The organism is Pedobacter nutrimenti, from assembly GCF_032678445.1.
In the GTDB taxonomy this organism is placed as follows: domain Bacteria; phylum Bacteroidota; class Bacteroidia; order Sphingobacteriales; family Sphingobacteriaceae; genus Pedobacter; species Pedobacter nutrimenti_A.
In genome coordinates this window covers 57,672-173,014 of sequence record NZ_JAVTSQ010000010.1, presented here as the reverse complement: position 1 = coordinate 173,014, position 115,343 = coordinate 57,672, and the positions used below count along the sequence as shown (strand labels likewise).

Here is a 115,343-nt window from a genome sequence, read left to right as displayed (position 1 = left end):
TATGATGGAGGATCAAAAGAACATCACCACAAAAGGCGGTACCATGAGATTAGGTGCTTATCCTTGTGATGTTAAAAAAGGCACAAAAGCGTTTGCAGCCTATGGAAAGAGTCATATTTCCGAACGCCACAGACACCGTTACGAATTCAACAACGAATATTTGAAACAGTATGAAGAAGCTGGAATGATTGCTTCAGGAACCAATCCGGACAGCCATCTTGTTGAAATTGTAGAGCTAAAAAATCACCCTTTTTTCGTTGGAGGACAATTTCATCCCGAATTAAAGTCAACAGTTGCTAATCCTCACCCACTTTTTGTTAAATTTGTCGCCGCTGCGATGGAGTATGCGAAGAAAAAAATAAAAAAATAAGCGTTTAAATAACAATAATGGATAGAAATACATTTACAGGGCTGTTCCTGATTATGATCGTGTTGGCCGGTTCTTTTTACTTTTTTAAGCCAAGTGATGCTGAATTAAAAAAAGAACAAGCTAGGATCACTGCAGATTCGGCTAAAAAAGCGGGCGTTAAGACTCCGGCTGCAATGGCTCCGGCTGCTGCCCCGGCTTTAGATTCAGCAGCCTTAAAAGGTCCTTTTGGAGCAAACCTTACCGGTACTGAAGCGAAAAGTGTATTAGAGAATGAAAAGTTAAAACTCACATTCACTAATAAAGGTGGTAAAATATTATCAGTTGAAATCAAGAACGAAAAAACATACAAAGGACAACCTGTTGTATTGTATGATGGAAATGCCAATAAATTTGGCCTCAATCTAAACATCGGTGGTAAAATTGTAAGTACAAATGATCTTTATTTTTCTTCAGCCAAAACCGCAGGTACTTCACTAACCATGCGGGCAACTTATGGCGAAGGCAAGTACATTGAATTTTTATATGATTTAAAACCCAACAGCAGTAATGTTGCCTTCAACATTAACCTGAACGGTTTAAACCAGGTGATCCAAAGCAACAACATTTCCCTGAACTGGGAAGCAACCTTGCTGGAACAGGAAAAATCACTTAAAAATGAACAACGTTATTCTGCACCATATTACAAATATGTAGACAACACACCAGATCACTTAAACATTGCCAAAGATGTTAAAGAAGACCTGACTAAGGGTAAAGTAGAATGGATTGCTTTCAAACAACATTTCTTTTCAGGTGTCCTGATTCCTAAAGACGGCTTTGAAAAAGGAAACCTGGAAGTTAAAGTTAGTACAGAGCCAGGAGAAGTTAAATGGTATGGTGCAAACATGGTACTACCGTTTAACCAATTGGCTGCTCAAAACTATGCCATGGAATTCTATTTCGGCAACAACAAGTTCTCTGAACTTAAAAAACAAGGCCATGAAATAGAGAAACTGGTAGAAATGGGTTACTGGCCATTAAAATACATCAACAGGTTTGTTGTATTGCCAGTGTTCAACTTTCTGGAAGGATTTGGATGGAATTACGGTCTGATCATTTTGGTATTAACCATTATGCTGAAACTGGTTCTTTCACCACTGACATACAAGTCTTACGTTTCAATGGCAAAAATGCGTATTCTTAAACCAGAGATGGATGAGATCAAAGCCAAAGTTGGTGAAGACAACCCTACCCTATTGCAGCAGGAATACTTAAAACTGTACAAACAAGTTGGTGTTAACCCCCTTGGAGGTTGTTTGCCAATGTTGTTGCAATTGCCAATCGTTATGGCTTTCTTCTTCTTCTTCCCGAACTTGTTCGAACTTAGAGGACAGAGCTTCCTTTGGATGCATGATCTTTCAACCTACGATGATTTCATTAAATTCGGTTTCCATTTACCATTTATTGGTGATCACCTAAGTTTAATGTGTATCCTGATGACGATATCTACATTGATCTATACCTATTTCAATAATCAGATCTCTGGAGCAACGGGCCAAATGAAATACATTGGTTACATTATGCCAATCATTTTCCTTGGTGTACTGAACGATTATCCTGCTGGTTTGAACTATTATTACTTCCTGGCCAACATGCTTACTTTCGGTCAACAGTTCTTAATTAAGAAAATGGTAAACGATGAAAAGATTCACGCCATCTTAAAAGAAAACAAAACCAAACCTCAGGAACCAAAGAAAAAATCAAAGTTCCAGTCTAGATTAGATGATTATATGCGTCAACAACAAATAAAAGCTCAGGATAAAAAGAAATAATCTGAGTTTAATGTAATATTTTTAAAAGGTGCCCCAAAAAGGCACCTTTTCTTTTTAAATCTGCCACTCTATTAATTATAATATTAATTTTGATCTGCAAATGATGATGCAGCCATTTAAAAAACACACAAATGAAATTTCGTAATGTATTATGCGCAGCACTACTGGTAGGTAGCAGTGTTTCTTTAAAAGCCCAAACCGACCCGGCAACATCCGGATCCCAGCGCTTTACTTTTTCCCCCGCTTATGAGTTCTTACGCTCCACCCACGGGAACTTCTTTAACGGCCCTTCACTTAAGGTAAATTACAATTCCACCTCCCGCTTTAAACTGGGACTGGGTATTGAATATTCCTCTTCAGCCGTTCATCATGATAACGGCTATGTTCTTTACCATGTTAAATTTCTTCCTGTGTATGCCAACGTAAAATACGAATTAGCAAAAAAGGGAAAACTGATGCCTTATGCTGAAGCTTCTGCAGGTCTTTCTTTTACCAGGTATGATGAGGCCACCGATGAAGAGCCACTTAAAACCACAAAAATCAAGGAAAACGGCTTATATCTATATGGTGGCCTTGGACTTCGTTATGAGGTATGTAAATGGTTTAAACCCTTTGTAGGTATGGGCCTTAAAGGATTTCAGAACTCCTTCAACGACCTCGATGTTAACCCTCATGGTATTACTTTCCATATTGGTGTAAGTATATAGCCTTCAACTCATAAAGTTATTCATTAATTAAGACCAGACTATGCAAAAAAAACTTACCCTTTTTTTCCTCCTAGCTGCCAGTGTTACTTATGCACAAAAAAGACCACTTGATCATACTGTTTATGATACCTGGGAAAGCGTTGGACCTAAACAACTTTCCAATAATGGCCAATGGGCAGGCTTCAGTATCCTGCAGCAAGAAGGTAACGCAAATTTATGCTTCAACAACCTGTTAAATAATAGTAAAAAAGTAATACCCAGAGGTTCCTCGCTCAAATTCAGTACAGACTCTAAATTTGCTGCTTTTTTAATCAAACCACAGTTCAAAGAAACCAGGCTAGCTAAAATCAAGAAGAAAAAACCCGAAGAGATGCCTAAAGACAGTTTAGGCTTAATTAACCTAAGCAGCCTGGCCATTACCAAGGTACCAAGAGTTAAATCATTCAGTTTTCCTGAAAACGGAGCAGCCTTAGTAGCTTACCAATTGGAAAAACCGCTTGATACAGTAAAAAAAGGAAAAACGGAACTAGAGCAGAAAAAAGATGCCGCTGATTTCTTTGCGGAAGATGAAAAAGCAGATAAAGGAACAAAAGAAGGATCAGAACTGATCTTCAAAAACCTGGTTACCGGTACAGAACGCTCTTTCAAATTTGTAACGGAGTATGCCTTCAGTAAAAATGGCAAACAACTGGCTATTGCCTGTTCAGGATCTAAAAAAGACAAAACGGCCCCTGTTGGTGTATTCCTTCTGAATACAGAAAAAGGCAGCCTGAAAACCTTAGTTTCAAAAAAAGGCAACTATAAAGGTTTCATCTTTGATGAAGAAAGTGAACACTTGGTTTTCCTGGGGGAAAACAGCCCGGAAAAGAAAGAAATTAAAGATTATAACATCTACTACAATTCCCTGACACTCGACACTGCACAAGTACTGGTGGAGAATGTTTTTCCAGGTATGCCAGCCAAATGGGCCATCAGCGGTGATGGAAAATTGACTTTCAGTAAAGATGGAGATAAGTTATTCTTCGGTATCGCACCGGTTAAAAAAGAAAAAGATACAACACTCGTAGATTTTGAACATGCAAAATTAGACATCTGGGGGTATAAAGATGATTACCTGCAGCCTATGCAATTGAAAAATGCAGATAAGGAATCTAAAAGAAGCTATCTGACCTATATCGATATCTTCAATAGCGACCCTAAAATTGTACCACTAACCGACCTGAAACTTCCAGACGCTAGCATCATTAACGAAGGTACCTCAAGGTATGTACTCGCTTCTACGGATTATGGAAACAGAATCCCTTCACAATGGACCGGCGGTACCACCAGGACCTATTACCTGGTAGACACAAAAAACGGTACCAGAAAAAAGATCATAGAAAACCTGAACGGACGTGCGATGGCCTCTCCTGCCGGCAACTACGTCCTTTATTTTGATAAAAAAACATCAAACTGGTACAGCTACAATACCACAACTGAAAAAACCGTTCAACTCAATACTGGTCTGAACATAAAATTTGCAGACGAAGAAAACGATGTACCAGATGATCCGGAAGCCTACGGACTGGCCGGATGGACAGAAGAAGACAAAGCCGTACTTCTCTATGACCGCTACGACATCTGGTCTTTCTCTCCGGACGGAAAATCTCCGGCAAAAAATGCTACCAATGGTTTTGGAAGACAAAACGGAATCACGTTCCGTTATCAGGCTACCGATACTGCAGCCCGTTTCATCAGCAAAAAAGAAGACGTTTGGCTAAGTGCTTTCAACAACAACACTAAAGAAAACGGCTTTTACCGCAGCAACCTTGGAGATACCAAAAATCCGCAGCTTGTTGTCATGGCGCCTTTCAAATATTCTATACTGGTTAAAGCAAAAGACGCAGAACGCTATATCTACGACAAAGGCAATTACGCCACTTCTCCAAACGTGTATGTTTCAACAGATCTGAAAACAGAAACCAAACTCAGCAATACCAATCCACAGCAACAAAATTACAACTGGGGTACTGCAGAGTTGGTGAAATGGACAACACCTAAGGGCTTTAAATCTGAGGGTATCCTTTATAAACCCGAGAACTTCGATCCCAATAAGAAATATCCTATGATTGTTTATTTCTATGAGAAACTCTCTGAGGGTCTTTACAGCTATAATGCACCAGCTCCTACACCATCAAGATTAAACATTCCGTTCTTTGTGAGCAATGGCTACCTGGTGTTTGCACCAGATATCAGTTACCAGACAGGTCATCCAGGTCAGTCTGCAATGGAATACATCAATTCTGGTGTTGAATCCTTAAAGAAAAACAGCTGGGTTGATGGATCTAAAATCGGCATCCAGGGTCAAAGCTGGGGCGGATATCAGGTGGCTTACCTGATCACCCAAACCAATATGTATGCAGCAGCCTGGGCAGGCGCACCAGTAGCCAACATGACATCAGCTTATGGTGGGATCCGTTGGGAAAGTGGAATGAACAGACAGTTTCAATATGAAAAAACGCAGAGCAGAATTGGTGCAACCCTTTGGGAAAAACCAGAACTCTATATAGAAAACTCTCCATTATTCTCCTTGCCAAAAGTAAATACACCAGTAGTGATTATGGCCAATGACGCTGATGGTGCAGTACCATGGTATCAAGGTGTTGAAATGTTTACAGGGCTGAAACGTTTAGGCAAACCGGCCTGGTTACTCAATTACAACAACGAAGCACACAATCTGATGCTCCGCCAGAACAGAAAAGACATCCAGATCAGAGAACAACAATTCTTTGATTATTACCTGAAAGGTGCCAAAGCACCAATATGGATGACCGGTGGTGTACCAGCAACAGAAAAAGGCAAAACGTGGGGCTTTGAACTAACAGACGAAAAACCATAGTCGGCCGGCATGCTGAATTGATTTCAACATATCTGCTACCCAAAAAGGGAGTTGCCAACACAGCAACTCCCTTTTTTAATACCTCCCAGATGCGATAAGAAAAAATAATTTTATCTTAGGCACTCAAAATACATCCAACAAATGGCATTAAGCAGAATTTGGTCCGCCTTTATCATTATAGCAATAGTAGTCGCCAGTATCAAGTGCTTTTTCTTCGGACAAAGCGATATCTTTAACTGGATGGTGATTGGCAAGGCCGATGATCCAGCTAACCCTTTAAAACTGGATGGCATTATTCAAACCTGCTGGGTTTCAGTGGAGCTTTGCTTAAAACTCATTGGTATTTTAGCCTTATTTATGGGCTTGATGAGCATTGCAGAAAAAGCCGGCGGTATTCGTTTGCTGTCAAGAATCGTTGGGCCATTTTTCTCCAAACTTTTTCCTGACATCCCAAAAGGACACCCTTCAATGGGCCATATGATCATGAATTTCTCCGCTAACTTATTGGGATTAGACAATGCCGCAACCCCTTTTGGATTAAAAGCTATGGAAAGTTTGCAGGAATTAAATCCAAGTAAAGACGTTGCATCCAATGCACAAATCATGTTTTTATGTCTGCACGCAGCAGGACTCAACTTAATTCCCGTTAGTGTAATTGCCATTCGTGCCTCCCAAAATGCATCAAACCCAACAGACATATTTATTCCATGTCTAATTGTTACTTTCATGGGTACACTAGCAGCCATGCTGATTGTCTCTTTCAAACAAAAGATCAACATTCTGCAACCCATTATTATTACATGGGTACTCTGTCTTTCTGTCGTAATCGCCCTTCTTGTCCTTTATATTACCTCTTTAAATGCCGATGGCATTAAGTCCTTTTCAGGACTACTCAGTAACGGCTTAATACTCCTTATATTCCTTCTGATTGTTTTAGGTGGACTTTATAAAAAAATAGATGTCTTCGATGCTTTTATTGAAGGGGCAAAAAGTGGATTTGATACCGCTATAAAGATCATCCCCTATTTAGTAGGAATGCTTGTAGCCATTTCCTTGCTACGTACCAGCGGAACCTTTGATGTCGTGATCAGCGGAATTAAAAGCGGTTTTGCCTACCTCGGAGCAGACACCAGATTTGTTGAAGGTTTACCAACCGCATTAATCCGCCCTCTAAGTGGCGGTGCAGCAAGAGGAATGATGGTCAGCACGATGCAAACCTATGGGCCGGATTCTTTTGCCAGCAGACTATCAGGAATATTCCAGGGAGCTTCTGATACAACTTTCTATGTAATTGCAGTTTATTTTGGCTCTGTAAACATTAAGAATACCCGGTATGCAATTGGCGCAATGCTCTTGGCAGACCTGGTTGGGGTCATTACAGCCATCTTACTCGCGTACTTATTTTTCGGATAGATCTTTTTCTAAACCTCCGTTTTTTCCTCTCGGGATAATTGTCCTATGATACGCTCCAGTATTCCTGGTTCTACATTCGTATATTTGGAAGATCTCCAGGTGGACGTTGAATCGAGCCATACACAGAAGGAATGATACCCTTCCACAATTACAGCGTATGTTTCATGAAAATCATCCTGGATTCTCATACAGAAACCTTTTACAGGCTTACCCTGAACATCAAAATCGAAATTTAGATAATTACTTAACATATTTATATAAGGCTAGTGGAAGTGTATAACAAAGCTCGTGTTAAAATGTTTAAATAATCTTAAGCACACAACAAGTTATTGTTAATAAGCAATTTATTCCCGCTGCTTGCGCCTTCTGCTAAATCAGCTTACATTTATAAAAATTAAAATCTATATCCAGCATGACCGGAACAGGCAATGGCGATAAAAAGAAAAGCATACCAGTCAGACATATTGCAGCACCAGTAAAAGAACCGGGGTTCCCAGAAAATTTTAGCATCAGAAAAATAGAAGAATTACTCCAGGATCAGGACATGCTGCAGGAACTTCATCGTCATGACTATTTCTATCTTCTTGCTTTAGAAAAGGGCTCAGGACATCACAACATTGACTTTTCTTTTTATACCATTGCAGATTACTCCATATTCATTATGCGGCCAGGTCAGGTACATTCTCTTCATTTAAAAACAGGAAGCACAGGATACCTTTTACAATTCAGCAATGAATTTTATCGCCCTCAAGATAAAGCAGCAAAACAATCACTGGCAAAAGCAAGCCGTATAAATTACGATCAGATGAATGTAATTGGAAGCAAAAAGATCATAAGCCTGCTAGACTATATCTACCAGGAATCTGAGGCCAAATTTCCCGGTTTTGAAAGTATCATACAAGCAAATATCTCCATTTTACTCATCGAACTGATCAGACAAAATACCACCAATATCTCCGGCAACAACCATTATGCTCAAGAACAACTGGAGAGATTCCTGGAACTATTGGAAAGCCATATTTCGGTCCATAAACAAGTCTCCCAATATGCAGAATTGTTATGCTTATCTGCCTACCAGCTAAACGCGATTACTAAAACACTGCTAGGCAAAACCAGTTCAGCACTCATTAATGAACAGATCATTCTGGAGGCAAAAAGAAATCTGCTTGCCACAACTCATCAGATCAGCCGTATAGCCTATAGCCTTGGCTATGAAGATGTATCCTATTTTATCCGCTTCTTTAAAAAACAGACCGGGTATACTCCTGAAGTTTTCAGACACAAATTCAATTAAGTCCCATACATTTTCATTTCTGTCCTACTCATTACCCCAGTCCTGAAACTACCTTTGATTCATCAAAACAATAGAAAAAACAGATGGACAATACATGGAACGAAGCCTACAAGCAAATGTGGGATGACCGTTATAAAACAGAAGAATATGCTTACGGAAAAGAACCGAATAATTTTTTTGCAACCTGTTTGCAAAAGCTCAAACCAGGAACCCTACTGATGCCAGCAGATGGTGAAGGAAGAAATGGAGTATTCGCTGCAAAGTCAGGCTGGGAAGTGACTTCATTTGACCTGAGCTCCGCAGGAAAAACAAAGGCACTTGAGCTCGCTGCATCACAGAAAGTCAAACTCAACTACCTGGTTGGAGATGTACATGCCCTGGAATTTATGCCAGAGTGCTTTAATGCCATTGGATTGATCTATGCTCATTTTGCAGGAGAAAAAAAATCCCTATTTCATCAGAAGCTGGCGCAATCTCTCAAACCAGGTGGTTATATCCTATTTGAAGCCTTCAGTAAAAATCATTTAAGCCTGGTCTTGCAAAATCCTAAAGTTGGTGGACCAAAGGACATCAACCAACTCTTCTCCACTGAAGAACTGGCTGCAGATTTTAAAGATTACAAATTCCTGATCCTCGAGGAAGCCATCATTGATTTGAATGAAGGAAAATACCACATAGGAAAAGGTTCTGTAGTGCGAATGCTTGCTACAAAACCTTTTAACCCCTAAAATAGCCTGGGTTTACCATCCCCCTACCATCAGCACATCGGCCTGGCGTGGGAATACTTTGGTCATCAATACCTGGTGCACTTCTTCATCGCCATCTGCACAGCAGTCGGCTAATACAGTTAAGCGATAATCCTTATCCGCAGCCTCCCGCAAAGTAGATAAAACCACACCACTGGTAGAAATACCAGCTAGCACCAAATGTTGCACACCATAAGCCCTTAATACCACCTCCAAATCACTTCCCGTAAATGAACTAAAGCGTCTCTTGGTGACCACAACTTCATTATCCTGTGGTTTTAAACCTTCGTGAACCTTAACAAATTCAGCCATGTCAACACTTTCAAAGCGTTCCTTACTAGCAGCAAAAGATTTATTATTCATACTGATTTCCGGTGAACCTTGACGAAAACCCACTACTACATAGATCACAGGAATCTTCTGATCGCGTGCTTTGGCAATAGCTTTAGCTGTATTATTCACAATAGTCGCTGCCTGAGGCAGCATCGCTACGATACCGGCCTGCATGTCCATGACAAGAAGCGCCGTGTTTGAGGTGTTTTGTTCCATTTTCTATTTTATTTATTCATCGTTATCCTTGTACTTTATCACTATGATCAGGTGTAATTTTTGGTATTAATTTATAAAACAACGCAGCAATTAAAAGCGCAATAATTCCCTGACAAAGCATGGTGAGCGGAGCGCCTATTTTTTGTGAAACCGTGCCGATCAGTAAACTCCCCAGAGGCAGCATACCAAAATAAGCCATCGCCACATAACTCATTACTCTTCCTCTCATGTGAGTAGCCGCTTCCATCTGTATAATGGTAATACTGGTAGACATTGGTGTGATTGACCCCAATCCTAATATCACCGCAAAGGGCAATGCAAATGCAAAATGACTCATCCGGGAAAACAAAATCAGCCCCATACCCAATACAACAATGCTCATCAGCATGATCATCCTGAAATTAGTCCCCTTTTTTGCCGAAGCCAACAAAAAGCTACCAATCAATGCACCCAAACCAATGCAACCACTCAGATAACCATAAGTAGCCGCATTTCCCTTAAAAATAACCTTAGCAAAAACCGGCTCCATGGTATCATAAGGGATCACAAGCAAGCTCAGACAAATGATCAGGAAGACAAGCATACTGATGGATGGAGTTTGTTTCAGATAACGGAGACCCTCGGCCAGTTCAGAAGAAATCTTCTTCCGGATAGCCGGTCGCTCAAATTCCGGAAATTTCATTAGCAAGAGAGAAATGATAACTGCAATAAAACTCACTGCATTAATACTAAAGCAAATCCCCGCACCAAATTGCTGCAGTACCATACCAGATAAAGCAGGGCCAATCAATCTGGCCATATTCACCATCGCCGAATTCAACGAGATGGCATTAGCCACATCAGCTTTGTCATTAACCATATCATGCACCATTGGCTGTCTGGCTGGTGTATCAAAAGCGTTAATGATTCCCAATACCGCACTAAGTGTCAAAATCTCCCAGATAATATAATGTCCGGTTAAAATCAATACCGTTAGCAATATCGCCTGTATCATTGACGCTGTCTGGGTAACCAGCAGTATTTTATGCCGGTTGTACCGGTCGGCAATCACTCCCCCAAACAAGGAAAGTAAAAAAGAAGGAAATTGCTGAGCGAATACAGCAAAACCAATCATTGAAGCGGAATGGGTTAGTGAGTAAATCACCCATATAACCGCCGTCCGTTGCATCCATGTGCCAATTTGCGAAACGGATTGCCCCGCAAAAAACAACGCGTAATTACGATTGCGAAAAGCACGGAAGGTACTATGGGTTACGTCTATGTTCATTTAATGTATTTTTAATCAATTTGACACTTTTCGTCCTTTTGTCTAATAACAGGTAAATTTTTTTATTTATATAATCCGCGCATAGCCATATGGGTAAACATATCCACTGCAGACACCAGTCTTTGCGCATCATTGTCCAAGTCCAGTTCCCGTTTTAATCCGCGCAGGCAGCTTAGCAGCACATAAATAAGCATCTCCAATTCCGAAGCCGACATATTACGCACTTCACCTTTGTCCATACCCTCAGTAAGCAAAGCTTCCAACAGCTTACTTTCCTGTCTTATAATCAGATGATGATGAACAATCTTGGTTTTATTGAAATCAGATAAAGTATTCGCATCCATACCTACATCGAGCATCTTAAAAAATGCTCTTTTTTCATGAAGTACTTCAAGTTTAGTCAAAAAGAAGACGCGAAACTTTTGCTCAACACCAGAAACCCGATCAACCGCATTGGTCATAGCCAATAACATTTCACGGATTTCAATCATGATAACCGCATCAAAAATTTCATCCTTACTTTTATAGTAGTAATAAAGTGAACTCCGGCCTTTCCCAATTGCTTTAGCCACATCATCCATTGTCACCTTGGCCAAGCCGTATAGCTGAAACAGGCCTTTAGCCGCCGTCAGGATCTGTTCCTGCATTAAATCTTCCTTGGTAGAATTGCTTGCCGACATGTATGAAAAGTTTTATCGCCGTAAAATTAAATATTTTTTAGACAATCAAACAGAAAATGTTGAAATGTTACAAAACAATCATTTCTCCTTTAACATCCACTGCAAGCGTGTTAGTTCTTTAGAAATAGTAGTATGATTAACTTAATTATTAATCATAGGCGGCAAGCTCCCATCCTTATTTCTAAGATCGAGCCCACCCTCGTAAACAGACTTTAGATTAACCAGATAAAAAGCCCATCCACTTGCACAGCCTAGCCTGATGTACTGTTTGGAATGATCATCAGTAGGTATATTATAATGCTTTAGCTCAATAATGGTATACCCCGGTTTCTCGGTCAAAGTCACATCTACACAGCATTCCCCTTCAAAACTGAACTGAAAAAAATCTTTGCCATTTGCATTTTTAATCAGCCCTGGCATCGGGTCTTCATATAAATACCAAAACCATTTATAAGTACACCCTTCTGTAACACTTACCTCAGGGCCAATATCGGCTCCTTTATCATCGGTAAAGACGACTTGTTCAAGAAACCATCTCTCCAACTCGCTGGCTTTGGTCCAGGCACTATAAATTTCTGCTATAGGAGCCTTAATTGCGATAGTTTTGGTAAACGAGGTCCAATCAAAATTATTCATAAGCGAGCAATAAATATGGTTTGACAATCATGAAATGATAAAAGTAAAGATATTAAAAAGTTCACAACCTAATTAGCAATGATAACTAACCACCTCATCCAATCGCGTTTTACTCCTTATCCATGCTATAGCGAAGCGATATCAAACCAGTTTCGTAAGTCTTGCTTTCCAAAAGAGTTAACTCTATACGGCTGCTGTGTTCATAAAATAGAGATTTGCCACTTCCAAGAAGTATTGGATGCACCGACATCCACAATTCATCAACCAGACCTGCCTTTAGCAAAGTATCCGCAAGCGAAGCACCACCAAATAACCAGATGTCTTTACCAGGCAACTCTTTTATCCTTCTTACCTCAGCAATACTGTTTTCTGATATCAATTCAGCCCCTTTTTTAACAGATTTCAGCGTTCTTGAAAAAACATATTCAGTCATTACCGGCATACCGGGCACCATTTCTCCATTATTGTCATCAGCATATTGCAGAGTCATCTCATAGCTCTTGCGGCCGATAAAAATGGCATCTACACGAGTAAAGAATTCATTCAGACCATAATCCTGATCCGTAAAGCACCAATCATATTCTCCGTTGGGGCCTTCAATATATCCATCTAGTGTTACAGCCAATCCTAATATTATCTTTCGCATATCTTTTGTGTTTTTATATTACAAAATTGCGTAGATCCAACTATTAAAAATTGTACAAAACGGACACTAATATAGAATATGCTGCGAATGCACTACCTGACCAGGAGAATGTCCGGTATAAGCCTTATAATCACGATTAAAATGCGCCTGGTCGTAATAACCACTTTCATGGGCAACTTCTGTAAGGGAGAGCGCCGGATATTTTTTTAGATGATCCAGTGAATAAATGAACCTGCTCACACGCAGATATTCCTTTGTCGATAAGCCTACATATTGCTGAAACTTCCGCGAAAGATGTCGCTGGCTGAGCCCAAGATCATTTGTGAGCTTACTCAATGTGATCAGTCCTCTCGAAAGTTGCACCTGATTCAGACAATAAGCTACCTGCGGATCTTGTTTGTCCAAGATTAACTGTTGTAATAAATATTTTTGTACCAGATTTACACGTCCTTCATCATTACAAATACCAGCCAGCTTTTCCTCTATCTCCGCTGCCATATCATTCCATAGATCAGACAGAGATACATTCAAATCACTTAGCGCATGCATCGGAAGCGGAAAAAAATGATGCGCAATCCCTGGATAAAAACAAATGGCAAGACAACCAGTACCCTTACGCATCTGCACATCCATAGGACGACTCATACGAAAGGTAACAATACTTCGCTTGTGCTGCTCATTATCAATGATTGCGACAGGCGAATTTGTATAATTCACAAAAAGTTCCACACAAGCATCCGGCAATACGCGAATATGCTGCCTGTCTGTTTCTCCATCGCAGTCCATGGAACAGATCAGCTTGATATAGGGTTGAAGACTTGGAATTATATCATAAAATTGCAAACGCATAATTTATAAATATAAGCCTTTTTATCCATTAAATTAATTTGCAGCTTCTTTGTTATACCTCCCACGATACTCCAATGGAGACATTCCTGTAATTTTCCTAAATACTTCGCGGAATGCCTTCGTATCGGAATAACCAACCGCATACATCACTTCATGAATGGTTTTCCTGGTCGTTTCAAATGCTTTTTTTGCCGATTCAATTTTTGCCCGCTGGGTATATTCAACTGGAGTATTCCCTGTTGCTTTGATGAATCGCCGGTCAAAGCTTCTTCTTCCAACAGCAAATTTAGAGGATAGAGTTTCTACAGAAATTTTCTCATGTATTTTACTCTCAATATACTCTTGTGCTTTCTTTATCATCTCGTCGCCATGCTGCTTCTGTCCGGTAAATATGACAAATGCAGATTGACTTTGTCTATCCATTTCGATCTGAAAGATCTTGGAACAATAGATCGCTGTTTGCCGGTCATAATATTTTTCAACCAGGTAAATCATCAGATTCAGAAATGAATAGCCCCCACCATTGGTGTAAATGCGATGCTCATCAGTAATCAGTTTCTCCACTTGTAAATCCACTTTTGGAAACTTTTTCTTAAAAACATCAGCAAAACACCAATGCGTAGAACATTTTTTTCCATCCAATAAACCTGTCGATGCCAGCATAAAAGCACCGCTGCACATGCTGGCTATTTCACAACCATTACGATAATTGCGCATTATCCAATCAACCAGCTCCAGATTCTCTTTATTATTTTCGTCATAATCAAACACTATGGAGGGAATAATAATAAGATCTGTTTTTTTAACAGCAGAAACATGTTTCTGCGTCTTTAATTCCAACAGACCCTGCATAAACTTTGTATTTAATGAAACTCCAGCCATTTCAATTTCATACAAAGACTGCTTTCCATTTTCTTGCCAATAATCGTTGGCTCTTACCAATATTTCATAAGCACCTATAATGCAAGCCATGGTACTTAAGTTGGTATGGCCATTCGGAATAAGGATGGTAATATGTTTCATCACGTTCGTTTTAAGTAAAAATAAGCAGAATGCATGTCTAAATCAACCCCCTATAAAGTCTATTTAACACCACAAAACTATTCATTAAAGACTGTAATTTTGTTACTATATCATTGAAAACTAAAGCATATGAACAATCAAAACTTTATGACGACGTTATTGGTCTATCAGACTCCTGAAGAAGTCTTTAACGCCATCAAAAATGTCCGCGGATGGTGGTCAGAGAATATTGAAGGCAACACAGGGCAATTGAATGATGAATTCCTTTATCATTATGAAGATGTGCACATTTCAAAAATCAAGCTTACAGAAGTGATTCCAAACAAAAAAATTGTTTGGCACATCATCAAGAACAGTTTTAAATTCACCAAGGACAAGCACGAATGGACAGGTGACCAAATAATTTTTGAGATCAACAGAAAAGACAATCAAACAGAATTGAAATTTACGCAAATAGGTCTCACTCCCGAATATGAATGTTATGATATTTGTTCCAATGCCTGGACTCACTACGTACAGGATAGTCTTCAAAGCCTAATCACCACAGGTAAAGGAGAACCAACTGTAAAAGAAGGACAGAATGAGCTGGAGGAAAGTTTTGTTAGAAACTGGGCAGCAAAAAGCAATCATGAATAGATAACTGGTAAGGGTACATGAATACACTCACTCAAGGGGTATTGTTTCCCGTGGATTTCTTTTCAATCATAGTATAAAAGGTTAGTTATAATATTCCTTTCACAAAACGTACAACCATTGGCGCAGGGATGGCCAAGCTGCTCGTACGACTCAATCGGGCAATATTAATTCCGTAAAAGTTACCTTTTGTATCCAATAACGGCCCTCCACATTCTGATGGTTTTAGTTGACCATCATGAACCAGCACTTCTTTAAAATCATCTCGTCTAAGGCTTACACCGTCCATAAATTTGTCGTCTTGTGAACTCGTTCTTACACTACGACGTTTAAGTATGAAAGACTGTGTATAAAGTGCGCCCGATTTTTTGGCATATTGAAACGTAACTGAATCGTTTGTCTGATATTTCGACAATTCATCAGGAACATCTTCGACAGTTAAAATAGGTCGATTATTAATCTTCTTCAATACATCCATTACTGCGATATCATTTGGCTTTGTAGTTTTTTGACTTACTAAAGGATACAGCCCAGATGCAACAATGGTATGATCCTCGGTCATAAAGCTTATTCCAACACCCAAATAGGCAGCAGCAGATTTAGGAATCTTTACTTGCATATTTCCTAAGACGCTTAACTCACCTTCGGCATGTGGTTTTGGTGAGATTAAAATACTACCCAATTTGTCGAACGTATAATCAATCTTTATGGTGCTTAAATTTATTCCACCTTCTATTTCTTGCGGTATTTGAAGAAGAACTAGATCATTTGCTTCATCGCGGCTTAGTATCTTAGCACTAACCATACCTCCATCTGCCATTTCAACTCTTGGATTTGATCCAATCATCGAGCTTTTACTGACGAAAAAACTTTTACCTTTTAAGTTTGATTCAGGAACTAAACCTTTCAAATCTACTAACGTGCTTAAAATGCTCGCATTCATCGAGTCCTTAACCATAAACACATCTTTTCTAAATGCTAAATCTTGAGTTTCAAAACTGGAAATCAACCGCTCCATTTGTTGAATTGGTGCCACCTGTTCAACTTTCTTATCTACCTTAAATTTATCTTCTGTTATAAATGCAGTATGAATAGCAGGTGTTGTTAAAGCCGTCCAGTATTTTCTGAAATTGTCTACCGGAACTTCCAAATTAACGTCTGTTCGAAAACTTATCCTACTATGTGTTCCAATTACCCTTCCCTTCAAATCAAAAACTGGACCGCCTGAATCACCTGGTTCCATTAAACAAGTAGTACGCATAAATCCAGTTTCATACTTCAACTCGGCAATGTAGCCAAGTCTGATTGTTGGTTTTGTAGCCGTTAAACTCCCTGGATAAGAAATACTGAGACAGGGCATATTTGGTTCTAGCAGCGATGACCATCCCATTTTTGCAACAGGCCATTTTCCTTTATCCGTAATAACTATCATGGCGGCATCAATAGTGTGGATAACACCTAAGCCTTTTGCTTTAAATTCACGGCCATCTGGAAAAGTAACAACGTATAAGCTGTTTGGATTAATTGCATGGCCGGCCGTAAGAATATGTCCTTCGGCATCAATGACAACACCACTAAAGTACGAACCTATTTTCTGTCCAGCTCGATCCAAATTAATAATGCGAACTGATGCGGCATAAGCCTTTTGGATATTCTGCTTAATTTCATTCTCTAATTGACCTGCACTAAAATTCTTATCCTGAGCAAAAACAGGGCTAATAATTTGCAAGCAAATTAAAAATATAATTATTTTCTTCATTGTTATTTAGCTAATTCTACAAGCAACATTTTCTTCAATCCCGGATTACTTGGAAGCGGTGCTTCTGTAGTCACTACGTTGCCTTGTCGATCAAAAATCAGATAACGGGGCATCACTTTGATTTTATAATCGCTTGCCAATATATTGTTACCACCACCTGCGAACAGTTGAATCCCCCCCATTTGTTTCTCTTTAATGATTTTTAACCAGGTATTCCTGGCTCTGGGTCCATCCTGTGCAACACCAACAAAAACAAGATCTTTATGATCATGCAAATCTGCTTCCAGTTGATTTAATGCAGGTATAAGCTCTTTACAAGGACCACAAAAAGTAGCCCAAACATCAACCAAAACAACTTTACCTTTAAAATCGCTCAAAGAAACCATTTTTCCATCTTGATCAGGAAAGCTAAAATTAGCGGCTTTTCTACCAGGCGTAGCTTTATACAACTTGGTGCCAAATGCATCAACTTTGGTTTTCAAGCTAGCATAATTAAAGTATTTTCCCTGTGCCTTAAGCATTGCCTCAAACTCAGGATAGGTTTTAACTTTCGGACTCATCCTATCAAAAATGTAAGTACCTTTCTGACGATCGGTAGAAAGAAAATTAGTACCTTCTTCCATTTTACTTATACTTGCAGCATAATCGGCATAGAGGGTTATTAATGCTTTCCCATTGGTATAAAGAAATACATCGTCACTTTTAAATTTATCTTTCTGGAAAAGAGTTTTACCATATTCAGCCAAGCTTTCTGGAATTATCCCATTATTTTTTTTGATCAGACTAAGCGCATAAAAATCCATTTCATAATTAACAATCTGCTTCATCAGCAGATTAAACTTGGTATTCTTGGTATTGATATTTTTTTGAAAATCTGCAGTCTTTTGATTAACAGCTGCAAATTCTGCCTGAGGATTTACAGCACGCTTAGGTCCGGCAAGAATTACAATTTGGCTTTTTAGCTCCCTAGTTAACTTAATCCATTCATTTAAAACGGCATTTTCATTAGAATATAATTTATTTTCATCGGTTTGCTTACCTGTAAATTCCATTTGGCGATTATCAATCGATAATTGTGCCTTGTCGCCTTTTTTTAGATAGATCGGAAATTGTCCGGCCGCCGCCGTGAAACCACCTATCATATAAAAGCCCTCATTGGGCTGATCAATAGAAAATAAAAAAGATCCATCATCAGCTAAACTACAAGACTTAACTAGCTTCGTTTCTCCATCTACCACTTGGAATAGATATACAACTTTATTGATATTAGGCTTGAGGGTTCCTTTCACTTCGGCCGTTTGCGCAGATGCCCAGATGGTGAAGAACAGTAATACAGCAAGGTTTAATAGTTTTTTCATGGTTACGCTTTACTTTAATGTTTTTTTACAATCTTCCTTCTGTACAGTAAAATTGGAAGATTAGACTCGTTATTCTGCATTTTCAAAAACGTTGCTTCTGCATCTTTCAAAGATTCGTCATTACTATTCTTCATTTCGCCAACCAATTCTGCTTGTTGTTTAATTGCAAGCACTTTATCACCAAAATTATAAGCAATCACATTCCTGTTATTTTTGAGTACTGATGAATTATTTAAGGTTATTGCCTTTTCAAACAAGCTATTTGTTAACTTTTTATCTTGAACATCTTTAGAAATTTTAGAAAGCTTAATTGCATAATTTGAGCACCAATCTGAAGCACTAACCGAATCAATCGGAAGCACAGCTACAGGCTCATTCTTATTAAGTACAAAGCTCTCTCTGCCTATAGAAGCTGTTTTATTTGACGGCAATAAAAACCCACTTATATATGCTCTATATGCCTGTAAAAGCTGGAGTGTATCCCTATTTGCAGTGTATAGTCGTATTTTAAACTCAAGAACTTTTTTATTTTTTCTTTCATCGATTTCAACTGTATTAAGGTCTGCAAAAAGCCGATCCAATTGCGTTTCATTTTTAAGTGTAAGCGCATCTTCAATCTTAGCAATTGTTTCACCACGAAGATTGAAATAAAGAGAGGCTCCTGCAACCCCATCTCTTTTGCATAAAACTGCATCAATTGCTTTATAGTTATTAATCATATACTTATAAAGGTTTGCGTCGGCGCCTTTTGCAAAATTTAATCCGATGAAATATAATTGATCTGCCGATGGTATTTTGCTTACAAATTTGGTAATGTAGCTGCTTAGTACCTGTCCTGTAGACTTTCCTTCTGCCTTAAGCCTTTTGATATAAGCTTTAGCAAAAGCCTCATCATAATTACTAGTGTTATACTTTGCATCTAAATCGGCAAGACCGATCTGATCCCTACCCGTAAATTTAAAAAGCATTTTATCGCCTACGTCATTAAAATCCGCAGCAGCCATTGAGCTCTTAGACCTGTCTATTAAAGATTCATCAGCGGGGTTGATGAATAAATATGTAGGATAAGATTTTACCTCGTACTTTTTTGCAATTGCAATGCCTTCTCCCTTTTCTGCATCAATTTTTACGTTAACAAAGCCTTTATTATACTTGGCTCCTACTTCGGGTCTGGTAAATACTTGAGCGGCCATTACTTTGCATGGACCGCACCAACTGGTATATATGTCTACAAAAATAGGCTTATGAAGCACCTTCGCTTTTTTGACCACCTCGCTCCAGGAGCTATGCTCAAATTCAATGCCCTGACCAGAAACATTCAGGAAACCGAATAAAAACAAAATACTTATCAAATTCTTCTTCATCTTTTTATTAATTAACCTTCGACAATTCCTTTTCAACCATATCCTTCAGTTTTGGATCAGATGGTCGAGGGGCATCAACAGACACTACATTGCCATCTTTTCCAAAAACCATAAATCGTGGAATTGCGCTAATCGCATAATCCTTAGTTATTTTAGTCCAGCCACCAGCAAACAATTGTATGCCATGCAAATCCAGGTCTTTAAGCATGGCTAACCATTTTTGTTTATCTTTTTCATAATCAACAGTTACGGATATAAAGGCTACATCTTTTCCTTTGAACTCTTCTTCCATCTTTTTTAGAAAAGGGATTTGTTGTTTACAAGGTGCACACCAAGTTGCCCACACATCAACCACAACCACTTTACCATTAAAATCACTCAATGAAACACTTTTGCCCTTTTGATCTGGATAAGTGAAATTGATGGCAGGTTTAGGCCCAACTACACTATTGTATAATTTTGTCCCCAATTCTTCCACAACCAATTGATGGTATGGCGATTGAAAATATTTTCCGTAATTCTTTATAAAGTTTTGATATGCGGCATAATTGCCTGGCATTCTACTTTCATTTAAAATCATCGCACCTTTGATGTGATCATTATTGAATGCCACGATTTTTTCATCAACTGAAGCTTTGCTGAGTATAGCTGAGTTAGCATAGGTTTCCTTACCACCCGATAACGCAAAGTTCGCATACATCCCTAGAAAGCGTTTTCCATAAAGCATATCCAGCACAACATCCGTATTAAATTTTTTTGGATTTACAATGGTATTATAATAGGGAGCCAACTCCTCTCTCTTTACAAATACTCCTCCTCTGGGCACAGCAAGGAAATTCAAAGCATATAAATCCAGGTCATATCCAACCACTTGTTTCATTGCCTTATTGAATACCTCGTTTTTTGTGAGAATAGATTTTTTAAATGTTTCGGCTTGGGATGCAACTTTTGTTAACAATGGAAAGAATTCTTTATAGCTTTTCATTGCATATAAGGAGTTATATTTAACAGAGTCACTCATTTGAAGCCACTTATATAAAATGGCATTCTCTGGTGTTTGAATCCCAACAAAATCAATCGTTCTCGTATTGATGGCAACCTCTGCCTTATCCCCCTTTTTTAAATAAACCGGAAATTTTCCTCTGATAAACTCCCCCCAACCAATTGCATAGAAGCCTTCTTGGGCAGGATTGAACATAAAGCCAAAAGAACCATCTTTTGCCAAATGGGTTTTTGTAATTTCTTCAGTTTCTCCATCTTTGATAGCATAAAGTGTAATATCCTTATCGTCAAAACCTTCAGATTTCACTGTTCCCCAAATTTGAGTCATTTGTGCCGAAGCACAAAGACTCAAAAATAAACCCACTAAAACAAGTGTTATTTTTCTCATAAACCAATATTTATTTCGTTTTTGCCAATTCAGCTTCAAGCAAAGCTTTTAATTTAGGATCAGAAGGCCGGGCCGAGTTAGGGCTAACTAATTTCCCTTCACGATCAATCACAATAAAACGAGGAATAGTTTCAATTTTATAAAAATCTGTTACTTTATTTGCAAAGCCGCCAGCATAGAGCTGCACTCCAGTGAGCTTCATATCATCAACCATCTTCAACCATTTATCTTTGTCCTTTTGCTCATCCGTAGAAATACTGATAAAAACTACATCTTTACCATGCAATTCTTCTTCTAACTTTTTCAAATAAGGTATTTCCTTTTTACATGGAGCACACCAGGTTGCCCAAACATCCATCAGCACTACTTTACCCTTAAAATCACTTAAAGAAACCATTTTACCGTTCTGGTCCGAAAAGGTGAAATCAACAGCTTTACCTCCCGCTGTGGTGATGTAGAGCTTGGCACCCAGTTCATCAACCCTTTTCTTTAAATCTGGCGAAGTAAAATATTGGCCAAAACTTTTAACTAAGCCCTCATACTGAGGATAAGATTGTATTTGGGGAACCATTTTAAATAAGGTGTATATTCCCTTTTGTTTATCCGTAGAAAATAATTTCAATCTTTCATCAATATTGGTCTGCCTGCCTTCTGCATAATCTGCATACTCATTTAACAACAGTTCACCAAATAAGCTAGATAAAACGTCATCATTTTTGAACTTATTCCCAACTACAATACTGTTATAATAAGGCACATAATCCTCTTTCTTTGGATGCTCTTTACGTGGAGTTCGTAAGAAGTGCAAGGCATAATAATCCAGATCAAAATAGGTTAACGAAGTCATCAACCTGTTGAAATTTTCATTCTTGGTTTTGATGGTTTTTCTAAACGCATCTGTTTCTGCCGCAACTTTGGTCAATTCAGGAAAGAAATCTTTAAAAGTACTTAAGGGCGGCTCGATAAAATACAAAGATTTAACTTTTAAATCCTGAGTCAGATTGGTCCATGAGGAGAGAATAGTATTTTCTGGAGTCTGCTTTCCCACAAATTGCATCCATCTCTTATCAATTGCCAGCTCAGCCTTATCCCCTTTTTTCATATATAAAGGGAACAAAGAGCCTTTTTCCAATTTTGTATAACCCACTGCATAAAACCCTTCATTCGGAGGTGTAAAAAGAAACCCGAATGAACCATCTTCACCTAGTTGCGTATTGGCCATGAACTCCGGTTTACCATCTACAACATTAAAAAGTGAAATATCCTTTTGTGTACCATTTTTCATTACCCCACGGATCTCACTCATCTGAGCAAAAGAAACTCTAGCCAGGAACAAGGTTACCAGCGTTAATAATATTCTCATCTTAATTCTCTATTTGGTTTATAATTATTTGCTTAGTAATTCATTCAGGTAAACTTTGAGTATCGGATTGGATGGGCGCTCGCAACATTTTGCATTCACCATCTTACCTTCTCTATCTATGATTACAAATCTTGGAATACCTGTTCTGCCAATCTGATTAAAGAAAGGATCTTCTGCAAGGCCCTTGGGCATCTTTACCTGATTCCCTGTCAGATTCCTTTTTTTCATAAAATCTTGCCAGTATTCCTCTTTGATATCTCCGTTAAGCGATAAAAAAACCACATCTTTCCCCAGCATATCATTCTCTAATTTTTTAAGGAATGGCATTTCTGCAACGCAAGGATGGCACCAGGTACTCCAGATATCAATTAAAATATATTTACCTTTATAATCACTGATTTTCGCTGTAGTACCATCTGGCTTTTGAAAACTATAACTACCAAAATCAGTTCCAGGCAGCGCTTTATTTAAAAGTGTCTGTTGATCTACTCTAGCTAAAATGCCATTGATTTTTGCAATACTGGCTGGATCTTTCAACAATGGCAGGGCCGCTTTGGCTATATCCTTTATTTTAATAAAATCATTGTCCATAAAAGCCAAATCTGTTAACTGAACAATATAAGCTTCCCTTAATTTCTGATTGTCAATAGTCCCGGCAAAATCTGCAAGCCAGGTATTTGAATTGCGTACTTTAAGTTGGCCCGTCTCCATTTTCGCATACATCATCTCATTGATGGTTCTATACCAGTTGTAATATTGAACAACCTCAGGAACCAGTTGAAGATTTAAATCATCAAACCTGGGTTTATTTATGGCATCTGCTACACCACTTAGCTTCTCTTCCATATAAGGACCATAAACCGCATTCAAGTACTCTCCCTGAGTAAAACCTAATAAAACTGCTTTACTATTTTTAACTTCATCAATGGCAGATGCATTAATAGCTTTTACCCTATTGATGTAGGCCTCTTTAGCGGTATATTGCTTATTTTTGAAGTCATATTTTCTGGAAAGAGTCACATAAAATTGATTCAACTCACTTCCCTTTCCACTAAATACCACTTGATTGTCTTTTACACTGACCGATAAGTCGTCGCCCGGTTTCAGGTATACATAAAAGCCCTTTACTATCGGATCAGTCGTGGTTAAAATGCAGAATGAAGGCTCTTTTAAGGTAGTTTCCATAATAAAACTTCCCCTTGTAAAATTAGCTTTCCCCTTCTGGACCATAGCATAGCCTTCAATAAAAAGAGAAGCCCCCCCTTGTTGCACCGTCATGTCTCCTTTAACAAGGGTTTTAATGCCCTCTTCTGCAAAAACAGAACATGACATTGTTAGGCCACACAATATAGCGGCAATCGCAAATATTTTTCTCATATGTGATTCCTTTATCTTTCTCTATAGTGTAAACTCACTACTTTACCAAAGCCCGTATAGGTTTTATCTAAACTTATACCCGTGGCACCAAGCAGGATATTATATTGTTCTATTTTTCCGTTTTGACCTTCGGGCAATGACGGATCATAACTACAAACCATCAGCTTACCTCCGTCCGGATATTTAACCGCGCTTTGATAGCTCTGGAACTTCAGCAAACTAATTTTTGCTGCACCATAGTCTTTAACCAGCTTACTTGTCGTCGGAGTCGTCGTATAATCATACTGGTACAACTTGCCACCAACATTATAATAGATATATCCCTGATCGGGGCTAACCGCAAAATTTTCGGCCTTATCTACATCAGTAGAAACCATTTCTCTGTAATCTGTTTGTGTGGCATCAATAGCACTAAAACGAGCAAGGTATACCTTAGCTGTAGCAGGATCCTTTAACATAGCATATACTTCAGTTGCCTTAGACACAAAATTCATATACATTAAATCATTTCCCGTATTACTAAACAAAAACAACTGGGCTGTAGATCTGGTAGGATCTGGAACAGCTATCAATTTAGAGTCGAAAGCACTCAAATGCTTATAAAAGCGCCTATGCTCCACATCATAAAAATAGGCCTGCGGATTACCCGTAACAAAAGCTTCGTTCACTGCAATAAATGGCGCCACTCTATACACCTGTCCATTATTATAATTTAAAGGCTGGCTGTATTTTACCTGTTGTGATGGAGCCGTAAAATAGACATCTCCGCTCGAACTGATCATATAGGCCTGGTTATCACCTCTTGCCTGTTTAAGCGCATCAATATGAAAATCTTGAGGAAGATCAGGGTTTAATATCTCTCTTTTCACATTATAATTAGCCTGCCATGCAAAAGTTTCCGGGTCTATCCGGTCAATACTTTGATCAGTCCCAAGGTAAAGCCCATAAGATAAATTGATACCATAGCCGTTTAGCTTTCCGGTATTATAGCTGTACACCAATCGAGGTTTGCCCTTCAACTGGAGATCGGATTTTGTTTGTGTCAATAAATCATTAATGGTCACAAATTGACCATCAACCTGTTTAGAAAGCATATCGAACTGTGCTTTACCATTTACATCCGTCATCAACAACCAACCCTCATTGTATACATTTCTAATCTCTAGCGAAAACTTCTTTACAAATTGAACTCCGGTAATGTTATCTGTAACTTTATAAAGACTGGTATAGGTACCCGGAGCAATATTCACCAATATATTGAGGTCTTTGGTGGTAGCCAATGTTCTCAAACCAGCATTAGTTTGACCAGTGGGGATGATATAAGCCCATTCATAGGTATAACGGTTTTGATCCGTTCCAGCGCCATCCTGAGTAAAAGTAAGCTTTGGGCTAATGGTCAAATTTGTAAGCACAAAACCTGTTATCTTTCCATTTAGTTCAGTAGGAAAGACGACCTCATTAATAGCGTGGTAATCATAATTACCTATATCTTTCTTACATGAATAATTCAATAAAGTTAATGCCATCAGTAAGCAGGCATATATATATTTTTTCAACATAATATTCTCAGTGATTTGAAACATATAATTATTGAGCGCTAGCCCCCATTTTTATTAACGTAACACCATCGTCCTCATAAACTGGATTACCTGCTGCGCCTAATTGGTTCAAATGACGTTGTACCAATTTGCTGAGCGCAGTAATTTCTGAAATGGTAATATCTGTATCGATATATTGTGGCGTAATCTCCAAAAAGTCGCACATAAAAAACAGTTTCTTTCGAGAGAAAGCACCGAAATAAGCATCACTCCATTTTCCCGGCTTTCTTACAATATCATTAAAAAGAATTTTGGTGGAAATCGTTTTTATGCTTTTACTCGACACCAATCTGGATTTAAAGCTCGTGCCAAAATTCTCATTAGGCAATAAATTAAGGACAACAAAATAGCTGGTGGTCTGCATTTCCGGAGTTCGGACCAGCTTTAACTTGATGGTATCGGCCTGAGTATTCGCTTTGATCACAAATTTTTGAGAAAGTACTGCAAAATGAGTCCCGGCAATAGCAGTCGATGATGGGTCTACCGCAACCTGATACGTTCTGTCGTGATCCACCTTGCTACCAGTTGCTGCGACCACAATATTCCTTACAGAATCTTGCGACTTGGAATAGGCAAAAGACACGTATAAAGAGTCGTAAGCTAAAGTGGGCAGCGCCTTACCAGCATCCGAGAAATAAACGTCAGCTTGTTTATTATCAAAAGTCATTAAATCTTTTTGACATGACACCAATGAAACTGCTATAAATAATAAAGCGATTCTATATATAAGTTTGTTCATGATTTTTTAATTATTTACGAGGATCAGTTTCTGAGGTTGGAATTGGAACAACATATTTAACTCTCATGGTGGCCTCAGTTCCCATAGTATAGTTCGCTGTAGCCGAATTTCCAGCTGGAATTGTAGTAAACTTGTTCCGTTTATAATAAAAGAATAACTGACCCTCCCCAAAAAATTCCTTTTGGTACTCCTTTGTAATTTCTGTGGTTAACTGAGCAGCATTTACAGGAGTACCCAGGTTTCTGTTGTATCGAACCGTATTTAAATAACCAATAGCTGTAGTCGGATCTGGTTCACATTCGGCCGCGATATAATACATTTCGCTCAGTTTTAACATTGGGATGGTATTCCTGTAGGCTTTAGATTTGTCCTCAATGTCAGCGTACTTTAAAAATGTTTTATAATTTTTAGTTGCCGGTTTTCCCCAAAGCTGATCAAATCCATATCTAAAATCAGTTGTTTCCGGAAACATAGCGATCAAACGAGCATCAAGTGGAGCCAGAATACTATTATCGGCCAAACTAGAACTGAAATACTTGGCTTGAGTACCTGTAGTCGTATATAAGTCGGCATTATAGGCCCCCAAAATCATTTCAGAAGAGAAAATCCTATCGCAGTTTGCTCTATCATTCATATTAGCAAGGGTTACCCAAGGAAATTTAGCTGAATTCTGAATCAGAACCATTGCCGCCGCCAGAGCCTCTGCCTTATTGCCCCTATACAAATTCACCCTCGCCTGCATTGCCTTTACTGAATAAAAAGTAAAACGGTATTTTTTACTAGCATTCATTGTCTTGTCTGACGAAAGCAGGCTTTCCGCTTTACTTAAATCAGCCATGATTCGATTCATCACCTCATTAGCCGGCAAAAAAGGAAGTATAGTCACTGCACTTTGCGTATTGTAAGGAATGCTTTGCAGTGTAGAATCTGCAGTACTATACATAGGACCAAATAAACGCAAAAGATCAAAATGCATTGAAGCACGCATCGCTAATGCTTCACCCCGGCTTGTAGAATCAGTTTTGGAGTCCAGAACTCCAGGCGCTTTATCCAGATTAGCCAAAAATCCATTAATGTTAAAAATAAGACTGTAGGCATTTCCCCAAATTTCAGCCATTTTAGCCGCAACTCCCCCATCAGTGTACCTTTGTTGTGAGTAACCAAACATGATATGTGAGGCACCAATATTATACCGCTGTGCAAGCACATCCGGAATCGTTAGGGTAAGGTTTTCGCCGTATAAAGTACTCCCACCTAATTTTACATATAAACCATTTAAATAGGCGTTAACATTTTTTGCAGAACTAAAAACCTGGTTTTCAAGCAGTTTATCTTCTGGTTGCAAATCCAAATACTTAGTACAAGAAGAGAATAAAGCCGCAGAGCTGAAGGCAATAATTAAATATCTATATATCTTTTTCATAATTTTATTTATTTAGAATGAAGCTCTTAAAGTGAATGCTACGGAGCGTGCATATGGATATTCAATACCTCTCTCGCGTTTAACCGTTGAAAAACGGAATATATCATTGGTATAGCCGGATAGGCTTAAGTTTTCTAGCCCCATTGTTTTCATCCATTTTTGATTGCTGAACATATAACTCAGACTAACCGATTCCAATGACAGTGTATTTTCTTCCTGAAGAAAACGAGTAGACATTCCAGTTACATCCGTCAAAGAAATGCTCTTGAATTGAGAAATATCCCCTGGATTTTTCCAACGATCATACAAAGCACGTTTATCTTGATTGTTCACAATATCATTCCAACTGATATTTTCAACTTTGCTTAATAAAGCTTGATTGAAAACATCTGCCTTAGCTCTATAACGCATCATAATAGACAATGATAAATTCTTAAAGCTGACTTGATTGGAAAGAACACCTTCCAGAAGTGGCTTCGAACTGCCAACTTTAGGCATATCTGCCTGTGCATAATCAAGTGTATGTTCGCCGTTTGCCATTAAGAACATTTCGCGGCCAGTTGCCGGATCAATACCTAAAGACCGAACAGTAAATAAATCATTTGGACTGGCGCCATCCTGGAAACGACTTAAGGAACCAGAAGAAATACTCTGCGCATTGAGTTTCGCTAAGGCTGTTCCAAAATTTTCATATTTACCATCACTTGAAGCACCCGTTATGCCGACCCTCCATGAAATACGTCTGGCAACATTACTAAGAACAAGAACACTCAAGTTTAACTCATAACCCGTTGTAATCATTTTACCCGCATTAAAACTATAACTTGAAACGCCAGAAGATGTTGGGTAGGCCACAGAAACAATCTGATTATTTGTCGTTTTTGTATACACATTCACAGCACCAGACAAACGATTACCAAACAAACCAAAATCAACGCCACTGCTAAGTTGAGTTGTTTTTGTTGGTAAAAGATTGGAGTTACCAAGGGTAAGAAGGTTAATCCCTAAACCCGCCTGGTTATAAGCCTTTAAATATTGATAAATCGACGTGGAAACCGAGGTACCCATAGTCTGATTTCCAGTTACACCAATATTCGTATAAAGCTTAATCCGGTTAATGATTTTACTGTCTTTTAAGAAACTTTCTTTATGCACGTTCCAACCAATACCTGTAGACCAATATGGAGACCAGGGATCATTATGACCAAAAGAAGTCGATCCATCTAAACGGTACGAAGCATCAAGCAGATAACGCGAAGCATAAGAGTAGTTTGCGGATCCTGTAAAATTCATACTCCGGAAAGCACTAACATTACTAGTCGGTATACCATTATTTGCATAACCATAGGCAAATCCCAAAATAGGCCCTGTTCCGGTCGGGAAACCTTGAGCTACAAAAGATTGCGAATTGGATTCATTATTACTCATCTGGCCCCTCAAATTGGCCGTAATGGAATGTTTTCCCATCACATTACCGTAGGTCAATAAGGCATTTGTGGTATAAGAGAAATTTTGAGATTTAGAACTGGTATAAGTACCGCGCAGGGTAGGGATTAGGGATAACTGAGTGGTATTATCTGGCGATATGAACACATCTGTTTGGTTACTCCCCTTAGACAAACTTAAACCACCATTCAACCTTAATTTTGGAAGGATGTTATATTGAACAGAAAGATTATTGGTAATGGTCATCCCATTTGACGCATTTTTCGAAGGCAATGATGCATTGTAAAGTGGGTTAGAAACATTTAATCCAGTGGTAGTCAAAACACTGGAGAAAGTTTTTGTCTGATCTAAAAAGGGATTGGTCGTACTTTTTTCGTAATAAGGATTTGCATTTACAAAATCAGAAAAATTACCATAAGGTGATTCCGAACTTTGCTGACCATTTACGGAGAATGAATTGTTAATATTAAATTTCCCCTTTCTATAGATCATGTTGATGTTTCCTCCCCATGAATTACGGGCAGAACCTTTCATTACCCCAGGATTCGTTTTATAATTGAAATTCACCCCATATCTAAAAACCTCATCGCCCCCACTCGCATTAATAGAATGATTTTCAGATATAACATTGCGAAGAGGTTCTGCCAACCAATAGGTATCAACCCCTCGGGCGATAGCAGCCTTATTTTTGTTGTAAATAGAATCCAATACAATTTGTTGCAAGGGATCATCAATCTTATACCTTCCAGAAAGTCTTTCAAACTCCAGTTTTTCTGTCGAATTCATCATGTTGTATACGGTCAAATCTGGCGCATCTATTCTTAAATCATTCGTATAAGAAAAGCGTAATTTTCCCGGCACAGGTTTAACGGTTTCTACAACAATAACACCATTTGCAGCTTTTGACCCATATAAAGCTGTCGAAGCTGCATCTTTAAGGATGATGACTGACGCAACACGGTTCATATCCAAATCAATAATCACCTGCAATGTGGTTTCAAAACCATCTAAAATGAACAATGGTTGATTCGGATCTGTTCCAAATTGATCTTTTAGTGAAAGCTGGCTAACAGTTGTCTTACCTCTAAGTTCAAGCGTAGGCAGCACATTAGGATTGGATCCTTTTAAGTCATTATCAATTTGTAAAAAAGAAGGGTCCAGCGATTTTAAACTCGCGATAATGTTGTTATTACCAATTGCTTTCAATTCAGCTCCGGAAAATGTAGCAGCCGCCCCTGTAAAGCTGTCTTTCTTTCTGTCTATACCAGTACCTGTAACCACTACATCATTAAGGCTACTGGTACGTGATTTAAGTTCAACGTTGACGACATTTTTACTGGAGACCTGTATGGTTTTTGGCTCATACCCTATATAAGAAAAGGTCAGTGCATCCGTATTGTCAACTATTCTAATGGCGTATTTTCCATCTTTATCCGTTTTTGTAACGATATTCGATTTTTGATTTTTCACAGACACACCAACCAAAATATCTCCATTGTCGTCAGTTACTTTACCTGTAACAATACGTTGCTGTTGAACAATCGGCATGGCCTTCACTACAATAGTTTTCTTATCAATCTCGTAGAGAAAGGGTTGATCAGAAAATGCCTTATTTAAAGCTTCAATTACCGAAATATTATTGAAGTCTACATCAATAAGTCCGGCATTGTCCATCATTCGGTCGCTATACACAAAATCATAACCAGTCTGTTTCCGGATTTCTTTAAATACGCTCACCAGGGTAGCTTTCTTCTTTTTCAATGTGACACTTTGGCTATAAGTGCTTGCACTCAATTGCAAAAATCCAGCTGTTAATAACACAATAGTCAATTTCATTACCAACAATATTTTAGCTACGCCAGCCGGTGGCTTGCATAGACTTTTAAAGTAAAAATTCATACATTTGGTTTAGTTTAAATGCGTCAATGCCTTTGCCTGAGAAGTACTCGGCATTCCGCGGTTATTCATAATTAATTGTTTAGGCAATTCCCAAGCATATTTGGGAAATATGAATAGCATTAAAATAACCAGCCAGGAGTGTTCCACCACTCTTGGCTTATTTTAAGCTACATTTTCGTAAAATGGGCTAGGTATTCTTTCTCATACTCATGTTTTTTTTACACCAACATATGCCAGCAAAACATTTTCGCATTTAAGTTTGGTTTAGGGTAAATAGTTCGGTTAGTTTAGGTTATATAGGTTTTTGTAGTTCTTTATTGGCTATTTATTACTCGTATTGTTGATTCCTTGACTTCAAATTTTATTTCACCGGTTGAGGCTAAGCTCTTCAGAATTTCAGAGATATCCTTAGACCTTGACATCTGTCCGCTAAAAGTCAAGTCTATATTTACATCTTTATCATAAATCACCTTCACGTTATACCATCGCCCAATTTTGTTCATTACATCCCTTAGGCGCTCCTTTTCAAATATAAAGTCACCGTTTTTCCAGTCAATCACCTGATCGACATCTTTTTTAATAACTTCTATCCCCTGCCTATTTAATATAGCCTGTTCTCCCGGCCTTATGATAACTTCAGCAGGCTTCAATTTACTCCCGGCATAGGTAGATAATACACTCACACTTCCTTCCAATAAGGTCGTTTTAATTACCCCTTCGTCCCTGTAGCCATTGATATTAAAATGAGTACCCAATACGCTCACTTCCTGTCCTTCATTGATGACCTTAAACGGATGAGCTTTATCTTTTGATACTTCGAAGTAAGCCTCTCCATTCAACTCTACCCTTCGGTCTTTCAAGGAAGCAAAGGATAAAGGGAACCTCAAAGAAGAAGCTGCATTAAGCCATACCTTGGTACCATCGGGTAAGATAATCTGGTATTGCCCCCCTTTCGGCGTTTCGACAGTATTATAAGCTAATGAATGATCTGCTTTTTCCTCAGTACCCTGTACTTTATAGAGCAACTGGCCATCAGCCGACTTTGTAATCTCAATTCCGGTCTGCTTTACCAAGGCTCCATTTTCGGCATTATTTAAATTAATTTTCCGCCCATCCGCCAAAGTTAAAGTTGCCGTATTTGATCCCGGAACAATACGGGTAGCTAAGGCTTGAACTTTCCTGTCAGCTTTATTCAGGAAAAAGTAAGCTGCGATTCCAATAGTGATAACGATTACCGCAGCCGATAGATACCGCCCTATCGAATACACCTTATGTTTTGTTTTGTATCTACTTACCTGATCAAAAAGGCTCTTGCGTATTTCCTTATGTACTGCATCTTTCTCCCCCATAAGCTCAGCATCCCAGAAAGAATGTCTAGTAAGAAGTAATTGATAAGCCTCATCAAAAGCTTTTCTTTCATCTTCGGTAGCAATTCCTTCCTGGCATTTTCCTGCCAATACTCTTAACTCTATATCTGTCATTGAGGGCTTCATATAACTACGTCTAAATAAAAAGGGCTAACCCCTAAAAGAATTAAAAAAAAATTATTTTAAGAAGAGGGCGCACATGCAGACTAAAAAAAGGACTTCCCCCATAACGATTCGTAGTTGCCTTAAAGCAATAGACATTTGAGCTTCGACAGTTTTTACACTGATTCCCATTCTGCTTGCAATCTCCTTATTGCTCAGATGTTCAGTCCTGCTTAGCATAAAAACTTCCTGACAACGTTTAGGAAGCAAAGCAACTCCCTGCTCAAGCAACTTTTCGATATCTTGCTCATTCAGACGATCTTTCATTAAGTTGAAACCCGCCAATCTTTCCAATTCATCAGGCTCAATAAATACCTTTCTATGATTTGCCGACTTGATATAGGTTAGTACTTTATAACGAACAGCAGTAAACAGATAAGATTTTAACGAATCAATTTTTACCTCCGACCGTCTAATCCATAATTGTAAAAGCACATCTTGCACAATATCCTTACAAGCATCTGCATCTCTTAAGATGCTAAATGCAGCCAGGTACAATTGTTCCCAATATTGATCATAGATAAGTTTAAGTCCCCTTTCATTGTCTGTTTCCAATAAAGAAAGCAACTCTTCATCCATCAATATGATTTGCGTGAACATATTATTCATTTATAAAGAACCTTAAAGGTTATAAAAAAATGACAGCGTAAAATATTCCTGTAAAAAGAAACTAATGAAATTTAATTCGGAATAGACAATCTTATGAAATCAATGGATTATTTTACGATTTACCAGAATTACCTTTAATGGCCTGCAAAACCTAATTACCACAGCTTAAGCTTAAATAACTATATACTGTTATTTATTATATTTACTTGACATGGGACAATATCTATTCATAATTTCATTACTGCTATTTTCATGGCAGACCAAACAAGGTCAATCTTCTAAACCAGATATTGGTACAGCTTCAAAAAAAGAAACAAAACTTGTCATAAAAAAAGAAGCAGAACTTCTTGAACATTTTGTAGACAGCACAAATATCGGAAAACCCAAAAAAAACAAATTCGAACTCTCACTTTTTAGAAATTCCGACAGCAGCTATGTTATTCTTCATTTCTATGTGAAATCGAATCAAAACAAATGGTTGCTAAAGCAAAAATTTAATTTCTCTGCAGATGATATCTCAGGTTGTTTTACAGAACTATCCGACTTCAACAATGATGGTTTTAAAGATGTTACCTATAAATCGGCAATTGCAGCGAGAGGAGCTAATGATGTCAGAAGACTTTTTATTTATGACGCCAGGAAAGATCAGCTGATCTACATCAAAAATTCCGAGAACTACCCTAACTTAATGTACAACAAAAAATTAAACTGCATAGATGCCTTTTTAGTTCATGGAGGCTCAACTACTGTATTTTTAAAAATCGAAAAAGATACTCTTAGAGAGTTTGCCAGTGTAAATTTAGATGATAAAATAAATGTCCAGCTTATAGACAAAAATGGAAACAGAAGATATTTAATAAGAAACAAGAAAAATACTTTTGACCCATATACCAGATTTAAAAACTTCAGCCCGCTAGAATAATCCCATTATTGTAGCACAGTACCGATACCACTCTACAACAACAAAGAATAAGATATAATCTTGAGCAAACGCCCTCAGTAATACTCTAATCTTTAACAGGCATATTTATCCTACTATCTGTTGTTGAACAGGTCCATAATTACTAAATTTGGCCCGCGTTAGAAAAATTGATACCCTATAAAATCAGGGCATTCAATACGATCAAATTAAAAAATATAAAATAAATGGAAGAAAACGATTTTGTTTCGATTTGGCTGGAGGAAAGTGGAAACCCTGCAATAGAAGAATTAACCAGAGTGAATCAGGAAGTTGCTGATAAAACAGCAAGCTTTTTATCGGAGAAAGGGCTCAATTCAACCGATCTTTCGGCCATAGTAGATATCAATCACGACGAAATTTCCAGGTGGCTAAATGGCAGGCATGCTTTCAGTATAAAAAAACTAAAAGAAATGTCACAAACACTCGCAGATCACAACTAAAAACTTCGAATGCTATTTCTTATTCACCGCCGCATATTCCTCATCGGTAACAGGCGTCATCCAAGTTACACTGCTCCCACCAGTGAAATTGGAAATAGCAATATGTACCAATTTGCTGTCAGCCGCTGCACCGTGCCAATGCTCTACATCTTTGGGAATAGCCACTGTTGTTCCTTTTGTTAATATTTGTGCAGGTTTGCCCCGCTCCTGATACCAGCCCTTTCCCTCCGTAACCAGTAATACCTGACCTATAGGGTGCGTATGCCAATGTGTTCTTCCGCCAGCACTAAATGTAACCTGCCCAACGGTATACAGACCCTCCATCTGATCGGGGCTTACCAAAGTTTGAACATGCACTTCACCGCTGAACCATTCTGCAGGTCCCGCATTTCCCAATGGGAAAATAGAGGTGCTATTTTGATTGTTTGTTGTTTCCATATTTAAATCCTTGTTTCTTCTAATTACACAACAAATTTCGAAAACAATAAGTTGCGAATAATTATACAAATTACGGATAATCTAACCATTTTTACTGATTTCTGTCACTGCAGATCATAAAGAAGCCCGACCCCATATGAGGGATCGGGCTTCTTTATGAAAGATCGCAATTTTATCTAACCACTAAAGCTTTATCAATTAAGAAAGCCAGGTTTGCACGGTGAGCCTTGGTTTGCTCATTTGTCGAAACAGCACCACCAAGCTGAGTTTTTATCTTTCTCAATGTATAAAGTGCCGCTGCTTTACTTGCATTATCATATCCTGCTGGAGCAGAAACAATACTTGCAGAAGCCTTTACAAATTCAGTTTGCAGATTTTGGCGAAACAAGTTCACATTTGTTTTAAGATCTGCCGCAAAAATATCATTAGACAAATCACTCATTACGTTTGCCACAGAATACGTATTACCATAAAGTCCACTGTTGTTGATTCTGCTCAAAGTTGTTGGATGCAAGAGCTGAGCAAGCGTATTCAACTGTATAGAGACGAAAATATTCTGAGGTTTAACGTCTTCAGTAGTACCAAAAAATCCAAACCCACGTCTTTGAACCTGAAGATAAGGAAATAGTGTTTTATCCGCATCAAAAGCATCTGGAGCAAATACATATTTACCCAATAGCGCCATTGCTTTTTTCTGATAAGCCACAGGAACAGGAGTAAACGGTGCAGTCGTTGTCTTTTGTCCAACAAAACTTCTGTCCACATAAACCCCACCAATATAACGACTTACTGCAGTAGCCATACCTAAACGCTGATTGTTAAGCTGCAGATAACGCTGACGCAACTCCTGGTAACTTTGACCTGTTTTACTAAAGCGCGATTTCAGCTTTGGCATCATCGTGTTCACCAACTTAAACCTGTCTTCGCCATAAGCAACCATATCATTGGTCTGGTCGTTCACATTTACCCGTGGATCTATACCCCCACCTGGGCTACGCATATCATCAGCATCATTACCAAAAGCAAGTTGCGGATCAGTACTACGGCTTAGAATTTTATTTAATCCAGCTTCTTCCTCTGCCTCACTAAATGGAGTATAACCATATTCAATAGCCCATAAATCATAAGGCCCCGCTTTAGTGGTATAATAATCACCCTGTTTGCTGCGATCACTGCTTACATTTACAGCCGGATAATCCATTACAGATCCTTGTAATCCAATTTTACGGGTAAGTGCAACATCATTCATCTGCGCAGGGCTTAGCATTTGACTGGCTTTCATATTATGATTAAGTCCCAGTGTATGCCCCATTTCATGCATGATCAGGTAATACAAAAACTGTTTGTGCATTTCACGCACAGTCTCCGCTCTTTTAGCCTCAGGCATGTCTGCATCAAGCGCTTCAATAGCCGTTAAACCAGCCTGATACTGCATACTTAATTCCTGCGCCAATGCACAAGAAGCCATATGGTTCTTATCAAAGCCATTCATCTGCACCGGCTTTCCAGAAACAGCTTCAGCAGGATTTTCCCAAGGCAGTTTTAAAGCCGAATTACCACCATTAAACAAATCATCAGTAACCACTGTACCAGCACCAGAACGCCACTCTACAGTAATATCAGCACCTAAAATCTGGCCGGTTAAAGGGTTATAAAAACTTGGACCGATAGCACCATAAGAAGGATAAGCTGAGGATACCCAACGGATTACATTATAGGCAATATCAGCCGGGTCCCAGGTAGCCGTATCAGACATCTGTTTCATAACCACTGCATTTTTAAAACCAGCTTTCTCAAATGCTTCATTCCATTTCTCACCTGCCTCTTTTATAATCGGGCGATACTCCAATGGAGTCGTATTTTCAATCCAGAAAACAATCGGTTCAACCGGCTCGCTCAATGCAGCCGACGGATCTTTCTTTTTAAGATTCCAGCGACTGATAAAATCTTTATATGGCGTTGAAGATAAAGAGGTCAGGTTATCTACTTCACTACCAAAATAACCTACCCTTGGATCATCACGACGTGGACGGAAATCATTTTTAGGTACTTCCAGAAAAGAATGCTGCATTTTAACCCTTACATAACGGGCATCAGTAATGTCCTTTCCCCCACCATTCAGAGGCATCGGATTGTCATAAGCAAGCTCTACCACTACATCTGTATTTCCTGGAAATGAACGTATCTTTTGATATTTCGACTTAGAGGGATTTAAATTCCCCAGATTAAACATGGCGCCTGGAGGCAATGTTGGAGGGAAAACCGGCTTAACCGGATCTAATTTGTCTCCGAGAAAAAGACCATCAACCGATATTAAATACCCAAGAGAATCCTGTGCCGCAACTTTATCACTATAAAAAACAGCATCCGAAACGTCAACATTGGCCGCTTTACTTACAGGGTTTGTCTTATCATGATAAAAGTTTGTATTTCTTTGCAGAAGCTCAATTTTATCATCAGATTTCTGAATATAAAATAACCAGGTGGTTCTGATCATATTCTGATTCAGGAACAAAGTGGTTGGCCCGCCCATAGAAAAGCTCTGATAAATATAATCTTTACCCAACTGATCTTTTTTAACATACATCTGAACACTACCTGTTATAGTATCTCTGTACATTGCAAAAAGACCATCAATTTTCTTACTGGATTTGATCTTTTCCTTAATACTAGGTTTAGGGGGCGTTGCCTGAACCTTCTTTAAAGAATCAGCCGCTAATGCCTTTTTCTTCTTTTGGGCAAAAGCCCCACTGGCCAAAAACAGAACCAGCGATAGCAGAGTAATGGTTTTTTTCATCTGGAATATAATTTGTTAGGTTTATGAATGAATCATATACTATGACCATTTAACCCAACAAATGTTACTCAATATTTAAAAGTTCATACCAATAATGTGGAACAGCACCATAATCAAACACCTCCCTTTCCACAAAACCACATTTTTTCAGCACTTTCTGAGATTGCAAATTACCAGTATCCGCTATTGCATAAATTACAGGAAGTTTAAGCTTATTAAAACCATACTCCACTACAGCTTTTGAAGACTCAGTAGCATAACCCTTTCCCCAAGCCTTTTTTACAAATCTATAGCCCAGATCATAATAGTCTTTACGGCCATTCGTTACATCAGTGATCAATTTAAAACCGCCCCATCCTACAAAATCATTTGTTTCCTTTTCAATGATCGCCAAACGACCAACACCATTGTCAATATATTGTTGTCTAATAAACTTTATAGCATCTTCTGCCTGTTGAATCGTGTTAATTGGATTATTACCCAGATATTGATGCACCTCAGGATCCGAATCTAAACTAAAAATACCCGCAACATCGGTGTCCAATAATTCCCTAAAATAAAGCCGTTCCGTTTCAATAATCCTTGTCATATATATTCTAATTTCTACTTCCCAACTTATGAATATTTTGCCAACCAGTCAATTATCAATAGTTAATTTACCTACGGGAAATGCATTTTTAATCTTCTCAATATCTTTTTCGAAGACATCTAAATCCTTTTCAAATACTATTCTGTCTGTAGCCATTTCCTGTATCAAAAAATAATTATAATTCTTTTTGAACAATGAATTAATTGGCCTATCCTTAAATGCAAGTTCTTTAGATGTTATTTGAAAATCGTAGTCAGCAAATTTATATTCAGTTTTTCCAATGCGCATACTGTCTGCTGTAATAATACATTTATTGTTTATATAAGTGTAAATCAGTAGCACTGGAAATATTATAAAACCTAGCAAACTGAAAGCGCCAAGTCTAATAGTTGGAGTTTTGTGCAAAATTATACCCCAGATCAAGTTGTAAGCTGAACCGTAAATGATAAAAGGAGCTATAATAGAATAAAAGATAAGTGTTTTTTTAGCAATACATATTTTAAGTTTCATCTGAATTAATTTTAATTATATAAACTACCCTAAACTTTTTTTAAAAACTCTACTATTCTTCTGGTTCTGGCTTTAACTCTTCATAGCTTACTGACCTCTTATCAGTTAGCAAAATATACGCAAAAGCTAAAATAAAAATCATACCACAAAATAGTGATTTAATATGAGCTCTGCCATATCCGTTCCAAGTCCGGCCGAGGTCTTCGCATCAAACGCGCTCCCCTTGGCCTGTATTAAATTAATGCAGAAGTCAGCCAAAAAAGATATTTTTACTCCATGAAAAACTTTAGCTCATTACTATCTGCCGCCGTTATATTAGCTCTTTCATCATGCGGGATGAACAACAATGTTGCACAAAATAGCACAGCTGCTGCGGATTCTTCGGCCGCCGCAGTTGTAAATAGCACAATTGAAAAAGGGTTATTTGCAAAGATGTCGGTGAAAGACACCATTAAGGCTGGCGACTCGGTACAGCTGAAATTCACAGTCTACAACAATGCCGATACTACACAGCATTTTTGCAAATGGCACACGCCTTTTGAGCCATTCATAAGTAAATACCTGGACGTCAAATCAGAGTCTGGCGAAGAAGTGAACTATAAAGGCGCAATGGCAAAACGAGTAATGCCACCACCGGCCAGCAGCTATATGACTGTAAACTCTAAAGACAGCATTTCCACTACTGTTGATCTTTTAAAAGGATATGACATCACCAAACCTGCCAAATACACCATTATTTATGTTGGTCAAAACATGAGCGGCCTTATCGTTAAAGACAGTATCTCTTTCGTTTACGCCAAATAATATCCTTTCACCATCCAATCCGGTCTGCACCCAAGAAAATATTTTTTACTGATGAGCCTCAGGGCCTAAAAGGTCCAGCGACATCAGAAAACATATTTTCCCTTTCTTGACCTCGATAGGCTTTATTAGCGGCAATTTTTCTTATTTCTTTGTCAGTTTATATCTTAAATGAGTTGTCAAATCTGAAGGTATGACTTCAACAATCTGAAGATCATATTTATCTCTGTCAATGCCGTCAAACAACCGGATTCCGCTTCCTAAAAAAACAGGAGCAATATGAATAAAAAATTCGTCCACAAGTCCTGCATTAAGATATTGTTGAATAGTATTCGCCCCACCTTGTATCCTGATGTCCTTTCCCTTAGCAGATTGCTTTGCCTTTTCTAATGCACTTTGCACTCCGTCATTGATAAAATAAAAAGTTGTTGTACCCTTTTGAACCCAGGGCTCGCGTTTTTCATGTGTCAGAACATACACATCCGCTTTATATAAATCTTCTTTCCAATGAACCTCCCCCTCCTCAAACATTCGTTTTCCCATAATGTAAGCACCCGTTCTTTCAAACACATCATCAATTAATTTACTATCTGCACCATACTCTTCACCTCCTTCCATATTGATGTGTTTCCAAAATGCTTTCTGTTTAAACATCCATCCATGGATTTTTGGTGAAATTCCACCCATTGGATTGCTTGGGCTCCTGTCATCGCCTGCAAAAAAGCCGTCAAGTGATATTGCGCAATCAAAGATAATTTTGCTCATGATTTTTGATTTATTTATTATAGCTAAGGTAACTAATGTCGTACTCAATTGGAAAAAAGCGACTCATCAAAAAGTTGATTAACAGAATATCAGAAAAATTTTATACGTTTACATTGAGAGCGTTAATTTAATAAAAAGGGGCCGGTTGAAAGATTTGGCCTCTTTTTCTATTTTAATACCTTCGGAAATATTGCCGATGAAGTCTCTATATCAATTCAAGTTAAAGCTAAATGAATATAAAAAAGCTCAGTATACTATTCTTGATTATCTTAATTACTATTTCCATCCTATACGACAATCTCTATACAACTGGGATAATTTCTGGGGAATACGCTTACCGTTTTACCTTAAGTGGCCCAGAAGGCCCCCAACAGGGTGACAAACTAACACTCAAGAAAGATGTTACTTTTCAAAGTGATACCTGGGGTAACGGAACTTATAAGAAAATGGGTAGAATTAGATCTGAGTTACAAAACTCAATATGGTCGAGCCGGATACAATATGACAATCTACAGGCCATTTTATTGAGGAGAACCTCGACTTAGTGTTATAAGAGACTTAAATTACTCCTTTGAGAAAAGGTAGCGCAAGTTTATTCAAAGCTGCAACTTAAAATAATATTCAACCCCTTATATTAGAACTCAATTCAGACATTAATGTTAAGCAACACTGATTAGATTTTTCTTTAAATTTACTACTTTTAGATGGGCAATTCTTTTTGATGATTAAATCTATTAGACAACTACATGCCAAATTGATCGGTAGTAATGCTTGCACAACGCTCCAGGCCAGGATATTTCATGAAATAAGTGTAATTGCTATGATCGGCCTGCCTTTAGCGTTACTGGTAAATATCATTATAAAAGTACCATTGGTTAACGCAGCACTTTCTGTGGCCTGGATTGTAATTGTAGCGATGTACATTAATTCCAGGTATTTTGGACGTTTAAGGCTTAGCTTTATTTTATTTAGCGCCGGTACAGCTGTCCTGCTGGTTTTTAACTACTTTATCAATTCAGGAATACATGGTCCTACCTTAATACTTTTCCTCCTCTCCCTGGTTTTTACCCTGTCTGTAATGCCTACCCGGCAGTATATATTTTGGATACTGATCAATGTAACTTTCGTTGGCGGCTTATTACTGATTGAGTATTACAACAGCGACTATGTTAAAATCACCTATGCAAAGCGCAGCGATTTGTTTTTGGACACAGCAACAACCTATTTCTCTGTGGTTGTATGTATAGGTGCGGTACTATCCTACCTCATCAGCAGCTATCAGCGAGAAAAGAACAATGCATTAACAGCTTCTCTCGCGTTAAAAGAAGCCAATGACTCCAAGACCCGGCTGTTATCTATTTTATCTCATGACCTTCGTTCTCCGCTTAATTCTATTGCGAGTTTTCTCGAAATACTCCATGAATATGGATTATCGACAGAGGAGCGCCGCTTTTTAGAGAAAAGTTTGCTCAATGAGACAAAAAACACACAGGTAATGCTACATAATTTATTGAACTGGACAAAATCGCAAATGGATGGCGGCACCACTGTAAATATGGTGCGATTAAATCTGTCTGAAGTGGTATCGACTTGCCTGCTTGTACAACAGGCATCAGCAGATATAAAAGCTATCGCAATCAGCGTGAATATTGATCCGTCAACTGAACTCAATGCGGATCTTGATATGCTTAAGCTTGTGATCAGAAACCTGATCAATAATGCAATAAAATTTACGCCCACAGGCGGGGAAATACAGATATACAATTCTTATGTTCCCGGCCATATCAGGTTGCATATTGCAGATAATGGTGTGGGTATACCACCCGAAAGGCAGCAGGAACTTTTCAAACTGAATGCAGCATCTACCTATGGCACAAGCAATGAAAAAGGCATTGGGCTGGGCTTGATCTTATGTAAAGAGTATACAGAGATGCAGAAAGGCCGGATCAGCTTTAACAGCGCACCTGGCAATGGGACAACCTTCACACTAGAATTTTCAGATGCTCATGCCGATTTATGTACGAGCCCGAATAAAGCATTAAGCACAACGGACTCCTAGCAGACATGCTCTTAGGTTACCATTAAAAAGAAGTATTTACAGCTAACTTTTATTAATCAAAACCCTTACCTGTTTTATCCATTCAGTATCTTTGTTTAAAAGAATATCTGGAGTAATACCTATTTCTTCGTAAGGTAAACAATTCCCACTATCAGTCATGTCGGATGGATAAAATTTATATTTCTTACCAGGTAAATCTACTGTTGTACCATAATTACTCCCATAGGTTATGGTACCGTTACTTGTTTCACCCAGTATAATTACATTTTTAAATTTCTTCAGCTCCAAGGTAACTTGCTAAGCATTGCTAACGGTTTCCCTGTTAATGAGTACATATAATTTAAGATATGGTTTATGTCTAAAAAACAACGATCAGTAATGTTTGGGCAACCAAATCTATGTATACAATTAAGATATAAAATCAGCTTAAATGTTACAAAAACATCCTTTTATTCACCACAACTCAACTCTCCCCCTCCCCAGTCTGCACTCAAGAAAATATGTTTTACTGACTCGAGCCTCAGAATCTGTGAGATTCAGCGATCAGAAAACATATTTCAACTGTTAAACCAATTCAGGATTAAAAAATAACGATGCCCGGTTTTAACCGGATTATAAAACGACAAAACCTATGTAAAACAGCTCCAAGCTGTAGACAGGCTTCGACTTGGTTCGTCGCTTCTCCGCCGCTTCTGCGCCGTAACTTAGGTAAACAGGTACTTTTACCGAACAATCGGCGCTAAAAGGCCGGATCATCGAACAACCAACATCGAAAAAGGTATAAACCATGTCGCAAGCGGCTTTATCAACCGGAGGTAATTAATGTTGCAATAACTACTACCCAACCCAGTTTACACTCAGGAAAATATGTTTTTCTCCAAAGCTAAATAGCCTTTTTAACCAAATTTATCAAAGATAATCCGCATAATACGTAATTTCGAATATCAACCTACTGCTAAAATGAAAAAAGACCTCTTTACTATTGTCCACTCAGAGTTCGGCACAGAAGAATTCCAGATAAAAGACGCCAAATACAATGTATACAAAGCTGAAGATGACATCTGGGAATTAACCCTAAGTTTCGAGACCAGCGCAGCCATTAAAAGGGCCGATAAATTGCAGGAGGTCATCAATGCAAAACCAAATTTTGAAGCCACAGCAATCCTCCCCTCCGATGATCTTGAATTACGTAAAGGCAGGATTATTTATCAGGAAGAAGGCTACGATGAACAGCGCGAAGAGATATTGTCCAATATCTATTATTTTGAACATGAGAGTGTAGAAGAATTGCGCATTGAAATCATAGATATAAAAGAAAACGAAATCCTGATCAACCTCACCGCTAAAGGAATAGTTAACGGCTCCAATGGAAACCAGCCCGATGCTGATTTCATATTAAAAGAAGTAAGCTTCAAACACGACAAAAATTTGTTCCGGAATGTAATGTGAGCAGACACCAGAACCACCGGCACCTGCAAAAAACCAAGAACTATTTTACAGGAAGCAAGTCTCTGTTATACAAGTCAGCACGAACATACTGAAACCGGTCAATAGAAAGGTGCGGGATTTGAGTCGCCTTAACGTCAGTTAAATAGATTTAAATTACAGAAACTTCAGGAAGTTCCTACCGAAAGCTGTTTATTAGCCAATTGCAAAAACCCTTTCTTCACCCTCCCCGGTCTGCACCCAGGAAAATATGATTTCATGATCAAGCCTCAGAACCTGTAAGGTTCAGCGCGATCAGAAAACATATTTTCACCCCCCCCCTCAAGATCCCAATAAAAGCCTGTTCAATCTCCAGCACAGAAAATATCTAAAAACAAAAAAGCTCCTAGTTTTCACTAGAAGCTTTTCGCAGTACCCTGGAAGGGATTCGAACCCCTGACCCACGGTTTAGAAAACCGTTGCTCTATCCAACTGAGCTACCAAGGCATTTCCTTTTTCTTGGAGCGCCAAAGATAGGATTAAAGCCTTAAAACAGCAAATCTATTTAACAAATTCTTTATAAGGAATTGATAATAAGGCTAAAATTCTATACTTAATTTCTTCCCAGGATGCGCATCCGCATAAGAAAGGATCAAATGGAGGATGTAATCGTTAGAAGGAAGCTGTTTTAACGCAGATTTAACCTCGCTCATATCCTTTACATCAGTATACTGTGAAATATACCCCATTCCATAAAACTGCCCCTTCTCTACCCAAAGGCAACTTTGCTCATCTTCTGTCCTCCCCTGATCAATCACTGCAAAAGAAGGCAGCATCTGGTGAAGTTCCTGGATCGCATACTTCACCCTTACATTATAGGCCGCAGCAGATTCTTTACCTACACAGGCTCCACTGCATTTACCATCTTCATGCCCAACACAGCCAATTCGGTTCTTCTGTATAAAACATAGCCGCTCACAAAGCAAATGCTCCTTAATCAGCATCCGCAACAAACTATGCCCTTCAGAAAGACTATTGAAATTATATAAAGAAGGTCCTTGTTTTTTAAACTTATCAATACCCAAACGTATGTACCCATTCTGATCTATAAAAGAAAACAGGGAATATTTCTGTTCAAAGCGTTTCATCGCCCGGTTATTTTCAGGCCAGAGCCTTTTAATTTCGACCGCTTCAAGGATAAAAGCCATCAGCTCTGTGCCGCAAACTTCAAACTCTACATGATGGATATTCTTTAGAAAATCCTGACGCTGAGGCCCCAGGTTATTTCCGGTAAAATGCGAGCAAACACGCTTTTTGAGGTTCTTGGCTTTACCAATATAAATCACATTGCCCTTCTGGTCTTTAAAATAATAAACTCCAGGGTTTTGAGGGAGCGCATCAACAGCAGCTTTGGGCAGGTTAGGCGGCAAGGCCTGTTCTTTAGAACCCTTATTTAAAGCTTGTTTAATATGTCCTTCCTGATCGGCCTCCAGCAACATTCCCAACAGAATTGCTGTTGCCTCTGCATCCCCTCCTGCACGGTGCCGGTCATTTAAAGTAATACCGAGCGAGTTGCACAATTTCCCAAGGCTATAAGAAGGAAAGCCCGGAAACACCTTTCTGCTCATTCTAACCGTACACAATTTTTTGCATTGCAAATTGTAGCCCGCCACTTCCAGTTGGTGGCGTACAAAAGAAAAGTCAAAATTAACATTGTGTGCAACAAAGATTTTATCGTGCAGCAAATTGTAAATCCGTTCTGCAACCTCTTCAAATTTCGGCGCAGAAGCCACCATCTCGTCGCTTATACCCGTTAAAGATTCAATATAAGCAGGAATAGAATGCTCAGGATTGATCAAGGTATCAAAACGTTCTGTTACGCTAGTCCCATCATGGATTTGTATGGAGATCTCTGTGATCCCATTTCCTGATGCATAGCCTCCGGTAGTTTCTATATCGACAACAGCAAATTGCATGAGAATTAAATTTGCGGTAAATGTACTAATTTATTTAGCATCTCTTTGCTCTAATTTTTAGCAGATGTTTCGATTTTAATAGGATTAGACAGAATTTTGTGAATTGGACATTTGTCTGCAATTTGCATTAACCTGGCTTTTTCTTCTTCTGAAAGCTGTCCGGTAAATTCTATAGTCCGTGTAATGGTCGTGCTTTTATCCATTTGATCTTCGCTGCAAATGGCCAGATCTATTTTAATGGTATCGAGCTTGTACAGTTTTCTGTCTGCATACATCCGTATGGTGATCGCTGTACAGCTGCCCAGGCTGGCCAATAACAAGGCTGCAGGCGGCATACCTTCGTCTGTACCACCTATAGCCTCTGGTTCATCTGAATAGATAAAATGACCTCCTGAATATACTTTGGTTTTATAATGCGATCTGTCCAGTTCTGTAACCGCAGTGATTTGTGTATTACTCATGTAACTATTTCTTCTCAGCTCTTTTACGCTGCCGTTCTTCAGCCTGTTTTACTTCATCTTTTTCCGAGAGTGGAAAATCTGTTTCTGGAGATTCCTCTTTAGAATGTCCGGTTTTTTTAGGTTTCGCCGCTGCAGCTTTTGCTAAATCTTTATCCTCATCATGACCTGGTTTATTCTGATTGGTTTTCATAACAACACTCTTTATATATCTTATGAAACAGTGCAGAACCAGATCAGTTTCAATTATATTAATCTTTCTTTAAGCTTGCTTTATAGAAGGAGGAGATATAGGTCTCCGCACGTGGCTCCGTGATGACTTGAAGGTAGGAATGGCCCGCTGTTGGATTAACCAGGCTGTAATGAACAACTGCTTCTCCTTTTGCAGAAAAATCAATCCTGTTGATCATGATCTGATAGCCAGAATTCGGCTTGGTACCTCTGGAAATCGTGATCCGGTTCACATCAGGATTTACTGCTGTAGAAACCATCGTCACTTCTTCTCTTACTGATGTGTCTTCTTTTTCTTTGTGGGCACGAACAAATTCAGCCGCTTTCTGTACCATTTTTACAGCTTCTGACTCTGTAATGAAAGCCTTGGGCCTGAAATTTCCTTTCTCCAGGGCAAGCACATTAAATTTGATCAGGTTTTGAACTGCAGCAGATCCTTTAGAAAAAGCGGCCTCGTCTTTGATCACAATAAACATCATATTAACGGGATAATTTCCGGTAGCCTGGATGGCCTCATTTAGATTTGTGGCAAATTGTTCCCGGGTCATTGGATTCTCCAGTTTAACTTTACGGTCCAGTTTGATCCCATTATTTGCAGCAATAATTAGTGACTTTGCATAGACTGCCTTATTGTTGGCATAGACGAAATAATCTGTGGCCTTTGGCTCTTTAACAAAGCGAATGGCATCTATATTCAAGCCCAATCCTTTCACGATCAGATCCACACCATGGCCAAAATTAACTTTAGTTGCGGCGACTTTTTGATGATAAGCTACAGGTGCTCCTTTTACCGGAACTGCCTGACCTTGAAAAGTAAAGAAAAGAAAAGGTATGGTAAGCGTAGTATATAAATTCATAGGAAATGTATTTAACTCTACTACGAATGTAACAATTTTAATAGAAACTGCTACAAGCTCCCATTTAATTTAGTTCATTTTCAGCTTCTTTTCGATGTCGCTAACATAGGTTCTGAATTTCTTATCTGTCTGGATCAGGTCTTCAACAGTCTGACAAGCATAGATAACTGTAGAGTGGTCTCTACCTCCAAAAAATGCGCCAATGGTTTTCAAAGAAGACCTGGTCATAGACTTGGATAAATACATGGAGATCTGGCGGGCCTGAACCACTTCTCTTTTACGGGTAGAAGCTTTCAGCAAATCCATTGGCACTTCAAAATACTCACAAACTTTCTTTTGGATCACCTCCATAGAAATTTCTTTGCTGGTGTTCTTTATAAAGTTCTTCAGCATGGATTTAGCCAGATGAAGATCAATTTCTTTCTTATTGAGTGTAGATTGTGCCAGCAAAGAAACCATTGCACCTTCCAGTTCCCTTACATTGTTATTGATGTTGTTGGCCACATATTCTATCACTTCTTCTGGCAGCTCTATACCATCAACATACATTTTCTTTTTCAGGATCTCAATTCTGGTTTGCAGACCTGGCAACTGCAGATCAGCTGAAAGTCCCCATTTGAACCTGCTCAGCAAACGTTCTTCCAGCCCAGATAAGTCTTTTGGTGCCTTATCTGAGGTGATGATGATTTGCTTACCCGACTGGTGAAGGTGGTTAAAAATATGGAAGAAGATATCCTGCGTTTTTTCTTTCCCGGCAAAATTATGTACGTCATCCATAATGATCACATCCATGGCCTGGTAAAAATTCACAAAATCATTAATGGTGTTGTTCTTTAAAGATTCAACAAATTGCTGGCAGAATTTCTCACAGGAAACATAGATCACCAGTTTATCTGGTAAAGTTTGACGGATCTGGTTGCCTATGGCCTGGGCAAGATGCGTTTTTCCCATTCCCGAAGGACCATAGATCATTAAAGGGTTAAAAGAAGTTGCTCCTGGTTTAGCGGCTACTGCATGTCCGGCCGAGCGGGCCAGTCTGTTACAGTCTCCTTCTACATAATTCTCAAAAGTATATTGCGGGTTCAGTTGCGGATCAACCTGGATCTTTTTTAAACCAGGAATGATAAAAGGGTTTTTAATGTCCCTGTTGATGTTTACCGGAACAGGCATACTTTGTTTTTTATTTTCAGAGCCATTACCGCTTGAAGGCATTTTAGTGGTATAAGGTAAGCCACCATTGGAAGACTGATCCACTACGATATTGTATTCCAGTCTGCCTTCATCTCCCATTTGCAATTTCACCGTTCTGCGCAGTAAGCTTACATAATGCTCTTCCAGCCACTCATAAAAGAACAAACTAGGCACTTGTATAGTCAGGACCTTCTCCTCCAGTTTAAGCGGAACAATAGGCTCGAACCAGGTTTTGAAGCTCTGGGCCGGGATATTATCCTTAATAATTTGGAGACAGTCATTCCATACCTGTGTACAAGTGTTATGCATATTTATTCTTTAATTTTTTTGATTTAGTCCTTATGAGACGCTAGGTCTGCCCCGTTGTTTGGGGATGCGAAGATCATAAATTTTACTAACATTGACTAGTAAAATCTTGTCTTTTTTTTAATTGATTCATTTGCAAAAACATATAAGCACTAAAAAAAAATTATTGTGAATAAGTTTCAAGTATGTTAATTTTTACTAAGAAATGTTAAGATTAACTAACAAGGCAAAAAAAAGGCAATCCAAAAGGATTGCCTTAAATAACTTATGGTACTGGACTTCAGCCCAGAAACAGCCTTAGAACTCTATATGCCCTCTTATGGCAAATACATTGACTGGTCCTCTGTCTTTATTGTAAGCTGGATGATTGACAAACTGGTAATCTGCCGTAAGCCAGAAAGTCTTGGTCAGTTTTGCATTGTAATAAGTCTCCAGGATCATTTCTTTCCCGTAATTGAGTTTGCCGTCTCCAATAATAAATCCATAACCTCCATCTGCAATAAAAGTGCGGTGCCCACTGGAAAGTCCGTTAACCACTGCGGCCAGACCAAAAACATCATTAGCTCTTTTCCATCTGGCTCCTTTGAGAGACAAGCCCAGACTGGCCGTCCGGTCAATTTCAGTAAATGCCCAGGTCACATCTTTACCATCATTCCATCCTGCACGTGCAAAAATCCCCAGGTCGTCGGTCAGTTCCTGGTCACCACTAAAACCAATTCCGTATTTACGTCCGCCGTAAGTGGTGCCCTCTGCCTGTCCTGAAATGACATCCAGAATCTGAGTATTGTTGTCTGCCAGGGCTTGTATACCTTGTGCATAAGAAGGAGATTTGGAATAGGTATTGGTGAACAGTAAACGAAGGGAACCGGGCCTTTTGAAAAGGTTCTTCCTTTCAATTTCCAAAGTCTCTGAATGTGCTTTATCTAATTTATATTCTAATTTAGGTGCATTTGCAATGCGGGGAACTGCCACGCTGGACAAACGAAATACCCAATCTGCCTTTACCAGTTCCACCACCAGCCCCATAGTATAACCCCGGGTATTTGCAGGATAATCCCAGGCACCGTTACCCATCAGTGACCAATTGAGAAACTGGCTTCTTGGATCATGACTGTATTTATTATCATCATAAAAGTCACTTGCTGCAAATTTACCGGCTGTAATAGTAATCCGATCTTTAGGAACCATTCCGCCCACTTGGTTTACATCATCAGCCACATACTCGTATCCGGTATTGCCCAACGCAAACTGCTGTTGGAAATAAGCCCGGGCAATAAAGATCGCGGGCGCCGCATTCCCTACCCGGTAAGTTTCTCCATTCAAAGCACCTGCCACACCAACTGCAGAACTCAATCCTCTTCCTCCGGAGATCTCCGGATTAAAATAAACAGCTGCGCCTTTCCATAATTTTCTTCCAAGAAACATGGTCGAAGTTGCACTGGTAGCTGCAATTTCAGCAGTATCAGCCAAACTGTTCCGGCCTTTGTAAGGTGCCTTAAAGGCGGAATGGTATTGCGAAATGGCCGTAAACTGAAAGTGATAACTCCAGTTGCTTTGCTTTACCGTATCTGCCTGCTGCGCCCAGGCCATTTGTGCAGATAGCACCAGTATACCTATAGTAGAAATTTTCTTCATATTCATCTTGTTTTGTACGTATTCAAACGGGACGCAAAGGTAAAATAGCCCAAATCGGGAAACGATTAGAAAGATATTAGAAAAAAATTAGAATTTCATTAGAAGGATATGAATCCCTTTATACGACCGTATTACAGATGTGGAATCTCTATGGTAAAAACAGTTCCCCTACCTGGCTCGGTCTGCACAGAAATACTCCCTTTGTGTAGTAAAACAATCTTTTTAGTCAGGGAAAGCCCTATTCCATTGCCGTTTGCTACTTTTTGATTGAGCCCACGATAAAAGGCATTAAAAATATGGGGAAGGTCTTCTGCATTAATACCAATCCCATGATCAGAAAAATTAAGCACTACATTCTTTTCCTGATAGGAAATTGCCACTACACATTGGCGGTCTGCAGAAAACTTACAGGCATTTTCAATCAGGTTCACAAAAGCGGTTTGTAGTAAGTAGGCATTTCCGTTTACAGAAATCAGGTCATCATCATCAAATTCTTTTTCAAAAAGAATGTCAATATCATAATCCGGATTCGTTTTTTGCAGCTGCAGCTGTGCATCTAGTAAGAGCTCATCCAGGCGTACTTCTTTAAAATGAATCTCTGAAGAGTCGTAACTGGCTTTAGCAAAATCCAGCAAACTGTTAGACAAACGCGCCAGTTTCCTGGCGTCTGAAAGTGCCTGACTGATGGCCACTTTATAGGCTTCCAGGCTTCTTTCCTTATTTTGGGAAAGTTCAAGTTCGGTAATAATAGCGGATAAAGGTGTACGTAGTTCATGAGAGATGTTGGCTACAAAACTCTTCTGTGCATCAAAGGAATCTTCGAGCCGGTCCAGCATCTCATTGAAGGTATTGGACAGTTCGGCCAACTCATCCTTACTGTGCTGTGGATCCAGGCGCAGGTCCAGGTTGGTTGCAGAAATCCGGTTTACTTTCCTGGTGATCTCGGTAACAGGAGAAAAAGCTTTCTTCACAAAAAAGCGCCCGGCAAAATAAATCACAAGCACAGAGATCAAAAATACAATACAGATATTGGTCCGCAGGCTGGCCAGTTTATTATATCCATACTGATCAAAACCAGCTGCTGTGATGACATAGTTGGTGTTCTTAAAGCGATATGAAATGCCCACTACCTGCCAGTCCGACTGATAAAAATGAATTTCCCGCTGCTTCACAATATCATCGATCATTTTCCGGGTTTCCTTTACAAAATCGATGTCTGCGGCATCATGATACAACAGCTGGAAAGAAGTGGTATAAATAGCCACTTCTACCTCGTTCAGAATTTTTCGGTTATTGCGATAAATGGTGTGCAGGGTCTTTGCGTCTACATTTGCATCTAAAAAAAGATTGGCCTTGGTTACCGCTTCCTTGGTGAGCAGGTTATAATACTCTCTTTCTCTGCTTTTTTTTGCCGAGATATAAATATAAGAGGCGAACACCAGCAAAATAGCAGCCGTAATCAGTGTAAACAATATCGTTAGCCAAACCCTTATCTTCATACTCGGTTTATATTTGCTATTCTTCTTTTAAAATAAATCCCATTCCAGATTTGGTATGGATCAGTTTCTCAGAGAACTCTTTATCTACCTTTTTCCTTAGGTAATTGATATAGACGTCAATAAAGTTGGTGCCTGTATCAAAATGTGTTTCCCATACATTTTCTGCAATCTCCACTCTCGAAAGTACCTTCCCCTGATTCTGCATCATATATTCCAGCAATTTAAACTCCTTTGGCGTCAGAGAGATCTCTACCTGACTCCTTTTCACCGTTTTGGTGTACAGGTTCATTTCCAGATCTGCCAGTTTCAGGATAAAGCCATCCGTACGTTCATTAACCCGGTTCCTCTTCATCAGTGACCGGATTCGCACCAGCAATTCTCGCATTTCAAAAGGCTTGACCAGGTAATCGTCTGCTCCGGCGTCAAAACCTTCTACTTTATCATCTGTGGTTCCCAAAGCGGTTAGCATAATAATAGGCACATCCGGATTGACCTGCCTGATCTGCTTGCAAAGATCCAGACCGCTGATACCCGGTAAAATAATGTCCGTGATGATCAGGCTATAGGCATTATTTAGGGCACGTCTTTTCCCCTCCAGACCATCTGAAGCCAGTTCAATTTCAAAGCCTGCTTCTTCCAGCCCTCTCTTGATCAGTTCGGCAATCCTGTAATCATCTTCAATCAGCAAAAAACGCGACATAGTATCCTATTAATCTGTAAAACGTGTAGACCCGGTAAAAATATCAATTATATTATTAAATTTGTTATGACCTTGTATTGACAAATGAACTACTCTACCCTCTCTGACCAGGAATTACTGAACCTCTTTAAAGGAAGTGATGAATCTGCCTTTAAGGAGATCTACCTGCGTTACTGGAAAGAGGTTTACAAAGTTGCTTTTAAAAAAATACATGACCGGGAGCTGGCCGAAGAACTTACTCAAAACCTTTTTGTTGACCTTTGGAAACGCCGGGAAACGGCAGTGATCCAGTCCTTGAGTGCTTATCTTTTTGGTGCCCTTAAATATGCGATCATTAACTACTTCAAATCATTGATCGTCCAGGAAAATTATCACCTCCATCTTCAAACTACAGAGCAACCCTATGCCAGCAACAGCGCTGACCACCTGGCTTTGTTAAATGACCTTTCAGAAGCCATCAACAAAGGCATTGCCCTGCTTCCCAAAAAAACTGGTGAAGTTTTTAAACTCAGCCGCATCCACAACTATTCTGTCAAAGACATATCCAGACAATTGAACATTTCTGAAAAGGCCGTAGAATACCACATTACCCAAAGTCTGAAAACCATGAGGTTTCATTTAAAAGAATACTTTGTTCTGGCTCTTATTCTTGGCTTGTTGTTTTAATTTAAGATATTTTATTTTTTTTTTAGGGATAGGCCCCGCTCAGCTTACATATAGTTAAAAGCCATTGTAATGAGCAGAGCGTCATTCCATCAATTGTTAGAAAAATACCAGCAAGGCAACTGCAGCCCCGAGGAACAGCGCCTTGTGGAACAATGGTATGAAATGCTGGATGCAGAAGAAATTCCTGATCATCCTGATGAATTCAATAACCTGGAACAAAAACTCTGGGACAAGATCAAGGGCGACATTCAGGAAAAACCGCCAGTTCAGAAATTCCGCAAAAACTACGTCTTCCATTTTCTCCAACCTGCGTTTACTATAGCTGCCGCTTTTGGAGCTGTACTTTTGATCAGCACAGCGTTTTACTTTTATCAGGATTACACAAAACCATCTAAACAGCTATTCTCTAAGGTCAAATCTCTGCTCATCAAAGCGAACAGTACTGAAACAGATTTAAAGATAGACCTGGAGGATGGCAGTACTATATTTTTAGGGCCACATTCCAATGTCCAGTACCCTGAACATTTTTCGGCAGCAGTCCGCGAGGTAGAGCTTACAGGAAATGCCTTCTTTCAGGTGAGTAAAAATCCTTCGAGGCCTTTCCTGGTCTACAATAAAAACACGATAACCCGGGTAGTGGGTACCAGCTTTACGATAAGAACCAATGCCAGCAACAATGAAACTGAGGTTACTGTAAAGACAGGGAAAGTCATTGTAACTGCGAAAGAGGAAAAAAGGGCCTTCAGTTTAAGAAAACTATTCCAAACCACCCCGGAAGTTGTACTGGTACCGAACCAGAAAACTATATTTCTGCCCGATGCCGGGCACTTTACCACTACTCTGGCTGATAATCCAATACCTGTTCAGGTAAAAGACCAGCCAAAAAATGCAGATTATAAATTTAATGAAACCCCGGTAAGTGAGGTCCTCAGCCAGCTGGAGACGACTTACGGTATAAAAATCTTTATTCAAGACGAAGCATTGAAGAACAACACCTTTACCGGAAATCTGTCAGAACAGAACCTGTACAATAAGATTGATTTCCTTTGCCAGTCTATCAATGCCAGTTACCAGCTATCCGGAACCACGATAGTCATCAAATCAAGAAACAAGATCAACTAACAAAACTAAAAACAAACAGCCTATGCCTAAAAACAGAACTCTCTAACCAAATCATTCGAATAAAAAAAAGCTGACAACGTTGGGGGACGATGCCAGCTAACAATTCTGTACGAAAAATTTCACATTAACGAACAAAACTTCTAAAGGTATGAAAAAAAAGCGATTTGTTGCTTTAATAACAACAGCGATGAGGATATCTATTACACAAATTTTTCTTGGGATTTTATTTACCTGCGGAACATTCGCCAAGGATGTTGGCGCGCAGGAAGTACTCAACAAGGAGATTTCTATAAATATCAGCCAGGGAAATATCAAACAACTGCTCAATAAGATCCAGGCAGAAATCAATGTCAATTTTGTATATAGTGCATCGATGATCAAGGCAGATCGTCAAACCTCGGTAAATGCAGTAAAAAGACGGCTGGGCGATGTACTGGACGAAACCCTGGTGCCCTTGAAAATCTTTTACAGGGTAGTAGACAATACCATCCTGCTCTATGATAAGGAGCATATGGACAAAGCAAACTGGCCAGAATTAACCGAACTGGAACAGAATGGCCTTAAAGGTAAAGTGAGTACAATTAAAGGTGAACCTATACCCGGCGTCAGTGTCAAAGTAAAAGGAACTGCTACTGGGGCCATGACAGATGTGAACGGAAACTACAGCATCAGTATTCCATCGGCTGAGGCCATACTGGTCTTTACCTATATTGGTTACGTCACTAAAGAAGTAGCGGTGCATGGTCAGAAGACTTTAAATGTACAATTGGAGGAATCTGCGCAGGCACTGGGAGAAGTGGTGGTTGTGGGGTATTCCACACAGCGGAAGAAAGATTTAACAGGTGCGGTTTCGGTGGTCAACGTTTCAGACATGATCAAACAGCCTACCTCTTCGGTAAACAACCTGCTCCAGGGACAAGCCTCGGGAGTAACGGTACTGGGATCAGGCCAGCCGGGAGATGAACCTCAGGTGAGGATAAGGGGGATCAATACTTTTGGCAACAACAACCCCTTATATGTGGTAGATGGTGTACCTACGCAAAACATTTCAGACCTGAACCCTAATGATGTTGAAAATCTACAGGTACTGAAAGATGCAGGTTCGGCTTCTATTTATGGTTCCAGGGCTTCCAATGGGGTCATTGTGATCACCACAAAAAAAGGAAAGAATGGCGTGCAGGTAAACTATGATGCTTACTATGGTACCCAGCGTCCTAAAAAAGGAAATGTATGGCACATTTTAAATCCGCAGGAAATGGCTACCCTCCTGCAAACGGCAAAACAAAATTCAAACGATACGACGGTCAATGAAGTTTATGGAAAAAATTATCCTTACACGGTACCAGACTACATTTACCCATTTCAGGCTAAACCCGGTGATCCTTCTGTTGATCCCTCTAAATATTATGTAAAGCCTTTTTTCACCAGTCAGGATGAATACAATTCTTTTTACCGCATCAATCCGGCCAATAAAACGGGCACCAACTGGAACAATGAGATCTTTCAGCCAGCGCCTATCCACAGCCAGAACTTATCTGTAAGCAATGGTTCTGAACAGGGAAGCTATCTCTTTTCGGCCAATTATTTTGACCAGAAAGGAACCCTGCTGGAAACTTATCTGAAAAGATATACGGTAAGGGCCAATACGCAGTATAATATTAGTAAACACTTCAGGATTGGGGAAAATCTCTCCTACTCTATTACCAATAACCCAAAAATTGGTGGGCTTAGCGGAGACAATGCGATAGGACATGCCTTCCGCGAACAGCCAATCATTCCGGTTTACGACATTATGGGTAATTTTGCTGGTGGTTACGGTGGCCAGCTTGGTGATGCTTTTAACCCGGTAGCCATGCTCCGGAGAAACGACAACAACCGCTCTTCAGACAACAGGCTTTTCGGAAATGTATTTGCTGAAGTTGACCTATTTAATGATTTTACCCTAAGAACAAGTTTAGGGGGCGAATCTTACTCAGGAATATCCAGAACATTTACTTATCCTCAATATGAGAATGCGGAAAATAACACCACCAATAGCTATGCAGAGGTATCTTATTCCGGATTGAATTACACCTGGACCAATACGCTGGCCTACAACAAAGTATTTGACAAGCATACCTTAAAAGTACTGGTCGGAACGGAATATTATAAAAACCGGTACAACAATATGAGTGGCAGCAACAAAGGCTATTTCTCCTTTGACCCTGATTACACCACACTCTCTACCGGAAGCGGACCAAAAGACGCCAATAGTTACCGCGAAGCGGATGCGCTGTTTTCTCTCATTGGCCGGGCAGACTATACCTTTAATGACAAATACCTCCTGGGTGCAACCATCCGCAGGGACGGTTCCTCTAAATTTCTCCAGAATGTATATGGCTGGTTTCCTTCGGTAAGTGCGGGATGGAGACTTTCAAAAGAAAGCTTTCTCAATGATGTGAAATGGCTGACCGACCTGAAAATCAGGGGTGGCTGGGGTATCATGGGGAATCAGCTGAATGTGTCGGGAGGCAACTCTTATACCACTTTCGGCAGCTCTATAGGCCAGTCTTATTATGCGTTGGGTGGCGGTAATAACCTGGTTTCCGGCTTTTACCAGGACCAGACCGGTAATCCTGGCGCTAAATGGGAAAAAGACATCAACTCCAATATTGGTTTTGACGCGACCCTTTGGGCAGGTGAACTGGAAATCTCTGCCGACTATTACCGCAAAGACATTAAGGATCTGCTGTACAACCCTGAGGTAATTGCTACAGGCGGAAGTTCTGCAAAACCTCCTTTCATCAATATTGCTCAAATGAAAAACACTGGTTTTGATATTGCAGTAACCGGCCATAAAAACATCACAAGCGACCTTAAATTAAATGTAACCGCAACACTGACTACGTATAAGAACACCATCATTAAGATCTCAGACGGCGCTAAATACTACGATATTGATGGCAGGCGCTTTGATGGCAGCAGCATCATCAGAAATGCAGTAGGTCATTCCGTTAGCCAGTTCTTTGGCTACAAGATAGACGGTTTCTGGAACTCTCAGGCTGAAATTGATGCGGCAAATCTGGCTGCACAGAAGGCGACTAAAAATCCCGAAGCGGTATATCAAACAGATATGGGTGTGGGCCGTTTTAAATATGCAGATGTTAGCGGAGATGGTTATGTAACACCTGATGACCGGACTTTTCTTGGTAATGCGAATCCGGATTTCAGTTACGGCTTAAATATCGGTGCTACTTACAAGAATTTTGATTTCAGCGCTTTCTTTTACGGTACCCAGGGAAATTCCATCTGGAACCAGGTCAGGTGGTGGACAGATTTTATGCCTTCTTTTAACGGCGCCAAAAGCTATACGGCCTTATATGACTCCTGGACACCAGGCAACCATAACGCCCGCGCACCTATTCAGGAAACGACGCAGTCTTTTAGTACCAACAGTGTACCCAACTCCTATTTTGTGGAGAATGGTTCTTATTTACGGTTAAAAAATGTACAGATTGGCTATACTTTTCCAACGGGTATGCTGCAAAAGGTAGGCATCAAAAAACTGAGGGTCTATGCCTCGGGTGCCAACCTGTTCACCATTACCAAATACTCTGGGGTTGATCCGGAGATTGGTACCTCCAGCGAAAATGACTCCAAATCTGGCGCGCAAACTGCCTATGGTATAGACGATGGCTCCTACCCAAGCCAGCGTACCTTTTTACTAGGTGTTAATTTACATTTTTAATCATTAACGGTTTAGACAAAATGAAAAGATTAAGCTATATACTCTTCCCAATCCTGTTGCTGACCGGATCCTTCTGGTCTTGTAAAAAAGCATTGGAACAACCACCCCTGGGTTCTTTATCAGAAACCATCATAGCAAATAAAAATGGGGTAAACGGACTCCTGATTGGTGCTTATGCAGGCTTATACGGCATGCAAGGCAAAGACCAGGGTTTTGGCGGTACAGATGCATGGCAAGCCTCACCAAGCAACTGGGTATTTGGAGCCATTGCCGGCGGGGATGCCTCCAAAGGTAGTGATGGCAGTGATCAGCCTGCTATTGACCCAATCGCCAACTTCTATTCAGACGGCACCAATGCCTTTTATAATGGCAAATGGAAAGCGCTATACGAAGGAGTTTTCAGAACCAACAATGTATTGAAATTTCTGGGCCGTGCTACGGATATCCAGGCTGCAGACCATAGCAATATTGAAGGACAGGCTCGTTTTCTGCGTGCACATTTTTATTTTGAACTTAAAAAAATGTGGAACATGGTGCCTTATACCGACGAGACTACTACAGATTTCAACCAGCCCAACAATACCGACATCTGGCCAAAAATTGAGGCAGACCTGAAGTTCGCCTATGAAAACCTTCCGGGAACACAATCTGAAATAGGCCGGGCCAATAAATGGGCCGCAGGCACCTATCTGGCCAAGGCCTATCTTTATCAGCATAAGTTTGCACAAGCCAAGGCTATTTTTGATGTGGTGATTCCACAAGGCACCACCACCAGTGGAAAAAAATATGCCTTAAATGAAGCATTCGCAGATAATTTTACACCAAGTAAAGAAGACAACCCTGAAGTGGTTTTCGCTATACAAATGGCTGCAAATGCCGATCCAAATGGTCCTTCTAAAGGAAACAATGGAGACATGCTCAATTTCCCATACGGAGAGAGTCCATTTGGATGTTGTGGTTTCTTCCAGCCTTCTATAGACCTGGTGAACCATTTCCGCACCAATGAAACCACTGGATTGCCTTATCTGACCGATTACAACAGCCATCCGATCAAAAACGACATGAACATCAGCGGTGATCAGAATTTTGATCCGGATCAGGGCACTATTGACCCGCGCCTGGACTGGACCGCCGGAAGACGCGGTGTTCCTTACCTGGACTGGGGCAATTACCCTGGCAAACCCTGGATCAGAAGCCAGTTGTATGGTGGTCCTTACGGCCCTAAAAAGAACATTTTCTGGCAGGCTACCCAGGCCACTGATGGTGATTTTAGTACCTGGGCACCGGGTTCTTCCATCAATTACCTGGTGATCCGCTTTGCAGATGTTCTGCTGATGGCAGCAGAATGTGAGGCACAGGTGGGCAGCCCGGACAAGGCGCAGGAATATGTCAATTTGGTCAGAGCAAGAGCTGCAAGTCCAAAAAGCTGGGTTTACAAATATATTGATGACGACAATCCTTTAAAAGGCTTTTCGGATGAACCCGCAGCCAATTATAAAGTAGGTGCTTATCCTGCCGGAGATTTTGCTTCCAAAGGCAAAAACTATGCACTAAGTGCCATCTATTACGAGCGTAAAATAGAGCTGGCTATGGAAGGTCACCGCTTTTTTGATTTGGTGAGATGGGGCATAGCAGATCAGGAATTAAATGCTTACTTTAGTTTCCAGGGAAAATTGACACAAGATGTGAGCAGAGGCAAATTTAATGCAGCAAGGAACAGCTATTACCCTATTCCTCAGCGGCAGATTGACCTCAGTCAGGCAGGAGGTGCTCCAGTTTTAAAACAAAACCCAGGCTACAATTAATTACCAGGATTTAAATCAAAAACATTACATGAACCCATCTCCACAACGATTTCTTTCCCTGGATGTATTCCGGGGAATGACCGTTTGCTTTATGATCATTGTCAACACTCCAGGACGGGGCGCTACCCCATTTGGTATCCTGGAACATGCCAGCTGGCATGGTTTTACTCCTACCGACCTGGTCTTCCCTTCCTTTTTGTTTGCGGTTGGAAATGCCATGAGTTTTACCATGAGGAAATTTGCCGAAATGCAGACGAGCGACGTACTGCTCAAAGTATTTAAACGAACCTGTATTATTTTCCTCCTGGGTTTTCTGCTCTATTGGTTCCCTTTTTTCAGTTATGATAAAGCAGGGCATATGGTTTTCTCTCCTTTCAGCCACACCCGTATCCTGGGTGTGCTGCAGAGAATAGCGCTATGTTACTGCATCGCCTCCTTGATGGTTCATTTTCTGTCTACCCGTACGGTGATCATCACCAGTGTGGTCATGCTCTTGGGTTACTGGATCGTGCTGCTGGTTTACGGAGATCCTTCAGATCCCTTCAGTATGTTGGGCAATGCCGGGCAATACCTGGATACAGCGGTTCTGGGAGAACATCACCTGTATCATGGAGAAGGTGTGGCCTTTGATCCGGAAGGCATATTAAGTACAATTCCTTCCTGTGTCAACGTGATTATCGGTTACCTGACCGGGGTTTTTATACAAAAGAAAGGTAAAGGATATGAAACCATAGCAAAACTCCTGTTAACCGGGGCTTTGTTGGTACTGGTAGCTATATGCTGGAATGCGGTATTTCCAATCAACAAAAAACTATGGACCAGCTCTTTTGTACTGGTCACCTGCGGCCTTGATCTGATCCTGATTGGTGCATTGATCTATATTATAGAGGTCCTGTCCTGGGATAAATGGACAAAGTTCTTTACCGTTTTCGGTAAGAACCCTCTGTTCATTTACCTGGTTTCAGAAGTATTGCTGACCGTTATAGACCTTATTTTTCCGAAATTGCATTTCTATAAATGGATCAACGAATCCTTTTTCCAGGTCATTGCACCAGGACCGGTAGGTTCTCTCTTCTTTGCCCTCTGTTTTATGCTGATTTGCTGGCTGGTGGGTTACATTTTAGATAAACGTAAAATATATGTAAGGGTTTAAACCCGGAATTAAACAGAATTTACTTCTTTAACATTAAGGGTTATGAAACATCTTTTAATAACAGTTTTGCTGTTAAATACCTTTCTTATGTCCTTTACCCAGACGTTGAAACAGCTCAATCCTGCTGATGTTCAATTGAAATGGGAATTGCTGAGTAATAAATACAAGAACACGGGGCTGGCCCTTTCCAGCCTGACACTGATCAACGAAGGAAAAGAAAGCCTTCCGGCAAATGGATGGAGCATTTATTTCAATTCCGGGAGATTAATCGTAGCGGATACAGATACCGCTGCCATTCAGATCCAACAGGTCAATGGTGACCTGTTTCGTCTGACCCCCAAAGCAGGTAATCTTCCTGTAGGCCCCGGTAGCAGTAAAAAGATCCAGATACTGGCAGAAGAAGCCAAAAACATCTCTGATTTTCCCACTGGGTTTTACCTGGTCTGGGACAGGCAACCGGAAAAAGGCTATTCCTTTAAAAAGTTTACGGCTACCTCTCTCCTCAACAGAGATCAGGAGGAGGCCGTTCTTGCTGCCAAAATATATCATCAGAATCAGTTGATCAAGCCACTTACAGACGAAGAAATCCCGGCGATATTTCCCAGCCCTGCGAATTATCAGCCACAAACCGGAACGTTTGAGTTCAGTGCTCAGGTTAAACTATCTGCAGATGCAGATTTCCTGCGGGAAGCACAGTTATTTGCAGAAGAGCTTTCCAGGCTTTTCGGGAAGACTGTTCCGCTAAATCAAAACAATACCAGGCCGGCCATCATATTTAAAAAAGAAAAGGGCCTTGGCACAGAAGACTATAAATTGAGCATCAGCCCACAGCAGATCTTGATTCATGCTTCAGATCCTGCCGGTGCATTTTATGCCATCCAGTCTTTGAAAACCATGTTACCGCCGGATTTATGGTTTGGTCATTTAAAATCCGCAAAAATTCCCTGTGCTGAGGTGCAGGATGCCCCACGTTTTAAATTTCGTGGATTTATGCTTGAAGTAGCCCGGAATTTTCAGTCTAAAGCAGAGGTACTGAAGGTACTCGATGCCATGGCTTTGTATAAGCTCAATGTACTTCACTTCCATTTAAACGATGATGAAGGTTGGCGGCTGGAAATACCTGCCTTGCCTGAACTTACTGAAGTGGGTTCTCAGCGGGGACATACGGTTGACGATAAGAAAAACATCCTGCCCTCTTATGGTTCAGGTCCTTTTACCGGTGCAAATTCTGGTAGCGGTTTCTATACAAAAGCCGATTTCATAGAAATTCTGAAATATGCCGCCCTGCGGCATATCCGGGTAATTCCGGAGATTGAAACACCTGGCCATGCGCGTGCAGCCATCAAATCTATGGATGCCAGATACGACAAGCTGATGAAACTGGGACAACAGGCTGCAGCCGAAGAATACCTGCTGCGCGACAGGAATGACCAGTCAGTTTACCGCTCCGTACAAGGCTGGAATGACAATGTGCTCAATCCTGCCCTTCCATCTGTTTATCATTTTATAGAAAAAGTAGTGGACGAGATCGGATCGATGTATAAAGAGGCTGGTTTAAACCTGAGCACCGTCCACTTTGGGGGTGATGAAGTTCCCGCTGGCGTATGGACCCGATCGCCTGCGGTAGCCGATTTGATTAAACAGGATTCTACGGTAAAAGGACCAGATGATCTTTGGTATTATTATTTTACTAAAGTAAACGCCTTGCTCAAAGCCCGCGGACTTTATCTCACGGGCTGGGAGGAGATCGGATTGAGAAAAACGTTGCTGGACGGGCGTCATAAGATGATCCTCAACAGCACGTTTGTAAACGACAACTTCCATACCGAGGTTTGGAACAATGTGGATGGCAATGAAGATTTGCCTTATAAGCTGGCTAATGCAGGCTACAAGGTTACGCTGACTTGTGTAACGCATCTCTATTTTGATTTGGCAGCGAATACAGATTTTGAGGAACCCGGGCAGTACTGGGGCGGTTATGTGGATACAGATAAACCCTTTTATTTCATTCCCTATGATGATTACAAGTCTTCGAGGGAGGACGTGAACGGACATCCGGTTAACCCGGCTATTTTTACGGCTAAAGAACGCTTAACGGATTTTGGAAAAGCGAACATTATTGGCATACAGGCGCCACTTTGGAGTGAAACGATAAAAAGTCCGGAAAGATTGGAATATATGCTGCTCCCTAAACTTCTGGGGCTTGCAGAGCGGGCCTGGGCGAAGGATCCTTCCTGGGCAATAGAAAAGGATACGCTTAAAAGCAAACAATTGTACCAGGGGGCCTGGTCGGCTTTTGTTCATGTACTGGGCAAACGTGAACTTCCACGTCTGAGTGCTTACAATGGTGGATATTTATACCGGATACCGACGCCTGGAGTAGTAAAAGAAAATGGTTATGCCATGGCGAATACGTCCTACCCTGGACTGCTCATACGTTATACCACTAATGGTACTGAACCGAACGCATCCAGCCCTGTTTATCAGCAGCCGGTGTCGCTTAAAGGTGTTCTGAAATTTGCACTATTTAATGCTTCGGGAAGGCGGGGTCGTTCTGTTGCGGTGAAATCATTATAGAAAGAAACAGGCATCAGGGAAATAATCTGCCCTGATAGCCGTTTTTTTCAAATTGCAATACGTCTTCTCCGAAACTAGAAACGGTAATACCCAGTAAGCGTACGGGGCGGTTGGTGAAATCTACGGATTCCAAAAGGGCCATAGCAGCGGTAAGAATGAGTTCTTGTTCTGCCACAGCTGTGGGATAAGATTTACTGCGGGTAATGGTCTTAAAGTCGCTGAATTTGATCTTAACGGTTACTGTTCTTCCCTTCAATTGATTTCTTTTTATACGATCTGAAACAATCCGGGAGATCTTTTCCAGTTCAGCTGCCATTTCGGGAATGGTGATCAGATCTTCCGGAAAAGTGTCTTCAGCGCCAACAGATTTAGTTTCCTGGTTGGCTTCCACTTTTCTGTAGTCTATGCCTCTTACGATCTTATAGAAGAAATGGCCGGATTTCCCAAAGAGGTTAACCAGCTCCAGTTCACTGAGTTTCTTAAGGTCGCCACCAGTATGGAGCCCACGCATTTTCATTTTTTCGGCGGTTACCTTGCCTACCCCATGGAATTTTTCTACAGGCAGTTTTTCCATGAAACGTTCAATTTTAGAAGGACCGATAAAGGTCAATCCATCGGGTTTATTCATATCCGAGGCGATTTTTGCTACAAACTTGTTGATAGATACGCCTGCGGATGCGGTGAGCTGTAGTTCATCACTGATCATTTGCTTGATCTGCCTGGCAATTTCTATAGCTGATCCAATACCAAGCTTATCGTCTGTAACATCAAGATAGGCCTCATCCAGGGAAAGCGGTTGTATCTCATCGGTAAAACGGCTGAAAATTTCACGGATATGGATGGAAACTTCTTTATAGGCAGGAAACCGCGGGCGAACAAAGATCAGGTGCGGGCAGAGTTGCTGTGCCTTTTTTGAAGGCATGGCGGAATGCACTCCATATTTACGGGCCTCATAACTGGCAGTGGCCACTACGCCTCCCCTGCCTTCTGGTGAGCCGCCAACAGCAATTGCTTTTCCACGATATTCCGGATGGTCCCTTTGCTCTACAGAGGCATAAAAGGCATCCATGTCAATGTGAATGATCTTGCGGTATAGCTTTTCTTCAGCAGGCTCCATTTCGGAAGGACTTATTTTTTAGTGTTTGGGTGAACAAAAATTAAATCCACAAAAAAAGGTCCACTACTGCGGACCTTTTTTTTGAATTCTTGAAGATCTTACTTAGTTGTATTTTTTTTCTCAGTTACTTCAGTACGAATTTCTTGAGCAAGTACTTTTAAGTCTTGCATTGCTTTACGCACTCTGGTACCAGCAGCACCATTTCCTGCGTTATAAAACTTTTCTACATCTGCCTCAACTCCGGCAACCAGTTCTTTGAATTTTGAAAATTTTTCCATCGGATTTTGTTTAATTATAAAATAAATTATGGGTTTAAAGATAATAATTATTGGTTTTCAAACAAATCAATAACGCTTTTGATCTGAATTTATGTATACGGACTTTTGAATTTAAAAACCATTGCCTTTTGTGTTTGTTTAATAGTTCACATCTTTCCATGGACCAGTCATGAAAAGCAAAGACCAGAACAATAAAAGCAAAACACCTGATAATAAAGACCATAACCCCAACAGACCACAAGATCTTACCCAACCTCAATTCAACAGGACCAGTGAGCATAGAAGCTGTGAGGAGCTGCCACAGATCGAAAATTTAAATCAGGAAAATGATAAAAAAAATCTGATCAATGCTTCTAAAAAAGCCAGCAGTAGCCCTTCTACCCCCGAAAATGATGATTCTTTACATGGTAAAAAGCCAGTAAACACTTAATAATTTCCGGTTACGCCCAATTCCAGTCCTCTTAGTTCTGCTAAACCCCGCAGTCTTCCTATCGCAGAATACCCTGGATTTGTCACTTTATTCAGATCGTCCAGCATCTGGTGGCCATGATCCGGACGGAAAGGAATTGGTGTGTCCCTCAAGTGATTCTCGTTCGTTACAGCCTTCATGATTTCGTACATATTGACGTCTCCGCCCAAGTGATCTGCTTCATAAAAATTACCTTCGGTGTCTTTGGTTACATTCCTTAAGTGCAGAAAGTATACCCGATCTTTCACTACATCAAAAATCTCCAGCAGATTGTTCGATACGCCAGCGCCTAAAGAACCCGTACAAAAACATACGCCATTAAAAGGCTGGTCTACGCTTGTCAGGATATATTCAAAATCGGCCCTGGTACTGGCTATTCTTGGCAGGCCCAGGATCGGATAGGGAGGATCATCTGGATGAATGGTCATTTTTATGCCTGTTTCTGTACAGACTTCAGCTATAGAATTCAAAAACCAGCAGAGGTTTTGCTTTAAACCCTCGGTTCCAATTACTTTATATTCATCAATGCTGTTTTGCAATGCAGAAAGTTCAATTTCCTTCTCATTGGGAATACCCATGAGCACATTGATCCGCAGTTCTTCTAATGCCTTTTGATCCATTTCCTTAAAACGGGTCCGGGCTTTGGTAACGATGGCCGGATCATAATCTTGCTCTGCTCCTGCTCGTTCCAAAATGAAAAGGTCAAATACGGCAAGATCTGTCCAGTTGAAGTATAAGGCTTTAGATCCATCGGTCATTTCCAGGTCCAGTTGTGTACGGGTCCAGTCTAAAACAGGCATAAAATTATAACAAACGGTTTTGATACCGCAGGCAGCCAGGTTTTTTAAGGTCGTTTTATAATTCTCTATAAACTGCCCGGCGTCTGCACTACGTGTTTTAATGGCTTCATGAACGGGTACGCTTTCTACAACAGACCACTGTAATCCTGCTGCTTCTATGATGGATTTTCTTTCTTCAATATCTTTTACCGGCCATACTTCGCCGTGCGGAATATGATGCAGTGCCGTCACGATGCCAGTTGCGCCTGCTTGTTTTACATCCTGAAGACTTACCGGGTCTGCCGGACCATACCAGCGCCAGGTTTGTAGTAATTTATGTGGTTGAGTTGCCATATGTTCTTTTGAAACTCAATATTAATCAAATTTTGACTGCGCTGAAGGTCTAAATCTTAAATATTTACGGAAACGTTTCCGGCTAAACTTGCCTTGAATGTGCTCCTTTACAGCGAGAAGTGTTGGCTGGATTAGCCAATGGATGTCAGACTTGATCCATTCTGATCTACTGTAAAGACATGGTTCACGCCACATTTAAGAGCAAAGTTATTTCTCTGATGGCCTACTGGAAAGTCAAAGCAGACCGGATAGTTGTATTCTGCAATTTTTTCCAGTACGATATCAACAACGGTTCTGCCAAATTCTTCTCCCGGGTCATCTGGTTTCAATTTAAAACCGCCTATGATAAGTCCTTTTAGCTTTGCGAGTTTTCCAGTCCTTTTCAAATTCCAGAACATACGGTCTATTCCATAAAGGTATTCGCCGGTATCTTCTACGAAAAGGATTTTTCCGTCGGTATCTAAATCGGACTGGCTTCCAGTCAGGGTTTCGATGATGCTTAGGTTGCCTCCCACTATCATAGCTTCAGCTCTTCCAGGTCTGTTCTTTTCGTGTGCAGGACTGGTATATTTCAGGGCTTCTCCAGCTAGGGCTTGCCGGATAGACAGAATGGTTTCGATTTGTATGGGCTCAGCCAGGCTCCAGTCGGCTGGAAAGCTGTTGCACATTTTGGAATGCAGGGAGGCGATTTTAAAATTTCTGCTCAAATGGCAATGTAATACCGTGATGTCGCTAAATCCAATGATCCATTTGGGATGTTCTGTAAAGCTTTTAAAATCGATCTTATCGATAATCCGCACTGCTCCGTAACCTCCCCTGGCACACATGATGGCCTTTACTTGTATATCGTCGAGCATCTGCTGCAGATCTGTGGCCCTTTCCTGGTCTGTCCCTCCGTAGGTAAAATCTCTGGCACCTACTGTTTTTCCAATTTTGATGTTGTATCCCCAGCTTTCCATCAGTTTAACCGATGGCGCAATTTCCTCCTGGGTAATAAAACCGGCCGGACATGTAATTCCGATGGTGTCGCCGGGTTTAAGATAAGGTGGAATACGGTATTTGCCGGCGTTCAGGGGCTCATCAGAAGGATTTGGGCTTATTGCCCAGCTCTTTACTGTGGATATTGAAGCTCCGGCAAGGAGTGCTGAGGATAGAAAATGTTTACGGTCCATTGGCAAGGTTTAGTACTTGCAAATTAATATAAAAAATCAATATTACTCGTCGAGGACTGGACGCCTTGCCACAAGAGCGCAGCAAGGCAAGGAGTCCAGTCCTCGACGAGTAATATTGATTTTTTTCCGGGCGCTTAGCTTGAGGAGTCCATTAAGATTGACCTTAGTAAGAAATCGGTGCAGGCTGTTTAGATCTTACGTTGATAATGGTACGGTTGATGTATGGAATTAATGCGATGACTAAAACAACTACGACTAACAGAATGCTGATTAGGGTATAATAATCCACTGCAGACCTGATTTGTGCCTGAACATCAACTGATCTACTGAGTAAACCAGTAGCAATTTTTGTTGCCTGATCTGCAGGGACGCCTTTCGCCATTAACATTCTCTTATAAGTTGCTAAACGGTCTACGGCTACGGGGTTAAGATTGGTCAGTTGCTCCTGAAAACGGTTAACGTGATTCGTTTTGTTGTACAATTGGTAAAAGTTAACCAAGGCTATACTGCTGCAAAATCCAAGAAACCTAAAAAATACACCGACTGCTGATGCTGTTCCTCCCAGGTGTTCAGGAACAGAAGATATTGCAAATACGATGATTGGTGTCATCAGCATACCTGCACCCATGCCCTGTAAGATTAAAGGAATGATAAATGTGGGTGCATCGGCCTGTGTATTAAAAAGGAAGACCATCCAGGCATGGTAGATCAGTAGCAATACGAAACCGTAAATCCAGATCAGCCGCACAGGCCTTTTAAGAATCAGTAGTCTGGAGGATATCAGGATACTCACTATGATACCGATGATATTGGCCAGCATGATATAGGAAATATGATATGGGTCCATGCCGAGTACATTAGAAAAATACAGGTTAGTTACACCAAGGGCGCCCCTAACGATGTACAACACAAAGATCAGACACATTCCTACCACATAATTACGATATTTAAACACGGTCATGTTCTGACTGGGTCTTTTTAAATTCAACTGGCGGTACACATGAATAACAAGGAGCACCACAATAGCGATGCAGCTTTTCCAGATCCGGTTATCCTGCAGCCAGTAATACTGCTGCCCATAGGCGAGCACATATCCAATAAGACAGAGTACGGCAGCATAGATTACAAAACTGGGCCAGTCAATCTGGTACAATGGGATTTTTTTGTTGAGCCTCACCGCATTCATCATGCAAAGCAAAAGAATTGCTCCGGGGATATAGCAGAACATAATTCCTTTGTACAAGAAATTATAGTCGTAGTTATCGACTACCGGGGCAGTTAACAGGATGGAAATGGGTGTAATGCAAAGCAGCATGCCATAAAAAACGGAGTAGCCAATTTCCCTTGCTCTTTCGCCTTGCAGCCTGCTAAAAATGAGGGTAATACAAATACTGGTGGTCATACAATTGGCCATCCCCTGTATAAACCTGAAGATGAACAATACCGGTAAACTATGAGTATGAAAGCAAATATAAGAGGTTAATATTTGCAGGCCTACTCCAACAATAAAGTATTCCCGGCTGGCGATATACACAAAGAAACGTCTTTCCAGGGCAAAGAAGCTTGCTACAGCAGCATAGAAGATGATCATCGAATACTGCACGTCAGCGGGTTCGATTCCATAGAAACCTGCAGCTGCACCTGCATTTGCGGTTGACAACCCGAAGAGCAGCAAACAAGGCAAAATGACCAAAAATATGGTAACTTTCACCAACCAGTCTGGCACCCATGGTTTAAATACGGGGATGACCTGGCTCATTGGTTTTTCGCAATCACGACGTTGGCATTCATACCCGCCCTGAGTTTATCGGTTACAGAAGGTGGATCTGTTAATTTGATTTTTACTGGAATACGCTGTACCACCTTTACAAAATTTCCGGTAGAATTGTCTGGAGGAAGCAGTGAAAACCTGGCTCCTGTTGCCGGAGAAAGAGATACGATCCTGCCCTCAAATTTCTCTCCGGGAAAAGCATCTGTTTCAATAGTGACACGGCCGTTTAAATGCATCCCGGCGATTTGAGTTTCTTTAAAATTAGCAATCACCCATTTTCCGGCTTCCTGATCTACGATAAAGGCCAGGGTTTGTCCGGCCTGAATCAGCTGCCCCTCCTGTATGGTCCTTCTACCCATTTTTCCATTGTATGGTGCAGTAATCACGGTATAACCCACATCGAGTTTATTCCTGTTCAGCAAAGCTTCTCTTCGTTTAATTTCAGCCAGGTAAACATCTTTTTGAGATTTAATATCGTTCACTTTAGACATAGAAGCTTCATAGTTGTTCAGCGCAGATTTATATTCTGCATTGGCCACGTCCAGAGCGGCTTTACTATTTTCCAGTTGCTGAAGGGTTGCCGATTCTACCTTAAATAATTTGGAATAACGATCGTAGTCCTGCTGCTGTTTTAAGAGTTTGGCTTTGGCCGAGGCAATCTGTGACTGGCTTACACTGGCGATCTTAGAGGTGGTCTGCTCATTACTTTCCATCACTTTGATCTGCGCCTGTGCATTGAGCAATGCAGCCTCCGCTTCCTGTTCACCCAGTTTATATTCGCTGTTATCGATCACCAGCAGGGTATCTCCTTTTTTAACATCCTGGTTCTCTTCATATTTGATTTCCCTGATGTAACCGGTTACCCGCGAGGTGACAGGGTTAATATATTCTTCTACCTGTGCATCATTGGTTTCTTCATTTTTATAAAGATCCCAAAGGGAGATGCCGCCCCAAATCACGAGACAAAGCACAATAATACCGGCAATCCAGGCCGTGACTTTGGTGATTAACTGATCTGTAGTGGTATAATTTTTATTCTTGATTTCCATTTTAAAGATTGCCTATAGCTTTTTGTAATTGAAAATATTGTAACTGGGCAGCAATTTGTGCCGCAGCAAGGTCGAAACGGGTTTGCAGCAATTGGGTATCTGCATCTAATAGATCGGTAAGCAAAGAAAGTTGATTGAAATAGGTATTGTTTACGATCCTTAGGTTTTCTGTAGCCTGTTTAATGTTTTGTTTGGCCACATCAATCCTGGTCAGAGCTTCTTTATATCTCAAATAGGCTTCATTAACCTCTTGTCTTACTTTATCAGAAGTCGCTTCATGTTCCACTTCTTGTCTTTGCAGCGCAATTTCTGCAGCTTTGGCCTTATGTTTATTGTGGTAAAAAGCAGAAATAGGGAAACTGGCTTTAATTCCACTCAAGCCCAATCCGTACATGGCTATTGAATAAGGATAAAACTGGATTTGTGGATAGGAATAGGCGTAATTGGCAAACAGGCCCAATTTAAAAGAAACATTTGCTTTTACACTTTTCAACTCCAGCTTACTCAATTCAGTTTCCTTTTCCGAAATCTTAAATTCATAAGAATGATCAATCGCATCTTCCAGGTATTCCGGATAGGTTTTAATCTTTGGCTCTGCTATTGCAGTAGAGTCTGTCTCAATGGTAAATTGGTCTGTTTCCCCAATGAGAATAGCCAGTTTCTGGTTGGCTATTGCAATGTCATTGTCAATCTGGATAAGTGACATCTTTTGGCGCGACAATTTCAATTCTGCACGTAAAACATCGCTCTTCAGCACCACCCCGTTTTTCAAGAGCTGCCGAATTTCTTCAAGTTGTTTTTCCTGATCATTGATATCTTTCAACATCAGTGCCTTAAAAATCCGGCTTCTCTGTAAATCCAGGTAATAAGCTGCAGTACGCAGCCTGACTTCAGAAGTTGTCAGATTGAGTTGCTCTACAGCAAGTCCTTTTTTCTCTTTCTCTTCAGCGATCTTCAGGTTGGTCTTGTTGCCATTATAGAGGTTTAGATACGCATTTCCTCCAAAACTATACGAAGTATGAACCACTTCAAACTGAGAGTGCGCATGAAACAATCCATTATCGTATACCGGCATATTGCTCACCCGGGCATATTCTCCCTCAGCTTCAATATCTGGCAAACGTTCTGCTTTAGCGTCTTTGATGGCTTCTTCTGACCCAGCCACCTTTAGGTCCTGCATTTTTATGGTTTTGTTGTTGATTTCTGCTCTGTTCCAAACTTCGCTTAAGGAAAGATGGACTGCAGCTGTTTTTTGCTGTGCAAATGCAATGTTGCTTGCAAAAATAAAAAGCCAGATAAGAGCATTTTGTTTTTTATAGGGGTACATATTATTATTAGAATACGCAAAGGTACCTATGCAACATTTCTGTTATTTTATCTATATTGCCAATTATTTGTCCATTCCAGCCAATGAACATTTCTCAGACTACAGAGTATCTTTCTGCCATTGAAAAAAGTCCCGATGGTGTATTTGTTCTGCATGAAAAAGTAGAACGAAAGCTCCCGACTCACTCCCATACCAAAGGACAGCTCACCTATGTGCAAGGAGGTATTGCCTATATCCATATCCAAAATGTAAGTTATATTATTCCAGCCAGGCATTATGTATGGGTACCCGCCGGGCTGGAGCATTTTCTTGAGGTGAGACATTTAGCTACCGTAACCAGGAATATCTATTATTATAGCAAAGAGGACCACAAAGATCCCTTTTATACTAAACTGGGTATTTATCCTGTCAACAATCTGCTGTTGGAAATGATTATTTATACGGAAAGATGGATCGGAGACATTCAGCCCGAAAATACCGTTCCTTTTCAATTCCTGTCGTCGATTAAAAATCTCCTTCCACAACTTAGTCATAAAGTATTTCCAATCGCTTTACCAACCACTTCCAATGAGCGCCTAAAACCCATTTTGTTATATCTTTCACAGAACTTTCACAAACAGCAGAGCCTGGAAGAAATCAGCAAGAGGTTTGGTATAGCCGAGAGGAGCATATCCCGTCTTTTTCAATCGGCTATGAGTATTTCCTTTTTGCAATATCTAAAATTACTCCGGATGGTGCGGGCCATTGAAATGATGCTTCAAACCAATAAATCGACCAGTGAAATTGCCTATGCTACCGGATATAATAGTTTGGCCGCCTTTAGCAAGGCTTTTTACCAGCTCACCAATATCCGGCCCTCTGACTTCGGAAAAGTATAAACCAAAAACGAATTGGATAAAAGTAATGGCAAAATTGGTTTGAAAAAGAAAATGAATACTATACAGGCTATGCGCCAAAAAAAAGGATACATTCTGAGAGAAGACCTCAGCGTTTTTTGTCCTTCTTCAGGGCAAATCATGCAGTCTTCGACAGAATGTATCCTTTTAAAATAAAACTATTGTATTCTTTTCAGCTCAAAATCTGTAGGAATATCCACTACAAGCGGCACCTTTTCAACGGTTACGAAGCTCAGATCCAAGCCAAAACCCTTTTCTTCAGGTACGCTGAAATTTTTAAGGATCTGATAATACACCATGGTACATCTTTCTATAAATTTCAGACTGTAAGAAGTAGACATCACTTTTTCTACCACGACAAACCTGAAATCACCAGCAATTTTATGTTCCCTTAATGATTCATACTTGCTGGTGATATCGATCTCAGAATTCTTCACCATATCTTCCACTACTTTTCTGAACAATACATTGATGCGTTGCTCCACCCTGAAACCTAGTTTAAAATCAACACGGATCAATTTTTTATCAATCAATGGATCTACTTTGTATTCCATGGTATAAGGCTCATCAGTTACATCCACATGCAGTAACCAATATACATCTGCGCGTTTAGGCAGTTTTTGAATAATGGAGTACATGATAGAAGACTCAATCTCAGAATTGAAATTCGCACTGGTCAAATACACCAGTTGCGATGCATATTTTGGAATAGAAGTATCTTCACTGATCTTCTCGATGATCGGATAGTATTTTTCAATATCCACAAATTTCATATAGCGGTTGCGTATCCTGCGGCCATTTGCCCAGGCATACATAATCGAAAATAAGGACATTCCCAGTAACACCGTAAACCAGCCTCCATGAAGGATTTTGGCAGCGTTACCGACAAGAAAAGTCAACTCGATAATACCATATATGGTTAGAAAAATAAAGATTAAATATTTAGGTACCCGTTTACGCATCAGGAAGATGGAGACCAGTATCGTTGTCATCAACATGGCCACCGTAATGGAAAGACCATACGCCGCCTCCATATTGGTCGATTTCTGAAAGATCAACACCACAATGATACAACCTACGCAAAGCACCCAGTTCATAGAAGGCACATACAATTGTCCTTTCTGATTACTTGGATAATTGATCTTCACTTTTGGCCATAAGTTCAAACGAACGGCCTCAGAGATCAGGGTAAATGAGCCGGAGATCAGTGCCTGACTTGCAATTGCTGCAGCTACTGTAGCAATGGAAATTCCGTAAATCAGGAACCAGTCTGGCATCAGGTGATAAAATGGATTGACATCACTAAGGTGTGTACCTTGTAATTTCCACAACCATACCCCCTGCCCCATATAATTCAGCACCAAACAGATCTTTACATAGATCCAGCTGATCCGGATATTAGAACGTCCGCAATGTCCAAGATCGGAATACAGTGCTTCTGCTCCTGTTGTACACAAGAAAACAGCACCAATAATCAGGAAAGCTTCCGGATTGGTGGTTAAAATGTGATAAGCATAATAAGGATTAACTGCTTTGAGTATCTGCGGAAAATGACCTACCCATACAACACCCAATACGGCAATCATGGTAAACCAAAGCCACATTACCGGGCCAAAGGCTTTCCCCACCAGGGAAGTTCCAAATTGCTGTAGTATAAAAAGCAAGAGGATAATGGCCAATACAATAGGCACGGTTGGCAGGTCATGATAGATAATTCCCAGACCTTCAATAGCTGAAGAAACGGTTACAGCTGGAGTCATGATCCCGTCGGCCAACAATGCAGCTCCGCCAATCATTGCGGGAATGATCAGCCATTTGGCTTTTCGCTTTACCAGAGAATAAAGGGAAAAAATCCCTCCCTCTCCTTTGTTGTCTGCTTGCAGGGTAATCACTACATATTTAATAGTGGTTTGCAGGGTTAAAGTCCAGAAGATACACGATAAGCCCCCGAGAATAAGGTCAGCTGTGATAAGTCTTTCTCCGATTATTGCTTTGAATACATATAAAGGGGAAGTTCCAATATCGCCGTAGATGATACCCAGGCTAATTAATAAACCAGCGGCAGATAGTTTATTGACATCTTTATGATTTGACATGAGTCTTTTTTTTAAAGTGGCCAAAGGTATAAAATAGAAAAGTTATTCCTAGGACTTTTTTTTTGAATAATTTCACAATATTTTAAATAGAAGCAATGCCGTTATATCTATAAACCTGCAAGCATAAATATCTATAAATCTGACAATTCTATTGCTGAGATGATAAATCATTTTCCGGCTTCAGAATGAAAATGACGTCATGGGTGGATTCGAACCACCGTGGAAGGTTTTGCAGACCCCTACCTATCCTCTCGGCCACATGACTGTATGAAATATGCCTTTTTACGGGCTACGGGTCAAATATAAGAACAATAATTAAATACTACTAATTTAGTAGAATATAATTTAGATGTCGATGCTTTTGTTACAGTGATTTTTCGTAGAAAGTTATGGTTGGAGGCATAGGTTTGGAAAAAGAGGTGTTATCCTTCAAGGCTAACGATATCAGCTGAAAAAGCTCGCAGATCTCTGAGGCCTCTCAGGACAGCACCTCTTTTTCCTTAGCATAGTGCAGAGGGAAGGGTGGTGAGAGAAGTTATTATTTGCAACAATATTGCAACAAAGACCACTTTTTATTCAAAAACTTGTAACAATTTACGATATTTATATGTCTATTAGAAGCAAAGCCAATATTCAATATAAAACCTATATCCAATACTACAACACCTAAATTTAATACAGCTTAACTTATATTTCATTATGAAAAAATTCTTCGTATCTGCTATTTTCTGCCTTTCAGCATGGGTCGGGAAAGCGCAAACCAATCCTTTGTGGCTCCGGTACCCGGCCATTTCTCCTGATGGGAAAAACATTGCTTTTGGGTACAAAGGTGATATCTACCTGGTGAGTAGCTCAGGAGGGCAAGCCGTTCCGCTGACCTTAAATGAAGCACAGGATATGATGCCTGTATGGAGCAGGGACAGTAAAACCATTGCTTTTGCCAGTAACCGTTATGGAAATTTCGATGTATTTACCATTCCGGTAAGCGGTGGAACTCCTACCCGGTTAACCTATAATAGTGCGAATGATTATCCTTATGATTTCTCTCCCGATGGAAAATCTGTGATTTTTGGCAGTGCACGTAATGCACCTGCTAAGAATGTACGCTTCGCTACCCGAATTTTTCAGAATGTATACAGTGTAAAAACATCGGGTGGAAAGCCCCTTTTAGTGAGTGCAGCCGGAATGGAAAGGGCACATTATAATAATGATGGAAGCTCGATTGTATTTGAAGACCGCAAGGGATATGAAGATGCCTGGCGTAAACACCATACTTCTTCTGTAACCCGCGATATCTGGACGATGGATGTCAAAAAGAACACCTATACTAAACTAACCTCCTTTGAAGGTGAAGATCGGGAACCTGTTTACAGCAACGACGACAAATGGGTTTATTATTTAAGTGAAAAAGCGGGAAATCAAAATCTCTTTAGAATGCCTTCTAATGCTCCGGGCGAATCTAAACAACTGACTACATTCAAAGAAAATCCGGTACGTCATTTAAGCCGTTCGGCCGACAATACAATTTGCTTTACCCAGGATGGTGAAATTTATACGCTAAAGGAAAACGGAACACCTCAGAAATTAAAGGTGAGTATATTAAATGACGGTCGCGACAATATTGCTAAAACAGAAGCTGTAAGCGGAAATGTTTCTGAATTTAGCTTAAGTCCAAACGGTAAAGAAATCGCTTTTGTAAACCGCGGCGAGATTTTCGTTACTGCGGTAGAAAGTGGACAGACCAAACAAATCACCAAAACACCTGCTCAGGAAAGATCTGTACAGTGGTCGCCTGACGGCAAGAGCTTAATCTATGCCACAGAGCGTAACAACAGCTGGGATATCTACAGAAGTACTATACAGCAAAAAGATGAGCCATATTTCTATGCCGCGACCGTGATCAAAGATGAACCTTTAATCAATAGTGCTGCTGAAGAGTTCCAACCGCTTTATTCTCCTGATGGAAAAGAGATCGCTTATATTGAAAACAGAAATATCCTGAAAGTATACAATATCGCTTCAAAGAAGACCAAGACACTGCTTCCAGAAGGAAGAAACCATTCTTATAGTGATGGCGACTGGAGTTTTGAATGGAGCCCTGACGGAAAATGGATTTTGGCGGACGATCAGAACGGACACATGTTTATGAGCCATGCCGCACTAATCAAAGCAGACGGCACTGGCGAAATCATTCACCCGGTAAACAGTGGTTTTGGTGAAGGCAACAACAAATGGGCACTAAAAGGCAAAATGATGACCTGGCTGAGCAGCAGAAACGGACTTAAATCACTGGCCATTTCCGGAAACGCCGAAGTGGATGTTTACGGAGTTTTCTTTGACCAGGATGCTTATGACCGGGCCAACATGAGCAAGGATGATTTTGCCCTGCTTAAGGAACGTGAAGATAAAGAAAAACTGACACCGAAAGACACTGTATCGACTAAGAAGGATAAGGCAAAAGATAAAAAGGTAGCTAAAGCAGATTCTGCCAAAGTAAAATTTGAGCCAGACTTTAATAATCTGGATAACAGAAGAGTAAAGCTGACCATCAACAGCAGTTCCATTAGTGATTATGCCTTGAACGAGGATGCCAGCAAACTGTATTATCTGGCTTCATTTGAAAGCGGCTATGATCTTTGGGTAACAGATACCCGTACCCACGAGACTAAAATACTGGCTAAAATGGGCGGCAGTCCAAGCGGTATAGAAATGAGCAAGGATGGTAAAAACCTATTCGCGAGCAACCGTGGCCGTTTGGTAAAAGTAGATGCAGAAAGCGGAAAAGTAACTCCGGTTTCGATCAGCGGAGATATTACCATTGACGCCGCCGCAGAACGGGCTTATGTTTTTGAACATGCATGGAGACAGGTAAAAGAGAAATTCTATGATCCAAAAATGGAAGGCGTAGACTGGGAACGCTATAAAGAGGTGTATGCAAAATTCTTGCCTTATATCAATAATAATTTTGATTTCCAGGAACTTCTAAGCGAAATGTTAGGTGAACTCAATGCCTCCCATACCGGAGGAAGGTATTCCCCTAATATTGCCAATGCAGACAACACTGCTGCCCTTGGTTTATTGTACGACGAAAGCGCTCCTTCTGACGGACTTAAAATTACCGAAGTAATTGCCGGTGGCCCGCTGGATATCAAAACCAGCAAAGTAAAAGCCGGAGACATTCTGGAGAAAATAGATAATGAAACGCTGACTGCCGACACAGACTGGGCTAAATACCTGAACAATAAAACAGGCAAGAACATCCTCCTTAGCTTTTACAATGAAAACACGAAAACACGCTGGTCTGAAAGGGTAAAACCGATTAGTGTTGGCGAAGAAAGCGGATTGATGTACAAAAGATGGACGAAACAAATGGCTCAAATGGTAGATCGTTTAAGCAATGGAAAAGTAGGCTATGTACACGTTCAAGGCATGAACGATGATAGTTTCCGTGAAGTATACGATGTGGTTATGGGCAAAAATGCAGATAAAAAAGCTTTAATTGTAGATACCCGTTTCAATGGCGGTGGCTGGCTACACGATGACCTGAATACATTTTTAACAGGCAGCAAGTACCTGGAATTTGCCCCTCAAGGTAACCGCACGCTAGATGCCGAACCTTCCAACCGCTGGCAAAAACCGAGCTGTGTAGTGATGAGTGAAGGCAATTACAGTGATGCTTTTATCTTCCCGTACATCTATAAGCAAAACCGTGTAGGTAAACTGATTGGTATGCCTGTTGCAGGTACTGGTACCGCAGTTTGGTGGGAACGACAAATCGACCCAACCCTGGTATTCGGAATTCCGATGGTTGCCACAATTGGCAAAGAAAACCGGCCTACAGAGAATTTGCAGGTAGAACCAGACATTAAAGTGAATGTTCCTTATGAAGCTTTCTTAAACGGCACAGATACGCAAATAGAAACAGCAGTTAAGGAAATGCTCAAAGAAGCCAAATAGCTTTCCAACTCCGCAACTCGCTAAAAAGAGGGTGCTAAAAATCGGCCGTAGCTGATTTTTAGCACCCTCTTTTTTTTTAACTCCACAGATCACCCCCTCCTCTGCAATTTGCTACGGAAAATTCTCGTACGCTGCGGAAAGACCTCAGAGATATGCGGCTTCTTCAGCCGCCTGATATCGTTAGTCTTGAAGCAGCTGTACAGAATTTTCTAAAAATTCACCTCCCTAAAAACCTTTAACTACAGTTTCCAATATCTCAACTGACCTGGAAAGCTCTTCCACTGTCTGATTCCCAAAGCCAAGTCTCATGGCCGTTAAACTTTCAGTCTGATACAACAGTGTCTGCGGCAAGTGCAGTCCTTTTAAACCACATTGCTTACTGATCCGCATTAAATTCAGAGAAGCATTCCATTTGGTCCATATGGCCAATCCTCCGGGAGGAGCAGAAAAAGTAACAAATTCGCCCAAATGCGATTTCAGTAACTCACAAAACACATCCCGCCTTTCATGATATACTTTCAGCGCCTTCTTTAAATGTCGCTGGATCTCCCCTTCCTGCAATAGCTCAGCCAGCACCTGTTCCATTAAAATATCACCCTGCCGGTCTACAATCCCTCTCAACTTTCCAAGCTCCGCAATTAAGTTCTCTGGTGCAACCAGATAACCCGAACGAAAACCAGGCGCAAGAGACTTGCAGAAAGATCCGATATAAACCACCATACCATGCCCGTCTGCGCTGGCCAGCGGCAGTACCGGGCTACTGTTGTAATGAAAGTCATAATCGTAATCATCTTCCAGGATCACAAAACCATATTTTACAGAAAGACCAAGCAATTCAATCCTGCGTTGTGCACTCAAGGTAACCGTAGTAGGATAATGATGGTGCGGTGTTAAATACAGCATCCGGATCCGGTGCTTTTCACATAGTGACTTAACAGCCTCTGCACTGATTCCCTCTTCATCTACCGGAACAGAAATGATCCTTGCTCCAACTTTTTGAAAGATCATATTGGCCACATAATAACTCAAATCGCCAACCAACACCAAATCATCTGCTTCCAGCAATAAATCTGCAGCAAGATAAATCCCCATATCAACCCCTCTGGTGATCATCACATTCTGTTTAGAAATATGTAATCCCCTGGTATTGTTCAGATAATTCACCAGCATTTCCTTAAAATATTCACTCCCCTCATTATGGGCAAAGCCCAGGTAACGACGGTTGCTCTTGCGTTTAAGATTGGTGCTGTAAACACGAGACAGCTGATCCAGAGGGGCCAGTCGCACATCTGGCAGTCCATCTGTAAATTCCAGTTCGCTCTCACTGCCTATAGCTGGAAGGTCCAGCAACATGCTTTTTTTAAAAGCATAACCAGTACTGGCAGGATAGCTGGCCAGAAACTCCTTATTGTACTTCAATGGATCGGTTTCCTTTGCCGCAGCTATAGACCCCACAAAAGTGCCTCTGTTGGGCCTGATCTCTGTCCAGCCCTGGGTATCCAGCTCATCATAAGCCGCAATGACTGTTTTACGGTGTACCTCTAACAGCTCAGCCAGTTGTCTGGAACCAGGCAACTGGATTCCCGGAACAATAACGCCCCTTTGCATCGCATTGATCAACTGGTAAGCAATTTGCAGATACACTGCCGTATCAGACTGTCGGTCGATATGGACCAAGCTCTTAAAAGGTATTTCAACCGGACTACTCATAAACTAAAAACTGGATCATTTTGACTACCCGGCAAGGTAGTAATTTTGAACAAAAAAAGAAATATGCCTCTTCAACAGCTACTTTCCCGGATTATAAATAATGATCAGCACCACGCCCGGTTTTTGAATACACTTTCCTTTATGGAGAACGCGGGTGCCCGCAAGATCTCGGCAAGTGAGCACCCTCAGACGGTAACCACCATGATCCTAAAACATGCGGCAGAAGAGCACCGGCATGCCTATTATTTAAAAAAACAGCTGGACAAAATTACCGCAGGAATTTGCCCCACTTATACCCAAAATGAACTCATAGCACCTTCAGAAAGCTGGTTTTACTTAAACAAATTGGATCTTTTTACCTGTCGGTACTTAAAACAAACATTGAGTTTAAGCGGAACAGCCCTCCAATATGCGGCCTATTTGTTTGTAACCTATGCTATAGAGCTCCGGGCAGATGAATTGTATCCGGTCTACCAGAATGCACTGAAACAGGCCGGACATAAAGTAACTGTAAAATCCATCATCCTGGAAGAAGCCGGCCACCTGGAGGAAATGATCGCTCAGCTGGAACATTTTTCTCCCGAATGGGAATTACATGCCGCTAAAATTGTAGCCATAGAAAATGATCTTTTCATAAAGTGGATCTCTTCCATGACAAAGGTCATAAATTCATGAGCACGAAATTGTTTGCAGAAGCTTTCCTGATTGAACGCCTGGAAGAACGCAAGCAAAATGGTTTATTCAGAAAACTAAGCCAGACAAAGGATCTGGTTGATTTTTCTTCCAATGATTATCTGGGTCTGGCAAGATGCAAAGAATTAGGTCAGCAGCTGCAAAAAGCAGTGAATTTATACCCTGATGCAATTTTAGGTTCCACAGGCTCCAGGCTATTATCTGGAAATTCAGAATTCGCAGAGAAATTGGAACAGGACATTGCCGCATTTCATGGTATGGAAGCCGCGCTGTTGTTTAATTCAGGTTATTCTGCCAATCTCGCACTTTTTTCCAGCCTTGCACGGCGAGGTGATACCATCATCATGGACGAAATGATCCATGCCTCTGTCATTGACGGCAGCAGAATGGGTTTGGGCAAGCGGCTGAAATTTAAGCACAATAACCTGGAGAGCCTGGAAGAAAAGTTAAAAGTGGCTACCGGTATTTGTTACGTAGCAGTAGAAAGTTTGTATTCCATGGATGGGGATCAGGCGCCTTTAAGCGCTATTCAGTATCTATGTTCAACATACAATGCCCTGCTGATTGTAGATGAAGCACATGCTTTTGGTGCCTTCGGGAAGGGTCTTGTTGCGCAAAACGGCCTGAGCAATCAGATTTTCGCAACACTTTTTACCTTTGGAAAGGCACTTGGTGCGCATGGCGCAGCGGTAACAGGTAGCCTGTTACTCCGCAATTACCTGATCAATTTTGCCCGACCCTTTATATACAGTACAGCTATGCCTTTTGCGCAGTTGCTCCATATCCGACTGGCCTATAAATACCTGCAGGACCACGAAGAATTACCTTTATTGTTGAAAAAGAAGATCCGTCTGTTTCAAGAACAACTTTCACCAATAACCCATATTCAAACCATGGAAGGCCCTGTTCAATCCATTTTAATTCCAGGGCAGACAGCAGTTCGCAAAGCCAGCCTGGAACTGGAAGCCCTGAATATAAAAGTCTATCCAATTGTGAGCCCTACCGTCGCTCCAGGTACGGAAAGACTAAGAATCTGCCTTCATACTTATAATACAGATCAGGAAATCGAGCAACTCTGTCAGTTTCTGCAACACACATTACACATATGAATATACCTTTATTTGTAACCGGTATTGGAACCGGTATAGGAAAAACCATCGTATCGGCATTAATTACAGAACAATTACAAGCCGATTACTGGAAACCAGTGCAGGCAGGCGACCTGGAACAAAGCGACAGCATGAAAGTACGCAGTTTAATTTCTAATACATACAGTATTATCCATCCTGAGGCCTTTCGTCTAAAGATGGCCGCCTCCCCCCATAAAGCTGCTGCAGCAGAACAACTAGAGATCTTACCAGAAGATTTCAAACTACCTGAAACCAATAAACAACTGATTATTGAGGGCGCCGGAGGTTTAATGGTTCCACTTTCGGAAACTTTCCTGATGATTGATCTGATCCAACAGCTGGAAGCAGAAGTGATCCTTGTCATTCGCAACTACCTGGGCTGTATTAACCACACCCTCCTTTCTCTGGAACTTCTGAAACACCGGAACATTCCGATCCGGCAGATCGTTTTCAACGGAGAAATGGATCTTGCTACCGAGCAAGTACTGCTAAAGCATTTTCCTCCAGGTGTACCCTATGCAAAAGTTCCCCAGTTCGGAGAGCTCAGCCAGCAAAATATACGAAACACAGCAAAAGTATTCTCCTTCCTTCAACATAAAAATTAAATCAAAACCAAGATATATGACAACAGAAAAAACAGTTCGGAACGACTGGACTTTAGAAGAAGTAAATAACATCTACCATCAACCCCTTTTAGATCTTGTCTACCAGGCAGCTACAGTTCACCGCAACTGGCATCCGGCATCTGAAGTTCAAGTATGCACCTTGCTCTCGGTTAAAACAGGCGGATGCCCGGAAGACTGTTCTTATTGCGGGCAAGCCGCAAGATACCATACCGATATTAAAGTAAAGGCTCTGATGACAAAGGAGGAAGTGGTTTCTATTGCTCAAAGGGCAAAAGATGCGGGCTCATCCCGTTTCTGTATGGCGGCAGCATGGAGAGAAGTCAGAGACAACCGGGACTTTGACCGTATTCTGGAAATGGTAGAAGGGGTCAATGATTTAGGGCTGGAGGTTTGTTGCACCCTTGGGATGTTGACCGAAGATCAAGCCAGGCGTTTACAGGAAGCAGGCTTATATGCTTATAACCACAACCTGGATTCTTCTGAAAATTATTACGAGGAGATCATCACCACCAGGACCTATAATGACCGCCTGAATACGATTGGCAATGTAAGAAAGGCCGGGATCACCGTTTGCTCCGGAGGGATTATTGGCTTAGGGGAAACTCATAAAGACCGGATTGGGATGCTGCTGACGCTGGCCACTATGCCCAAACATCCGGAATCGGTACCTGTTAATGCCTTAGCAAGAGTAAAAGGAACACCACTTGCCGATTTGCCCAAAATCGACACCTGGGAAATGGTAAGGATGATTGCTACGGCCAGGATATTAATGCCTGCATCTGTAGTTAGGCTTAGCGCCGGCCGCGCAGAAATGAATGAGGAAGAACAAGCCTGGTGTTTTATGGCAGGTGCAAATTCGATCTTCACCAGTGAGAGTGAAACCCTGTTGGTTACCCCAAACCCAGGCTTACAGCAAGATAAAAAAATGTTTGACGCTCTGGGTTTAAAACCTATGGTAAGAAAAAAACAAGAAGCATAAGATGAAAAGCCTCACAGAAAGAGATCAGCAGGTCATATGGCACCCCTATACTCAAATGTTAACCGCATCTCCCGCAATTCCTATTGTAAAGGGCAAAGGTGCATACTTGTTTGATGAGCAGGGAAAACGCTATCTGGATGCGGTCTCTTCCTGGTGGGTAACCCTTCATGGTCATGCCCACCCCTATATTGCAGAGAAAGTTGCCGCACAATTGCTCCAGCTGGAACAGGTCATTTTTGCCGGTTTTACACACCGGCCGGCCATTGAACTGGCAGAGGCCCTGTTGGATTTACTTCCTGGAAATCAACAAAAGGTATTTTATACGGATAATGGCTCTACAGCTATTGAAGTCGCTTTAAAAATGTGTCTTCAGTATTGGAGCAATAAAGGCAAGAAAAAGCAAAAGATACTGGCTTTCACCAATGCTTATCACGGAGATACTTTTGGGGCAATGTCTGTAAGTGGAAGAAGTCCCTGGACCAAACCGTTTGACACTTTGCTGTTTGATGTAGTGGTGATCGATCCGCCATCAGAAGATAATCTCCAGGAGCTCAAGACTTACATCTCGCTCGTTGCCCCCGAGATTGCCTGCTTTATCTATGAACCTCTGGTTCAAGGCTCCGCGGGTATGCTGATGCACAGTGCGGCAGCGCTTGACCAGCTGATGTCGTATTGCAGGGAACAAGAAATCCTTCTGATCCAGGATGAAGTATTCACAGGTTTTGGCAGAACAGGTAAAAATTTTGCCTGCGATCATTTAACCGCTGCTCCAGATGTGATGTGTTTTTCGAAAGGGCTCACAGGGGGAACAATGCCTTTGGGTGCAACCACCTGTACGAACCTCATTTATGAAGCCTTCCTTTCTGACGACCGCCACAAGGCCTTATTTCATGGACATTCGTTTACAGCAAATCCACTGGCTTGTACAGCTGCACTGGCAAGTATAGATCTCTTGCTTCAACAGCAGACTCAGGAAAATATTGAACGCATCTGTAAAAGACATCAGGATTTTCTGCTCAGCCACCAGCACCACCCCAGAATAAAAGCCATCCGGCAAACCGGGACTATTCTGGCTATTGAATGGCAAACCGGAACAGCCAGTTCCTATTTTAGCGATCTTCGGGACAAGCTTTATCATTATTTCCTGGGTGAAGGCATTTTACTCCGTCCACTTGGTAATATCATCTATCTTCTGCCTCCCTATTGTATCTCTGATAAAGACCTTGATGATATCTACAAAGCCATTTTAAAGGCATTGAATCAATTCTAAAAAAAATATTTCATCTTAGGTATTGTTTCGTACGAAAAGTTTCCTACCTTTATTGTATGAAAGATCTTAAAACAGAAGAACCCAGAAATATTGAGCCGACCAAAGCAGAACTGGAAATCCTCCAGGTGCTTTGGTCGTTTGGCGCTTCAACGGTAAGGTTTGTTAATGATAAACTGAACGAAAACCGGGAAGTGAACTATACCTCTACCCTTAAACTGATGCAGATCATGGCTGATAAAGGCATTCTTACAAGAGACGAAAGCCAAATGAAGCATATTTATCATGTGGCAGAAAAAGAGCAAAAAACAAAAGACTTCTTATTAGAGAAATTTATTGATACGATGTACAACGGTTCTGCGGGAAAACTCATGATGCAATTGATGGGCAATAAAAAAACTTCAAAGGAAGATTTAGACACCATTAAAGAATTGCTAAAAAAACTGGATAAATAACGAAAATTCAAAATAATTAAGAACCACAATTATGGAATTTCAATTCACAAACTTATTGCCCTCCAACTGGATGCACGCGTTGTGTGCCACCCTTTTTCACTCACTCTGGGTGGGTGTTTTTCTGGCTGTTTTAACCAGTCTGATCATTGTATCTACCAAAAAAAGTTCAGCTGCCCTGCGTTACAACTTGCTTACTGGAGCCCTTTGCTTATTTGTAGCAGGAATGCTTCTTTTGTTTTATCAGTCGCTGGGACTTAGTTCCGAAAGCGCCCCTATTGCCACCGCCACTGAGCATGGGATCCTGACAGCAGGACCATCTACATACCAGAATTTTACGCAAACAGGTATTTCAGATCAATTTAATACTTTTCTAAACCTATGGACTTCTTATTCTTCACAGATTGTACTGGTTTGGTTTTTGATCATCTGTGCAAAAAGCATCCAGATGATGATTGGCCTGCATACCGTTTTTTACCTCAAAAGAACGAGTGTTTTTGACGCCGGTAGCTTTTGGGAGAACAAAGTAGCCAGTCTTTCTGCAACTCTTGGTATTCGCAAGCATGTACAGCTTTTACAATCGGGCCTGGCTAAGGTACCTATGGCTGCAGGTCATTTAAAACCTGTTATTTTACTGCCTTTAGGCATGCTGAACGGCTTGTCAACCACAGAAGTAGAAGCTATTTTAAGCCATGAGCTTGCGCATATTAAGCGTCGGGATTATTTGGTCAACCTCCTGCAAAGTCTGATCGAAATTGTTTTCTTCTTCAATCCTGCAGTATTATGGGTATCTAAACTGATCCGTGAAGAAAGAGAGAATTGCTGTGATGACCTGGCACTGACCTGCACGGGCAGCAAACATGACTATATTAAAGCGCTGATTTCCTGTGAAGAATTTCAAAATAACACTCCTGCCTACGCAATGGCTTTTACAGGGCGTAAAAATCAGTTGCTGGAAAGGGTAAGCCGCATGGTTTTCAATAAAACGACTTCACTGAATAAAATTGAAAAGGCCATACTCACGATAGTATTGATCTCTTCACTGATCTTAACAGCTGCCTTCAGAAAAAAAGAAGAATCTAAACCGCTTTTGGCTCCTGCCACTAAAACACTGATAAAGAAACATCAAGAAGTTGTTGTTCAAGATACCACCAAAAGAACGCTCGTTAAAAAAACAACAACCAAAACTGAAGCCCATCAAACTACAACAACGAACGATAAAGACTATATTGAAGAGGAACGAAAAGCCAGGCTTGCCGATGCTAGAAGAGTAGAGCATGAACTGGAAGCTGTCAAAGACAGAGCCCGGGCCATTAAAGATCAATCTCAAAACGCTGCAGAGAATGCCCGTTTCAATAAAGAAACGGAACGTTACAATAAAGAAATGGCGCGATACAGCCAGCAGGTTTCAAAAAACTCGGCCAGATATGCTGTGGAAGCAAAGAAATATGCGGCAGCAGCAACCAGATATGCCAATGACCAGGTAAAATACAGCAGAGGTGAGATTTCAGTTCCCCCTACACCACCTGTACCGCCTACTCCACCAAGTCCTGCCAGATATGTTCCTAATGGAAGCAAAAGTTCGTCAACCTCTCAGCAAATCACAGAATCATTACTGAAAGATGGCCTGATCAATCAAGCCAAAAATCTCTCCTATAAACTTAGTAAAGATGAACTGGAAGTTAACGGGGTAACACAACCAGAGGCTGTTCATAGAAAGTATGTAAACAGATTTTTAAAAGACAATCTTAACAGAAAAATTGAAACTACGGTCAGCAGCAACTAGACAGTCCGGGTCAAATTAAACAACGCTAAATCTCTTCAAATGATCAGAAAATTGATGGCTTTATTTGCCATATGGCTTATTATTGCCCAAACTCCAGCATATACACAACAAACCAACCTCTCTGTTTCTGGCCTGATCAACGATGTGGAAGGTAAGCCTTTTGACCTGGCTACGGTATCTTTATTTACCTCTACAGACTCCGTGCTTGTTAAAACAACCTTTACTGAACGGGACGGGAAGTTTAATTTTGACCACCTCAAACCTGGGCAGTACCAGATCAGAGTATCTGCTATGGGATACGTAAATTACCGCAGCGAAAACTTGAGCTTAAGCTCAAGCTCTCCAGCATTACAGATAAAGGAAGTTCAATTGCTTCCTGCCTCTAAAAACCTGAAAGAGGTAAGTATCACTGCACAAAAAGCTTTTGTTGAACGTAAAATAGACCGGACGGTGGTTAACGTAGATGCTTTGATCTCTAATGCAGGTTCGACTGCCCTGGATGTACTGAGTAATTCGCCAGGAATTAGCGTGGATCAAAACGGGGTGATCAGTCTTAAAGGAAAGCAGGGCGTAGCGATATTTATAGACGATAAACCCACCTATCTATCCGGCGCCGATCTGGAAAACTATCTGCGTTCACTTCCCTCCTCTACTTTAAACCAGATAGAGATTATGACCAATCCTCCTGCAAAATACGACGCTGCAGGTACTTCTGGAGTCATCAACATCAAAACAAAAAAGAGCAAACAAGCGGGCTTTAATGGTGGGTTGAATTTAAGCCTGAACCAAGGTGAACTGAGCAGGTCAAACAACAGTGCAAATTTTAACTATTTTAAAAACAAGATCAATTTTTTTAGCACGTTTAGCTATAACCTGAACAACAGTTTTACTGACCTTGACCTAAACCGGACTTACAAAAACGATGATGAAAGCGTGAAGTCCTATTTTAACCAGAATTCCTATTTCAAAAGACATGGAAATACCTTTAACCTGAAAACAGGCTTTGACTATTACGCTTCTGAAAAAACCACCTGGGGCATGGTACTGACTGGAATGAACAGAGTATCCAGTAGTGTAAATGACAATGTGAGCAACCTTCTGAATCCAGACCGTCAACCTTATTCCATTATCAAGGCAAAAAATCTGGACGATATTCATTATAAAAACGGAGCGGTAAACCTGAATTACAGGCATAAATTTGACCAGACAGGAAAAGAACTGACTGTAGATCTGGACTACCTGGTTTACAGAAACCAAACCGACCAGGTCTATTACAACGACACCTACGCGCCCGATCAAAGCCTTACTGCTCAAGACAGACTAAACGGAAACTTACCTTCTCATCTTGATATTTATACCGCGAAATCTGATTACTCGCACCCTCTCGACAAAAACTGGAAGCTTGATGCAGGTGTAAAGGCCAGTTACATTAAAACCAACAATACCGCTGACTACCTATATACGATTAACCAAACTACCACTCCGGATTACGAAAAAAGTAATCATTTCATTTACAAAGAGAATATCAATGCAGCCTACCTCAACCTTTCAAGAGAAGGCAAAAGGCTTTCTCTACAAGCCGGTCTAAGACTGGAAAACACAGTTTCGAACGGACACCAACTTGGGAATATCATGAAACCCGATTCCAGTTTTAAACGCAGCTATACCAGTCTTTTCCCAACCCTGTATCTCTCTTACAAACTAGATACTGCCGGAACAAACCTTATCGATCTAAACTACGGCAGACGCATTGACCGACCATATTATCAGGACTTAAACCCTTTCTTTTCCCCGTTGGATAAATTCACCTATTATGTAGGTAATCCTTTTTTGAAACCGGCTTTTACGCAAAGTCTGGAACTCTCTTACACCTTTAAGAACATGTTTACGATAACACTGGGTTACAGCAAAACCAAAGACGATGTAAATGAGACTATTGAGATTGTAGATGGCATTTACTACAGCAGACCAGGAAACCTTGGCAAAAAAACAGCCAAAAGTATTTCTGTCGACGGAGGACGAGACCTGACCAAATGGTTAAATATTCACCTGCATGCCGACTACCAAAACACGCAGTTTGCCACAAATTTTTATACTGGCTTCCTGCAAACAACCGGAAATTATTTTGGCACACAAGCTACCGCTCAGTTTAAACTGGGCAAGGATTGGAATGCTGAACTAAATTACATGTACAATAACCGATTCTCCGATGCACAATTTATTATTGGGAAATTACAGGCAACCGGAGCCGCTGTACAAAAGAAATTATCTCCCAGCACCACTCTGAAACTCGCAGTAAATGACATTTTCCGCACAAAGATTTTCACTGGTGTCATTGACCATTTAAACCTTACAGATGCCAGCTGGAGAAACCGCAACGATTCCAGAACAGCGGTACTGAGTTTTAGTTATCGGTTCGGAAAAGCGATGAACAATTTGAGGAAACACGATACGACCGGCGCTGAGGCTGAACAGAATAGGGTCAAGAATTGATTTTATTGGTTTAATTATGTTAATTTTGAAAGAAATCAATCTTCATAATTTTGGCCAAGATCAAAAAAAATTCCCATAAGGTACTTTACAGAAAGTATTCATCTAATATTAAATATATTATGATGGTACTTACAGTATTGATCATTACCTACTTTTTACCCAAACAACCACGGTTCAGATACGAATTCGAGAAAGGTAAAGTATGGTTGAATAAAGACCTGGTCTCTCCCTTTAGTTTTGCTATCCTGAAGACCTTGCCCCAGGTAATTATTGACAAAAAAGATGCGCTGGAAAATGTTTTACCTATTTACAGATATAACAATGATTTGTTTAATGGTGTACAGGAGGCTTATTTAAATGAGTTTGATGTAAAATGGCAAACCAATTCCTTTCCGGAAAAAGAAAAACAAACCTATAAAACTGCTTCTTATAACCTGCTTAAATCTATTTATACCAAGGGGATCATTGCCCTTAATCCAAAACATCAGGGCAATGGAAAGAACTACGATATTTCTTTACTGAACAACAACGTAACCAGGCCAGTCAGTACCCAGGATCTTTTTACCGTACAATCTGCACTGGACTATTTTAAAAGCAATTTTAAAGCCCCCAACATAAAAATCAAGGAGGCCATAGAAAATCTGGTAGAAGACCACTTACAGCCAAATCTGGTCTTTGACGAAAAACTGACGACCATAGTGCAAAACAGCACGGTAAACAGCTTATCTACTACTCACGGAATGGTACAGAAAGGAGAACTGATCATTGCCAGAAACAACGTGATCGATGAAGATACTTATCAAAAATTACAGTCTTTCAAAGCAACTTACGAGGCACAAACAAAGACCATTGGCGATAGCAGGCTGGTTTATTTAGGCCAGATCTTATTAGTGGGTTTTGCACTAACCTTACAAATGGTATTTCTGTTCATGTTTCGCAAAGATATTTTTGCAGACAACAGGCAATTGTCTTTATTGCTACTGGTGATCACTACGATGCTCTTGGCACTGACCTGGGCAATTAAACTGAACCTGCCCAGCCTTTATTATATCCCATTCTGTATTGTGCCTATTATTATCCGGATTCTGTTTGATACGAGACTGGCGCTTTATCTTCACCTGCTGGTGATCCTAATAGCTGGCTTCTTTGTACCCAACAGCTTCGAATTTGTTTTTTACCAGACCACTGCCGGGATGGTAGCCATTTACAGCATCAGGAACCTGATCAAGAGAGAGCAATTGCTTTTATCTGCTTTATTCATCTTAACCGCCTATTTCATTTGTTTTGTAGGCATTGGCCTGTTAAGAGAGGGTTCATTTCAGGAAATTGAATGGATAAATTTTGTACCCTTTATTGTAAGTGTATTACTATCTCTTCTTGCTTATCCTCTGATCTATGCATTTGAGAGGGTATTTGGAATTACCTCTGATGTGGCCTTGATTGAGCTAACCAATACCAATAATAAACTGCTGAGAGAACTAGCTTTCAAAGCACCCGGAACTTTTCAGCATTCATTACAAGTAGCCAATCTTGCAGAAGCCGCTATTTTTAAGATTGGCGGAAACTCTTTACTGGTTCGGGCTGGCGCTTTATACCATGATATTGGAAAAATAGAAAACCCACAATATTTTATAGAGAACCAGAATACCGGCATCAGCCCCCATGATAAACTCCCTTATGAACAAAGTGCCCAGATCATTATCAAGCACGTTCATAAAGGAATAGAAATTACCCGTAAGCACCAATTGCCGGAGAGTGTAATTGATTTTATCAGAACCCACCACGGAAACACCAGGGTAGATTATTTTTATCAGTCCTTTTTAAAAAATTCACCTGAGAAATTTGTGGATGAAAACATTTTCAGATACCCCGGTCCTATTCCTTTTTCTAAAGAAACCGGAGTATTAATGCTCGCGGATTCTGTCGAAGCTGCCTCAAGAAGTCTAAAAAATCCAGATGCTCAAAGTATAAATGACCTCGTTGAACGTATCATTGACTACAAATTGGAACAAAATCAATTAGATAATTGCGATTTAACTTTAAAAGACCTTGAAACTATAAAGTTGATTTTCAAGACGATGCTCATGAGCATCTATCATGTGCGAATAGATTATCTACAAAATGTGTAAATTTCTTTTGCAAGTATCAATGAATTGCTATATTTGCACTCCCTCAGCACGGATACGCTGAGTAAATCGGAGGGATGCCTGAGTGGCCGAAAGGAACAGTTTGCTAAACTGTCGTACTGGCAACGGTACCGAGGGTTCGAATCCCTCTTCCTCCGCTAAATGGGATCCTATCGATCTCAAAAAAGACCTGCTCTACTTCGAGCAGGTCTTTTTGCTTATGTACAGATATGTCATCAGCAAATGCAGCCCGGAAAATCTCACCCTGTAATCGAAAACCTCTGTAACTTTAAAATTATTTTCTTATCAATCATCAATCCTGATCCTTTTTAACATTGGGGTCAATCTTTAAACCTAGCTGTTTTAAACCTTTTCCATGTGCTCCAAAGTATTGGGCAGGGAAAGGCTTATCTCCATGGATGGTTGACCATACATATTTGCTGAACATTAGGGCATCATCATCTATTCTATCTGGACGGGAGAAATCGAGTTTCTCAGTTTTGGGGGCCAATCTGATTTCAGCCTTCGATTTCATGTCCTTCTTGCTCGGATTCATCTCGTTCAGGGCGATATTGGTTGGAAGGCTGGTATAACCTGTATAATCTGGTGTAGCCTGGAAACATTCGGTCATTAGCGGAGCCAAGGCAACCAATTGGTTCATAGGCTGCACTCCAAAAATTTGGCATATGGTGTGCAACACTGACGATTGATTATAGAAAGTGCTCACTATCGCGTCACGTTTAACGTGTGGACCCGCCACTAAACAATACGAACGGTGCCCGTCAACATGATCGGTGCCTGTTTGTGGATCATCCTCATTAATAAATACGGCCATATCTTTCCAGAATGGGCTTTTTGATAGCGCATCAACCACTCTTCCTGTAGCCAGATCGTTGTCAGCCACATATGCCCTGGGAGTTGGTACTGTTGTACTGTGTCCGCTGGTATGATCATTTGGCAGGTAGATCACAATAAATTGAGGCAAACTTCCCTGCTTTTCATATTCAGATAATGCATTAATAAAAGCATCGGCCCTTACCTGGTCCGGAATACTCATTTGCCATCCGGGAAATCGAGGGTCACTGTATTTACGCAACAAGTCGGATGTATACACACATTTGAACTCTGCATCATTTGCTTTGTTGGCCCATGAGGTATAAAAATCTGTCCAGCTCTTTCCTTTAACCAATTCAGGATAATCCAGTTCACCAAAGTTTCTGAAAGAAATCCCCTTGCGCAACAGGTGATCCCAAATGAAACCACTTGCTGCATAGCATAAGGGATCTGTTCCAAAGTCATACGCACAATGCACAGATGCATAATCCTTTTCGCGGTACGGTGTTGTTATACCCTGTACAGCCCATTGATGCCCATCGTTGGATTGAACGCCGTTACAATAGTAATTGTCCAACAATACAAATTGGCTGGCAATGGCATGTGTGTTTGGCGTTGTCAACTTTCCAAATTCAACCAGGCTAGGGTCACAATTCCCTTTCCCAAAGTCACCCAATACCTGATCAAACTTTTTATTCTCCTTGATAATATAAACTACATGCTTTATCACAGAAGGCTCACCCGGGTTATTTGGAATAGGCTGTGGTACCACTCCAGATTTTGCTTCGGCCTGTGCCCTGATAATATCAAACAAGTGAAAGCCACTTTCAGCTTTTTGAGTATACATGTCCAGCTCTGCCTTGCTGCCCGGCAATGTTACCTTTTGTAATGCACCTTTTAATGGTACTACATTACCAATAAAAAGGTGATTGTTCTTAACACAAAGTGCTCCTGGGAAACCGCCAGCAGCAATAAATCCATAGGGTCCTTCTTGTGGTTTCTTTGGATTGATCAGTGCAATAGCATTGTTGCCGGCATTTGCAGCAAACAAGATGTTTCCATCTGCACTAAATTCCAGCGCATTGGTCAAACTTCCGTAAGGTAGATTTGGATTAGGTTTCGTATCGATGGTATGGATAATTTTGTTGGTTTTCACATCGATCACGCTGATTCCATCTCCACTGGCATCCGTAACATATAGGAGTTTACCGTTGGGCGATAGCACCATCGATTCAGGATGGATACGGGTACTAATTTCGGCAACAACCTTTTGGGTCTTAATATCGATCACCGAAACCGAGCCACGCAAAGCAATTGAAGACTCATCTACAGCAACATCCGACCCCGCCGACTTCTCCGTTTTATCCCCTTTACCGGGAACAGATCCACCAAAATTACTGATAAAGGCCGTGGATTCATCCTGTGTTACCACAACTGCATATGGGCATATCCCAACCGGGATATTTCGCAAGACCTTTTTCGTTTTCAAATCAACCACAGCAATCCGATTGGCAATAGCCAAGGCTACCAAGGCTGTTTGAGATCTGTTGCACAAACCAATCCCAAGAGGATTTGTTTGTTTATTATCAATAGAAAGGTCAATGGCCATTTTGTAGGTAAAAGTTCCACTTTTACTAATTGTGCCAATGTACATGTTCTTTTGTTGCCCGGTATAATAAACGGTAGAATCGTCGCTGGCTACAACAAGTCCATTCATTGATCCCCCATCATCTTTATCGGCGAACTTATTTTTATTGTTCAGCTTAAAATTATCTGCATCCACAACAGATAAATGTCTATCTGATTTTACCACAACAAATTTCTCGTTTCGTGCCAGGGCTACATTCAATATCCTCTCCCTTGACTCAAATGGGATAGCAATCCCTTCTGGTTTTACAATATGCCCGGCAGAAGAAAGTATGCTTCCAACAGGTAATTTCTGCCAGGCTTGGTTTCCATGGAGACTGTCAGTGTTATGGATTACTGTCTTACTGTTATCCTCCTTAACCGGGGCTTTCTTGTCCTTATGGCGATTGGTAGAATTGTACCAGTCGTTGCTTTTATTCTCTTGGGATAAGACTGTTGTTCTTATACCAGTCAGCAATACAACAAAAGTAAAGATGCTAAATAAACGTATTGATCTCATGGCAATTGATTACTATAAATAGGGGTTGTTTAAATCAAAAAAGCATTCATTATGAATACATAAATTTATAAAAAGAATGTTACCATAGGATTAAGAAAATTGAAAGCATATAAAACAGCTTGGAAGCTAACACCAGCACTTCCGTTAAGCTAATCTTACTTTTGAAATTTAATTTTAAGACGAATAACCTGTGTTGAATCCTGAGAACCAGTGGTCCATTTTGAGCCTTTCATCAGTATATCAACCGCTTTTTGATTGTTTTTTTCAGACAAACCTTTTTTGATCCTCACATGAACAGGATTTCCATGAGCATCTAACTTAAACTCTAATTTCACTGTTCCTGACTGACCATCCGGGAGAACAGCCTCATCCTTAAGATACTTTTGGTAAGCTGTCCATCCAATAAGAGGCTCAAAAGAATGGGTTTTCCTTTTCGCTCCATAGCCCACAACAACAACCTCATTTAAACTACTCGTACTTGGATTTAAGGCAACATCTAAACTGTCCTTTCCTTTAAACTTTATTTGTTCCTGATCATAACCTAAGGCCGACACCACCAGATTTTTATTTTTTAATTTTGAAGGAACAGACAATGTAAACTCACCTTTGACATCTGTCACAGTTGTTATGGATGACGCCCCCCTGATCATGATTACAGCACCAGACAGAGGAGAACTGTCTTGTTTATCTTTAACAACCCCTTTCATTAATACAGACGCATCGGAATGGCCAGATTCTATACGTACACCAGCCAGCCTCCCTTGTAAAGCCGAAGCCAATGAATCTGTACCACGTAATATGATCTGAGAAGATCCAGTAACAGCTTTTTTCCTTGCAGCTTCGTAACCTACAACCGCCACTTCAGCAAGGCTTGTCTTCGCTGTATACAGCGAATCATCTTTCTTATTTTCAATACCAACGACCTTAGGAGATAAAGTATCCGAATGCCTGCGTTTTGCCGCCAATCTATTTCTTCGAAGCTCCCGCAGATGCTTTTCAGGTTGTATTTGTGTAAGAAGCTGCTGTTGATTTCTTGCAGAATCTGGCGGCAAAACAGGCTGCACTTTTGCAGAAACAGAAGGCCGCAGCACAGGCTTCATTTCCTGCGTACGGGTCATCCAGAAAACCGCTATCCCCATAACTATAAATAACGAGGCCGCTGCAGCGAGTATTTTCCATGAAATTATTTTCCTGGTTTTAGCTCCCCCCGTACGCATGGAAATCAATTGATCTATTTCCGTTAAATTATCCTGATGTAATCGTCCTTCAGCCAGTTCCATCCCCATCATCAAATCCATAAGCTCAGGATCATGCTGTGCGCGTCTTTCCAACGCGTACATTGCACGTTCATCCAGCTCTCCTCTCAGATACTGCCTGATCAATACTATGTCATTCTGGCTACTCACGATTTTTCTCCATGCAAATTTTCAAATTCCTTTTCCCATTCTGTATATAGCTCTTAACATCATTTAGGCTAAACCCTGTAAAATCCACAATTTCCTTATAGCACCTTTCTTTAAGAAAAAACAAACTGATGCTCTGCTTTTGTTTTTCCGGCAGCCTTTCCAGACACTTCTCCATAGCTATCAACTGACGTTCTTTATCTTCCAAATCTTCCTGATGCGGTTTCAAAGGAAATTCCACAAAATCATCAATAGCCACATGCTGCCTGTTTTTTGAAGACCGCAGCTGCATTAAACAATAGTTTTTACTCAGCACATAAAGCCAGCTTCCAAACTGACGGATCTCCTGTTTTTTCACTTTCACAATCAGCTCTTCAAAAATCTGCATCACCGCATCTTTACTTTGTTCACTATCCTGCAAATAACGGTAGCAAACATAATAGACCATAGAAGAATGGGCACGAAACAATTCACCAAGCGGGGCAAGATCACCTGTTTCCAGGTAAAGCTTCAGCAAGGCTGCATCGTTGAGCGGATCTGTATCTTTAGAGCGTTTGAGCCAATTCATTCCTGTAAAAATACTTTTTTTTCTAATCGTTTATGGAAATTTTAAAAGGGATGCATCCCCCTGCAAAAATCCATAATATGAAAAGAATTATTTATTTGATCATGCTGCTCTTAGGTCTGACGACCTTCAACAGCACCGCCCGCACCATTCGCGGAAGTGTATATGGCACAGACGACAAAAAACCGATACCTGGTGTCGCTGTTCTCGTAAAGGGTACGAATATTCTCACATCAACAGATCTCAATGGGCAATATGCGGTGGTCACTAAAGAGGAAAAAATTGTACTGCTCTTTTCCATGATTGGTTACGAATTCCAGCAGGTAGAAGTAAAAAAGTCCAATACAATCGACGTCTGGCTGCAGCCCGCCAAAACTTCTCTACAGGAAGTCGTGGTAATGGGTTATCAGACACAAAGAAAACAGTTACTCACTGGATCAGTCAGTATTCTATCTGGATCTGCAATGGCAGGTCGAGTCGCAGGTGTTCAAATCCGTGGTTTAGCAACTGTTCCTCAGGACAGAGAAAGCTATAAAGGTATTGTAGAAAATGGTTTTTTAAATCCTGTAAAAGAGCCCTTATCTACTTTTGCAATAGATGTAGATCAGGCTTCCTATAGTAATGTACGCAGGTTGATCAACCAGGGCCAGTTGCCTCCAAAGGATGCGGTGCGTACCGAAGAGTTATTAAATTATTTTCACTATGACCTTCAAGGTCCTCTTAACCAGGATCCTGTTGCGATACATACGGAGTTATCTTCTGCTCCATGGAATCCCCGGCACCGCTTACTGCGCATCGCCTTAAAAGCAAAAGCACTTAAAACAGAGCAGCTACCTCCTTCTAATCTGGTTTTTCTACTGGATGTATCCGGTTCTATGGAAGGGCCCAACCGGCTTCCGCTGGTCAAAGCTTCCATGAAAATGCTGGCAGACCAGCTGAGGCCAGAAGATCATGTAGCTATTGTAACCTATGCCGGTACAGCGGGCTTAAAACTAGGCAGTACAGCTGGTGATCAGAAAACGAAACTCAAAGAAGCGATTGACCAATTGGAAGCCTCTGGTTCAACTGCTGGTGGAGATGGCATAAAAATGGCCTATCAAATTGCCAGGGAACATTTCATCAAACAGGGAAACAACCGGATTATATTAGCCACCGACGGAGATTTTAATGTGGGTGCTTCAAGCGATGAGGATATGGAAAAACTGGTCGCTAATGAAAAAAACAGTGGGATCAGTTTATCGGTCCTCGGCTTTGGAATGGGTAATCTGAAAGATAGTAAAATGGAGACTATTGCAGATAAAGGGCATGGAAACTATGCCTATATAGATAACATATCCCAAGCCAGGAAAGCCATGGTTACCGAGTTTGGCAGTACACTTTTTACCGTCGCAAAGGATGTAAAAATACAGGTAGAGTTTAATCCCGGAAAAGTACAGGCCTATCGTTTAATTGGTTATGAAAACAGACTCCTTGCCAAAGAAGACTTTAATAACGACGAGAAAATGGGCGGAGATATGGGGGCTGGCCACAGTATAACGGCCCTTTATGAAATTATACCGGCAGGCCTGAAAGATAATTTCAGTAGTAGTGTTGACCCGCTTAAATATCAAAAACCAAAGGATGGCATCTTTAACAATACTTCATCGGAGATTGTTACCGTTAAATTCAGATATAAAAATCCTGATTCTAAAAAGAGCCATATGCAGCTGGCCACTTTAAATGATGCCCCAACACCTCTTTCTAAAACAAGTGATGACTTCAGATTTGCCAGTGCTGTTGCAGAATTTGGGATGCTGCTCCGAAATTCAGAATATAAACAGCAATCTGATTTCAGCAGCCTTATTTCAAGGGCAAAAGCGGCAAGAGGAAAAGATGATGAAGGCTATCGTACTGAATTTATTACCCTGGCAGAAAGTGCAAAACTGCTTTCTAAAAACAATGAGATAGCCCTGAATGAAAAATAGAAAAAGGAGGTAACTACGATGCGCATCGTAGTTACCTCCTTTCAATTCCTCTAAACCAAACTAGTCTGGTATCCTGAAGAACTTCCTTACCTCTTCATAATTATTGATATCGATGTGTTTCGACGTCATTAACTTCGTTCCTCCTGGTATAATAACATAGCGATATTGCAAAATAGTAGATAATGCTACACTATTTATACCACTTGAATTATCGGCAGTAAACCGGGTGATAACAAAATGCTTGAGCCTTGGAAAATAAGACATAGTATTTAGCTTTCCACCCGCATAACTGGTATAAGGTAAAGTATAAACTCCACCACCAAAAGTAAAGTAAACCTGATAAACCGCATTTTCCAAATAATCAGCACTTAATGCAGGCGCAGATAAGTCTGCGGCATGCATATTCGTATTGTCAGCTATAGTATCCCTGAAATTTGTGGCATAGTTCCAACCCGAATACAATACATTTGCTGTCCCGGCTGGTCCTTGTAAAGATACTGCCGGCCCCCATCCCGATGCTATTTTAGGCCCATAAAGCATAAAATTAATTTTATCCAGATAATAATCTCCTTGAGCGCCTAGTGATGCCGCTGGTATACCTGAACCACTTAATATTTTACTTCCTGGAATTCCTGCTGCGCCGGTTGCGCCGGTAGCCCCAGTTGCTCCAGTAGCACCAGTGGCTCCAGTAGCACCTGTTGCCCCTGTACTTCCCTTAAGAGAAAAGCCAGTTCCCCATCCAGAAGCAGTTTTAGGTCCATAAAGCAGGCTCGTAGAACTATTCAGATAATAATCACCAACTGCGCCCAGTGTACCATCAGGCAACGTCGTTCCGCTATAAATCATGCTTCCTGCTTTTCCGTTAGGACCAGTAGGGCCTGCGGGACCAACCGCTCCTTGCTGCCCGTTTTGCCCTACTGGCCCTTCAGGCCCTTGTGCACCATCTTTACTGCAGGACAGTGCAAATAATCCAATCATCGCAAGGCCTGTTAATAAGTAATTGATCTTTTTCATAAGATTTAAATTTTAAATAGATTGAAGGTTAATCATCAGATTCAAATCTCTCCATTCGCTCAAACAGAGACACGAGTATTTCTACGCTTTCTTGCAGCGTATTTTCACCTGATGTTGGCATCGGCAATACATCCTATTATTATCCAAAAACTTTTTCTTACAGATCATGTTATTTCTTCGTGAGTGTATAATTTGTTTTTATTAAAGGAGCCGTTATCATTTAGCGGCTCCCTTTTAACTCCAGTTTCATGAAAGAAGATCCTTTAAAGAAAATACTCGTTGTAGATGACAATCGTGATATCGTTGAGATTACGACCATAATTCTTGATTTGGAAGGTTATGAAGTAGACGGCATATTTAATGGTACCGATGTGCCCGACAAGATCAGTAGTTTTCAGCCGGAACTCATTTTGCTCGATGTGATGCTTGGAGATCGTGACGGCCGGGAAATCTGCCATGAAATCAAAAGTAATCCTCAAACTGCACATATAGGCATTATCATGATCTCCGCTTCTCACGACCTCGGTAAGATGGATGAAAAATATTGTAAACCGGATGGAATGATTTCAAAACCTTTTGATATCCAATTCCTTATTGAAACCGTTAATAATTATTTCAAAAAATAAAAAGAGACATCTTTTGATGTCTCTTTTCGATAAGGATAGATAAATAATTATTCTGCTACGGCAGCAGCATTAATAGAAGCTTCAGCTACTTGCGTCAAATCTTCATCGGTTGCCTTTTCATTATCTAAGGTCTGCTGCAATAAGTCAACCACTTCCGTGTGTCCCATACACTCTGCAAACGTCCTTAACGTACCATAGGTACCTATCTCATAATGTTCAACTTTTTGAGCAGCAAGAATCAACCCGGCATCTCTTATCATGGTGCCTTCATCCGTATCCTCAATGATACTGTTGGCTTCCTCCAACAATCCAGCCATGGCATCGCATTTTTTAGCCACAGGCTTTTCCTCCAATAATTCAAACACTTTCTCCAGCGTTTCAATATGCGTCTGGGTTTCTGCAGTATGTTTGTCAAATGCAGCTGCCAACTCAGGGCTGGTCGCCGCTTTTTTCATTTTAGGCAAGGCTTTTACCAGATGCTTCTCTGCCCAATAAATGTCTTTTAACTCATCAACAAAAAATTCGTGAAATTCAGAATCTTTCATCTTGCCAGTCATTCCGGATACTTTCGATCCTTTTTTGCTTGTTACTTTTGTTGTAGTTGCCATAATTTTTGTTTTTTAGTTCGATGTACCCTACTAACCTTTGCAACTGCCGATTGTTTAAAAAATTAAATCTTTTTTTAAACAAAACTTATTTGCTAAAAACCTGTTCTTCATTACTTTACAAACTCTATTTTTTATGCCCGAAGGACCATCAGCCACAGAGTAAAATACATGCTATACCATTGTCTAAACTCAAGCTTATAATCACAGAAGCCCGGCAATATAGTTTTGATTTTCTGGAATGGAAAAAAGCTTTTACGCTTAAAAAGCACTGGCTGGTCAACACCAGAAAAATCTGCCCGCTTGGACATCCTTTAAAAAAGGAATATTTAGGAAAAACCAAAAGACGAACATTTTATTGCCTGATCTGTCAAAAACTATATCTGTGACAGATTAAAAATAACGATCAAAAGTTAAACCATAACTTTAATGTATAAATAGTTTATACGTAGGCAAACAATATAGAGAAAGTAGTGTATTTTAATTACTAAACAGACCGAAGCCTAACAAGTTTCCTAAAAAATATTTTCGTATAAAAAGAATAATACCATAACCACCAATACAGAAATGAAATAATTTTTTAATTTGAACATCAACTCAGCTGGCTATATGGAAGATCTGCAAAACATATATAAAAATCTTTTCCAGTTTAATCCACAACCTTTATGGACTCTAAATACAGAAACTTTTAAGTTCGTAGATGTAAATGAAGCCGCACTCCATCTGTACGGTTATTCCAGAGAAGATTTTTTAGAGATGACTATTCAGGACATCACCCCACAAGAAGATCTCCCCGAACTTGAAGAAGCCATTAAAAATTTAAAAAAGACCTCAAACAGCATCATAGTTAATCGCTCGCGCCATTTAACAAAGCAAAGGAACCTCATCAATGTAGAACTTAAAAGTAGTGCATACGAATCGAATGGGGTCATAAACGAGTTTGTAGCTGTAACTGACATTACCGAACAGATTAAAATCGAAATCGCTTTTGAAATGGCCCAGCGGGAATTGATCCGAAGAGAACAAAGGTACAAAGCACTGGTACAGGGAGGTTCAGATTTAACAGCCATTATAGATCTGAATGGGATTTACAAATTTGTAAGTGAAAGCTGCGGACCTCTTTTGGGTATTGAACCAGCACAGTTAATGGGCAAAACCGCGTTTGATTACATTCATCCGGAAGATGCAGAACGAGTAGCCCAAACTTTATCAAAACTCATAGATATGAAACGTGTAATGATCGACCCCTTTCGTTTTCGCGATGGCTACGGACAGTGGAGATGGATCAGTACAGCAGCAACCAATCTTCTTGATGATCCCGTAATCTCAGGTATTGTAACCAATTCTAAAGACATCACAGATGTCATCAATGTCAATAATGAACTTCGTTTAAGCAATGAACGTTATAAGCTTGTGTTAAAGGCAGCCGATGAAGCAATTTGCGACTGGGATATCGCAAATGATCATGTGGATTGGGGAATTGGTTTTCAAGAAATTTTCGGCTATGATCTAAGCGTTTATAACAATAATTTGTGGTCAGAAAATATCTATCCCGATGATAAAGAAGCGGTATTGCAGGAAATGAAAGAAACCCTGGAAGACCCTTCCATTCCTATTCTCTATTCAGAATATCGGTTTTTCAAAGCCAACAAAGAAGTGGCTATTATTCAATACCGTGGCATTTTTCTGAGAAATGAAGAAGGAAAAGCCATAAGAGCTGTTGGTGCATTTCGTGATATTACCGCACAAAAACACAGCTTAAATAAAATTCAAATGCAAAATAAACAGCTTAAAGAAATTGCCTGGACACAATCTCATAAAGTAAGAGATTCCCTAACCCGGATCATGGGCTTGGTAGAGCTATTAAAAGACGAAGAATTTTTAACTGATGGACAAAAACAGTTGGTTAATTATCTCTGCATATCAGCAGAGGATTTAGATCTGGGGGTACGAGAAATAGTTAAAAATGCAGAACGCAGTTAGTTCGATCTAAACCATTTCTGTTTTCATTTGTTAAGAGAGAAACAAAATCTTAAATCTATGAAAAAATTATTTTATCTATTGTCCTTCTCTGCAGCTGCATTTGCGTTTCAGGGATGCGGAAATGGCAACCACGATGCTAAAGATACGGCCGACAGTTTAAACAAAGTAAAAGACACCACCTCAAATGCTGCAATGACTGGCGGAATTGCTGTGGATAAATCGGATGCTGAATTCTCTACTAAAGCAGCAGCCGGAGGTATGGCAGAAGTAGAGCTTGGAAAATTAGCCTTAAGTAAAAGCAGCAATGCTAAAATCAAAGAATTTGCGACCATGATGGTCAACGACCACGGTAAAGCGAATGAAGAACTGAAAGCTATTGCTAAAATGAAAAACATCACTCTACCCGGCACTTTAGATGCAGATCACCAGAAAAAAATGGACGACCTGAATAAAAAATCAGGTGCTGACTTTGATAAAGATTATGTTCAGACCATGATAGATGGCCACAAATCTACGCTTAAACTCATGCAGGACGAAGCTAAGGACGGAAAAGATGCAGATCTTAAAGCATTCGCCTCCAAAACAGCTCCTATTGTTCAGTCCCATTTGGATATGATCAATAAAATTCATGATGGTATGAAATAAGAATATTTTTAAAATTTACTGAGGTTTAAATAACCTCAGTAAATTTTAAAAATATTATACTTGAAATATTACAAAAAATCCACTCCAAGATTTGACAGCTCATTCAACACTACATGTTTTCTAACGAACTGTTCCGGTTTTTCAAACCACTAATTGCGATAAAGATCAACAAAATAGCGGCCACAGTATAGCAAGTATACACGACGCCAGTACTGCCATTTGCATGCTTATTCGACACCGAAATTGCTACAAGCGCCCAAATCCCAACTATTCCATATTCACGAAGATTGCGAACCCTGATCATGAATATATTGATCAGTCCTGCAACACAGATCATAACCATCGTCCATATAACACTGGAAATTCCCCAGCCACTCCAGTGGATTTTAATAAGAAAAGTAGCAATATTCGCTATTAAAGCCACAGAAATCCATCCGGAATATAATGCAAACGGCCAAAATACAAAAAGGTACACCTTAAAGGGATGTGCATCTAGTTCCATATGTGTGTTCAAAATAATTTTTAGCAGACAGAACAATAAAAACATCATCAAGAGCACCGATACCCCTATATAGTCCGACAGCCATGCAACAACCCAAAGAGAATTTGCGCAGCAGGAAAGTACAAACCACCATCCAATCTTCAGAAGTACCGAGTCCTCGTCCTTATTTTTAACAATGTCGCGAAAAGAATAAAAAACAAAACCCAATAAACCAATATAAATAAGGCCCCATATAGAAAAGGCATAACCTGCCGGGGTAAAATAATTGAAATATTTATCAGATATCGTTTTCATGGTATTGCCATTCAACATCCCGGCATTTGAAAGGTAATTGACCAAAATAGTGAGAATTAAAGCGACGCTGTTAGCAATAGCGAGTATCTTTTTCATAGGATTTACAGATTAACCGGTTGAACCCGTCAGCAGTATATACAATACCATCAATGTTTTGTTTTCTTTCTTAATCTCAAATTTCTGTCAGGCACAAACAACATATTAGTACAAATATAAACTATATTAGTATATATTTGTATTATATTACAAAACGATTTGATTTAACACACCATTAGAATCAAGCTTCTGAATGCCAAATAATTCGAAACAAAAAACATTACAAATAGCCGTTATCGGTTCTGGATTTGCAGGAATAAGTGCTGCAGCTTACCTGGCTAAAAGAGGTTATCATGTAGATGTTTATGAAAAAAACGCCGAAATTGGAGGCCGGGCACGTCAGCTACAAACAGACAATGGTTACATTTTTGACATGGGGCCAAGTTGGTATTGGATGCCTGAAGTATTCGAAAAGTTCTTCAATGATTTTGGCTATAAAGCAGAAGATTTCTACGAGCTGCAATTACTCGACCCGGGATTCAGTGTAGTTTTTGGTGCAGGCGATGTATTGAACATTCCTGCAAATTTTGAAAAATTGTGCCAGTTATTTGAGTCTATAGAAAGCGGAAGCGCAGAAAATTTGAAGAATTTTTTAGCTGAAGCAGAATATAAGTATAAAATAGGTATGGAAAAACTGGTCTATAAACCAGGGCTATCTATATTTGAATTTGCAGATAAGGATCTGATCAAGGGCCTGTTTAAATTGCAGGTATTTACTTCTTTCAGTTCACATGTAAAAAAACACTTTAAAGATCCCAGGCTTATTGCATTAATGGAGTTCCCGGTATTGTTTCTTGGCGCTATGCCCGAAGATACACCGGCTCTATACAGTCTGATGAACTATGCTGGCCTTAAACTAGGCACCTGGTACCCAAAGGGCGGTTTTGGAAAAGTAATTCAGGCTATGAAAACGGTTGCAGAAAAGCAAGGTGTTCAATTTCACACCAGTGCAGCAGTAACAGGACTAGAGGTACAAGGAAAACACATTATAAAACTAAATACAGAAAAGGGAGTTAAAGCCTATGATGGCGTTATTGCTGCAGCCGATTACCATCACATAGAAGAAAAACTGCTCGGTCACCTACACAGAAATTATTCGGAGCAATATTGGCAAAACAGAGTCCTCGCTCCCTCCTGCCTCATCTTCTACGTTGGAGTAAATACCAAAGTAGACCGCTTAAACCACCATACCTTATTCTTTGATGAAGATTTAAAACAACATTCGCACGAAATATATAAAGATGCCCAATGGCCATCAAAACCCCTGTTCTATGTGTGTTGTCCAAGTATCACCGACCCAACAGTTGCACCAAAGGGTCATGAGAACCTGTTTATTTTAATGCCACTTGCCCCAGATGTAAAAGATCCTGAAACGGTACGGGAGAAATATTTTCGATTGATCATGGATAGACTGGAAGCCTATACAGGAACTTCCATACGGGAGCACCTGGATTATAAAAAGAGCTATTGTGTGAGTGATTTCATTGCAGATTACAACTCCTATAAAGGAAATGCCTACGGATTAGCCAACACTTTGATGCAAACCGCAAATCTAAAACCCTCCTTAAAAAATAAAAAAATAAGCAATCTGTTTTATGCCGGGCAACTTACTGTACCCGGGCCTGGAGTTCCGCCATCTATCATCTCAGGAAATGTCTCAGCGCAACAGCTCATAAAGTACCTAAATCAATAAATCATGAAAGAAATATTTGACAAGTTATCGGCCCAGTGCAGCGAAATGATCACCAAGCGTTACAGTACAAGCTTTTCCTTAGGTATCTATTTTTTAAACGAAAGACTTCGCCAACCCATTTATTCTATTTATGGTTTTGTCAGGCTGGCAGACGAAATTGTAGACAGCTTTCATGATTACAACAAGGCCATTTTACTTTCTAAATTTAAAAGAGATTGTTTTGAGGCCATAGAAGACGGGATCAGTCTCAACCCGGTGCTCAACACCTTTCAACAAGTCGTTAACACCTACCATATAGACAAAGAGCTGATAGAGTTGTTCCTTCAAAGCATGGAAATGGACCTGCAGCAAGAACTGTATACCCCTGAAAAGTACAATCAGTATATCCTCGGTTCTGCCCAGGTGGTCGGATTGATGTGCTTACAGGTCTTCACAGAAGGTGATAGGCAGCAATATGAAAAGTTAAAAGATTCAGCAATGCAATTGGGTTCTGCCTTCCAAAAAGTAAATTTTCTCAGAGATGTAAATGCAGACTACTTTACCTTAAGCCGCAGCTATTTTCCAAATGTGAACTTATCAGCATTTTCTAACACGGAGAAAAAAATCATAGAAGAAGAAATAGAAGCCGAATTTCAACGTGCCATAATTGGAATCAGGCAATTGCCTGCCTCGTCGAGAAATGGCGTCTACCTTGCATATGTCTATTATAAAAAGTTATTTAATAAAATTAAAAGCAGTACGGCCGAAAAAGTCATGTCAGGAAGAATCCGAATTTCCAATGCCCACAAATTTGGTTTGATGTTTGACTCTATCATCAGGTATAAAACAAACACCATATGAAAGGACCTACTTTTTTCCTCCTTCTGCTGTTTGCAACAAAAGTTTGCGCAACAGAACCTGATATGGAAGAAGTAAAAACGCTGTTTGAAGCTTCTGCCTATAGCAGATCTTCTGCAGACCGCCTGTTAAAACTACTCTCCAAAGTAGATCACTCCTCTCCTCCAGTCTTGATTTGCTACAAGGGAGTTGCTGAAATGATGCAGGCCAAATATGGGTTTAACCCAGTCAACAAATTCAGAAGGTTTAAAAGAGGTAAAAATCTGATAGAAGAAGCCATAAAAAAAGAACCAGACAACCCGGAAATCCGTTTTCTGAGATTTATTATCCAAACCAATCTTCCTGCTTTTCTAAATTACAGTGAACATATTAATGAGGATAAAAAGTATTTACTAAGCAACCTTCAAACCACTAAAGACAAAAAACTAAAACAAGACTTCTTAAAATATTTGTCTTCTTCAAAACTGCATTAAAATGAACAGCTGGATTACTTATTTACTCATTACAACAGGTACCTTTATTTTTATGGAGGGAGTTGCCTGGTTTGCACATAAATTTGTGATGCACGGATTGTTATGGATTTTACACAAAGACCATCACCAGAAAAAACCACATTTCTTTGAAAAAAATGATGCCTTCTTTTTAATCTTTGCCACCCCAAGTATTCTGTTGTTTTTTTTTGGAGCCAAGGCAGGATTCAACTGGATGTTTTATATGGGACTGGGCATACTCCTATACGGCATAGCTTATTTTATCATACATGATATCGTAATCCACCAACGCTTCAAATGGTTTTCCAGGAGTAACAATAGCTATATTAAAACCATTAAGAGGGCGCATAAAATGCACCATAAACACTTGGACAGACACCATGGGGAATCCTTCGGGATGTTATTCGCCGCCAGAAAATATTGGCAGCAGAGTCAAAAAAAATGAATATGAAACACTTTGACTATATTATTGCAGGAGGAGGGTGTTCAGGGCGAAGTTTAGCTGTCCGCCTGTTGCCTTACCTCAAGGCTGCCAATAAACAGGTGTTGCTTGTAGACAACATTGTTAAAAAAGCGAACGATAAAACCTGGTGCTTCTGGGAAGAAAAACCGGATCTTTTTGAAGCTGTAGTCTGTAAAAAATGGAAGCATTTATCTTTTTCCAGCTCCTTTACTCATCAGGAATCCGATATATATCCTTACCAATACAAGATGATCCGTTCAGCAGATTTCTATGCCTATACAGACAAAATATTAGCGGGGAATCATCACGTCACAATGTTAACCGGAACTGTAGAAACCCTCTCTACAGAAAATGAAATGGCTTGTTCAGTCATTGATGGAAACCAATACAATTCCGATTATATATTTTCCAGTATTCCTCAGGTTCAAATAAAAAAAACAGAATGTTATCAATATCTGCTGCAGCACTTCCTGGGCTGGGTTATAGAAACAGAAGATACCGTTTTCGATGCTGAACGGGCCACCCTGATGGATTTTAGAACTTCCCAGGAAGCAGGTCCTTCATTCGTTTATGTGCTTCCTCTTACTTCCAGACGCGCTTTGGTAGAATATACCGTCTTTTCTGAACAACTATTAACAGGAAAAGATTATACCGACGCGTTAAAAGAATATATAACACAACAACTACAGTGTAAAAATTATACTATTAAAGAACAGGAATACGGAATAATTCCTATGTCTGATCATCCTGTCCAAGGTCAAAAAGGGCGCGTTATTTATCTCGGCACTGCCGGAGGATTTACAAAAGGCTCTACTGGCTATACCTTTCGTTTTATACAAAAACATACCGCTGCAATCGTTGAACAACTCCTAAAATCCGGAACGCCGAATATTTCCCCCATATTTCCAAAACGATTCAGGACCTATGATGCTACGCTTCTGCATTTATTGGCCAGTGGCCGTGTTTCCGGTGAGGAAATCTTCTCTACGATGTTTCAGAAAAACAAAACAACACAAATTCTAAAATTTCTGGATAATGAAACCACTTTAATCGAAGAACTCCACATTTTTAAAACCTTAAATAAAAAGGAGTTTGCGCGCGCCTTACTGAATCGAACCTTAAAACCTTTTAGAATCTAAATCAAATTATTTACTATTACACCAAAATTCGCCGAATCATGTTATACAATTTAATTAATGAACTGGTTACCCTGGTAAAAACCTATGAAAAGGAATCCGTTCATACGGCACATGATCTCCATACCTTTCGGCATTGGCTCAATCAACATGCTAAAGACAATGATTCAGTTCCGGAACCTGAATGGGAAGGAAAATCGAACGGACGTACTGCAGATAGTGTGATCAATACTTCTCTGGTACATCTGTACAGGTATGCCAAATTGCATGCTAAAGCAGCTATAGCCAATACATCCTTTTCAACCCCCGACGACTTTATTTATTTAATCAGCCTGGTTTCATTTGGCAGTATGACCAAAACTTCGCTCATCAAGCTAAACATTCATGAAAAATCAGCGGGAATACAAATCATTAACCGACTGATCAAAAACGGATTGGTAGAACAACACGCTTTAGATAGCGACAAAAGGAATAAAATGATTCATATCACCCAAAAAGGAAAGGAACTTCTGGATCAAAGCATGCAAAATATTAGAAAAGCCTCCAGCAGCGTTACAGAACCATTATCCTACAGCGAGAAGATGAACCTGATCAGTATACTTTTAAAACTGGAAAAGTTTCACCAGGCCGAATCAAATGGTGCATTTTAATAAAAATCCTTTTCAAGTATATCATTCATACAATGTTCTGCCAAAGCGGTAATTGTTAGAAAAGGATTAACTCCAATGCTGCCAGGAACCAGTGCCCCATCTGTTACATACAAACCCTTATATCCTTTAACACGTCCGTAATTATCCGTTGCTTTACCCAAAGCAATTCCGCCAAGGGGATGATAACATATATCAGCACCAAACCCTTTGTCAAACAGCAAGCCAGCAGGAGTACCACCATTTGCTTCATTCATTTTTTTAACAAAAAACTTTGCATTTTCTATAGTATGCTCAAAATTCTTCATTTCCCAATTGATGCGAATGTCTTTTATACCAGGGTCATAAACAATACTTCCCGGATGGGGGACTTTATTAATGACCAGATATAAAGCTGTATATACTTCCATTCCCATTGGAAGAGGAGAAATTTCAGCAAAAAAAGGATTTTTCTTGTCCTCCCAATGATCAACACCTGCAACAGGTATAGTAGATTGTTTAACTCCGGTACCCAACCCAAAATCAGGATTCTTTTTATCCACCCGGTTAAACAAGGTATTCACCATATTCCGCCCTGTCATGATGTTTCCATTATTCCCCCAAAACTGTCCCACATTTTCCATTCCTGGTAACAATCCAAGAGAAGCCGATTGGAGCAACAATTTAGTTGAGCCAATACTTCCAGCGTTAAGAAAGAGCTTTTTGCAGCAGATCCTTTTCTTTTTGATGACTGTTCCATCTGTATCTGTCACATTTACTCTTACCTCATATTGACCAGAACTGAGTTTTTCAATGGAAACCGCCTGATGCAGATCAAGTATAGTCAATAGTTCAGTTTGCCTTGCTTTATGCAGATATGTTTTGTCTAAGCTTTGTTTGCCATGATTATTGCCATAGATTACTTCCTTTGCCAATGCCGATTTAGGAACTTTCCCCTCCTGCTCCTGTTCCATATACTTAAAACTATAAACATTTGGTACTTTAACCACTTTAAATCCAGCTTTTTGCGCTTCCTTTTCACCTATCCTCGCAAATTTATAATAGGGCGACTGCTTGTAAAATCCCTCAGGAATTTCATTTACCTCAAGTTGCTTTTTGGCCATCGGAAAATATTTTTGCCAGAACAGATCGGCATCTAATTGAGGGAAAATCTCTTTAAAGTAGTCCTTTTTCGGCTGCACAGCCATTCCACCATTCACCAAAGAACCTCCTCCCACGCCCCTTCCTGCATATATTTTTACATGTTCAAAATCCATCCGGTCCAGAACTCCCGTAAATTTCTTATTAAAGTGAGAGATATTCATCATTGGTGCAACCGTTTTTGTACGAAGCCAGGTAGAATTTCTTTTTGGAGTAATCAGATTAGAGAAAGGTTTATACTGACCTGCGTGTTTATCCCAATCCAATCCCATTTCCAGCATAGTCACTTTGTGCCCGGCTTGAGTGAGTCTCAAAGCTGCCACAGCGCCTCCATAACCCGAACCTATAATGAGATGATCTACGTATATGATTTCATTCTCCTCTTCAAATTGAGCAGCTAAAACATCTGAAAACAACAAACCTGCCCCCGCGGTAGCTGATAACCTGATAAAATTTCTTCTCTTCATTATGATGTAACAAGTTTCTTAAAGCGATCTTTTCAAACAAAAGCCCGGCTTAAACCGGGCTCTTTATAATTCCTAACCATTAACGCTACTGAGATCTATTTCGCTAAACGCTGATGGTAGGTTTCGATTTCTTTTAATGCCTCAAGTATACCCGTGCGCTGGCGTTGTAACAACTCAATATGATCCGCATGTGATTGGTAATCTTCCAGTGCCTTGTCATACTTTTCAATCGCGGCTTTTTCTCCGGTTTCTATAGCTCCGAGAATGGAAACATCCTCTTTACTGCTAAGTGCTTGTTTAATGTCAATCCAGGTACGATGCAAAGCACCCAATACTCCACCTTCATCATTGTCAGAGCTTCCACCATGCTGGGCAATATGGTCTTTCAACTCCACAGCATAACCTGCCCGCTGCGCAGCATACTTTAAAAACACTGCTTTCAGCTCAATGCTATCAGTAGCTTCACTTGCAGATTCATAACCTTCTTTTCCATCATTTACAATATTGACCAATCCTTTCAGGTCGCTAATGATCTCATTATTTGTTTCCATAGGTATTTTAGATTTTTGTCCCTACAGAACATCCTCCATCCACTAAAGTTTTGAATAAATTTAATTTACCATGTTAACTTCAGGCCTGCTCAGAAAATTTTTTATTTTGATTATGTGATATACATCATCATTTTCCATGATGCCCTGCATTTAAAAGCTCTGCCCTTACCTCTACCTTTGTTCTATATGGTTAAGTCATTTAAAACCAGGAAGGATTAGCGATGAACAGAACATAGTTCAAGGTAGATTGTTACTCCATATAAGCTAAGAAAATGTCTTAACTGTCATTTTATCATTAAAACAATAAATAATGAAATCAATTACCGCAAAATTCGACAAAATTCTAAATGCTTCCTCAAACGTTGGAAATGTGGATCACGAACCCGATTCAAGTAAAGAACAACAACGCAATACCCCACAAAAATCTATGCCCTTTTCGGATCAGATTGGAAATTATCAGCGTAATATAGGGATTTCTCATAAATCTTATAAAGACAGTAAAGTCTATATCATAGGAAGTGGCATCGCTGGAATGGCTACTGCCTATTATTTCATTCGCGACGGACATATCCCGGCTAAAAACATCATATTCTTAGAACAACTACACATCGATGGAGGATCTCTGGACGGAGCTGGCAATCCAAAAGACGGTTACATTATCCGCGGTGGCCGGGAAATGGACATGACCTATGAGAACCTTTGGGACATATTTCAGGACATTCCTGCGCTGGAATTGCCCGCACCCTATACCGTGTTGGATGAATACCGTTTAGTGAATGACAATGATTCCAATTACTCCAAAGCACGGCTTATTCATAACCAGGGAGAAATCAAAGACTTCAGCAAATTTGGTCTGAACAAATTAGACCAGCTGGCCATCGTTAAACTCTTACTGAAGAAAAAGGAAGACCTGGACGATTTGACCATTGAAGACTATTTTAGCGAGTCCTTTTTAAGCAGCAATTTCTGGACCTTCTGGCGTACTATGTTTGCCTTCGAAAACTGGCACAGCCTGCTCGAATTAAAGCTGTACATGCACCGCTTTCTCCACGCCATAGATGGGCTGAATGACCTCTCCTCACTGGTTTTCCCAAAATACAACCAATACGATACTTTTGTAACACCCTTACGCAATTACCTAAAAGAAAAAGGAGTAAGTATTCAACTCAATACCCTCATTAACGATTTGGACATCCACATCAATACAGAAGGGAAAGTGGTAGAAGGTATGATCACAGAAAAAGACGGTAAAGAAGCAAGGATACAGGTAGGAAAAGAAGATTTTGTAATCGTAACCACCGGATCCATGACCGAAGATACTTTCTATGGGGATAACAAAACAGCCCCTATTATAGAAATTGACAACAGCACCAGTGGAAAAAGCGGAGGCTGGAAACTATGGAAAAACCTTGCAGCTAAATCGGCTGTTTTCGGCAAACCAGAAAAATTCTGCAGCAATATCGAAAAATCATCATGGGAATCGGTCACTTTAACCTGCAGACCTTCCGTACTGGTAGACAAATTAAAAGAATACTGCGTCAATGATCCCTATTCTGGAAAAACAGCTACAGGGGGAATTGTTACCATTACAGATTCAAACTGGTTAATGAGCTTTACCTGTAACAGGCAACCCCATTTTCCAGAACAGCCAGATGATATCCTGGTTCTTTGGGTCTATTCACTATTCATGGACAAAGAAGGTAATTATATCAAAAAGCCAATGCCTAAATGTACAGGAGATGAGATCCTTGCCGAATTGTGTTACCATACAGGTATCATTGATCAACTGGATAATGTAATTAAAAACACCATTGTGCGTACCGCTTTTATGCCATACATTACTTCGATGTTCATGCCAAGAGCCAAAGGTGACCGCCCAAGGGTAGTTCCCGAAGGCTGCAAAAATCTAGGCTTAATTGGGCAGTTCGTAGAAACCAACAATGATGTGGTGTTCACCATGGAAAGTTCTGTGAGAACAGCAAGGATTGCTGTTTATGAGTTATTGAACCTGAATAAACAAGTACCCGATATCAACCCTCTTCAATACGACATCCGTCATTTGCTCAAAGCAGCGAAAACACTGAATGACAATGAATCGTTTTTAGGCGAAGGCATATTGCGTAGGGTATTGAAAGGAACCTATTTTGAGCATATTTTACCCGCAGGAACGGAAGATGCAGAAGAACACGAGTCCTTTTTAGCAGAGCAAGTAAACAGATTCAAAGACTGGATTAAAGGAATAAAAGGTTAATAGAATAAAATTAAATAGCCCCCACTAGCCAAATAACTGGCGGCGTGGGGGTTAAAAATAGGTCTAAAGCATTAAAACTAATTTAACAAAGCACATCATCAGTGAAACTTTTATTTATTCAGCCATTTTCAAATCATCACATCACTACTTATTTGATGACCGCAGCAAACCCACCATTCCTGGCCATCTTCACCGGAAAACGATCGCCAGATTTAACCTCTATGGTTTTCTTTCTGTAGTCCATGGCCTGACGGTCCGCATTGATCCCATCTTCAAAATAAGTCATCGTATAAGTTTTACCCTTCTCCAGAAAATCAAAATTCAACTCCACATTCCGTTCCTTCATTTTGCCATTGGTAATCCCGCCAATAAACCAGGTTTGCCCTTTACGTTTGGCAACCACTGCAACTACTCCAGCC

General features: G+C 40.3%; 94 protein-coding genes and 3 tRNA genes (2 of these 97 cut by a window edge). 43 read left to right on the top strand and 54 right to left on the bottom strand.

Features of this window, described 5'->3' with window-relative positions:
* The 5 genes from R2S08_RS19100 to R2S08_RS19080 form a co-directional block, all read left to right on the top strand.
* On the top strand, window positions 1–370 hold the 3' portion of the coding sequence (locus R2S08_RS19100) for a CTP synthase (protein WP_316836630.1). 1,250 nt of this gene lie to the left of the window's left edge; the window shows 370 of its 1,620 coding nt (coding positions 1,251–1,620); its start codon lies off the left edge, out of view; it ends in the stop codon at window positions 368–370.
* Window positions 371–387: 17 nt separating this feature from the next.
* Window positions 388–2,181, top strand: a complete 1,794-nt coding sequence (gene yidC, locus R2S08_RS19095; RefSeq protein ID WP_316836629.1) for a membrane protein insertase YidC — start codon at window positions 388–390, stop codon at window positions 2,179–2,181.
* 131 nt (window positions 2,182–2,312) lie between these two features.
* A complete protein-coding gene (locus R2S08_RS19090; RefSeq protein WP_316836628.1) occupies window positions 2,313–2,888 on the top strand; it encodes a hypothetical protein in 576 nt (191 codons plus the stop codon).
* Window positions 2,889–2,928: 40 nt separating this feature from the next.
* Window positions 2,929–5,766, top strand: a complete 2,838-nt coding sequence (locus R2S08_RS19085; RefSeq protein WP_316836627.1) for an alpha/beta hydrolase family protein — start codon at window positions 2,929–2,931, stop codon at window positions 5,764–5,766.
* Window positions 5,767–5,907: 141 nt separating this feature from the next.
* Window positions 5,908–7,179, top strand: coding sequence for a nucleoside recognition domain-containing protein (locus tag R2S08_RS19080; RefSeq protein ID WP_316836626.1), 1,272 nt, complete (start codon window positions 5,908–5,910; stop codon window positions 7,177–7,179).
* An 8-nt stretch (window positions 7,180–7,187) separates the two neighbouring features.
* On the opposite strand, the gene R2S08_RS19075 is transcribed toward R2S08_RS19080, so the two are convergent.
* The gene (locus tag R2S08_RS19075) at window positions 7,188–7,367 is read right to left on the bottom strand and encodes a hypothetical protein (RefSeq protein WP_316836625.1); all 180 of its coding nucleotides are present in this window, start codon (window positions 7,365–7,367) and stop codon (window positions 7,188–7,190) included.
* Between the two features lie 224 nt (window positions 7,368–7,591).
* On the opposite strand from R2S08_RS19075, the gene R2S08_RS19070 reads away from it, so the two are divergent.
* On the top strand, window positions 7,592–8,473 hold the full coding sequence (locus R2S08_RS19070) for an AraC family transcriptional regulator (protein WP_316836624.1): 882 nt from the start codon (window positions 7,592–7,594) through the stop codon (window positions 8,471–8,473).
* A gap of 83 nt (window positions 8,474–8,556) precedes the next feature.
* On the top strand, window positions 8,557–9,201 hold the full coding sequence (locus R2S08_RS19065; RefSeq protein ID WP_316836623.1) for a class I SAM-dependent methyltransferase: 645 nt from the start codon (window positions 8,557–8,559) through the stop codon (window positions 9,199–9,201).
* 12 nt (window positions 9,202–9,213) lie between these two features.
* Here the strand turns inward: R2S08_RS19065 and R2S08_RS19060 are convergent, their stop codons facing one another.
* From R2S08_RS19060 to R2S08_RS19030, 7 genes are all read right to left on the bottom strand, one after another.
* Window positions 9,214–9,768 (bottom strand): isochorismatase family cysteine hydrolase, encoded by a 555-nt coding sequence (locus R2S08_RS19060; protein ID WP_316836622.1) that lies wholly within the window; start codon window positions 9,766–9,768, stop codon window positions 9,214–9,216.
* A 22-nt stretch (window positions 9,769–9,790) separates the two neighbouring features.
* Window positions 9,791–11,035 carry an MFS transporter gene (locus R2S08_RS19055; protein WP_316836621.1) on the bottom strand — a complete coding sequence of 415 codons (1,245 nt, stop codon included), beginning with the start codon at window positions 11,033–11,035 and terminating at the stop codon, window positions 9,791–9,793.
* Window positions 11,036–11,097: 62 nt separating this feature from the next.
* Window positions 11,098–11,715 carry a TetR/AcrR family transcriptional regulator gene (locus tag R2S08_RS19050; protein WP_316836620.1) on the bottom strand — a complete coding sequence of 206 codons (618 nt, stop codon included), beginning with the start codon at window positions 11,713–11,715 and terminating at the stop codon, window positions 11,098–11,100.
* A gap of 141 nt (window positions 11,716–11,856) precedes the next feature.
* Window positions 11,857–12,351 carry an SRPBCC domain-containing protein gene (locus R2S08_RS19045; RefSeq protein WP_316836619.1) on the bottom strand — a complete coding sequence of 165 codons (495 nt, stop codon included), beginning with the start codon at window positions 12,349–12,351 and terminating at the stop codon, window positions 11,857–11,859.
* A gap of 109 nt (window positions 12,352–12,460) precedes the next feature.
* Window positions 12,461–12,997: a dihydrofolate reductase family protein gene (locus R2S08_RS19040; RefSeq protein ID WP_316836618.1), complete on the bottom strand. Its 537-nt coding sequence runs from the start codon at window positions 12,995–12,997 to the stop codon at window positions 12,461–12,463.
* 66 nt (window positions 12,998–13,063) lie between these two features.
* Window positions 13,064–13,846, bottom strand: a complete 783-nt coding sequence (locus tag R2S08_RS19035) for a helix-turn-helix domain-containing protein (protein ID WP_316836617.1) — start codon at window positions 13,844–13,846, stop codon at window positions 13,064–13,066.
* Between the two features lie 33 nt (window positions 13,847–13,879).
* Window positions 13,880–14,869, bottom strand: coding sequence for a GlxA family transcriptional regulator (locus R2S08_RS19030; protein WP_316836616.1), 990 nt, complete (start codon window positions 14,867–14,869; stop codon window positions 13,880–13,882).
* Window positions 14,870–14,998: 129 nt separating this feature from the next.
* On the opposite strand from R2S08_RS19030, the gene R2S08_RS19025 reads away from it, so the two are divergent.
* Window positions 14,999–15,505, top strand: coding sequence for an SRPBCC domain-containing protein (locus tag R2S08_RS19025; protein ID WP_316836615.1), 507 nt, complete (start codon window positions 14,999–15,001; stop codon window positions 15,503–15,505).
* A gap of 85 nt (window positions 15,506–15,590) precedes the next feature.
* Here the strand turns inward: R2S08_RS19025 and R2S08_RS19020 are convergent, their stop codons facing one another.
* The 12 genes from R2S08_RS19020 to R2S08_RS18965 all read right to left on the bottom strand — a co-directional run bounded on the left by R2S08_RS19020 (window position 15,591) and on the right by R2S08_RS18965 (window position 33,347).
* Complete coding sequence (locus R2S08_RS19020) at window positions 15,591–17,261, bottom strand: serine protease (RefSeq protein WP_316836614.1); 1,671 nt, start codon at window positions 17,259–17,261, stop codon at window positions 15,591–15,593.
* A 2-nt stretch (window positions 17,262–17,263) separates the two neighbouring features.
* Entirely contained in the window at window positions 17,264–18,550 is a 1,287-nt protein-coding gene (locus tag R2S08_RS19015) for a TlpA disulfide reductase family protein (protein WP_316836613.1), read from the bottom strand.
* A gap of 83 nt (window positions 18,551–18,633) precedes the next feature.
* Window positions 18,634–19,872: a thioredoxin family protein gene (locus R2S08_RS19010; RefSeq protein WP_316836612.1), complete on the bottom strand. Its 1,239-nt coding sequence runs from the start codon at window positions 19,870–19,872 to the stop codon at window positions 18,634–18,636.
* Between the two features lie 118 nt (window positions 19,873–19,990).
* A complete protein-coding gene (locus R2S08_RS19005) occupies window positions 19,991–21,373 on the bottom strand; it encodes a TlpA disulfide reductase family protein (RefSeq protein ID WP_316836611.1) in 1,383 nt (460 codons plus the stop codon).
* A gap of 10 nt (window positions 21,374–21,383) precedes the next feature.
* Complete coding sequence (locus tag R2S08_RS19000) at window positions 21,384–22,736, bottom strand: TlpA disulfide reductase family protein (protein WP_316836610.1); 1,353 nt, start codon at window positions 22,734–22,736, stop codon at window positions 21,384–21,386.
* Between the two features lie 24 nt (window positions 22,737–22,760).
* The gene (locus R2S08_RS18995; RefSeq protein WP_316836609.1) at window positions 22,761–24,113 is read right to left on the bottom strand and encodes a TlpA disulfide reductase family protein; all 1,353 of its coding nucleotides are present in this window, start codon (window positions 24,111–24,113) and stop codon (window positions 22,761–22,763) included.
* A gap of 11 nt (window positions 24,114–24,124) precedes the next feature.
* Window positions 24,125–25,672: a PKD-like family lipoprotein gene (locus tag R2S08_RS18990; RefSeq protein WP_316836608.1), complete on the bottom strand. Its 1,548-nt coding sequence runs from the start codon at window positions 25,670–25,672 to the stop codon at window positions 24,125–24,127.
* 28 nt (window positions 25,673–25,700) lie between these two features.
* Window positions 25,701–26,450: a DUF4843 domain-containing protein gene (locus tag R2S08_RS18985; protein WP_316836607.1), complete on the bottom strand. Its 750-nt coding sequence runs from the start codon at window positions 26,448–26,450 to the stop codon at window positions 25,701–25,703.
* Between the two features lie 10 nt (window positions 26,451–26,460).
* Entirely contained in the window at window positions 26,461–27,873 is a 1,413-nt protein-coding gene (locus tag R2S08_RS18980; protein ID WP_316836606.1) for a RagB/SusD family nutrient uptake outer membrane protein, read from the bottom strand.
* A 12-nt stretch (window positions 27,874–27,885) separates the two neighbouring features.
* Window positions 27,886–31,218: a SusC/RagA family TonB-linked outer membrane protein gene (locus R2S08_RS18975; protein WP_316836605.1), complete on the bottom strand. Its 3,333-nt coding sequence runs from the start codon at window positions 31,216–31,218 to the stop codon at window positions 27,886–27,888.
* Between the two features lie 314 nt (window positions 31,219–31,532).
* Window positions 31,533–32,699 carry a FecR family protein gene (locus R2S08_RS18970; RefSeq protein WP_316836604.1) on the bottom strand — a complete coding sequence of 389 codons (1,167 nt, stop codon included), beginning with the start codon at window positions 32,697–32,699 and terminating at the stop codon, window positions 31,533–31,535.
* 63 nt (window positions 32,700–32,762) lie between these two features.
* Window positions 32,763–33,347, bottom strand: a complete 585-nt coding sequence (locus R2S08_RS18965) for an RNA polymerase sigma-70 factor (protein WP_316836603.1) — start codon at window positions 33,345–33,347, stop codon at window positions 32,763–32,765.
* 220 nt (window positions 33,348–33,567) lie between these two features.
* Here R2S08_RS18965 and R2S08_RS18960 point away from each other — a divergent pair, with 220 nt between their 5' ends.
* Both R2S08_RS18960 and R2S08_RS18955 read left to right on the top strand, forming a co-directional pair.
* Entirely contained in the window at window positions 33,568–34,278 is a 711-nt protein-coding gene (locus R2S08_RS18960) for a hypothetical protein (RefSeq protein WP_316836602.1), read from the top strand.
* Between the two features lie 224 nt (window positions 34,279–34,502).
* A complete protein-coding gene (locus tag R2S08_RS18955; RefSeq protein ID WP_133782578.1) occupies window positions 34,503–34,757 on the top strand; it encodes a helix-turn-helix domain-containing protein in 255 nt (84 codons plus the stop codon).
* 12 nt (window positions 34,758–34,769) lie between these two features.
* On the opposite strand, the gene R2S08_RS18950 is transcribed toward R2S08_RS18955, so the two are convergent.
* From R2S08_RS18950 to R2S08_RS18935, 4 genes are all read right to left on the bottom strand, one after another.
* Window positions 34,770–35,195: a cupin domain-containing protein gene (locus R2S08_RS18950; protein ID WP_316836601.1), complete on the bottom strand. Its 426-nt coding sequence runs from the start codon at window positions 35,193–35,195 to the stop codon at window positions 34,770–34,772.
* A gap of 172 nt (window positions 35,196–35,367) precedes the next feature.
* The gene (locus tag R2S08_RS18945) at window positions 35,368–37,992 is read right to left on the bottom strand and encodes a zinc-dependent metalloprotease (protein ID WP_316836600.1); all 2,625 of its coding nucleotides are present in this window, start codon (window positions 37,990–37,992) and stop codon (window positions 35,368–35,370) included.
* Between the two features lie 64 nt (window positions 37,993–38,056).
* A complete protein-coding gene (locus tag R2S08_RS18940) occupies window positions 38,057–38,581 on the bottom strand; it encodes a GNAT family N-acetyltransferase (protein ID WP_316836599.1) in 525 nt (174 codons plus the stop codon).
* A gap of 48 nt (window positions 38,582–38,629) precedes the next feature.
* Window positions 38,630–39,091, bottom strand: a complete 462-nt coding sequence (locus R2S08_RS18935; protein ID WP_316836598.1) for a hypothetical protein — start codon at window positions 39,089–39,091, stop codon at window positions 38,630–38,632.
* 276 nt (window positions 39,092–39,367) lie between these two features.
* Between R2S08_RS18935 and R2S08_RS18930 the strand changes: the two genes are divergently transcribed.
* Window positions 39,368–39,895: a protease gene (locus R2S08_RS18930; protein ID WP_316836597.1), complete on the top strand. Its 528-nt coding sequence runs from the start codon at window positions 39,368–39,370 to the stop codon at window positions 39,893–39,895.
* A 141-nt stretch (window positions 39,896–40,036) separates the two neighbouring features.
* Here R2S08_RS18930 and R2S08_RS18925 read toward each other — a convergent pair whose 3' ends face one another.
* Window positions 40,037–40,657 carry a dihydrofolate reductase family protein gene (locus R2S08_RS18925; RefSeq protein ID WP_316836596.1) on the bottom strand — a complete coding sequence of 207 codons (621 nt, stop codon included), beginning with the start codon at window positions 40,655–40,657 and terminating at the stop codon, window positions 40,037–40,039.
* A 721-nt stretch (window positions 40,658–41,378) separates the two neighbouring features.
* Between R2S08_RS18925 and R2S08_RS18920 the strand changes: the two genes are divergently transcribed.
* Window positions 41,379–42,716 carry a sensor histidine kinase gene (locus R2S08_RS18920; RefSeq protein WP_316836595.1) on the top strand — a complete coding sequence of 446 codons (1,338 nt, stop codon included), beginning with the start codon at window positions 41,379–41,381 and terminating at the stop codon, window positions 42,714–42,716.
* A gap of 42 nt (window positions 42,717–42,758) precedes the next feature.
* Here R2S08_RS18920 and R2S08_RS18915 read toward each other — a convergent pair whose 3' ends face one another.
* Window positions 42,759–43,004, bottom strand: a complete 246-nt coding sequence (locus tag R2S08_RS18915; protein WP_316836594.1) for a hypothetical protein — start codon at window positions 43,002–43,004, stop codon at window positions 42,759–42,761.
* A gap of 672 nt (window positions 43,005–43,676) precedes the next feature.
* Here R2S08_RS18915 and R2S08_RS18910 point away from each other — a divergent pair.
* Window positions 43,677–44,165, top strand: a complete 489-nt coding sequence (locus R2S08_RS18910; protein ID WP_316836593.1) for a hypothetical protein — start codon at window positions 43,677–43,679, stop codon at window positions 44,163–44,165.
* Between the two features lie 409 nt (window positions 44,166–44,574).
* On the opposite strand, the gene R2S08_RS18905 is transcribed toward R2S08_RS18910, so the two are convergent.
* The 9 genes from R2S08_RS18905 to R2S08_RS18865 all read right to left on the bottom strand — a co-directional run bounded on the left by R2S08_RS18905 (window position 44,575) and on the right by R2S08_RS18865 (window position 52,994).
* Window positions 44,575–44,648: transfer RNA gene (locus R2S08_RS18905), tRNA-Arg, on the bottom strand.
* A gap of 92 nt (window positions 44,649–44,740) precedes the next feature.
* Window positions 44,741–46,117 carry an exonuclease domain-containing protein gene (locus R2S08_RS18900; RefSeq protein ID WP_316836592.1) on the bottom strand — a complete coding sequence of 459 codons (1,377 nt, stop codon included), beginning with the start codon at window positions 46,115–46,117 and terminating at the stop codon, window positions 44,741–44,743.
* Between the two features lie 50 nt (window positions 46,118–46,167).
* Entirely contained in the window at window positions 46,168–46,578 is a 411-nt protein-coding gene (locus R2S08_RS18895) for an OsmC family protein (RefSeq protein ID WP_316836591.1), read from the bottom strand.
* 4 nt (window positions 46,579–46,582) lie between these two features.
* A complete protein-coding gene (locus tag R2S08_RS18890; RefSeq protein ID WP_316836590.1) occupies window positions 46,583–46,768 on the bottom strand; it encodes a hypothetical protein in 186 nt (61 codons plus the stop codon).
* A 58-nt stretch (window positions 46,769–46,826) separates the two neighbouring features.
* Window positions 46,827–47,663, bottom strand: a complete 837-nt coding sequence (locus R2S08_RS18885; protein WP_316836589.1) for a protease complex subunit PrcB family protein — start codon at window positions 47,661–47,663, stop codon at window positions 46,827–46,829.
* A 69-nt stretch (window positions 47,664–47,732) separates the two neighbouring features.
* Window positions 47,733–49,163 (bottom strand): chromosomal replication initiator protein DnaA, encoded by a 1,431-nt coding sequence (gene dnaA / locus R2S08_RS18880; protein ID WP_316836588.1) that lies wholly within the window; start codon window positions 49,161–49,163, stop codon window positions 47,733–47,735.
* Between the two features lie 294 nt (window positions 49,164–49,457).
* A complete protein-coding gene (locus R2S08_RS18875) occupies window positions 49,458–50,795 on the bottom strand; it encodes a carbohydrate porin (RefSeq protein ID WP_316836587.1) in 1,338 nt (445 codons plus the stop codon).
* A 131-nt stretch (window positions 50,796–50,926) separates the two neighbouring features.
* On the bottom strand, window positions 50,927–52,294 hold the full coding sequence (locus R2S08_RS18870; RefSeq protein WP_316836586.1) for an ATP-binding protein: 1,368 nt from the start codon (window positions 52,292–52,294) through the stop codon (window positions 50,927–50,929).
* Between the two features lie 16 nt (window positions 52,295–52,310).
* Window positions 52,311–52,994 (bottom strand): response regulator transcription factor, encoded by a 684-nt coding sequence (locus R2S08_RS18865; protein WP_316836585.1) that lies wholly within the window; start codon window positions 52,992–52,994, stop codon window positions 52,311–52,313.
* 84 nt (window positions 52,995–53,078) lie between these two features.
* Between R2S08_RS18865 and R2S08_RS18860 the strand changes: the two genes are divergently transcribed.
* The 6 genes from R2S08_RS18860 to R2S08_RS18835 all read left to right on the top strand — a co-directional run bounded on the left by R2S08_RS18860 (window position 53,079) and on the right by R2S08_RS18835 (window position 64,044).
* Entirely contained in the window at window positions 53,079–53,660 is a 582-nt protein-coding gene (locus R2S08_RS18860; RefSeq protein ID WP_316836584.1) for an RNA polymerase sigma factor, read from the top strand.
* 69 nt (window positions 53,661–53,729) lie between these two features.
* Window positions 53,730–54,782: a FecR family protein gene (locus tag R2S08_RS18855; protein WP_316836583.1), complete on the top strand. Its 1,053-nt coding sequence runs from the start codon at window positions 53,730–53,732 to the stop codon at window positions 54,780–54,782.
* 148 nt (window positions 54,783–54,930) lie between these two features.
* Window positions 54,931–58,509: a TonB-dependent receptor gene (locus tag R2S08_RS18850; protein WP_316836582.1), complete on the top strand. Its 3,579-nt coding sequence runs from the start codon at window positions 54,931–54,933 to the stop codon at window positions 58,507–58,509.
* A gap of 20 nt (window positions 58,510–58,529) precedes the next feature.
* Window positions 58,530–60,314: a RagB/SusD family nutrient uptake outer membrane protein gene (locus tag R2S08_RS18845; RefSeq protein WP_316836581.1), complete on the top strand. Its 1,785-nt coding sequence runs from the start codon at window positions 58,530–58,532 to the stop codon at window positions 60,312–60,314.
* Window positions 60,315–60,342: 28 nt separating this feature from the next.
* Window positions 60,343–61,467, top strand: a complete 1,125-nt coding sequence (locus R2S08_RS18840; protein WP_316836580.1) for an acyltransferase family protein — start codon at window positions 60,343–60,345, stop codon at window positions 61,465–61,467.
* 42 nt (window positions 61,468–61,509) lie between these two features.
* Complete coding sequence (locus R2S08_RS18835) at window positions 61,510–64,044, top strand: family 20 glycosylhydrolase (protein WP_316836579.1); 2,535 nt, start codon at window positions 61,510–61,512, stop codon at window positions 64,042–64,044.
* Window positions 64,045–64,057: 13 nt separating this feature from the next.
* On the opposite strand, the gene dinB is transcribed toward R2S08_RS18835, so the two are convergent.
* The gene (gene dinB / locus R2S08_RS18830) at window positions 64,058–65,161 is read right to left on the bottom strand and encodes a DNA polymerase IV (protein WP_316836578.1); all 1,104 of its coding nucleotides are present in this window, start codon (window positions 65,159–65,161) and stop codon (window positions 64,058–64,060) included.
* Between the two features lie 98 nt (window positions 65,162–65,259).
* A complete protein-coding gene (locus tag R2S08_RS18825) occupies window positions 65,260–65,439 on the bottom strand; it encodes a histone H1 (protein WP_316836577.1) in 180 nt (59 codons plus the stop codon).
* Between the two features lie 169 nt (window positions 65,440–65,608).
* On the opposite strand from R2S08_RS18825, the gene R2S08_RS18820 reads away from it, so the two are divergent.
* Complete coding sequence (locus R2S08_RS18820) at window positions 65,609–65,869, top strand: hypothetical protein (protein WP_316836576.1); 261 nt, start codon at window positions 65,609–65,611, stop codon at window positions 65,867–65,869.
* Here the strand turns inward: R2S08_RS18820 and uxuA are convergent.
* From uxuA to R2S08_RS18795, 5 genes are all read right to left on the bottom strand, one after another.
* On the bottom strand, window positions 65,866–67,041 hold the full coding sequence (gene uxuA, locus R2S08_RS18815) for a mannonate dehydratase (protein WP_316836575.1): 1,176 nt from the start codon (window positions 67,039–67,041) through the stop codon (window positions 65,866–65,868). The two genes, R2S08_RS18820 and uxuA, sit on opposite strands and share 4 nt — an antisense overlap.
* A 131-nt stretch (window positions 67,042–67,172) precedes the next feature.
* A complete protein-coding gene (locus R2S08_RS18810; RefSeq protein WP_316836574.1) occupies window positions 67,173–68,213 on the bottom strand; it encodes an LD-carboxypeptidase in 1,041 nt (346 codons plus the stop codon).
* Between the two features lie 163 nt (window positions 68,214–68,376).
* On the bottom strand, window positions 68,377–69,972 hold the full coding sequence (locus R2S08_RS18805; RefSeq protein WP_316836573.1) for an MFS transporter: 1,596 nt from the start codon (window positions 69,970–69,972) through the stop codon (window positions 68,377–68,379).
* Window positions 69,969–71,033, bottom strand: a complete 1,065-nt coding sequence (locus R2S08_RS18800; RefSeq protein ID WP_316836572.1) for an HlyD family secretion protein — start codon at window positions 71,031–71,033, stop codon at window positions 69,969–69,971. The genes R2S08_RS18805 and R2S08_RS18800 overlap by 4 nt, the downstream gene beginning before the upstream one ends.
* A 1-nt stretch (window position 71,034) precedes the next feature.
* Window positions 71,035–72,360 (bottom strand): TolC family protein, encoded by a 1,326-nt coding sequence (locus tag R2S08_RS18795; RefSeq protein ID WP_316836571.1) that lies wholly within the window; start codon window positions 72,358–72,360, stop codon window positions 71,035–71,037.
* Window positions 72,361–72,443: 83 nt separating this feature from the next.
* Here R2S08_RS18795 and R2S08_RS18790 point away from each other — a divergent pair, with 83 nt between their 5' ends.
* The gene (locus R2S08_RS18790; protein WP_316836570.1) at window positions 72,444–73,238 is read left to right on the top strand and encodes an AraC family transcriptional regulator; all 795 of its coding nucleotides are present in this window, start codon (window positions 72,444–72,446) and stop codon (window positions 73,236–73,238) included.
* 176 nt (window positions 73,239–73,414) lie between these two features.
* On the opposite strand, the gene R2S08_RS18785 is transcribed toward R2S08_RS18790, so the two are convergent.
* Both R2S08_RS18785 and R2S08_RS18780 read right to left on the bottom strand, forming a co-directional pair.
* Window positions 73,415–75,352, bottom strand: coding sequence for a KUP/HAK/KT family potassium transporter (locus R2S08_RS18785; protein ID WP_316836569.1), 1,938 nt, complete (start codon window positions 75,350–75,352; stop codon window positions 73,415–73,417).
* A 194-nt stretch (window positions 75,353–75,546) separates the two neighbouring features.
* Window positions 75,547–75,617 (bottom strand) — tRNA-Cys (locus tag R2S08_RS18780).
* Between the two features lie 434 nt (window positions 75,618–76,051).
* Between R2S08_RS18780 and R2S08_RS18775 the strand changes: the two genes are divergently transcribed.
* On the top strand, window positions 76,052–79,309 hold the full coding sequence (locus tag R2S08_RS18775) for a S41 family peptidase (RefSeq protein ID WP_316836568.1): 3,258 nt from the start codon (window positions 76,052–76,054) through the stop codon (window positions 79,307–79,309).
* A gap of 225 nt (window positions 79,310–79,534) precedes the next feature.
* Here R2S08_RS18775 and R2S08_RS18770 read toward each other — a convergent pair whose 3' ends face one another.
* Window positions 79,535–81,019: a PLP-dependent aminotransferase family protein gene (locus R2S08_RS18770; RefSeq protein ID WP_316836567.1), complete on the bottom strand. Its 1,485-nt coding sequence runs from the start codon at window positions 81,017–81,019 to the stop codon at window positions 79,535–79,537.
* A gap of 63 nt (window positions 81,020–81,082) precedes the next feature.
* On the opposite strand from R2S08_RS18770, the gene R2S08_RS18765 reads away from it, so the two are divergent.
* From R2S08_RS18765 to R2S08_RS18720, 10 genes are all read left to right on the top strand, one after another.
* A complete protein-coding gene (locus tag R2S08_RS18765; protein WP_316836566.1) occupies window positions 81,083–81,694 on the top strand; it encodes a hypothetical protein in 612 nt (203 codons plus the stop codon).
* Window positions 81,691–82,821 (top strand): pyridoxal phosphate-dependent aminotransferase family protein, encoded by a 1,131-nt coding sequence (locus R2S08_RS18760; RefSeq protein ID WP_316836565.1) that lies wholly within the window; start codon window positions 81,691–81,693, stop codon window positions 82,819–82,821. The genes R2S08_RS18765 and R2S08_RS18760 overlap by 4 nt, the downstream gene beginning before the upstream one ends.
* Window positions 82,818–83,447 carry a dethiobiotin synthase gene (gene bioD, locus R2S08_RS18755; protein WP_316836564.1) on the top strand — a complete coding sequence of 210 codons (630 nt, stop codon included), beginning with the start codon at window positions 82,818–82,820 and terminating at the stop codon, window positions 83,445–83,447. Before R2S08_RS18760 ends, bioD begins: the two co-directional genes overlap by 4 nt.
* Before the next feature lie 16 nt (window positions 83,448–83,463).
* A complete protein-coding gene (bioB, locus tag R2S08_RS18750) occupies window positions 83,464–84,447 on the top strand; it encodes a biotin synthase BioB (protein ID WP_133784718.1) in 984 nt (327 codons plus the stop codon).
* Between the two features lies 1 nt (window position 84,448).
* Window positions 84,449–85,717 carry an adenosylmethionine--8-amino-7-oxononanoate transaminase gene (gene bioA / locus R2S08_RS18745; protein ID WP_316836563.1) on the top strand — a complete coding sequence of 423 codons (1,269 nt, stop codon included), beginning with the start codon at window positions 84,449–84,451 and terminating at the stop codon, window positions 85,715–85,717.
* Window positions 85,718–85,773: 56 nt separating this feature from the next.
* Window positions 85,774–86,169 carry a BlaI/MecI/CopY family transcriptional regulator gene (locus R2S08_RS18740; RefSeq protein ID WP_316836562.1) on the top strand — a complete coding sequence of 132 codons (396 nt, stop codon included), beginning with the start codon at window positions 85,774–85,776 and terminating at the stop codon, window positions 86,167–86,169.
* A 31-nt stretch (window positions 86,170–86,200) separates the two neighbouring features.
* The gene (locus R2S08_RS18735) at window positions 86,201–87,952 is read left to right on the top strand and encodes a M56 family metallopeptidase (RefSeq protein ID WP_316836561.1); all 1,752 of its coding nucleotides are present in this window, start codon (window positions 86,201–86,203) and stop codon (window positions 87,950–87,952) included.
* A gap of 39 nt (window positions 87,953–87,991) precedes the next feature.
* Window positions 87,992–90,445 (top strand): TonB-dependent receptor domain-containing protein, encoded by a 2,454-nt coding sequence (locus R2S08_RS18730; RefSeq protein WP_316836560.1) that lies wholly within the window; start codon window positions 87,992–87,994, stop codon window positions 90,443–90,445.
* Window positions 90,446–90,567: 122 nt separating this feature from the next.
* Window positions 90,568–92,574, top strand: a complete 2,007-nt coding sequence (locus R2S08_RS18725) for an HDIG domain-containing metalloprotein (RefSeq protein ID WP_316836800.1) — start codon at window positions 90,568–90,570, stop codon at window positions 92,572–92,574.
* A gap of 68 nt (window positions 92,575–92,642) precedes the next feature.
* Window positions 92,643–92,729: transfer RNA gene (locus tag R2S08_RS18720), tRNA-Ser, on the top strand.
* A 155-nt stretch (window positions 92,730–92,884) separates the two neighbouring features.
* On the opposite strand, the gene R2S08_RS18715 is transcribed toward R2S08_RS18720, so the two are convergent.
* The 3 genes from R2S08_RS18715 to R2S08_RS18705 all read right to left on the bottom strand — a co-directional run bounded on the left by R2S08_RS18715 (window position 92,885) and on the right by R2S08_RS18705 (window position 97,522).
* Window positions 92,885–95,551, bottom strand: a complete 2,667-nt coding sequence (locus tag R2S08_RS18715) for a bifunctional YncE family protein/alkaline phosphatase family protein (RefSeq protein WP_316836559.1) — start codon at window positions 95,549–95,551, stop codon at window positions 92,885–92,887.
* 155 nt (window positions 95,552–95,706) lie between these two features.
* Window positions 95,707–96,957, bottom strand: coding sequence for a carboxypeptidase-like regulatory domain-containing protein (locus R2S08_RS18710; protein WP_316836558.1), 1,251 nt, complete (start codon window positions 96,955–96,957; stop codon window positions 95,707–95,709).
* Window positions 96,950–97,522, bottom strand: coding sequence for a sigma-70 family RNA polymerase sigma factor (locus R2S08_RS18705; RefSeq protein WP_316836557.1), 573 nt, complete (start codon window positions 97,520–97,522; stop codon window positions 96,950–96,952). Before R2S08_RS18705 ends, R2S08_RS18710 begins: the two co-directional genes overlap by 8 nt.
* A 77-nt stretch (window positions 97,523–97,599) precedes the next feature.
* Between R2S08_RS18705 and R2S08_RS18700 the strand changes: the two genes are divergently transcribed.
* The gene (locus R2S08_RS18700) at window positions 97,600–99,483 is read left to right on the top strand and encodes a vWA domain-containing protein (protein WP_316836556.1); all 1,884 of its coding nucleotides are present in this window, start codon (window positions 97,600–97,602) and stop codon (window positions 99,481–99,483) included.
* Window positions 99,484–99,543: 60 nt separating this feature from the next.
* On the opposite strand, the gene R2S08_RS18695 is transcribed toward R2S08_RS18700, so the two are convergent.
* Window positions 99,544–100,497: a hypothetical protein gene (locus R2S08_RS18695; RefSeq protein ID WP_316836555.1), complete on the bottom strand. Its 954-nt coding sequence runs from the start codon at window positions 100,495–100,497 to the stop codon at window positions 99,544–99,546.
* A gap of 248 nt (window positions 100,498–100,745) precedes the next feature.
* Between R2S08_RS18695 and R2S08_RS18690 the strand changes: the two genes are divergently transcribed.
* Window positions 100,746–101,123, top strand: coding sequence for a PleD family two-component system response regulator (locus tag R2S08_RS18690; protein WP_316836554.1), 378 nt, complete (start codon window positions 100,746–100,748; stop codon window positions 101,121–101,123).
* A gap of 47 nt (window positions 101,124–101,170) precedes the next feature.
* Here R2S08_RS18690 and R2S08_RS18685 read toward each other — a convergent pair whose 3' ends face one another.
* Window positions 101,171–101,731, bottom strand: a complete 561-nt coding sequence (locus tag R2S08_RS18685) for a ferritin-like domain-containing protein (RefSeq protein ID WP_316836553.1) — start codon at window positions 101,729–101,731, stop codon at window positions 101,171–101,173.
* A 582-nt stretch (window positions 101,732–102,313) separates the two neighbouring features.
* On the opposite strand from R2S08_RS18685, the gene R2S08_RS18680 reads away from it, so the two are divergent.
* Window positions 102,314–103,711 carry a PAS domain-containing protein gene (locus tag R2S08_RS18680; RefSeq protein WP_316836552.1) on the top strand — a complete coding sequence of 466 codons (1,398 nt, stop codon included), beginning with the start codon at window positions 102,314–102,316 and terminating at the stop codon, window positions 103,709–103,711.
* 57 nt (window positions 103,712–103,768) lie between these two features.
* On the top strand, window positions 103,769–104,356 hold the full coding sequence (locus tag R2S08_RS18675; RefSeq protein WP_316836551.1) for a DUF4142 domain-containing protein: 588 nt from the start codon (window positions 103,769–103,771) through the stop codon (window positions 104,354–104,356).
* Window positions 104,357–104,465: 109 nt separating this feature from the next.
* Here the strand turns inward: R2S08_RS18675 and R2S08_RS18670 are convergent, their stop codons facing one another.
* Window positions 104,466–105,248 (bottom strand): hypothetical protein, encoded by a 783-nt coding sequence (locus tag R2S08_RS18670; RefSeq protein WP_316836550.1) that lies wholly within the window; start codon window positions 105,246–105,248, stop codon window positions 104,466–104,468.
* A 193-nt stretch (window positions 105,249–105,441) separates the two neighbouring features.
* Here R2S08_RS18670 and R2S08_RS18665 point away from each other — a divergent pair, with 193 nt between their 5' ends.
* The 6 genes from R2S08_RS18665 to R2S08_RS18640 are packed head-to-tail and all read left to right on the top strand — an operon-like array spanning window position 105,442 to window position 110,518.
* Window positions 105,442–106,941: a phytoene desaturase family protein gene (locus R2S08_RS18665; RefSeq protein ID WP_316836549.1), complete on the top strand. Its 1,500-nt coding sequence runs from the start codon at window positions 105,442–105,444 to the stop codon at window positions 106,939–106,941.
* A gap of 3 nt (window positions 106,942–106,944) precedes the next feature.
* A complete protein-coding gene (locus R2S08_RS18660) occupies window positions 106,945–107,781 on the top strand; it encodes a phytoene/squalene synthase family protein (RefSeq protein WP_316836548.1) in 837 nt (278 codons plus the stop codon).
* Window positions 107,778–108,251, top strand: coding sequence for a hypothetical protein (locus R2S08_RS18655; protein ID WP_316836547.1), 474 nt, complete (start codon window positions 107,778–107,780; stop codon window positions 108,249–108,251). Before R2S08_RS18660 ends, R2S08_RS18655 begins: the two co-directional genes overlap by 4 nt.
* Before the next feature lies 1 nt (window position 108,252).
* Window positions 108,253–108,714, top strand: a complete 462-nt coding sequence (locus R2S08_RS18650) for a sterol desaturase family protein (protein WP_316836546.1) — start codon at window positions 108,253–108,255, stop codon at window positions 108,712–108,714.
* A 2-nt stretch (window positions 108,715–108,716) separates the two neighbouring features.
* Window positions 108,717–109,871 carry a lycopene cyclase family protein gene (locus R2S08_RS18645; RefSeq protein WP_316836545.1) on the top strand — a complete coding sequence of 385 codons (1,155 nt, stop codon included), beginning with the start codon at window positions 108,717–108,719 and terminating at the stop codon, window positions 109,869–109,871.
* 38 nt (window positions 109,872–109,909) lie between these two features.
* On the top strand, window positions 109,910–110,518 hold the full coding sequence (locus R2S08_RS18640) for a MarR family winged helix-turn-helix transcriptional regulator (protein WP_316836544.1): 609 nt from the start codon (window positions 109,910–109,912) through the stop codon (window positions 110,516–110,518).
* Here the strand turns inward: R2S08_RS18640 and R2S08_RS18635 are convergent.
* Both R2S08_RS18635 and R2S08_RS18630 read right to left on the bottom strand, forming a co-directional pair.
* Complete coding sequence (locus R2S08_RS18635) at window positions 110,515–112,122, bottom strand: GMC oxidoreductase (RefSeq protein ID WP_316836543.1); 1,608 nt, start codon at window positions 112,120–112,122, stop codon at window positions 110,515–110,517. The two genes, R2S08_RS18640 and R2S08_RS18635, sit on opposite strands and share 4 nt — an antisense overlap.
* Window positions 112,123–112,217: 95 nt before the next feature.
* Window positions 112,218–112,673 carry a PA2169 family four-helix-bundle protein gene (locus R2S08_RS18630; RefSeq protein WP_316836542.1) on the bottom strand — a complete coding sequence of 152 codons (456 nt, stop codon included), beginning with the start codon at window positions 112,671–112,673 and terminating at the stop codon, window positions 112,218–112,220.
* Between the two features lie 310 nt (window positions 112,674–112,983).
* On the opposite strand from R2S08_RS18630, the gene R2S08_RS18625 reads away from it, so the two are divergent.
* On the top strand, window positions 112,984–114,924 hold the full coding sequence (locus R2S08_RS18625) for an oleate hydratase (protein WP_316836541.1): 1,941 nt from the start codon (window positions 112,984–112,986) through the stop codon (window positions 114,922–114,924).
* A gap of 148 nt (window positions 114,925–115,072) precedes the next feature.
* Here R2S08_RS18625 and R2S08_RS18620 read toward each other — a convergent pair whose 3' ends face one another.
* On the bottom strand, window positions 115,073–115,343 hold the end of the coding sequence (locus R2S08_RS18620; RefSeq protein ID WP_316836540.1) for a glycoside hydrolase family 97 protein. The gene runs 1,685 nt beyond the window's last position; only the last 271 of its 1,956 coding nucleotides appear in the window; its start codon lies beyond the right edge, outside the window; its stop codon occupies window positions 115,073–115,075.

Bases quoted from the DNA above. Each gene is read 5' to 3' on its own strand.
- yidC (WP_316836629.1), top strand. From the start codon at position 388: ATGGATAGAAATACATTTACAGGGCTGTTCCTGATTATGATCGTGTTG.
- R2S08_RS19090 (WP_316836628.1), top strand. From the start codon at position 2,313: ATGAAATTTCGTAATGTATTATGCGCAGCACTACTGGTAGGTAGCAGT.
- R2S08_RS19085 (WP_316836627.1), top strand. From the start codon at position 2,929: ATGCAAAAAAAACTTACCCTTTTTTTCCTCCTAGCTGCCAGTGTTACT.
- R2S08_RS19080 (WP_316836626.1), top strand. From the start codon at position 5,908: ATGGCATTAAGCAGAATTTGGTCCGCCTTTATCATTATAGCAATAGTA.
- R2S08_RS19075 (WP_316836625.1), bottom strand. From the start codon at position 7,367: ATGAGAATCCAGGATGATTTTCATGAAACATACGCTGTAATTGTGGAA.
- R2S08_RS19070 (WP_316836624.1), top strand. From the start codon at position 7,592: ATGACCGGAACAGGCAATGGCGATAAAAAGAAAAGCATACCAGTCAGA.
- R2S08_RS19065 (WP_316836623.1), top strand. From the start codon at position 8,557: ATGGACAATACATGGAACGAAGCCTACAAGCAAATGTGGGATGACCGT.
- R2S08_RS19060 (WP_316836622.1), bottom strand. From the start codon at position 9,768: ATGGAACAAAACACCTCAAACACGGCGCTTCTTGTCATGGACATGCAG.
- R2S08_RS19055 (WP_316836621.1), bottom strand. From the start codon at position 11,035: ATGAACATAGACGTAACCCATAGTACCTTCCGTGCTTTTCGCAATCGT.
- R2S08_RS19050 (WP_316836620.1), bottom strand. From the start codon at position 11,715: ATGTCGGCAAGCAATTCTACCAAGGAAGATTTAATGCAGGAACAGATC.
- R2S08_RS19045 (WP_316836619.1), bottom strand. From the start codon at position 12,351: ATGAATAATTTTGATTGGACCTCGTTTACCAAAACTATCGCAATTAAG.
- R2S08_RS19040 (WP_316836618.1), bottom strand. From the start codon at position 12,997: ATGCGAAAGATAATATTAGGATTGGCTGTAACACTAGATGGATATATT.
- R2S08_RS19035 (WP_316836617.1), bottom strand. From the start codon at position 13,846: ATGCGTTTGCAATTTTATGATATAATTCCAAGTCTTCAACCCTATATC.
- R2S08_RS19030 (WP_316836616.1), bottom strand. From the start codon at position 14,869: ATGAAACATATTACCATCCTTATTCCGAATGGCCATACCAACTTAAGT.
- R2S08_RS19025 (WP_316836615.1), top strand. From the start codon at position 14,999: ATGAACAATCAAAACTTTATGACGACGTTATTGGTCTATCAGACTCCT.
- R2S08_RS19020 (WP_316836614.1), bottom strand. From the start codon at position 17,261: ATGAAGAAAATAATTATATTTTTAATTTGCTTGCAAATTATTAGCCCT.
- R2S08_RS19005 (WP_316836611.1), bottom strand. From the start codon at position 21,373: ATGAGAAAAATAACACTTGTTTTAGTGGGTTTATTTTTGAGTCTTTGT.
- R2S08_RS19000 (WP_316836610.1), bottom strand. From the start codon at position 22,736: ATGAGAATATTATTAACGCTGGTAACCTTGTTCCTGGCTAGAGTTTCT.
- R2S08_RS18995 (WP_316836609.1), bottom strand. From the start codon at position 24,113: ATGAGAAAAATATTTGCGATTGCCGCTATATTGTGTGGCCTAACAATG.
- R2S08_RS18990 (WP_316836608.1), bottom strand. From the start codon at position 25,672: ATGTTGAAAAAATATATATATGCCTGCTTACTGATGGCATTAACTTTA.
- R2S08_RS18985 (WP_316836607.1), bottom strand. From the start codon at position 26,450: ATGAACAAACTTATATATAGAATCGCTTTATTATTTATAGCAGTTTCA.
- R2S08_RS18980 (WP_316836606.1), bottom strand. From the start codon at position 27,873: ATGAAAAAGATATATAGATATTTAATTATTGCCTTCAGCTCTGCGGCT.
- R2S08_RS18975 (WP_316836605.1), bottom strand. From the start codon at position 31,218: ATGAATTTTTACTTTAAAAGTCTATGCAAGCCACCGGCTGGCGTAGCT.
- R2S08_RS18970 (WP_316836604.1), bottom strand. From the start codon at position 32,699: ATGACAGATATAGAGTTAAGAGTATTGGCAGGAAAATGCCAGGAAGGA.
- R2S08_RS18965 (WP_316836603.1), bottom strand. From the start codon at position 33,347: ATGTTCACGCAAATCATATTGATGGATGAAGAGTTGCTTTCTTTATTG.
- R2S08_RS18960 (WP_316836602.1), top strand. From the start codon at position 33,568: ATGGGACAATATCTATTCATAATTTCATTACTGCTATTTTCATGGCAG.
- R2S08_RS18955 (WP_133782578.1), top strand. From the start codon at position 34,503: ATGGAAGAAAACGATTTTGTTTCGATTTGGCTGGAGGAAAGTGGAAAC.
- R2S08_RS18950 (WP_316836601.1), bottom strand. From the start codon at position 35,195: ATGGAAACAACAAACAATCAAAATAGCACCTCTATTTTCCCATTGGGA.
- R2S08_RS18945 (WP_316836600.1), bottom strand. From the start codon at position 37,992: ATGAAAAAAACCATTACTCTGCTATCGCTGGTTCTGTTTTTGGCCAGT.
- R2S08_RS18940 (WP_316836599.1), bottom strand. From the start codon at position 38,581: ATGACAAGGATTATTGAAACGGAACGGCTTTATTTTAGGGAATTATTG.
- R2S08_RS18935 (WP_316836598.1), bottom strand. From the start codon at position 39,091: ATGAAACTTAAAATATGTATTGCTAAAAAAACACTTATCTTTTATTCT.
- R2S08_RS18930 (WP_316836597.1), top strand. From the start codon at position 39,368: ATGAAAAACTTTAGCTCATTACTATCTGCCGCCGTTATATTAGCTCTT.
- R2S08_RS18925 (WP_316836596.1), bottom strand. From the start codon at position 40,657: ATGAGCAAAATTATCTTTGATTGCGCAATATCACTTGACGGCTTTTTT.
- R2S08_RS18920 (WP_316836595.1), top strand. From the start codon at position 41,379: ATGATTAAATCTATTAGACAACTACATGCCAAATTGATCGGTAGTAAT.
- R2S08_RS18910 (WP_316836593.1), top strand. From the start codon at position 43,677: ATGAAAAAAGACCTCTTTACTATTGTCCACTCAGAGTTCGGCACAGAA.
- R2S08_RS18900 (WP_316836592.1), bottom strand. From the start codon at position 46,117: ATGCAATTTGCTGTTGTCGATATAGAAACTACCGGAGGCTATGCATCA.
- R2S08_RS18895 (WP_316836591.1), bottom strand. From the start codon at position 46,578: ATGAGTAATACACAAATCACTGCGGTTACAGAACTGGACAGATCGCAT.
- R2S08_RS18890 (WP_316836590.1), bottom strand. From the start codon at position 46,768: ATGAAAACCAATCAGAATAAACCAGGTCATGATGAGGATAAAGATTTA.
- R2S08_RS18885 (WP_316836589.1), bottom strand. From the start codon at position 47,663: ATGAATTTATATACTACGCTTACCATACCTTTTCTTTTCTTTACTTTT.
- dnaA (WP_316836588.1), bottom strand. From the start codon at position 49,163: ATGCATAACACTTGTACACAGGTATGGAATGACTGTCTCCAAATTATT.
- R2S08_RS18875 (WP_316836587.1), bottom strand. From the start codon at position 50,795: ATGAAGAAAATTTCTACTATAGGTATACTGGTGCTATCTGCACAAATG.
- R2S08_RS18870 (WP_316836586.1), bottom strand. From the start codon at position 52,294: ATGAAGATAAGGGTTTGGCTAACGATATTGTTTACACTGATTACGGCT.
- R2S08_RS18865 (WP_316836585.1), bottom strand. From the start codon at position 52,994: ATGTCGCGTTTTTTGCTGATTGAAGATGATTACAGGATTGCCGAACTG.
- R2S08_RS18860 (WP_316836584.1), top strand. From the start codon at position 53,079: ATGAACTACTCTACCCTCTCTGACCAGGAATTACTGAACCTCTTTAAA.
- R2S08_RS18855 (WP_316836583.1), top strand. From the start codon at position 53,730: ATGAGCAGAGCGTCATTCCATCAATTGTTAGAAAAATACCAGCAAGGC.
- R2S08_RS18850 (WP_316836582.1), top strand. From the start codon at position 54,931: ATGAAAAAAAAGCGATTTGTTGCTTTAATAACAACAGCGATGAGGATA.
- R2S08_RS18845 (WP_316836581.1), top strand. From the start codon at position 58,530: ATGAAAAGATTAAGCTATATACTCTTCCCAATCCTGTTGCTGACCGGA.
- R2S08_RS18840 (WP_316836580.1), top strand. From the start codon at position 60,343: ATGAACCCATCTCCACAACGATTTCTTTCCCTGGATGTATTCCGGGGA.
- R2S08_RS18835 (WP_316836579.1), top strand. From the start codon at position 61,510: ATGAAACATCTTTTAATAACAGTTTTGCTGTTAAATACCTTTCTTATG.
- dinB (WP_316836578.1), bottom strand. From the start codon at position 65,161: ATGGAGCCTGCTGAAGAAAAGCTATACCGCAAGATCATTCACATTGAC.
- R2S08_RS18825 (WP_316836577.1), bottom strand. From the start codon at position 65,439: ATGGAAAAATTTTCAAAATTCAAAGAACTGGTTGCCGGAGTTGAGGCA.
- R2S08_RS18820 (WP_316836576.1), top strand. From the start codon at position 65,609: ATGAAAAGCAAAGACCAGAACAATAAAAGCAAAACACCTGATAATAAA.
- uxuA (WP_316836575.1), bottom strand. From the start codon at position 67,041: ATGGCAACTCAACCACATAAATTACTACAAACCTGGCGCTGGTATGGT.
- R2S08_RS18810 (WP_316836574.1), bottom strand. From the start codon at position 68,213: ATGGACCGTAAACATTTTCTATCCTCAGCACTCCTTGCCGGAGCTTCA.
- R2S08_RS18805 (WP_316836573.1), bottom strand. From the start codon at position 69,972: ATGAGCCAGGTCATCCCCGTATTTAAACCATGGGTGCCAGACTGGTTG.
- R2S08_RS18800 (WP_316836572.1), bottom strand. From the start codon at position 71,033: ATGGAAATCAAGAATAAAAATTATACCACTACAGATCAGTTAATCACC.
- R2S08_RS18795 (WP_316836571.1), bottom strand. From the start codon at position 72,360: ATGTACCCCTATAAAAAACAAAATGCTCTTATCTGGCTTTTTATTTTT.
- R2S08_RS18790 (WP_316836570.1), top strand. From the start codon at position 72,444: ATGAACATTTCTCAGACTACAGAGTATCTTTCTGCCATTGAAAAAAGT.
- R2S08_RS18785 (WP_316836569.1), bottom strand. From the start codon at position 75,352: ATGTCAAATCATAAAGATGTCAATAAACTATCTGCCGCTGGTTTATTA.
- R2S08_RS18775 (WP_316836568.1), top strand. From the start codon at position 76,052: ATGAAAAAATTCTTCGTATCTGCTATTTTCTGCCTTTCAGCATGGGTC.
- R2S08_RS18770 (WP_316836567.1), bottom strand. From the start codon at position 81,019: ATGAGTAGTCCGGTTGAAATACCTTTTAAGAGCTTGGTCCATATCGAC.
- R2S08_RS18765 (WP_316836566.1), top strand. From the start codon at position 81,083: ATGCCTCTTCAACAGCTACTTTCCCGGATTATAAATAATGATCAGCAC.
- R2S08_RS18760 (WP_316836565.1), top strand. From the start codon at position 81,691: ATGAGCACGAAATTGTTTGCAGAAGCTTTCCTGATTGAACGCCTGGAA.
- bioD (WP_316836564.1), top strand. From the start codon at position 82,818: ATGAATATACCTTTATTTGTAACCGGTATTGGAACCGGTATAGGAAAA.
- bioB (WP_133784718.1), top strand. From the start codon at position 83,464: ATGACAACAGAAAAAACAGTTCGGAACGACTGGACTTTAGAAGAAGTA.
- bioA (WP_316836563.1), top strand. From the start codon at position 84,449: ATGAAAAGCCTCACAGAAAGAGATCAGCAGGTCATATGGCACCCCTAT.
- R2S08_RS18740 (WP_316836562.1), top strand. From the start codon at position 85,774: ATGAAAGATCTTAAAACAGAAGAACCCAGAAATATTGAGCCGACCAAA.
- R2S08_RS18735 (WP_316836561.1), top strand. From the start codon at position 86,201: ATGGAATTTCAATTCACAAACTTATTGCCCTCCAACTGGATGCACGCG.
- R2S08_RS18730 (WP_316836560.1), top strand. From the start codon at position 87,992: ATGATCAGAAAATTGATGGCTTTATTTGCCATATGGCTTATTATTGCC.
- R2S08_RS18725 (WP_316836800.1), top strand. From the start codon at position 90,568: ATGGTACTTACAGTATTGATCATTACCTACTTTTTACCCAAACAACCA.
- R2S08_RS18715 (WP_316836559.1), bottom strand. From the start codon at position 95,551: ATGAGATCAATACGTTTATTTAGCATCTTTACTTTTGTTGTATTGCTG.
- R2S08_RS18705 (WP_316836557.1), bottom strand. From the start codon at position 97,522: ATGAATTGGCTCAAACGCTCTAAAGATACAGATCCGCTCAACGATGCA.
- R2S08_RS18700 (WP_316836556.1), top strand. From the start codon at position 97,600: ATGAAAAGAATTATTTATTTGATCATGCTGCTCTTAGGTCTGACGACC.
- R2S08_RS18695 (WP_316836555.1), bottom strand. From the start codon at position 100,497: ATGAAAAAGATCAATTACTTATTAACAGGCCTTGCGATGATTGGATTA.
- R2S08_RS18690 (WP_316836554.1), top strand. From the start codon at position 100,746: ATGAAAGAAGATCCTTTAAAGAAAATACTCGTTGTAGATGACAATCGT.
- R2S08_RS18685 (WP_316836553.1), bottom strand. From the start codon at position 101,731: ATGGCAACTACAACAAAAGTAACAAGCAAAAAAGGATCGAAAGTATCC.
- R2S08_RS18675 (WP_316836551.1), top strand. From the start codon at position 103,769: ATGAAAAAATTATTTTATCTATTGTCCTTCTCTGCAGCTGCATTTGCG.
- R2S08_RS18670 (WP_316836550.1), bottom strand. From the start codon at position 105,248: ATGAAAAAGATACTCGCTATTGCTAACAGCGTCGCTTTAATTCTCACT.
- R2S08_RS18665 (WP_316836549.1), top strand. From the start codon at position 105,442: ATGCCAAATAATTCGAAACAAAAAACATTACAAATAGCCGTTATCGGT.
- R2S08_RS18660 (WP_316836548.1), top strand. From the start codon at position 106,945: ATGAAAGAAATATTTGACAAGTTATCGGCCCAGTGCAGCGAAATGATC.
- R2S08_RS18655 (WP_316836547.1), top strand. From the start codon at position 107,778: ATGAAAGGACCTACTTTTTTCCTCCTTCTGCTGTTTGCAACAAAAGTT.
- R2S08_RS18650 (WP_316836546.1), top strand. From the start codon at position 108,253: ATGAACAGCTGGATTACTTATTTACTCATTACAACAGGTACCTTTATT.
- R2S08_RS18645 (WP_316836545.1), top strand. From the start codon at position 108,717: ATGAAACACTTTGACTATATTATTGCAGGAGGAGGGTGTTCAGGGCGA.
- R2S08_RS18640 (WP_316836544.1), top strand. From the start codon at position 109,910: ATGTTATACAATTTAATTAATGAACTGGTTACCCTGGTAAAAACCTAT.
- R2S08_RS18635 (WP_316836543.1), bottom strand. From the start codon at position 112,122: ATGAAGAGAAGAAATTTTATCAGGTTATCAGCTACCGCGGGGGCAGGT.
- R2S08_RS18630 (WP_316836542.1), bottom strand. From the start codon at position 112,673: ATGGAAACAAATAATGAGATCATTAGCGACCTGAAAGGATTGGTCAAT.
- R2S08_RS18625 (WP_316836541.1), top strand. From the start codon at position 112,984: ATGAAATCAATTACCGCAAAATTCGACAAAATTCTAAATGCTTCCTCA.